Origin of the sequence: Pseudoalteromonas sp. NCIMB 1079 (assembly GCF_040567695.1) — a bacterium.
Lineage (GTDB): Bacteria > Pseudomonadota > Gammaproteobacteria > Enterobacterales > Alteromonadaceae > Pseudoalteromonas > Pseudoalteromonas distincta.
This window is the reverse complement of the sequence record NZ_JBEWZA010000001.1, coordinates 2,133,844-2,249,186: the sequence shown is the minus strand read 5'-3', so window position 1 is coordinate 2,249,186 and position 115,343 is coordinate 2,133,844. Positions and strand designations below refer to the sequence as shown.

Annotated in this window: 102 protein-coding genes and 2 tRNA genes (2 of these 104 only partly in view); 64 read left to right on the top strand and 40 right to left on the bottom strand. The window is 38.6% G+C overall.

What is annotated here, in order from left to right:
* The 8 genes from mnmA to ABX891_RS10360 all read right to left on the bottom strand — a co-directional run.
* Nucleotides 1-735, bottom strand: partial view of a tRNA 2-thiouridine(34) synthase MnmA gene (mnmA, locus tag ABX891_RS10395; RefSeq protein WP_354629423.1) — the 5' portion only. The gene continues 366 nt to the left of window position 1, outside the view; 735 of the gene's 1,101 nt are visible here — the first part of the coding sequence; its start codon is at nucleotides 733-735; its stop codon lies off the left edge, out of view.
* A 246-nt stretch (nucleotides 736-981) separates the two neighbouring features.
* Nucleotides 982-1,422: an NUDIX hydrolase gene (locus ABX891_RS10390; protein ID WP_354629422.1), complete on the bottom strand. Its 441-nt coding sequence runs from the start codon at nucleotides 1,420-1,422 to the stop codon at nucleotides 982-984.
* On the bottom strand, nucleotides 1,415-2,101 hold the full coding sequence (locus tag ABX891_RS10385) for a pseudouridine synthase (RefSeq protein WP_354629421.1): 687 nt from the start codon (nucleotides 2,099-2,101) through the stop codon (nucleotides 1,415-1,417). Before ABX891_RS10385 ends, ABX891_RS10390 begins: the two co-directional genes overlap by 8 nt.
* Nucleotides 2,101-2,430, bottom strand: a complete 330-nt coding sequence (locus ABX891_RS10380; RefSeq protein WP_002962700.1) for a TusE/DsrC/DsvC family sulfur relay protein — start codon at nucleotides 2,428-2,430, stop codon at nucleotides 2,101-2,103. Before ABX891_RS10380 ends, ABX891_RS10385 begins: the two co-directional genes overlap by 1 nt.
* 3 nt (nucleotides 2,431-2,433) lie before the next feature.
* Nucleotides 2,434-2,700 carry a DsrH/TusB family sulfur metabolism protein gene (locus ABX891_RS10375; protein WP_008133664.1) on the bottom strand — a complete coding sequence of 89 codons (267 nt, stop codon included), beginning with the start codon at nucleotides 2,698-2,700 and terminating at the stop codon, nucleotides 2,434-2,436.
* Nucleotides 2,697-3,053 carry a sulfurtransferase complex subunit TusC gene (tusC, locus tag ABX891_RS10370; RefSeq protein WP_002962696.1) on the bottom strand — a complete coding sequence of 119 codons (357 nt, stop codon included), beginning with the start codon at nucleotides 3,051-3,053 and terminating at the stop codon, nucleotides 2,697-2,699. The genes ABX891_RS10375 and tusC overlap by 4 nt, the downstream gene beginning before the upstream one ends.
* Nucleotides 3,050-3,403, bottom strand: coding sequence for a sulfurtransferase complex subunit TusD (tusD, locus tag ABX891_RS10365; protein ID WP_354629420.1), 354 nt, complete (start codon nucleotides 3,401-3,403; stop codon nucleotides 3,050-3,052). The genes tusC and tusD overlap by 4 nt, the downstream gene beginning before the upstream one ends.
* A gap of 55 nt (nucleotides 3,404-3,458) precedes the next feature.
* Entirely contained in the window at nucleotides 3,459-4,124 is a 666-nt protein-coding gene (locus ABX891_RS10360) for a Bax inhibitor-1/YccA family protein (RefSeq protein ID WP_008133668.1), read from the bottom strand.
* A 251-nt stretch (nucleotides 4,125-4,375) separates the two neighbouring features.
* On the opposite strand from ABX891_RS10360, the gene ABX891_RS10355 reads away from it, so the two are divergent.
* The 21 genes from ABX891_RS10355 (at nucleotide 4,376) to ABX891_RS10255 (ending at nucleotide 33,810) form a co-directional block, all read left to right on the top strand.
* Nucleotides 4,376-4,466 (top strand) — tRNA-Ser (locus tag ABX891_RS10355).
* 83 nt (nucleotides 4,467-4,549) lie between these two features.
* Nucleotides 4,550-4,640, top strand: a tRNA-Ser gene (locus ABX891_RS10350).
* A 563-nt stretch (nucleotides 4,641-5,203) separates the two neighbouring features.
* Complete coding sequence (locus ABX891_RS10345; protein WP_002961912.1) at nucleotides 5,204-5,584, top strand: hypothetical protein; 381 nt, start codon at nucleotides 5,204-5,206, stop codon at nucleotides 5,582-5,584.
* A gap of 128 nt (nucleotides 5,585-5,712) precedes the next feature.
* Nucleotides 5,713-6,171 carry a free L-methionine (R)-S-oxide reductase MsrC gene (gene msrC / locus ABX891_RS10340; protein ID WP_182674352.1) on the top strand — a complete coding sequence of 153 codons (459 nt, stop codon included), beginning with the start codon at nucleotides 5,713-5,715 and terminating at the stop codon, nucleotides 6,169-6,171.
* Complete coding sequence (locus ABX891_RS10335; RefSeq protein WP_002961910.1) at nucleotides 6,171-6,449, top strand: hypothetical protein; 279 nt, start codon at nucleotides 6,171-6,173, stop codon at nucleotides 6,447-6,449. Before msrC ends, ABX891_RS10335 begins: the two co-directional genes overlap by 1 nt.
* Before the next feature lie 15 nt (nucleotides 6,450-6,464).
* On the top strand, nucleotides 6,465-7,115 hold the full coding sequence (gene proQ / locus ABX891_RS10330; protein WP_002961909.1) for an RNA chaperone ProQ: 651 nt from the start codon (nucleotides 6,465-6,467) through the stop codon (nucleotides 7,113-7,115).
* Between the two features lie 26 nt (nucleotides 7,116-7,141).
* Nucleotides 7,142-9,166 carry a carboxy terminal-processing peptidase gene (gene prc / locus ABX891_RS10325; protein ID WP_309166203.1) on the top strand — a complete coding sequence of 675 codons (2,025 nt, stop codon included), beginning with the start codon at nucleotides 7,142-7,144 and terminating at the stop codon, nucleotides 9,164-9,166.
* A gap of 179 nt (nucleotides 9,167-9,345) precedes the next feature.
* On the top strand, nucleotides 9,346-10,809 hold the full coding sequence (nhaC, locus tag ABX891_RS10320; protein WP_354629419.1) for a Na+/H+ antiporter NhaC: 1,464 nt from the start codon (nucleotides 9,346-9,348) through the stop codon (nucleotides 10,807-10,809).
* A gap of 47 nt (nucleotides 10,810-10,856) precedes the next feature.
* On the top strand, nucleotides 10,857-13,451 hold the full coding sequence (pepN, locus tag ABX891_RS10315; protein ID WP_354629418.1) for an aminopeptidase N: 2,595 nt from the start codon (nucleotides 10,857-10,859) through the stop codon (nucleotides 13,449-13,451).
* Nucleotides 13,452-13,673 (top strand): DUF2835 family protein, encoded by a 222-nt coding sequence (locus ABX891_RS10310; RefSeq protein WP_033011738.1) that lies wholly within the window; start codon nucleotides 13,452-13,454, stop codon nucleotides 13,671-13,673.
* Between the two features lie 253 nt (nucleotides 13,674-13,926).
* Nucleotides 13,927-16,026: a DUF1302 domain-containing protein gene (locus ABX891_RS10305; protein ID WP_309166194.1), complete on the top strand. Its 2,100-nt coding sequence runs from the start codon at nucleotides 13,927-13,929 to the stop codon at nucleotides 16,024-16,026.
* A 13-nt stretch (nucleotides 16,027-16,039) separates the two neighbouring features.
* Nucleotides 16,040-17,404, top strand: coding sequence for a DUF1329 domain-containing protein (locus tag ABX891_RS10300; protein ID WP_165743183.1), 1,365 nt, complete (start codon nucleotides 16,040-16,042; stop codon nucleotides 17,402-17,404).
* A 132-nt stretch (nucleotides 17,405-17,536) separates the two neighbouring features.
* Entirely contained in the window at nucleotides 17,537-18,532 is a 996-nt protein-coding gene (locus tag ABX891_RS10295; RefSeq protein ID WP_024604808.1) for a WD40/YVTN/BNR-like repeat-containing protein, read from the top strand.
* Nucleotides 18,532-20,853: an efflux RND transporter permease subunit gene (locus ABX891_RS10290; RefSeq protein WP_354629417.1), complete on the top strand. Its 2,322-nt coding sequence runs from the start codon at nucleotides 18,532-18,534 to the stop codon at nucleotides 20,851-20,853. Before ABX891_RS10295 ends, ABX891_RS10290 begins: the two co-directional genes overlap by 1 nt.
* A 208-nt stretch (nucleotides 20,854-21,061) precedes the next feature.
* The gene (locus ABX891_RS10285; RefSeq protein ID WP_354629416.1) at nucleotides 21,062-25,903 is read left to right on the top strand and encodes an NAD-glutamate dehydrogenase; all 4,842 of its coding nucleotides are present in this window, start codon (nucleotides 21,062-21,064) and stop codon (nucleotides 25,901-25,903) included.
* A 120-nt stretch (nucleotides 25,904-26,023) separates the two neighbouring features.
* Nucleotides 26,024-27,034: a quinone-dependent dihydroorotate dehydrogenase gene (gene pyrD / locus ABX891_RS10280; protein ID WP_354629415.1), complete on the top strand. Its 1,011-nt coding sequence runs from the start codon at nucleotides 26,024-26,026 to the stop codon at nucleotides 27,032-27,034.
* A gap of 117 nt (nucleotides 27,035-27,151) precedes the next feature.
* Nucleotides 27,152-27,682, top strand: a complete 531-nt coding sequence (locus ABX891_RS10275) for a cell division protein ZapC (protein ID WP_002961896.1) — start codon at nucleotides 27,152-27,154, stop codon at nucleotides 27,680-27,682.
* Between the two features lie 92 nt (nucleotides 27,683-27,774).
* On the top strand, nucleotides 27,775-29,892 hold the full coding sequence (rlmKL, locus tag ABX891_RS10270; RefSeq protein ID WP_354629414.1) for a bifunctional 23S rRNA (guanine(2069)-N(7))-methyltransferase RlmK/23S rRNA (guanine(2445)-N(2))-methyltransferase RlmL: 2,118 nt from the start codon (nucleotides 27,775-27,777) through the stop codon (nucleotides 29,890-29,892).
* On the top strand, nucleotides 29,885-30,124 hold the full coding sequence (locus ABX891_RS10265; protein WP_165743192.1) for a glutaredoxin family protein: 240 nt from the start codon (nucleotides 29,885-29,887) through the stop codon (nucleotides 30,122-30,124). Before rlmKL ends, ABX891_RS10265 begins: the two co-directional genes overlap by 8 nt.
* Nucleotides 30,125-30,139: 15 nt before the next feature.
* On the top strand, nucleotides 30,140-32,053 hold the full coding sequence (gene uup, locus ABX891_RS10260) for an ATP-binding cassette ATPase Uup (protein WP_354629413.1): 1,914 nt from the start codon (nucleotides 30,140-30,142) through the stop codon (nucleotides 32,051-32,053).
* 11 nt (nucleotides 32,054-32,064) lie between these two features.
* Nucleotides 32,065-33,810, top strand: a complete 1,746-nt coding sequence (locus ABX891_RS10255) for a DUF3466 family protein (protein ID WP_354629412.1) — start codon at nucleotides 32,065-32,067, stop codon at nucleotides 33,808-33,810.
* Between the two features lie 114 nt (nucleotides 33,811-33,924).
* Here ABX891_RS10255 and ABX891_RS10250 read toward each other — a convergent pair whose 3' ends face one another.
* Entirely contained in the window at nucleotides 33,925-34,431 is a 507-nt protein-coding gene (locus ABX891_RS10250) for a DUF2062 domain-containing protein (RefSeq protein WP_024595571.1), read from the bottom strand.
* Here ABX891_RS10250 and ABX891_RS10245 point away from each other — a divergent pair.
* Genes ABX891_RS10245 through tcdA form a run of 7 tightly spaced genes read left to right on the top strand, consistent with a single transcriptional unit; the run spans nucleotide 34,411 to nucleotide 41,872 of the window.
* A complete protein-coding gene (locus tag ABX891_RS10245) occupies nucleotides 34,411-36,678 on the top strand; it encodes a DNA internalization-related competence protein ComEC/Rec2 (RefSeq protein ID WP_354629411.1) in 2,268 nt (755 codons plus the stop codon). The genes ABX891_RS10250 and ABX891_RS10245 overlap by 21 nt on opposite strands.
* Before the next feature lie 60 nt (nucleotides 36,679-36,738).
* On the top strand, nucleotides 36,739-38,484 hold the full coding sequence (gene msbA, locus ABX891_RS10240; RefSeq protein ID WP_149602576.1) for a lipid A export permease/ATP-binding protein MsbA: 1,746 nt from the start codon (nucleotides 36,739-36,741) through the stop codon (nucleotides 38,482-38,484).
* On the top strand, nucleotides 38,481-39,461 hold the full coding sequence (lpxK, locus tag ABX891_RS10235; RefSeq protein WP_165743199.1) for a tetraacyldisaccharide 4'-kinase: 981 nt from the start codon (nucleotides 38,481-38,483) through the stop codon (nucleotides 39,459-39,461). Before msbA ends, lpxK begins: the two co-directional genes overlap by 4 nt.
* Nucleotides 39,451-39,648, top strand: coding sequence for a Trm112 family protein (locus ABX891_RS10230; RefSeq protein ID WP_002961789.1), 198 nt, complete (start codon nucleotides 39,451-39,453; stop codon nucleotides 39,646-39,648). Before lpxK ends, ABX891_RS10230 begins: the two co-directional genes overlap by 11 nt.
* Nucleotides 39,636-40,397 carry a 3-deoxy-manno-octulosonate cytidylyltransferase gene (gene kdsB, locus ABX891_RS10225; RefSeq protein WP_154903049.1) on the top strand — a complete coding sequence of 254 codons (762 nt, stop codon included), beginning with the start codon at nucleotides 39,636-39,638 and terminating at the stop codon, nucleotides 40,395-40,397. Before ABX891_RS10230 ends, kdsB begins: the two co-directional genes overlap by 13 nt.
* Entirely contained in the window at nucleotides 40,394-41,074 is a 681-nt protein-coding gene (locus tag ABX891_RS10220) for a TIGR01621 family pseudouridine synthase (protein WP_154903050.1), read from the top strand. Before kdsB ends, ABX891_RS10220 begins: the two co-directional genes overlap by 4 nt.
* Nucleotides 41,075-41,872, top strand: a complete 798-nt coding sequence (gene tcdA / locus ABX891_RS10215) for a tRNA cyclic N6-threonylcarbamoyladenosine(37) synthase TcdA (RefSeq protein WP_154903051.1) — start codon at nucleotides 41,075-41,077, stop codon at nucleotides 41,870-41,872. It begins immediately after the preceding gene.
* Between the two features lie 66 nt (nucleotides 41,873-41,938).
* On the opposite strand, the gene ABX891_RS10210 is transcribed toward tcdA, so the two are convergent.
* From ABX891_RS10210 to ABX891_RS10200, 3 genes are all read right to left on the bottom strand, one after another.
* A complete protein-coding gene (locus ABX891_RS10210; protein WP_354629410.1) occupies nucleotides 41,939-42,355 on the bottom strand; it encodes a SufE family protein in 417 nt (138 codons plus the stop codon).
* Nucleotides 42,356-42,388: 33 nt separating this feature from the next.
* Nucleotides 42,389-43,615 carry a SufS family cysteine desulfurase gene (locus ABX891_RS10205; RefSeq protein ID WP_354629409.1) on the bottom strand — a complete coding sequence of 409 codons (1,227 nt, stop codon included), beginning with the start codon at nucleotides 43,613-43,615 and terminating at the stop codon, nucleotides 42,389-42,391.
* A gap of 115 nt (nucleotides 43,616-43,730) precedes the next feature.
* The gene (locus ABX891_RS10200) at nucleotides 43,731-45,017 is read right to left on the bottom strand and encodes a citrate synthase (RefSeq protein ID WP_165743208.1); all 1,287 of its coding nucleotides are present in this window, start codon (nucleotides 45,015-45,017) and stop codon (nucleotides 43,731-43,733) included.
* A gap of 420 nt (nucleotides 45,018-45,437) precedes the next feature.
* On the opposite strand from ABX891_RS10200, the gene sdhC reads away from it, so the two are divergent.
* The 8 genes from sdhC (at nucleotide 45,438) to sucD (ending at nucleotide 55,301) form a co-directional block, all read left to right on the top strand.
* On the top strand, nucleotides 45,438-45,815 hold the full coding sequence (sdhC, locus tag ABX891_RS10195; protein ID WP_122975019.1) for a succinate dehydrogenase, cytochrome b556 subunit: 378 nt from the start codon (nucleotides 45,438-45,440) through the stop codon (nucleotides 45,813-45,815).
* On the top strand, nucleotides 45,806-46,153 hold the full coding sequence (gene sdhD / locus ABX891_RS10190) for a succinate dehydrogenase, hydrophobic membrane anchor protein (RefSeq protein ID WP_002961798.1): 348 nt from the start codon (nucleotides 45,806-45,808) through the stop codon (nucleotides 46,151-46,153). The genes sdhC and sdhD overlap by 10 nt, the downstream gene beginning before the upstream one ends.
* Nucleotides 46,154-47,926 (top strand): succinate dehydrogenase flavoprotein subunit, encoded by a 1,773-nt coding sequence (gene sdhA / locus ABX891_RS10185; RefSeq protein WP_002961801.1) that lies wholly within the window; start codon nucleotides 46,154-46,156, stop codon nucleotides 47,924-47,926. It abuts the gene before it with no gap.
* 10 nt (nucleotides 47,927-47,936) lie between these two features.
* Nucleotides 47,937-48,653: a succinate dehydrogenase iron-sulfur subunit gene (locus ABX891_RS10180; protein ID WP_002961804.1), complete on the top strand. Its 717-nt coding sequence runs from the start codon at nucleotides 47,937-47,939 to the stop codon at nucleotides 48,651-48,653.
* Nucleotides 48,654-48,744: 91 nt separating this feature from the next.
* On the top strand, nucleotides 48,745-51,564 hold the full coding sequence (gene sucA / locus ABX891_RS10175; RefSeq protein ID WP_309166150.1) for a 2-oxoglutarate dehydrogenase E1 component: 2,820 nt from the start codon (nucleotides 48,745-48,747) through the stop codon (nucleotides 51,562-51,564).
* A 3-nt stretch (nucleotides 51,565-51,567) separates the two neighbouring features.
* Nucleotides 51,568-53,085: a 2-oxoglutarate dehydrogenase complex dihydrolipoyllysine-residue succinyltransferase gene (odhB, locus tag ABX891_RS10170; RefSeq protein ID WP_165723478.1), complete on the top strand. Its 1,518-nt coding sequence runs from the start codon at nucleotides 51,568-51,570 to the stop codon at nucleotides 53,083-53,085.
* A 177-nt stretch (nucleotides 53,086-53,262) separates the two neighbouring features.
* Nucleotides 53,263-54,429 carry an ADP-forming succinate--CoA ligase subunit beta gene (sucC, locus tag ABX891_RS10165; protein ID WP_002961809.1) on the top strand — a complete coding sequence of 389 codons (1,167 nt, stop codon included), beginning with the start codon at nucleotides 53,263-53,265 and terminating at the stop codon, nucleotides 54,427-54,429.
* A complete protein-coding gene (sucD, locus tag ABX891_RS10160) occupies nucleotides 54,429-55,301 on the top strand; it encodes a succinate--CoA ligase subunit alpha (RefSeq protein WP_002961811.1) in 873 nt (290 codons plus the stop codon). Before sucC ends, sucD begins: the two co-directional genes overlap by 1 nt.
* Before the next feature lie 58 nt (nucleotides 55,302-55,359).
* On the opposite strand, the gene ABX891_RS10155 is transcribed toward sucD, so the two are convergent.
* Nucleotides 55,360-56,430, bottom strand: a complete 1,071-nt coding sequence (locus ABX891_RS10155; RefSeq protein ID WP_039487976.1) for a DUF3083 family protein — start codon at nucleotides 56,428-56,430, stop codon at nucleotides 55,360-55,362.
* A 218-nt stretch (nucleotides 56,431-56,648) separates the two neighbouring features.
* Between ABX891_RS10155 and glnS the strand changes: the two genes are divergently transcribed.
* Entirely contained in the window at nucleotides 56,649-58,307 is a 1,659-nt protein-coding gene (glnS, locus tag ABX891_RS10150) for a glutamine--tRNA ligase (protein WP_354629408.1), read from the top strand.
* A gap of 111 nt (nucleotides 58,308-58,418) precedes the next feature.
* Here the strand turns inward: glnS and fur are convergent, their stop codons facing one another.
* The 5 genes from fur to ABX891_RS10125 all read right to left on the bottom strand — a co-directional run bounded on the left by fur (nucleotide 58,419) and on the right by ABX891_RS10125 (nucleotide 60,956).
* Nucleotides 58,419-58,862, bottom strand: coding sequence for a ferric iron uptake transcriptional regulator (gene fur / locus ABX891_RS10145; protein WP_002962922.1), 444 nt, complete (start codon nucleotides 58,860-58,862; stop codon nucleotides 58,419-58,421).
* Between the two features lie 186 nt (nucleotides 58,863-59,048).
* Nucleotides 59,049-59,576, bottom strand: coding sequence for a flavodoxin FldA (fldA, locus tag ABX891_RS10140; protein ID WP_007586856.1), 528 nt, complete (start codon nucleotides 59,574-59,576; stop codon nucleotides 59,049-59,051).
* Nucleotides 59,577-59,590: 14 nt separating this feature from the next.
* Complete coding sequence (gene ybfE / locus ABX891_RS10135) at nucleotides 59,591-59,869, bottom strand: LexA regulated protein (RefSeq protein WP_002962928.1); 279 nt, start codon at nucleotides 59,867-59,869, stop codon at nucleotides 59,591-59,593.
* A gap of 2 nt (nucleotides 59,870-59,871) precedes the next feature.
* On the bottom strand, nucleotides 59,872-60,093 hold the full coding sequence (locus tag ABX891_RS10130) for a DUF2788 domain-containing protein (protein ID WP_002962930.1): 222 nt from the start codon (nucleotides 60,091-60,093) through the stop codon (nucleotides 59,872-59,874).
* Nucleotides 60,094-60,188: 95 nt separating this feature from the next.
* The gene (locus tag ABX891_RS10125; protein ID WP_354629407.1) at nucleotides 60,189-60,956 is read right to left on the bottom strand and encodes an alpha/beta fold hydrolase; all 768 of its coding nucleotides are present in this window, start codon (nucleotides 60,954-60,956) and stop codon (nucleotides 60,189-60,191) included.
* Nucleotides 60,957-61,174: 218 nt separating this feature from the next.
* On the opposite strand from ABX891_RS10125, the gene seqA reads away from it, so the two are divergent.
* The 7 genes from seqA (at nucleotide 61,175) to ABX891_RS10090 (ending at nucleotide 69,160) form a co-directional block, all read left to right on the top strand.
* Nucleotides 61,175-61,771, top strand: coding sequence for a replication initiation negative regulator SeqA (gene seqA / locus ABX891_RS10120; protein ID WP_154903059.1), 597 nt, complete (start codon nucleotides 61,175-61,177; stop codon nucleotides 61,769-61,771).
* A 9-nt stretch (nucleotides 61,772-61,780) separates the two neighbouring features.
* Complete coding sequence (gene pgm, locus ABX891_RS10115) at nucleotides 61,781-63,418, top strand: phosphoglucomutase (alpha-D-glucose-1,6-bisphosphate-dependent) (RefSeq protein WP_354629406.1); 1,638 nt, start codon at nucleotides 61,781-61,783, stop codon at nucleotides 63,416-63,418.
* Between the two features lie 122 nt (nucleotides 63,419-63,540).
* Nucleotides 63,541-64,593 (top strand): succinylglutamate desuccinylase, encoded by a 1,053-nt coding sequence (gene astE / locus ABX891_RS10110; RefSeq protein WP_354629405.1) that lies wholly within the window; start codon nucleotides 63,541-63,543, stop codon nucleotides 64,591-64,593.
* A 265-nt stretch (nucleotides 64,594-64,858) separates the two neighbouring features.
* Nucleotides 64,859-66,073, top strand: coding sequence for a thiamine pyrophosphate-dependent dehydrogenase E1 component subunit alpha (locus ABX891_RS10105; RefSeq protein WP_354629404.1), 1,215 nt, complete (start codon nucleotides 64,859-64,861; stop codon nucleotides 66,071-66,073).
* A complete protein-coding gene (locus ABX891_RS10100) occupies nucleotides 66,073-67,050 on the top strand; it encodes an alpha-ketoacid dehydrogenase subunit beta (RefSeq protein ID WP_165723475.1) in 978 nt (325 codons plus the stop codon). Before ABX891_RS10105 ends, ABX891_RS10100 begins: the two co-directional genes overlap by 1 nt.
* An 8-nt stretch (nucleotides 67,051-67,058) precedes the next feature.
* On the top strand, nucleotides 67,059-68,645 hold the full coding sequence (locus tag ABX891_RS10095) for a dihydrolipoyllysine-residue acetyltransferase (protein WP_354629403.1): 1,587 nt from the start codon (nucleotides 67,059-67,061) through the stop codon (nucleotides 68,643-68,645).
* A 149-nt stretch (nucleotides 68,646-68,794) separates the two neighbouring features.
* Nucleotides 68,795-69,160, top strand: coding sequence for a DUF805 domain-containing protein (locus ABX891_RS10090; RefSeq protein ID WP_039487960.1), 366 nt, complete (start codon nucleotides 68,795-68,797; stop codon nucleotides 69,158-69,160).
* 61 nt (nucleotides 69,161-69,221) lie between these two features.
* On the opposite strand, the gene ABX891_RS10085 is transcribed toward ABX891_RS10090, so the two are convergent.
* Both ABX891_RS10085 and ABX891_RS10080 read right to left on the bottom strand, forming a co-directional pair.
* On the bottom strand, nucleotides 69,222-70,391 hold the full coding sequence (locus ABX891_RS10085) for a putative manganese transporter (protein WP_354629402.1): 1,170 nt from the start codon (nucleotides 70,389-70,391) through the stop codon (nucleotides 69,222-69,224).
* Nucleotides 70,392-70,512: 121 nt separating this feature from the next.
* On the bottom strand, nucleotides 70,513-72,138 hold the full coding sequence (locus ABX891_RS10080; RefSeq protein ID WP_354629401.1) for a M28 family metallopeptidase: 1,626 nt from the start codon (nucleotides 72,136-72,138) through the stop codon (nucleotides 70,513-70,515).
* Nucleotides 72,139-72,251: 113 nt separating this feature from the next.
* Here ABX891_RS10080 and ABX891_RS10075 point away from each other — a divergent pair, with 113 nt between their 5' ends.
* From ABX891_RS10075 to ABX891_RS10060, 4 genes are all read left to right on the top strand, one after another.
* Nucleotides 72,252-73,064: a DUF3025 domain-containing protein gene (locus ABX891_RS10075; protein ID WP_309166123.1), complete on the top strand. Its 813-nt coding sequence runs from the start codon at nucleotides 72,252-72,254 to the stop codon at nucleotides 73,062-73,064.
* On the top strand, nucleotides 73,061-73,849 hold the full coding sequence (locus ABX891_RS10070) for an ABC transporter ATP-binding protein (protein WP_309166122.1): 789 nt from the start codon (nucleotides 73,061-73,063) through the stop codon (nucleotides 73,847-73,849). The genes ABX891_RS10075 and ABX891_RS10070 overlap by 4 nt, the downstream gene beginning before the upstream one ends.
* Nucleotides 73,842-75,050 (top strand): ABC transporter permease, encoded by a 1,209-nt coding sequence (locus tag ABX891_RS10065; RefSeq protein ID WP_309168984.1) that lies wholly within the window; start codon nucleotides 73,842-73,844, stop codon nucleotides 75,048-75,050. Before ABX891_RS10070 ends, ABX891_RS10065 begins: the two co-directional genes overlap by 8 nt.
* A 323-nt stretch (nucleotides 75,051-75,373) precedes the next feature.
* Nucleotides 75,374-78,385, top strand: coding sequence for an ATP-binding protein (locus tag ABX891_RS10060; protein WP_375144344.1), 3,012 nt, complete (start codon nucleotides 75,374-75,376; stop codon nucleotides 78,383-78,385).
* Nucleotides 78,386-78,404: 19 nt separating this feature from the next.
* Here the strand turns inward: ABX891_RS10060 and ABX891_RS10055 are convergent, their stop codons facing one another.
* The 6 genes from ABX891_RS10055 to ABX891_RS10030 all read right to left on the bottom strand — a co-directional run bounded on the left by ABX891_RS10055 (nucleotide 78,405) and on the right by ABX891_RS10030 (nucleotide 85,289).
* Nucleotides 78,405-79,250, bottom strand: a complete 846-nt coding sequence (locus ABX891_RS10055) for a UDP-2,3-diacylglucosamine diphosphatase (RefSeq protein WP_309166119.1) — start codon at nucleotides 79,248-79,250, stop codon at nucleotides 78,405-78,407.
* 234 nt (nucleotides 79,251-79,484) lie between these two features.
* The gene (locus ABX891_RS10050) at nucleotides 79,485-81,209 is read right to left on the bottom strand and encodes a proline--tRNA ligase (RefSeq protein WP_354629400.1); all 1,725 of its coding nucleotides are present in this window, start codon (nucleotides 81,207-81,209) and stop codon (nucleotides 79,485-79,487) included.
* Between the two features lie 63 nt (nucleotides 81,210-81,272).
* The gene (gene tsaA / locus ABX891_RS10045; RefSeq protein ID WP_354629399.1) at nucleotides 81,273-82,004 is read right to left on the bottom strand and encodes a tRNA (N6-threonylcarbamoyladenosine(37)-N6)-methyltransferase TrmO; all 732 of its coding nucleotides are present in this window, start codon (nucleotides 82,002-82,004) and stop codon (nucleotides 81,273-81,275) included.
* Nucleotides 82,005-82,216: 212 nt separating this feature from the next.
* Nucleotides 82,217-82,786, bottom strand: a complete 570-nt coding sequence (locus tag ABX891_RS10040) for an outer membrane beta-barrel protein (RefSeq protein WP_002961225.1) — start codon at nucleotides 82,784-82,786, stop codon at nucleotides 82,217-82,219.
* 259 nt (nucleotides 82,787-83,045) lie between these two features.
* Nucleotides 83,046-83,510 (bottom strand): acyl-CoA thioesterase, encoded by a 465-nt coding sequence (locus ABX891_RS10035; RefSeq protein ID WP_002961226.1) that lies wholly within the window; start codon nucleotides 83,508-83,510, stop codon nucleotides 83,046-83,048.
* A gap of 132 nt (nucleotides 83,511-83,642) precedes the next feature.
* Nucleotides 83,643-85,289, bottom strand: coding sequence for an electron transfer flavoprotein-ubiquinone oxidoreductase (locus tag ABX891_RS10030; RefSeq protein WP_354629398.1), 1,647 nt, complete (start codon nucleotides 85,287-85,289; stop codon nucleotides 83,643-83,645).
* A gap of 221 nt (nucleotides 85,290-85,510) precedes the next feature.
* On the opposite strand from ABX891_RS10030, the gene ABX891_RS10025 reads away from it, so the two are divergent.
* Entirely contained in the window at nucleotides 85,511-86,260 is a 750-nt protein-coding gene (locus ABX891_RS10025) for an electron transfer flavoprotein subunit beta/FixA family protein (protein ID WP_354629397.1), read from the top strand.
* On the top strand, nucleotides 86,261-87,187 hold the full coding sequence (locus ABX891_RS10020) for an electron transfer flavoprotein subunit alpha/FixB family protein (RefSeq protein ID WP_354629396.1): 927 nt from the start codon (nucleotides 86,261-86,263) through the stop codon (nucleotides 87,185-87,187). It begins immediately after the preceding gene.
* Between the two features lie 139 nt (nucleotides 87,188-87,326).
* Here the strand turns inward: ABX891_RS10020 and asnS are convergent, their stop codons facing one another.
* Nucleotides 87,327-88,724: an asparagine--tRNA ligase gene (gene asnS / locus ABX891_RS10015; protein ID WP_024596826.1), complete on the bottom strand. Its 1,398-nt coding sequence runs from the start codon at nucleotides 88,722-88,724 to the stop codon at nucleotides 87,327-87,329.
* A 297-nt stretch (nucleotides 88,725-89,021) separates the two neighbouring features.
* Here asnS and ABX891_RS10010 point away from each other — a divergent pair, with 297 nt between their 5' ends.
* Nucleotides 89,022-89,456: an ATP-binding protein gene (locus ABX891_RS10010; RefSeq protein WP_002961231.1), complete on the top strand. Its 435-nt coding sequence runs from the start codon at nucleotides 89,022-89,024 to the stop codon at nucleotides 89,454-89,456.
* 89 nt (nucleotides 89,457-89,545) lie between these two features.
* Here the strand turns inward: ABX891_RS10010 and ABX891_RS10005 are convergent, their stop codons facing one another.
* From ABX891_RS10005 to bioA, 5 genes are all read right to left on the bottom strand, one after another.
* Nucleotides 89,546-90,562, bottom strand: coding sequence for an ABC transporter ATP-binding protein (locus ABX891_RS10005; protein ID WP_165744419.1), 1,017 nt, complete (start codon nucleotides 90,560-90,562; stop codon nucleotides 89,546-89,548).
* A gap of 14 nt (nucleotides 90,563-90,576) precedes the next feature.
* On the bottom strand, nucleotides 90,577-92,076 hold the full coding sequence (locus ABX891_RS10000) for an ABC transporter permease (RefSeq protein ID WP_002961234.1): 1,500 nt from the start codon (nucleotides 92,074-92,076) through the stop codon (nucleotides 90,577-90,579).
* Nucleotides 92,076-93,116 (bottom strand): extracellular solute-binding protein, encoded by a 1,041-nt coding sequence (locus ABX891_RS09995; protein ID WP_002961235.1) that lies wholly within the window; start codon nucleotides 93,114-93,116, stop codon nucleotides 92,076-92,078. Before ABX891_RS09995 ends, ABX891_RS10000 begins: the two co-directional genes overlap by 1 nt.
* A complete protein-coding gene (locus ABX891_RS09990; protein WP_002961238.1) occupies nucleotides 93,117-93,929 on the bottom strand; it encodes a hypothetical protein in 813 nt (270 codons plus the stop codon).
* A gap of 159 nt (nucleotides 93,930-94,088) precedes the next feature.
* Nucleotides 94,089-95,390, bottom strand: a complete 1,302-nt coding sequence (gene bioA, locus ABX891_RS09985) for an adenosylmethionine--8-amino-7-oxononanoate transaminase (RefSeq protein ID WP_002961240.1) — start codon at nucleotides 95,388-95,390, stop codon at nucleotides 94,089-94,091.
* 95 nt (nucleotides 95,391-95,485) lie between these two features.
* Between bioA and bioB the strand changes: the two genes are divergently transcribed.
* The 7 genes from bioB to ABX891_RS09950 all read left to right on the top strand — a co-directional run bounded on the left by bioB (nucleotide 95,486) and on the right by ABX891_RS09950 (nucleotide 102,818).
* Nucleotides 95,486-96,526, top strand: coding sequence for a biotin synthase BioB (bioB, locus tag ABX891_RS09980; protein WP_002961242.1), 1,041 nt, complete (start codon nucleotides 95,486-95,488; stop codon nucleotides 96,524-96,526).
* 10 nt (nucleotides 96,527-96,536) lie between these two features.
* Entirely contained in the window at nucleotides 96,537-97,688 is a 1,152-nt protein-coding gene (locus tag ABX891_RS09975; protein ID WP_002961243.1) for an aminotransferase class I/II-fold pyridoxal phosphate-dependent enzyme, read from the top strand.
* Nucleotides 97,685-98,560 carry a methyltransferase domain-containing protein gene (locus ABX891_RS09970; protein ID WP_002961245.1) on the top strand — a complete coding sequence of 292 codons (876 nt, stop codon included), beginning with the start codon at nucleotides 97,685-97,687 and terminating at the stop codon, nucleotides 98,558-98,560. The genes ABX891_RS09975 and ABX891_RS09970 overlap by 4 nt, the downstream gene beginning before the upstream one ends.
* A 28-nt stretch (nucleotides 98,561-98,588) precedes the next feature.
* Nucleotides 98,589-99,272, top strand: coding sequence for a dethiobiotin synthase (bioD, locus tag ABX891_RS09965; protein ID WP_002961246.1), 684 nt, complete (start codon nucleotides 98,589-98,591; stop codon nucleotides 99,270-99,272).
* Between the two features lie 120 nt (nucleotides 99,273-99,392).
* Nucleotides 99,393-100,976, top strand: coding sequence for an FAD-dependent oxidoreductase (locus ABX891_RS09960; RefSeq protein WP_354629395.1), 1,584 nt, complete (start codon nucleotides 99,393-99,395; stop codon nucleotides 100,974-100,976).
* Nucleotides 100,977-101,188: 212 nt separating this feature from the next.
* Entirely contained in the window at nucleotides 101,189-102,052 is an 864-nt protein-coding gene (gene htpX, locus ABX891_RS09955; protein ID WP_002961248.1) for a protease HtpX, read from the top strand.
* Nucleotides 102,053-102,299: 247 nt separating this feature from the next.
* Nucleotides 102,300-102,818 carry a hypothetical protein gene (locus ABX891_RS09950; protein WP_100218352.1) on the top strand — a complete coding sequence of 173 codons (519 nt, stop codon included), beginning with the start codon at nucleotides 102,300-102,302 and terminating at the stop codon, nucleotides 102,816-102,818.
* A gap of 99 nt (nucleotides 102,819-102,917) precedes the next feature.
* Here the strand turns inward: ABX891_RS09950 and gloA are convergent, their stop codons facing one another.
* Nucleotides 102,918-103,445: a lactoylglutathione lyase gene (gene gloA / locus ABX891_RS09945; protein WP_002961250.1), complete on the bottom strand. Its 528-nt coding sequence runs from the start codon at nucleotides 103,443-103,445 to the stop codon at nucleotides 102,918-102,920.
* Nucleotides 103,446-103,565: 120 nt separating this feature from the next.
* On the opposite strand from gloA, the gene ABX891_RS09940 reads away from it, so the two are divergent.
* The gene (locus ABX891_RS09940) at nucleotides 103,566-104,006 is read left to right on the top strand and encodes a GNAT family N-acetyltransferase (RefSeq protein WP_002961251.1); all 441 of its coding nucleotides are present in this window, start codon (nucleotides 103,566-103,568) and stop codon (nucleotides 104,004-104,006) included.
* A gap of 91 nt (nucleotides 104,007-104,097) precedes the next feature.
* Nucleotides 104,098-104,607, top strand: coding sequence for a DUF421 domain-containing protein (locus tag ABX891_RS09935; protein WP_002961252.1), 510 nt, complete (start codon nucleotides 104,098-104,100; stop codon nucleotides 104,605-104,607).
* 71 nt (nucleotides 104,608-104,678) lie between these two features.
* Here the strand turns inward: ABX891_RS09935 and ABX891_RS09930 are convergent, their stop codons facing one another.
* On the bottom strand, nucleotides 104,679-105,299 hold the full coding sequence (locus ABX891_RS09930; protein WP_002961255.1) for a trimeric intracellular cation channel family protein: 621 nt from the start codon (nucleotides 105,297-105,299) through the stop codon (nucleotides 104,679-104,681).
* A gap of 417 nt (nucleotides 105,300-105,716) precedes the next feature.
* On the opposite strand from ABX891_RS09930, the gene ABX891_RS09925 reads away from it, so the two are divergent.
* The 3 genes from ABX891_RS09925 (at nucleotide 105,717) to ABX891_RS09915 (ending at nucleotide 108,599) form a co-directional block, all read left to right on the top strand.
* Nucleotides 105,717-106,331 carry a cold shock domain-containing protein gene (locus tag ABX891_RS09925; RefSeq protein ID WP_354629394.1) on the top strand — a complete coding sequence of 205 codons (615 nt, stop codon included), beginning with the start codon at nucleotides 105,717-105,719 and terminating at the stop codon, nucleotides 106,329-106,331.
* 263 nt (nucleotides 106,332-106,594) lie between these two features.
* A complete protein-coding gene (locus ABX891_RS09920; protein WP_002962654.1) occupies nucleotides 106,595-107,218 on the top strand; it encodes a hypothetical protein in 624 nt (207 codons plus the stop codon).
* Nucleotides 107,219-107,294: 76 nt separating this feature from the next.
* Entirely contained in the window at nucleotides 107,295-108,599 is a 1,305-nt protein-coding gene (locus tag ABX891_RS09915; protein ID WP_002962653.1) for an SIR2 family protein, read from the top strand.
* A 290-nt stretch (nucleotides 108,600-108,889) separates the two neighbouring features.
* Here ABX891_RS09915 and ABX891_RS09910 read toward each other — a convergent pair whose 3' ends face one another.
* Both ABX891_RS09910 and ABX891_RS09905 read right to left on the bottom strand, forming a co-directional pair.
* Entirely contained in the window at nucleotides 108,890-109,492 is a 603-nt protein-coding gene (locus ABX891_RS09910; protein ID WP_002962652.1) for a hypothetical protein, read from the bottom strand.
* Between the two features lie 340 nt (nucleotides 109,493-109,832).
* On the bottom strand, nucleotides 109,833-110,534 hold the full coding sequence (locus ABX891_RS09905) for a metal-dependent hydrolase (RefSeq protein ID WP_002962650.1): 702 nt from the start codon (nucleotides 110,532-110,534) through the stop codon (nucleotides 109,833-109,835).
* A gap of 264 nt (nucleotides 110,535-110,798) precedes the next feature.
* Between ABX891_RS09905 and ABX891_RS09900 the strand changes: the two genes are divergently transcribed.
* Nucleotides 110,799-111,221 carry a hypothetical protein gene (locus ABX891_RS09900; protein WP_272450502.1) on the top strand — a complete coding sequence of 141 codons (423 nt, stop codon included), beginning with the start codon at nucleotides 110,799-110,801 and terminating at the stop codon, nucleotides 111,219-111,221.
* A 31-nt stretch (nucleotides 111,222-111,252) separates the two neighbouring features.
* On the opposite strand, the gene ABX891_RS09895 is transcribed toward ABX891_RS09900, so the two are convergent.
* The 4 genes from ABX891_RS09895 to ABX891_RS09880 form a co-directional block, all read right to left on the bottom strand.
* Nucleotides 111,253-112,884: a diguanylate cyclase domain-containing protein gene (locus tag ABX891_RS09895; RefSeq protein WP_354629393.1), complete on the bottom strand. Its 1,632-nt coding sequence runs from the start codon at nucleotides 112,882-112,884 to the stop codon at nucleotides 111,253-111,255.
* On the bottom strand, nucleotides 112,877-113,317 hold the full coding sequence (locus tag ABX891_RS09890) for a type 2 periplasmic-binding domain-containing protein (RefSeq protein ID WP_002962640.1): 441 nt from the start codon (nucleotides 113,315-113,317) through the stop codon (nucleotides 112,877-112,879). The genes ABX891_RS09895 and ABX891_RS09890 overlap by 8 nt, the downstream gene beginning before the upstream one ends.
* Nucleotides 113,317-114,579, bottom strand: coding sequence for a hypothetical protein (locus tag ABX891_RS09885; protein WP_354629392.1), 1,263 nt, complete (start codon nucleotides 114,577-114,579; stop codon nucleotides 113,317-113,319). The genes ABX891_RS09890 and ABX891_RS09885 overlap by 1 nt, the downstream gene beginning before the upstream one ends.
* Before the next feature lie 334 nt (nucleotides 114,580-114,913).
* Nucleotides 114,914-115,343 carry the end of a 2OG-Fe(II) oxygenase family protein gene (locus tag ABX891_RS09880; RefSeq protein ID WP_002962634.1) on the bottom strand. It continues 485 nt past the right edge of the window, so only the last 430 of its 915 coding nucleotides appear in the window; its start codon lies off the right edge, out of view; the stop codon is at nucleotides 114,914-114,916.

Here is a 115,343-nt window from a genome sequence, read left to right as displayed (position 1 = left end):
TTTGCGTTGTCCAAGCGTGTGGTACATTAAGCCTTCGTGCTCGCCTACGTTGTTACCGTCAGTGTCTTCGATAACGCCAGGTTGCGCTGGTAAAAACTTTTGTAAAAAATCTTTAAATTTACGCTCACCGATAAAGCAAATTCCGGTGCTGTCTTTTTTATCGTGCGTGATTAGGTCTTGTTCTTCTGCTATGCGGCGTACTTCTGGTTTTTCGATATCACCTACAGGGAATAACGTTTGGCCAATATGTTCATGGCTTAGGGTATATAAGAAGTAGCTTTGATCTTTATTATTATCAAGTCCGCGACACATTACGTATTTGTCATCGCGAAGTTCACGGCGAACGTAGTGTCCAGTTGCAATAAAGTCAGCACCGAGTGCTTGAGCCGCAAATTCTAAAAAGGCTTTAAATTTAATTTCTTTATTACACATTATATCTGGGTTTGGTGTACGGCCGGCTTTATACTCTGCTAAAAAGTATTCGAATACATTATCCCAGTATTCAGCAGCAAAGTTTACTGTGTGAAGCTCAATACCTAATTTGTCGCACACGGCTTGTGCATCTTTTAAGTCATCAGCGGCGGCACAGTATTCATCATTGTCGTCTTCTTCCCAGTTCTTCATAAACAGGCCTTCTACTTTGTAGCCCTGTTGTTGTAATAAATATGCAGATACAGAAGAATCAACACCGCCGGACATGCCAACAATGACTTTAATGTGACTATTTTCGCTCATGAATAATTTCGCTTATACAGATTGCTGTTAACTTGGAAAGGCCGCGATTATAGCATGTATTTTGTTTGTGCTTAAAGAGCGTAGGGCGGCAAAGGACATAATTTGTCACTATTTTATTTGTATAACAAATAGCAAAGTAACCTTACGAAGTATTGTATAAATTTATTTATCGATTTTTTGATGAAAAATGATACTTTCAAATTCCTCAAAATACATAAACTAGGGATTAGTGGAGGAAACTATAATTTAGTCATCGTAAATTGTATCTAATCTCAAAGCCTTTTTGCTTAAGCTATCTTCAACACACTTGAGCACTAAAGGGCTCCTAAGCGGTAATGATTTTATTTGCTCTAATGTATGCCAGTTAGCGCTGATAATGTCAGAATCTATTGGTATTGGTGTTTTTATATTATTAGGCGCTTCAAATAAAAAGCAGAATCGCAAATAGTGCACTGCGTTATCGGCATGCAAATTATACACACCTAAAAAGCCAATAGGTTCAAGCGCTAAGCCTGTTTCTTCAAGTAGCTCTCTGCTTGCAGCTTGTGCAAGCGTCTCATTTTTCTCTAAATGACCCGCAGGTTGATTGTAACAAATTTGCTTTGTAAATTTATCGCGCTCTTTTACAAGTAAAAACTCATTTTGCTTTTTTACTATTGCTGCAACCGTAACATGCGGTTTATGCATCAACTACGCCCTTAATTACTTTGTATTCACCACAATTAATATCATCCAACGTATAGTTACCAATGCTATAGCGAATGAGGCGAAGAGTAGGGTGGCCAATATGCGCGGTCATTCGACGAACTTGTCTGTTTCTACCTTCATTAATGGTAATACTTAGCCAAGTGGTAGGGATTGCTTTTCGCTCGCGTACAGGGGGATTACGCGCCCAAATTGTTGGCTCATCAATTACTTTAACGTTAGCGGGGAGTGTAAGCCCGTCTTTAAGTTCTACGCCATTACATAAATCATTAATTGATTCACTCGTTGGTTCACCCTCAACTTGTGCCCAGTAGGTTTTATTCGTTTTTTTATCAGGAGCAGTTAAGGTGTTTTGTAGTTTCCCACAGTTTGTTAAAAGCAATAAACCTTCACTGTCTCTGTCTAACCTTCCTGCTGCGTAAACTTCTTTAATAGGGATAAATTCTGCAAGCGTTTTTCTGTCTGCGTCATCTGTAAATTGGCATAGCACATCAAACGGCTTGTTGAATAACACAATTTTTCTGTCTTTAGATGCTATTTGCAGCTTTATTCCTCTTTTACCAGATGGCGTTTTGTTAAGTGCACTGCGTGAATAAGTACGCCCAGTACTTCTTTTTGGCTTGGCTTGTGTTGCTTGATTATTGCCTGATTTAGCTCTCATTATATGCACCTAGCTGGTTTTGGTAATCCGGCAATTTTTGTTGCTTGCTTGGCTGGGCCTTTAGGAAATAATTTATATAAATAAAGGCTATTTCCTTTATCTTCACCGAGTGCTTTAGCCATTGCTTTTACAAGCATTCTAATCGCTGGACTGGTGTTATATTCAATGTAAAAATCACGAACAAAGTTAATAACTTCCCAGTGCTGCTCACTAAGTGTGATGTTTTCTTGAGTAGCAATTATAGGCGCCAGCTCCTTTGACCATAAAGTATGGTCGAGCAAGTAGCCTTGTTTGTCGGTTTCAATCTGTTGGTTGTTAAATTCAAGCATGAGTTACCACGTAATTGATTGATTAGTTGATAAAGTGAGTGCCACAAAGTCTTCATAGCTAATTGCTTTATCGTTATCTGCTAATTTTATTGCACGTACTTGCGCGTCTTGTTCAAGTATTAACAGTGTATCTGCAAATTGTCTAAATTGTTTTTTTGCAAAGCAGGCATCACCAACAAGTAGTACCTTATCGCCTGATAAAATTAAGTTCTCTAGCTGATTTGCCGAGTAATAGTTAAGCGGCTTTGAAAATATATGTAACGTACTCATAGGTTCACCACATGTTGCTGCGCTTTAATTAGTGTTTGTTGTTGACTAAAGTTAAGAGCTTTTGCTTCTATGAGTAAATCATGTTTATTTAAACCATAATCAAGCAATGATTTTTCACACACGAAAATGTTTTCAACATCATATATTTCGAGTGTTTTAATATTTTTAAAAAAGTCTTTTAAGCCAATATTGTTTGGTTGTTGATGCTTTTTTAAAGCTAAAACGGCGGGGCCGCTAAACAACCAACTTACATTTTGATCAACAGCAGCAAATATCAATGTCATATCAAGTGCATCACGAATATTTAAATCGTCAAATGGGCTGCACTGACTCATTACTAATACGTTTATCATTTAAATTGCACCCATTTATCTGCGTCGCTTGCAAGCATTGCAAATTCAGCTAACCCTGCGACTTTAAATACACCTGTGTTTTTAATATCTAACCCGCGCTTTTGCGCGGCGGTAACACACAGCATTAAATTTAGTTTTTGATCAGCGAGTTGCTGCCAAAGTGCTGAAATTTGAAGCTCGTCTGAGGATAAATCAAAGTGGGTAGATGCATGATAAATACCTTGCTGGTATAAAAAAATAGCACCAATGGTGTGCCCTTGGGCTAAACATGCATTCGCAAATTTAACTATGCGTTGTGTGGTATCGTGATCGGATGGTGGTGTATGTAATGAAAGAACAAAGCGTGCCAAAACAATTCCAATAAAAAAGCCCCAATAAAGGGGCTATTTTAACAGAACTATTTAATTAGTCATCACTTGCGCCAAGTAGAGCAAGTAAAGAAGTAAATAAGTTATATACGCTTAGGTAAAGTGACACAGTTGCGCGAATATAATTTGTTTCGCCACCGTTAATAATACGGCTGGTATCAAATAAAATTAAACCAGACATAATTAATACTACAGCAGCATTAAGTACCATAAACATCAGTGAACTACCGATGAAAATATTAACAATGCTTGCCACAATAACTACGATTAAACCAACCGTTAAAAAGCCACCCATGAATGAGAAGTCTTTTTTAGTATTTAGTGCATAAGCCGATAAACCAAAAAATATCAGCGCGGTAGAGCCCAGCGCTTGCATAATTAGCATTGGGCCATTAGGTAATGCAGCATAATGGTTAAGCAATGGACCTAAGCCTGCCCCCATTAAACCTGTGAAAGCAAAAACCCAAAATACACCAGATGCTGTATCTGCTTTTTTATTTACAACAAATAATAAACCGAACGAAACGAGTGTAAACACAATTCCCATAAAGTAAGGTAATTGTAGTGCCATTGAAATACCGGCTGTAACTGCACTAAATGCAAGTGTCATAGCTAGTAAAAAGTAGGTGTTTTTAAGTACCTTGTTTGTTTCAATGGTAGACATTACCGGTTTCGCGGTATTGTACGATTGATTAAACGCCATTGTAGAGCTCCTTTAAGTGAAACGTGTGTGTTTCGATAATTTAACTAAAATTAGATTACCAACTCTTATATGTTTGGGCAAACCTTTGTAGATCAATAGAGTTAAATATTTAAATAAAAGTATATTGATGGCTAAATTAAAAACATTTTGTTTTAACTTTAAACAAATCAATTGTTTTTTAGGCACTTAAACAATTAATTTAAAAAAAAGCTTCACAAAAGGGATGGGTTTCCCTATTATGCAGGCCGTGCGGAGAGATGGCAGAGTGGTCGAATGCACCGGTCTTGAAAACCGGCATGGGTTTGTAGCCCATCTAGGGTTCAAATCCCTATCTCTCCACCACTTATTTAATAAGTGAGTGGTAATTAAAATATCATTCATTTAAATAGTTATAAGTACACTCTTACTTTTAGCTTAGCAGTATCGGAGAGATGGCAGAGTGGTCGAATGCACCGGTCTTGAAAACCGGCATGGGTTTATAGCCCATCTAGGGTTCAAATCCCTATCTCTCCACCATATAACAGAATAGCCCGCTAATTTAGCGGGCTTTTTTGTGTTTGTAACACAATTAGTACACTTATACAAACCCGCAATAATACTTAATCATTTTGCGGGGCTAGACGTGTCGCTCCATGCGTTAAAAAATTCTCATTTTGAACAACTAAATAGCGAATTTATTGCCTAGCTATCAACACGTTTTTCCGCCCTCAAAATAGATCACTTAATTAAGCGAATTGGTATAAAACTACAATAATGGCAGCGCACGCAAAATTTAAAGGACTAAATAATAACAAGATAACAAAATTAGAGGAACAAACAGCGATGTTGAGCAAAAGGGTGGCAGTGCTTGAGGAAATAGTAACATCTAGCCATTTTGAGTTATCAAATAAAATAGCTAAGTTATAAGCATTTTGATAAGTGTGACCCAAACTTATGAGCCTATTAATAAAGTAATAGGCTCATACTGCAATAAGGTTTATTTTTAATCATAAATTACGACCATAGTCTCTGTTTCTAACCTTTAGATCTTGGTGCATGCTTTATACATAGAATTTAGATTTGTGTATTAAGGATTTTAAATGAAACATCAGCTAGCAAAAAGCGTAGGGCTTTCGTTATTATCGCCTGTTATTGTAGGCAGTTTACTTGGTGTTTATTACTCACTTACGCTTGAAGGCGAGTTTGTATCAATATTTCTTACCTTATTAATGACTGCTATATCAAATGCACACATAGTAGGCTTAACAATGGCTGCTTTTGTTGTGCCTGGGTATTTACTCATGTTTAAGTATTCTAAAGTTAATTATTCAGGGGTATTAACTCTTGGACTACTAGGCGGAGCGATATTTAGTTACTTATTAAGTGCCACAACAGGGGAGATATTTTTGATCAATAGTGTAATGTCAGCATTCGCTGCTGGGCTGTTTTTGTTTGGTCTTCGTAAAACGGCAAAAAAATAATCGCAGCATTATTAACCAAGCGCACTGATAAACGGTGTGATTTCCTTTTTTTTACCTCCAAAAGGTTCCAATTTTTCACGACAAAGAGTACCTTTAGCTACTGTATGTTTAATAAGAAGTAGTTTGGTATGCAAAAGCACGATTTTTACCAGTCATTAGTTAAGCAAACTGAATCGCTGATAGCTGGTGAATCCAATGTAATTGCCAATATGGCAAACATAAGCGCGCTGTTATTTACCTCTTTAGAGGATGTGAATTGGGCGGGCTTTTACTTTATGGATTCTCCTACTGAATTAGTACTTGGTCCGTTTCAAGGTAACCCTGCATGCATTCGTATTCCAGTAGGAAAGGGTGTATGCGGAACTGCTGCGGCAACCGAAGAAACACAATTAATTGAAGATGTTCACGCTTTTGACGGCCACATAGCCTGTGATGCAGCGTCTAATTCTGAAGTAGTTGTACCTATCATGAAACATGGTAAAGTATTTGCTGTACTAGACATTGATAGTCCGAGTATTGGTCGATTTGATGCTGACGATAAAGTCGGTCTAGAAGCATTAGTAAAATGCTTAGAGGCGAGCTTGTAATGAAAGATTTGCTAAATGTTCAAGACTACCTATTTGCTGTACAAGATGTTGGCGATTGGGAAGGCGAAGAAGAACATGTAGCGGAAACGCTCAATGATTTGATTCATATTGCATGGGATCGTCTTCCAGATGATTCAGAATGTGAATTTATTGATGAAACGATAAATGGTATTTGGGAACACCTTCGAGGTGATATGGCTGTTATAGAAGCCGATTTCGAAGAGTTGGTCGACTGGGTAACACACTACGTCGATTCGTCCCTTGATGAAAAGATGTGAAAAATAGGTTCTAAAATGGAAACCACAAACAAGCTAAAAGATATTAATGAAGTGTTGGAATTTTTATATCAAGAATTCCCACAATGTTTTAAACAAAAAGATGGCATCAAGCCGCTTAAAGTAGGTATTTTTAAAGATATTGCTGAGCGTATTGAAGGGTCTGAAAAAGTAAGTAAGACTCAAGTTCGTCAAGCGCTTAGAAAATACACGTCTAACTGGCGTTATTTAGAAGCTGTGACCAAGTCAGAGTTTCGTATTGATCTTGATGGTAATCAAGGTGAAAAAGTTGAGCAAGAGCATATCGACCATGCACAAAAAGCATTGGAAGAAAGCCGCGCTAAAATGGCTAAACGCAAAAAACAACAGCGTCCTCGCCAAGATTCAGATTCTAAATCTTTCAAGAAAAAACCAGCTCATGCTAGCAAACCGGGCGATAAAAACGCTCCTGCAGCTAACAAACCTGCTAAAGCAGCGCCGGCTAAGCGTTCAGGAAAAATTGAACCTTTGCCAGCAACTGAGGTCAAGGTTAATAATAAGGTTAAGGTTAAACTTGGCCAAGCACTTGTAAATGCAGTAATAACTGAAGTGAACAAAGATGATGTTCATGTTGAGTTAGTAACAGGTATGCAAGTTAAAACCAAAGCTGACAGCTTATACATTGTTTAAGTTGTAAATAAATTAAGGAGTTGTGTATGAGTAAAAAGTTTACGCTCATTCCGTTAGTTGCTGCCCTGTTTTCAGGTTCATTATTTGCTGCTGTAGAAGCCGTCACTATTGACGATTTACCCCAGCTCAAGCAAGAGAGTCAACATGGTACTGCTAGCAAACGAGTGGCTAGCTTATTTGCTCGTTCACACTATACACCGGTTCGATTTAACGATGAGCTTTCTAGTAAAGTGTACGATCGTTATATCGAATCCCTTGATTTTAATAAAAGCGTTTTCTTAGCCAGCGATATCGCCTCATTTGAGCAATATCGTGATGACTTTGATAACGCTATTACTACCGGTAAATTAGACTTTACGTTTGATATTTTTAACTTAAGTCTTAAACGCCGTTTTGAACGTTACGAGTATTCACTTACTCTGCTTGAAAAAGAGATGACGTTTGATAAAGAAGATGAATACTTTTTTGACCGTGAAGATTCAGCATGGCCTGCGTCACAAGCTGAGCTTGATGAAATTTGGCGTGAGCGTGTAAAGTACGACGCACTGCGTTTAAAAATGACGGGTAAAGATTGGGAAGGCATTAAAGAAGTGCTGACTAAACGCTATAAAAATGCAGAAAAACGTTTAGTACAATCTAATTCAGAAGATGCTTTTCAAATTGTTATGAATTCGCTAGCACGTAGTATTGAGGCGCATACGTCTTATTTATCGCCACGTCGTGCAGAGCAATTCAAAATGGATATGGATTTAGAGCTTGAGGGCATTGGTGCCGTACTAAGCCCTGATGAAGACTACACTGTTATTCGTAGTTTAGTGCCTGGTGGTCCTGCGGATAAAACAGATCAGATCAAAGCTGATGATCGCATTATCGGTGTTGCCCAAGATGGCGAAGAATTTGTAGATGTAATTGGCTGGCGTTTAGATGACGTAGTTGATTTAATTAAAGGTCCTAAAGGGACTAAAGTACGTTTGCAGTATTTAAAGGGTGTTGACGCTCATGGTGCGCCTAAAGTTGTTGAAATCACGCGTGATAAAATCCGACTTGAAGATAGAGCGGCTAAATCAGAAGTATTTGAAGCAAAGTACTCTGATTTAACAAGCAAAGTAGGCGTGATTGAAATTCCTGGCTTTTACAATAACCTTTCGAAAGATGTAAAAGTTGAGTTAGCCAAACTTAAAGAAGAAAAGGTAGATGGTATCATCATCGACTTACGCCAAAATGGTGGTGGTTCTTTATACGAAGCAACACAACTGTCAGGCTTGTTTTTTGACCAAGGCCCGGTTGTTCAAATTCATACTTTAAATAATCGTATTGAAGAGCAAAAAGATCGTGATGGCATTACTTATTACGACGGTCCATTAACTGTATTAGTAGACCGCTACAGTGCATCTGCCTCTGAAATATTTGCAGCTGCAATGCAAGACTATGGCCGTGCAGTTATTATAGGTGAGCAAACGTTTGGTAAAGGTACTGTACAGCAGCACAAAGGCTTAGGCCGCGCTTACGACCTATACGATAATGCGCTGGGTAGCGTACAATATACAATTGCTAAGTTCTACCGTATTAACGGTGGTAGTACGCAACATAAAGGTGTTATTCCTGATATTTCGTTTCCATCTGCAATCGATCCTGCACAGTGGGGCGAAAGTAAGCAAGATAATGCACTTCCATGGGATAGCATCGTTAAAGCGAAATACAAAAAACTAGGTAATTTAACACCTATTATTACGTACCTAGAGAAACAGCACGAAGTACGAATTAAATCAGAGCCAGAATTTGGTTATGTATTTAGCGATATTACTTTATATAACGAAGAGAAAGACCGTAAAACTATCTCTTTAGTTGAAGCAGACCGCATTAAAGAAAAGGACGAAGGTGAAGCACGTGCACTTGTACGTACTAACGAACGTCTTAAGCGCTTAGGTAAAGAGCCGGTAGAAAACTTAGACGATTTACCACAAGTAATTGAAGAGCTTGACCCATTTTTGGAAGAAGCTGCATTAATTACTCAAGATTATATTAATTATGGTCGTATAGCTAAGAAGTAACAACTGGTTTTACCTCTATAAAAAAGGCGCTTTAGCGCCTTTTTTACTACCTAAAATTTACTAAATTGTTATAATCTCTGATTACATAAAGTTGAGCTAGATCAATCATGCTCAATTAATGCGCTTTACGTGCTAAAAATAATAATTAAACACACAGCAAGTGTGCAGGAGTCTCTACTTTGAAGTTATTGGATGATAAACCAATCAAGCCCGCCTCGTTTTTTGATGCATTAATTCCTATCACTGTATTAATTTGTTTGCTTGGTGCAGCCGTATACTTATTTGGTGATAACTCTTCTTCAGGTCCTAACCAAATTGCACTTTTATTTGCTACTTTTGCAGCAGCATTAATAGGTCTAAAAAATGGCTACAATTGGAAAAAACTAGAAGATGCGATGATTGAAGGGATCACCTTGTCGTTAGGTGCTATCTTAATTTTACTTATGGTAGGTGCGTTAATAGGCACTTGGTTGCTTTCGGGCACAGTACCTACGCTAATTTACTATGGCTTACAGGTTATTAATCCGAGTTGGTTTTATGCAGCGAGTTGTTTAATTTGTGGCATTGTAGCAATGAGCATTGGTAGTTCGTGGACCACAGCGGCTACAATAGGTGTGGCTTTATTAGGCGTTGCTACAGGCTTAGGGTTAGAGCAAACAGTAACGGCTGGTGCGGTTATATCGGGCGCGTATTTTGGCGATAAGCTTAGTCCACTATCAGAGACTACTAATTTAGCGCCTGCGGTTGTGGGGGCAGATTTATTTGAACATATTCAGCATATGCTATGGACTACAGTACCGAGCTTTGTAATTGCCTTAATAATCTTTATATTTATGGGGTTTAACGCGACTGCATCGAGTGAAGCAGGGCGTATTGATGAAATTACTGCTATTTTGCAGCAAAACTTTAATATTGGTTTAGAAATGCTAGTGCCTTTAATTGTACTTTTGGTACTTGCGATACGCAAAATGCCAGCGTTTCCTGCTATATCGATAGGCGCGGTACTTGGCGCTGTGTGGGCTGTGTTGTTTCAATCTGATTTAATTGCCAGCCAAATAGACATAAGCCAAGGCCAGCTAATAGGCTACTTTAAATTAATTTGGACCACTTTTTTTGATGGTTTTAGTATAAGCACAGGTGATGATAAAATGAACTCGCTGCTTAGTGGTGGCGGTATGTCAGGAATGCTTACAACTACGTGGTTGATTATGACTGCACTGATGTTTGGTGCCATCATGGAAAAAACGGGTCTTCTGGACATTTTTGTTAAAAGCATACTTAAAATAGCTAAAAGTACGGGGTCGTTAATTGCGGCGACAATAGCTACGTGTATAGGAACTAACGTAATAGCGGCCGATCAATATATAGCGATTGTTGTACCTGGACGTATGTTTAAAGATGAATACGAAAAACGTGGTTTGAAGCCTGTTAACTTATCTCGTACATTGGAAGATGGCGGTACAATTACTAGCCCACTAATTCCATGGAATACGTGTGGCGCATACATGCAAAGCGTTTTACTTATAAACCCTTTTGATTATGCACTCTACGCTTTCTTTAACTTAATTAACCCTGTTTTAGCGGTTGTTTATGCCTACTTAGGCATTAAAATTTTACGTATTAAGCCAAAACAATCTGCCTAATTTTAAGCAGCTCCTTTTAACTTAAAAGGAGCTGCTTTGGAGTATCTATGACTGAATCAAGTAAACCTCAAGCACAATACCTTAAAGACTATAAAGCTCCTGACTTTCTAATTGACCACACAGAGCTAACATTTGACTTACAGCCTTTATCAACCAAAGTAAGCTCTTTACTAACACTTACCCGAGTTGGTGATAAAAAAGCACCTTTAGTGCTTGATGGTATTGATTTGCGTTTACTGTCTTTATCTGTTGATACAGTTGATATAACCGATTATGAAATTGTTGGTGAGCAGCTAATAATTAATAACCTACCGGATAGTTGCCAATTAAGTATTGTGACCGAGATATCACCTGAGACGAATACTTCTTTAGAAGGTTTATATTTATCGGGCGGTGCGTATTGCACACAGTGCGAAGCGCAGGGGTTTAGAAAAATCACTTATTACATGGATCGCCCTGATGTACTTGCCACGTTTGATGTAACTATTATTGCAGATAAAAAATACCCGCAATTACTTTCTAACGGTAATCAAGTCGATAGCGGTGAAACACAAGATGGTCGTCATTTTGTAAAATGGCAAGACCCATTCAAAAAGCCAAGTTATTTGTTCGCACTTGTAGCAGGCGATTTTGATGTTTTAAAAGATACCTACATAACTAAAAGCGGCAGAGATGTAGAATTAGCATTGTTTGTTGATAAAGGTAATTTATCTAAAACACCCCATGCTATTGCTTCACTTAAAAAAGCAATGCAGTGGGATGAAGAACGTTTTAATTTAGAGTATGACCTTGATATTTATATGATTGTAGCTGTTGATTTTTTCAACATGGGTGCGATGGAGAATAAAGGGCTGAATGTATTTAACAGTAAATGCGTATTAGCCAATCAAGAAACAGCTACAGACAAAGACTATCATACGATTGAATCCATTGTAGGGCATGAGTACTTTCATAACTGGACTGGTAATCGAGTTACTTGCAGAGATTGGTTTCAGTTATCGCTAAAAGAAGGCTTAACGGTATTTAGAGATCAAGAGTTTAGTAGTGACTTAGGTTCACGGGCTTTGAATAGAATTGATGCAGTAAAAGTAATGCGCACTCACCAGTTTAGCGAAGATGCAGGCCCTATGGCTCACCCAATTCGCCCTGAAAAAGTTATCGAAATGAATAACTTTTATACAGTAACTGTATACGATAAAGGTGCTGAAGTTATCCGTATGATGCACACATTACTGGGTGAAACTAACTTTCAAAAAGGCATGACGCTTTACTTTGAGCGCCATGATGGGCAAGCAGTTACATGTGATGACTTTGTCAGTGCGATGAGCGATGCATCAGGCGTTAATTTAGAGCAATTTAAGCAATGGTACAGCCAGTCAGGTACACCGCGTTTAAATTCAATACAACATTTTGATAGTGTTTCAAATACGTATACATTAACAATAGAGCAAAAAGCACCGGCTAATCAGCCAGATAATAAACCGCTTCATATTCCATTTGCTATTGAATTACTTGATGCGAATGGGGAAAGTATAGCTCTGCAATATAAAGGTAAAAAGCTAGATCATGTACTTGATGTAACAAGTACGACTCAAACATTTAGCTTTGATAATATTTTAGAGAAGCCCGTTGCGGTTTTACTGGAAGATTTTTCTGCGCCTTGTATTTTAAATCAGCAAACAACAGAGCCCGAACTATTGCATATTATGCGTTTTGCACGTAGTGATTTTTCACGTTGGGATGCACAACAGCAGCTATTTATTAAAGCGATTAAATCTCAGATTACCGATACGACTAATAGCGAGTTAAGCAGCGAAATTATAAATGCGCTACGTGTACTTATAAACACAAAAGAGGGCGATTTAGCCTTAATTGCAGAGCTGTTTAAACTGCCAAGTTTTGATACATTAGCCGCTGAATTTGAAGTAATACTTGTTGATGAGATTATTGAAATAACAGAAAAGTTCGAGCAACAAATTGCTGACGAACTTGCTGATGAACTGCTTAGTTGTTACGAATCTCTTGAAGATGATGGCAGTATAAGTGCTAGCGCCGTTGCTAAGCGCGCTTTAAAACAAATATGCTTGCATTATTTGGCTAAAACTCAAAAGCCAGAGGCTGTAAGCTTTATTAAAGAAGCCGCAAGTTCTACTAATATGACCAATGTACTTGGTGCACTAAGCGCAGTGGTAAAAGCATCCCACCCTTTACAAGAAGAGCTTTTGAGTCATTTTGATAGTCAATGGCGCCATGATGTTTTAGTGATGGATAAGTGGTTTGCACTGCAAGCTATGCAATCAGGCAATAATGCTATAGACAATATTAAGGCACTTTACGAACATCCGTGTTTTGATTTTTCAAACCCGAATCGTGTACGTGCACTTGTAGGAAGCTTTAGTCACTTTAATACAGCACAATTCCATCGTTCAGACGCCCAAGGTTATACGTTGTTAGGTGACTTATTAATAAAACTTAATGCAATTAATCCACAAAATGCGTCTCGTATGTTAACACCGTTCATGTCATGGAAACGTTACGATGATGTTCGCTCTCAAGCAATGAAACTGCAATTACAACGCTTAGCTAATCTAGATGGGCTAAGTGCTGATTTGTATGAAAAGGTTGAAAAAGCGCTCGTATAAATGATTGAGTATTATTTTACCTTAAGATTGAGCTATAACGAGTGCATGGATTACTACCATGGCCGTTTTAGCTCTTTACAAGTTGTAGAAGATGGCGGGAAAACGGTACGTTTTTCTGCTAATCATTTAAGACCTTTTATTACCAGCCTAGGTATAAGAGGGCGTTTTAGAATATTATTAACCCCCGAAAATAAATTCATTCGTATTGAGCGCGTGGCTTAGCTCCCTGTTTTCATGTTATAAAAGCATAAAAATATTGTCTTTTTGTTAATTTCAATTTGTCCTATTGTTAAATAACGTGTATAAATTATCTGGTACGACGTCTTACCAATACGTAAGCGTCAACCAGAATAAGAAATATATGACAGATTGAATGCGACTATTTGTAATTTCAATGATTCGCTTCTATCGTTACGATGACACTAAAAACAATAACTTGATCACACAAAATGACCCGCGACAGGGGGGAACCAAAATGATAAGAAGATCGCTTTTTGTTAAAAATAAAATCGCTATAGGTTTAGCAGCCGCTAGTTTAGGTTTATCTGCAGCCAGTACTCAAGCTGTAACATTTGAAGCTGGGGGTTTTGATATTACCTTCGACTCAACCTTTTCATATGGGCAAAGCGTCCGTGTAGAAGACAGGGACTTTAACTTAATTGGTAAAAGTAATAATCCAGCTTTTGACTGGACAGGTTACAACCCTGCACTAAGTAACACTATTTACTCATCACAAGATGTATGGGCACAACCCGGCTCTTACTCAAACAATGGTGATGCGGGTAATTTAAATTTTGACAGTGGCGACTCATTCTCAAAACTATTGAAGGGAACACACGACCTTTCAATAAATAAAGATAATTATGGTTTGTTTACACGTTTTATGTACTTTTATGATTTTGCGTTGATGGATGGCGATCGCGCTTATTCAAACCCAACTTCTGGTGAAGGTGTTGACCCGTGTGACGATAAAGATACAAAAGAGCAAAGCTGTGCAGATATCCGTTTACTAGATGCATACGTTTGGGCTAATTTTGATTTAAACGACGGGAATAACCCATTATCAATTCGCTTAGGTCAGCAAGTAGTTAACTGGGGTGAAAGTACGCTTATATCTCATGGTATTAACGTAAACCCAGTTGATATTGACCGATTAAAAGCACCAGGCGCTGAGCTTAAAGAAGCATTTATACCTGTAGGTATGCTTTGGGCATCGCTTGGTATTACTGAAAATATTACGCTTGAAGGTTTCTACCAATATCAATGGCAAGAAACGCGTCTACCAGCAGCTGGCACGTATTTTTCTACTAATGACTTTGCTGCAGAAAATGGTTACCAACAAAATGTTCAGTTAGGCTTTACGTCTAATCCTGATATTGATGTTGCTTTTTTAACGGATAGTTTAAATAACTTAAAATCTGACTTTGCACTAGCAACAGCTGCTCAAGGAATTGATCCTTCAAGTGCCGAAGGGAGTGCTTTATTAACTCAAATGTACCTTGCATATCCAACTAAGGTCGCGCTTAAAGGTAAAGGAGATAATGGTAAAACAGAACCTGAAGATGGCGGTCAGTACGGTCTTCGTTTAGGGGTGTTTTTACCTGAGTTTAATGATACTGAAATTGCGTTATACCATGTGAACTACCACAGTCGTCGTCCGCTTATCTCTGGTCGCGTATCAAACTTTTCAAACGAAGCAATTGCGCAAGATTTAGCGATGATTATGACGACAGAAATTACCTCTGATAATGTTGCTGATTTAACTGCCTTTTCTAAAGCTGAAAACGACTACCCAGAAGATATTAAACTATACGGTTTGAGCTTTAACACCACTATTGGTGAAACAGCTTTTGCGGGTGAATTTGCTTTTCGTCAAGACGAGCCTCTGCAAATTGATGATGTTGAGCTTTTGTATGCAGCGATGCCTGAGCAATTAGCGGTTGCTGGTATCCGTCCTGATTTTGCGGGTATTTCACAAATGAGTTTAGGCGACGACATCAGTGTTGTAGGACCTGGTCAAGTTGCTCAAGGGTATATTGAACGTAATACATCACAATTACAGTTTACTGCAACACATTTATTTGGCCCTTCATTAGGGGCTGATAGTTGGGCTGTTGTTGGTGAAGTGGGTGCTGTAAAAATTCATAACATGCCTGAATACGACGAGATGCGTTTAAACGTATCGGGTACTGGGCGAAGTGGCGTTATTACTGGGCCTGGCACAACTGATTACACTACATTGCAACTTGGTCTTTCAAATGGTGCAGAGCAAAAATCATTTGCTACTGCATCTTCTTGGGGATATCGCTTAATTGCTAAAGGTGATTATTATGACCTTTACGATGGTATTAATTTCTCTCCTCGTTTTGTATTTTCTCATGACGTAAATGGTAATACACCAGATCCTATGTTCTTATTTATTGAAGACCGTAAATCTTTAGGTGCGACCATGAACTTTAACTACCAAAATGCGTGGTCACTTGACGTGAGCTACAACTCGTTTTGGGGCGGCGGCGATATTAATACTTTCTCAGATCGCGATTACGTTTCTTTTAACTTAAAATATTCTATTTAGGGGTAACATTACTATGATTAAAAAACCTACCCTCATTGCTACTGCTTTTTGTAGCTTATTTGCAAGCAGTGCTGCTTTGGCAAAAATGAGCGCAGTTGAGGTAGCTCAATTAGGTCAAAACTTAACGCCATTAGGCGCAGAAAAAGCGGCGAATGCTGATGGCTCTATTCCAGCATGGAATAATGGCATTATTTCTGCTCCAGCAGGCTATGAACCGGGTATGCATCACCTTGACCCATTTTCAACTGATAAAGTGCTATTCACTATTGATAAAAATAATATTGAAAAGTACAAAGCAAATTTAAGTCCGGGTCAAATTGCTTTATTTGAAGCATATCCAGATACATTTAAAATGCCAGTGTATGAAACACGTCGCTCTGCGTCTTATCCACAGTTTGTGTACGACGCAACTAAAAAGTTTGCACCAACAGCTGAACTAGTTGAAGACGGGAATGGGATCAAAAATACGGCAATTGGTATTCCTTTCCCTATTCCTAAAACGGGTTTAGAAGCTATTTGGAATCATTTGTTACGTTACCGTGGACAGTCTATTGAGCGTTTTGCCGGTCAAGCAGCGCCAACAGCATCGGGTTCTTATAACTATGTTGGCTTTGATGAGCAGTTATTGGTTAAATATTCAGATCCGAGTGCAACACCCGCAGAGCTGCAAGACTCAAACATTTTGTTTAAGTTTAAACAAAGTGTTACAGAGCCTGCACGCTTAGCAGGTACAGCACTGCTTGTTCATGAAACGATGGACCAAATATTAACGCCACGCCAAGCATGGACTTACAATTCGGGACAACGCCGCGTTCGTCGTGCACCTAATGTTGCATATGATGCACCAGGAACAGCAGCGGATAGCTTACGTACTACTGATGATTTTGACATGTTCAATGGCTCACCTAATCGTTACAACTGGACGTTGAAAGGTAAGCAAGAGTTATACATTCCTTATAACAGCTATAAGCTTCATAGTGATAAGTTAGAATACGATGACATTTTAATGCCTGGCCACATAAACCCAGAGCATACACGTTACGAAAAACACCGTGTTTGGGTTGTTGAAGCTAACTTAAAAGACGATACACGCCATATCTATAAAAAACGTGTGTTTTACATTGACGAAGATAGCTGGCAAGTACAGGTTACGGATATTTATGATAACCGCGACCAGCTTTATCGTGTAGCAATGGCTTATGGCCTTAACTACTACGAGGTACCTACACAATGGAGTACGCTTGAGGTTTACCATGATTTGAATTCTCGTCGTTATTTAGCAATTGGTTTAGATAACCAAGAAAAAATGTACGATTTTTCACAATCGTTTAACGATAACGAGTTTACGTCAAGCGCATTACGTCGCGCAGGTAGATAGTTAGAAGTTAGGCACTTAACGCATGTTAAGTGCCTTTTCCTTTCACATCGCGTTTGTCTTATACCAAATCGCGCAACGCTTTCCTCAGTATATAAAGACAAACAATTCTCTCGTTCAAGGCGATTAAAATTTATGAAGTATTTAGTATATGCCAGCCTGATCATAAGTGGTGCGAGTGTTGCTCAGGATGTCCCTGAAAATGCAATCAGTGCAATTAAAGCAGATAAAACCCTACTTACTGATATAACAAACACAGGTAACGGGCTAATTGCAGTAGGCAAGCATGGTACCGTTATTAAAAGTGACACTGGTAATAAATGGCAACAAGCTGAACTTGTACCAACTCAAGTGCTATTAACAGCTGTTGACTTTAGCGATGAAAATAATGGCTGGGCATGTGGACACGATGCCACCATTATCAATACTACCGATGGTGGTATTAATTGGCAGTTACAACAAGTTAAACCAGAACTAGATAAACCCTGCCTTGATATCCTATTTGAAGATGATTTAAAAGGTTTTGCAGTGGGGGCCTATGGCATGTTTTATCAAACCACCGACGGTGGTAAACATTGGCAAAAGCGCTTTTTAGATTCGTTACTGTTTAGTGATGACAGAGATTACTTAAACGATTTAAAAGAAAATGATCCCGAAGGGTACGAAGCAGAAACAGCTTCAATTTTACCGCACTTTAATCGAATCGAAAAAACAGACAATGGATTAATGCTCGTTGGTGAGATGGGTTTAATGGCCAGAAGCATTGATGATGGTCAAACTTGGCAAAGGATTGAGGAGATTTACCCAGGTTCATTCTTTGCAGTTGCATCAGATAGTACGCAAGAAATTGTAGCAGGGCTTCGCGGTAACGTGTTTGCAAAGAAAAATAATGAGCAAGAGTGGCTACATTTTGAAAATATTAAAACAGCGACAATTAACAACATCATTAATTACAATGATAAGCAATGGCTCATGCTCGCCAATAGTGGTGTTATTTTTCACCTTCAAGATGGATTACTTACCCATGAGCAGTTAGCCGATGGTAAAGCAATTTTGGATGGCGTGATTTTAAATAACAAACTAATCATGGCGACAGAAGATGGCATTAAAGTGAAGGAGTTAACCCCTTAATGCATAAGTTACTCGATTTTATAGAAAAGGCGATTTTTAGACATCGCTTAATTATGCTTATAAGTTTTGCGCTTATAACCTGTTTACTCGTATTCAAAGCAACTCAAATTCAATTAGATGCATCGTTTAATAAAAACATTCCGTTAAATCACGACTATATGAAAGTATACACCAAGCACGAAAAACAATTTGGTGGTGCAAATAGTATTTTAATTTCAGTGTGTGATGACAGCGGCAATATATTTAATCCAGAGTTTTTCACTCAATTAAAAGCGGTTCACGATCAGCTTTATTTTATTCCTGGCGTAAATCGTCCATTAGTTAACTCTATATTTTCACCAAGTGCTCGTTTTGTTGAAGTAGTCGAGGATGGCTTTGCAGGCGGTCCAATTATTCCTGCTAACTTTAAAGCGGATACGCGTGGTTTAGGTGTTGTAAAAGAAAACATCGAAAAAGCAAAAGTGGTAGGACGTATGATTGCCAGCGATTACTCGTGTGCAATGGTAACGGCCCAGCTTTTAGAAACAGATCCACAAACACAACAAAAGTTAGACACATTAGCTTTTGCACAAAAGCTAGAAAGTGATTTAAGAGAACCTTTGAGTACAGATAAAGTAAGTATTCATATTATTGGTTTTGCAAAAATGGCAGGCGATATAGCTGAAGGCGCAAAAGGTGTGGTCGTATTTTTTGCCATTGCTATCGCCTTTACTTTCGTTATGGTTTGGCTATTTTGTGGCAGTTTGAAGTTAACCATTTTACCTATTGCCTGTTCTATTATTGCTGTTATTTGGCAATTAGGCCTGCTTTCAAGTTTAGGATTTGGTCTTGATCCGATGTCTATTTTGGTGCCGTTTTTAGTATTTGCTATTGGTGTAAGTCATGGTGTGCAGATGATCAATGCGATTGGTAAAAAAGTAGGTGAAGGAAAAAGTACCCGTATCTGTTGTCAGTCAAGTTTTAGGGCTCTATTAATACCCGGTGGTATTGCACTACTTTCAGACACCGTTGGCTTTTTAACATTACTTACCATTGATATTGGTATTATCCGTGAACTTGCTATTACAGCGAGTTTAGGTGTAGCCGTCATTATATTTACTAATTTAATATTATTGCCGGTCTGGGCTTCGTACATGAATTTTGAAAACTGTGTACATATTCAATCTGGTGACGCTGCAAAGCCTAACATGCTTGATAAAATCCGCGACTTACTTGTAAAAGCAACAGACCCTAAAGTAGCTAAAATGATTATTGGTTTTACCCTTGTTTTATTTGCTCTAGGTTACTGGCAAGCAGATAAAATGCGTATAGGCGACTTACACGCAGGCGCACCGTCTCTGCATCAAGATGCGCGTTATAACCAAGATACATTTTTAATATCAGACAAGTACACTATTTCGTCAGATATCTTAAAAGTAATAGTAGAGGCATATCCTGCAGCATGTACTGAACATGATGTTATGGAGCGCATAAGCCGTTTTCAATATAAAGTAGAAAATGTGACCGGTGTGCAGTCTGCTGTTAGTTTGAGCTCTGTAGCTCAATCGGTTAACGCAGGGTACAACGAAGGCAATCTGAAATGGCAGAGTTTGCCACGAAATTCAGCAAGCTTAGTACAATCAACATCTCGAGTTGAAACAAGTACAGGTTTACTTAACGGTAACTGCTCCGTTATGCCTGTGATAATATTTTTAGATGATCACAAAGCACAAACTATCGATACTGTGATTAAAAGTGTTAAGCAATTTGCTAAAGAAGAGGGCACTGATGAATTAGCATTTAAATTAGCGTCTGGGCCTGTTGGTGTAATGGCAGCGACTAATGAGTCAGTTGCAGAGGCGCAAATACCAATGATGCTTTACGTTTATGGTGCCGTTATTATTTTATGCCTAATGAGCTTTAGAAGCGTAAAAGCAACAATAGCCGTAGTATTGCCGCTTTATATTGTATCAACACTTGCACAAGCGCTTATGGTGCAATTAGAAATAGGCTTAACGGTGTCTACACTACCTGTAATTGCGCTAGGTGTTGGTATTGGTGTTGATTATGGTATTTATATACTGTCGTCGATGATGGGGCAGCTTAAGCAAAACGTACCACTGAGTATTGCTTATCGTAATGCACTTGTTGAGCGTGGTAGTGCTGTATTGTTTACGGGGATTACATTAGCTATTGGTGTGAGTACGTGGATATTCTCAGATCTTAAATTCCAAGTTGATATGGGTATATTGCTAACCTTCATGTTTTTAGTAAATATGTTGGGTGCAGTGTTGTTATTACCGGCGATTGGTAGCCTTCTCTGGACTGACCAGAAAAAATAATGTGAATAATTTTGCTCCTAAATGGCCTGTAAAGGCCATTTATATCTACAATTTGTGAATAGATGACCAAATAGCTGAAATGCTTAAAATGTTTTCATCGAAAAGGCTGTTTATTAGCTGCAAAAGGGTTAGAATTTGATTGACTCCACGCTAATGAATAGCTGTACAAATTTCTGCTCCTGAGCAGTAATAGATTAAGGAACATACAATGACACGAAATGAAGGCCAAGCCTCGGTTATCCTAGATAATGTTTGTAAGCTGATCCAGAAAAAAGTTCGCGCTGATAATGTGTTACTCGTTGAGAAATTCGCCAAAGCCTTGTACAGCAATATGTCTAAAGAGGATTTGGCAAATCGCAACGATAGTGACCTATATGGCGCAGCATTAAGCCTTTGGAACTCGCTAGAAAAAAATACTACCGACGACGCTGTTATCCGCGTTTTCAATCCTGAAGTGGCAAAAGATGGCTGGCAGTCATCGCATACAATTGTAGAAATTATTACTAAAGACATGCCGTTTTTAGTTGATTCTGTTCGTATGGCCATGACTCGTGAAAATATCGCCTCTCACTTATTACTTCACTGCCCATTAAAAATTAAGCGTGATGAAAACGCTAAAATTTCTGGATTATCAAATTTAAAAGCAGAGCAAGAATCTTCATCTACTAAAACAGTATTTTTTATTGAAATTGACCGTCAAACAGATTCTTCTGTGATTGAGTCTTTCAAAAAAGAATTAGAGTCTGTGCTAGTTGATGTATCAGTTGCTGTTGATGATTGGCAACCAATCCGTAAAAAATTAATTGCAGTGACTAAAGAGTTACCTAAACGTCATCATAATAAAAGTAAAGATGAAGTTTCAGAAACAACTGAGTTTTTAGATTGGTTAGCTAAAGATAATTTTACCCTAATGGGTTACCGTGAATATGAGTTAAGCCCAGTTCAAGGTGATTACCAATTAAAAGGTAAAATGGAATCAAGCCTTGGCTTGATGAAAAACTCGACTGAAGAACACACACGATTATTATCAGAATTACCAGAAGTCGCTCGCCAAGAAGCACGTAGCAGCAACTTATTGATCTTAACTAAAACTAACTCTGTTTCTCGCGTTCACCGCCCCGCTTACATTGATTATGTAGGTATTAAGCGTTTCGACGATGAAGGTAATGTAATTGGTGAAGACCGCTTTATCGGTTTATTCTCATCAAGCTTTTACAATAACAGTGCTACTGATGTGCCTGTGTTAAAAAGTAAAATTAATCGCATTATGGAAATGTGTGATTTTGCTAAAGGTACTCACGCTTACAAAGCTGTTTTAAATATTTTAGAAACCTACCCACGTGATGAGCTAGTTCAAGCGCGCGAAGGTGAGCTACTTGAAGTTGCTATGGGTGTTTTACAAGTACAAGAGCGCGATATGTGTCGCTTGTTTGTACGTAAAGATGCGTATGGTCGCTTTTTATCTTGCATGGTTTATGTTCCTCGCGAACGCTATAACACGGCTCTTCGTCGTGAAACGCAAGATATATTAGCTAATGCATTTAATTCTGACGATAAAGTCGAATTTACTACTTATTTCTCTGAGTCAACACTGGCGCGTACTCATTACACCGTTCGTGTGACCGACAACAAGATCGAATATAACGTGAAAGACATCGAAAACAATTTAGTAGAAGCTGCACGTACGTGGGAAGATAAACTTCAATCTGCACTTTTAGAGTCTGCGGGTGAAGCACGTGGTAACGATTTAAATCGTAAATACTGTAATGCGTTTGCACGCTCATACAAAGACGAAGTGCTTCCAAGTGCTGCGGTTGTTGATATTGAAAAGTTAGAACTACTTAGCGATGAAAACAAGCTAGAAATGCTGTTTTACCGTCCTCAAGAAGAAGCAAACAGTAATATTGTACGATTAAGCTTATTCCATAAAGATGAGCCAATTCACTTATCTGATGTTATGCCAATGCTTGAAAACTTTGGTCTGCGCGTTGTTGGTGAAACACCATATTCAGTTAAAACTAGCGATGGTCGTATTAACTGGATCATGGACTTCTCGATGCTTATTGACAGCAAAGGGATGGCAGACTTTGATAAAATTTCAGCACGTTTTCGCGCTGCATTAACAAATGTGTGGGGCAACCGCCTTGAAAATGATGGTTTTAACCGTTTAGTGTTAATGGGTGGCCTAACTGGCCGCGAAGCCTCTATTTTACGTGCTTACGCTAAGTACATGCGTCAAATTGGTGTAACGTTCTCACAAAGTTACATTGAAAGCACATTTGCAAATTATCCAAACATTGCAGCGCAAATTGTTAATTTATTTGCTAAAAAGTTCTCAGTTAAGAGCCCAGCAAGTGCTAAAACACTTGAAAAGTTAAGTACGCAAATTTACTTAGAACTTGAAAATGTAGCAAACCTTGATGATGACCGCATTATACGTTTATACGTAGATATGATTGTTGCGACGCTACGTACCAACTATTTCCAAAAAGATGATGCAGGTCAGTTTAAATCTTATGTTTCGTTTAAAATACAGCCTAGCTTAATTCCTGATGTACCACTTCCACTTCCTGCGTTTGAAATTTTTGTTTATTCTCCGCGCGTTGAAGGTGTGCATTTACGTTACGGTAAAGTAGCGCGTGGTGGTCTGCGTTGGTCTGACCGTCGTGAAGACTTCCGTACTGAAGTACTTGGCTTAGTTAAAGCGCAACAAGTTAAAAATACAGTAATTGTACCTGTTGGCTCTAAAGGTGGTTTTGTATGTAAACAATTACCTAGTGAGCGCGAAGCGTTTATAAAAGAAGGCCAAGAGTGTTACAAAATTTTTATCCGTGGTCTTCTAGATATTACAGATAACATAGAGCGCGGTGAAGTAGTGCCAGCTCGAGATGTTGTTCGCCACGATGAAGATGATGCATACCTGGTGGTTGCAGCGGATAAAGGTACAGCTACGTTCTCTGATATCGCAAACGGCATAGCTAATGAATACAATTTCTGGCTAGGCGATGCATTCGCATCAGGTGGCTCGGTTGGTTACGATCATAAGAAAATGGGTATTACAGCTAAAGGCGCATGGGAGTCAGTTAAACGACATTTCCGTGAAATGGATATCGATTGTCAAACGACTGACTTTACAGTGGTAGCTATAGGCGATATGGCTGGTGATGTATTTGGTAATGGTATGTTGTTATCTAAGCATATTCGGTTACAAGTTGCCTTTAACCATATGCACATTTTTGTTGATCCAAACCCAGATGCTGCTACTTCTTACCCTGAGCGCGAACGTTTATTCAATATGCCGCGTTCATCGTGGGATGATTATAACAAAGAGTTAATTTCTGCCGGTGGTGGTGTTTTCTCTCGTGCAGCTAAATCAATTACGCTTAGCCCAGAAATGAAAAAAATGTTGGGCACTAAAAAAGCGAGTATGACGCCAAACGAATTAATAAAAGCATCGTTAATGATGGAGTTTGATTTACTGTGGAATGGCGGTATCGGAACGTATATCAAAAACTCTAAAGAAACTGATGCAGATGTAGGGGATCGTGCAAACGATGCGTTACGTATTAATGGTAGAGATTTAGGCGCTAAAATTTTAGGTGAGGGGGGTAACTTAGGTACTACTCAACTTGGCAGAATTGAATTTGCAGCTAAAGGCGGGCGCGTAAACACGGACTTTATTGATAATGTTGGTGGTGTTGCGTGTTCAGATAACGAAGTAAATATAAAGATTTTACTTAATGGCCTAGTAGCTGAAGGTGACCTAACACGTAAACAACGTGATGAGCTACTTTACTCAATGACAGATGAAGTTTCTGAATTAGTATTAAAAGACTGTTACCGTCAAACACATACTATTTCAATTACGCAGTCTAAAGGAACTTCAACGCTCAAAGAAAAGATTCGCTTTATTCATGCGCTTGAAAAAGAAGGCAAGTTAAACCGTGCTATCGAATTTATTCCAAGTGATGAAGAATTGGCAGAACGCGCCGCTGCAGGTAAAGACTTAACTCGTCCTGAGCTTTCAGTGCTAGTGTCTTACGCAAAAATGGTATTAAAAGAGTCTTTAGTAAGTGATGAAATTACTGAAAACCCTTACTATCGCCAATTGCTTGTTAAGTCATTCCCACGTCCTCTACGTGAGAAGTTTAACGATGCGATGAACAACCACCCACTTCGTAAAGAAATTATTGCAACTAAACTTGCTAACAGTATCGTTAACGATATGGGTTTAAACTTCATGGTACGTATGCATGAAGAAACTGGTGCTAATGAAGCTGAGATAGCAATGTGTTACTCAATTGCTAGCGAAATATTTGAAATGCGTGAAACATGGTCTTCTATTAGTGCACTTGATAATAAAATACCAGCAGCAGTTCAAACTGAAATGCTTTACCAACTTCGTCGTACTGTGCGCCGAGCAACGCGTTGGTTCTTACGTCATCGTAATAAGTCACAAACTATTGAACAAGGAATTGAATTCTTTGCGCCAACCTTTAAAGATTTAAGCGATAACTTAAATACGTATATGATTGAAAAAGAAAATGATCGTATTGTAATTGAGGCCAATAAGTTAATTGATGCGGGCGTTCCAACAGATATAGCTAATCGTATTGTTTCTTTATCAAGCTTATTCTCTGTGATGGATTTAGCAGAAGTTGCGAATAGTTCAGGTAAGAGTATTTCGATGGTGTCCAATACTTACTTTAAACTAGGTGCAAGAATGGGTCTGCATTGGTTCTTAGAGCAAATAACTAAGCAACCAGTAGCAAATCATTGGCAAGCACTTGCTCGCTCGTCTTATCGAGAAGAGCTTGATTGGCAGCAACGTACGTTATCTGAAGTTGTATTAAATAGCTTTGAAGGTGATGAGAGCGATGTTGATAGTCAAATAGACGAGTGGATGGATAGCCAAGATTTATTACTTCAACGCTGGAAACAAATGCTGGCTGAGTTTAAAACATCACAAAGCCACGACTTTGCTAAGTTCTCGGTTGCACTTCGTGAACTTATGTTGTTAAGCCACAATTGTGATACGTCAGGAAAATAATTTAGCTTTAATCAGTTAATTGTTTAGTAAATAAATAACTGATTGTTAAAATTGTTATACAATACCTCAGCCTTGTCTGAGGTATTTTTTTGTCTAAAATTTAAAAAGAGGATTATATTGATGTTTTATGATTTAGCTCGCCGTTTTATGTTTACCCGTGATGCGGAGTGGGCGCATGAGTTTGCACTTAATAATCTTCGTCGTTTTACCAATACACCTTTAAATTTAGCTTGGTCGCAAAATATTTCTGATAAGCCAGTCGATTTTTTGGGTCTGAAATTTAAAAACCCTGTAGGGCTAGCAGCTGGCCTTGATAAAAATGCGGAATGTATTGATGCATTCAGCCAAATGGGCTTTGGTTTTATTGAAGTTGGCACTATTACGCCGCGTGCTCAAGCTGGTAATGATAAACCTCGTATTTTTAGGTTGCCAGAATCAAACGCTATTATTAACCGTATGGGTTTTAATAATAAAGGCGTTGATAACTTAGTTGCAAATGTAAAAGCAGCAAAATACAGCGGCATACTCGGTATTAATATTGGTAAAAATAAAGATACGCCAAATGAACAAGGTAAAGATGACTATATTCATTGTATGCGTAAAGTATTTGAACATGCCTCATATATTACGGTAAATATTTCATCACCAAATACAGCTGGCTTGCGTGATTTGCAATATGGCGCTGCACTTGATGATTTACTGCAAAGTCTTAAAAACGAACAGTTAGATTTAGTTGCAAAGCACAATAAACAAGTGCCTATGCTTGTAAAAATTGCACCGGATCTAGATCAAATTCAAATAGAGCAAGTAAGTGAGTCACTTTTAAATAATAAAATCGATGGTGTAATTGCCACCAACACCACGCTTGAGCGAGCTGCAGTTATGGGCCAGCTATATGCAGAAGAAGCCGGCGGCTTATCAGGTCACCCAGTTAGAATGCGTTCTACAGAGGTGGTGAGTGAATTGAAACGCTTAACACAAGGTAAGTTACCAATCATCGGAGTAGGCGGAATAGATGATGCGCAATCTGCAAAAGAAAAGTTCGATGCAGGCGCAAATTTAGTCCAGGTTTATACTGGGTTCATCTACAAAGGTCCACAATTGGTAAAGTCGATCGTTAACGGCTTATAAGGATCAGTTATCTAAGCTTTTGATCGTTCGATAAATGTTCTAAGCAAGCATTTTAAAAGTGGTCAAAAGCGGTTATACTGTGAGCAATAATTATTCAACATACCCAAGGAGGAGTAAATGTTACAAGCATCAAAGCAATGGCAGTGGATTACTTGTCCTAATAAAAATCGTTTGTTACTTGATTTAAATGACGACATGCAATTATGTACGCCCTATAAGTTAAGACAACTCACCGATTCTGTTTTTAAAAATCCACGTTTTAGTCTCGAAGATGCTGCATTTTATGAACAAGTTTATAACTATTTAGATGGGTTTGAATTGTGGTCTGCTGCTCAAATTTGTCAAATATCGCTAAATGCAACCGCTGTTAAGTATCACTTAAAACCCGTTTTATCAAAAAGCTGGTTTTTTGAAGAGTACACTGGAACAGAGCCTAGTGTAGAAGCAATAGTTAAATTAATATCTAAAGCGCAGACTGGCGATTTTTTAATTGTAGAGCATTGCCCTGATGCATCTATTTGCTTAAATTTAAGCGAAACCTTTAAATTAGACGAAAATTTATCTTTAGCACAATTTGAAGTAATCCGTATTTTGAATAATCGAGTTCACCCCATCCTAAATCAGCAATATCAAAGTCAAACCGCCTAACCAAATTTAAGTTTTTAAGCGTGTCTTTATGGCGTGTTTGTCGCCCAACCTATGTTATAATCCTGCGCAATTAGCTATTAAGGGTTATTACTTTGCAATTTATCGCACTTACTTCTATCGGAATCGAAAATTTATTGGTTGATGAACTAACAGAACTTGGCGCAACTGTGTCTAAGCAAACTGTTGGTTCTGTTCGTTTTGAGGCTGACTCATTACTGGCGCAAAAGGTTTGTTTATCAAGTCGTTTTGCAACGCGTGTGCTTATGCTTATTGAAGAAAAAGAAGGCGTAGATGACAAGAATAGCCTGTATAATTTTGCTCGCTCGCAACCTTGGCAAGAGTGGTTTGGACCAACTCAAACATTCGCTGTCGACTTCAACGGTACCAATGACTCATTAAAAAACACACAATTTTCGGGTCTTGTAATAAAAGATGCGATTGTTGACTACTTTAATGATTTATACGAGCAGCGTCCTAACGTTGATAAGCAAGATGCAAATGTGCGTGTTGTTGCACGATTAAATCGTTACGGCGTTTCTATGTATATTGATTATTCGGGCCCTCGTTTGTCTGAACGTGGTTACCGTCAAGGTCAAGGTAAAGCACCAATTAAAGAACATTTAGCTGCTGCATTAATTAAACGAAGTGGTTGGCTTGATAATGTAAAACAACCTTTATTCGATCCATGTTGTGGTGCAGGTACTATTTTAATCGAAGCGGCTGGCATGGCGCGAAACGAGGCGCCGGGATTATTTCGTGAAGGCTTTGCTTTTGAGCGTTTACCCAGTTTTAGAGCCGCTAAGTTTAAAGAACTTAAAGAAGAGTTACTTGCTAACATTACCGATCCTAAATTGTGGTTAATTGGCCACGATTACGATGAGCAAGTTTTAAATAAAGCGATTGATAATGCCAAACGTGCTGAGCTTGACGATGTTATTAAGTTTAAGCAAAGTGATGCCACTAAACTTACTGCTGTTGCAAAATTACCGGGGGTTGTAATTTCAAACTTACCTTACGGTGAGCGTATTGGTTCTATGGCTGAGCTTGTTGATTTACACCGTAATTTAGGTGTTGGCTTTAAAAAGCACTTTAATCATTGGAAACTTGCCTTACTAGGTATGGACGATAGCTTATTTAAACTTTTAAAACTTGTGCGCCTTAAGCGTTATAAGTTTAAAAATGGCCCACTTGATGTTGAACTTAACTTATATCAATTAGATGATAAGCAAGTAAGTTTGACCACCGATGATAAAAAAGCGCTTAATTTTGAAGGTTCTACGTCATTCGCAAATAGATTGAAAAAGAATAAGCAAGGCTTAAAAAACTGGCTTAAACAAAATAAAGTAGATGCTTATCGTGTTTATGAAGCGGATATCCCTGAGTACAATGTTGCTGTAGATATTTACGGTGATTCTGCGGTTATTTTTGAATATGCAGCGCCTAAAGAAATTGATGAAAAAACATCAGAAAAACGCCTGCAAGACGTAATAACATTAACTTCGCAACAACTTGATATCTCACCTGAAAATATTGCTGTAAAAGTGCGTAAAAAGCAAAAGGGCGAAGACCAGTATACGGCCATGTCTAAACAAAACCGAACTATGGTAGTTGAAGAGTTTGGTGCTAAGTTTAAAGTTAATTTATTTGACTACTTAGACACAGGTTTGTTTTTAGATCACCGTTTAATGCGTCGTTATATTCAAGAAAATGCGAAAGATAAGCGCTTTTTAAACTTGTTTGCATACACAGGTACTGCCTCTGTGCATGCTGCACTTGGTGGCGCTAAAGCAATTACAACAGTTGATTTATCTAAAACCTATTTAAAATGGGGGCAAGATAACTTCGATTTAAACAATATCAGTAATACACGTTACCGTTTTGAACAAGCAGATTGTTTAAAGTGGTTAGAGCATGCGACAGCACAATATGATTTGATATTTTTAGACCCTCCAACGTTCTCAAACTCAAAACGTATGAAAGACGCGTTTGATGTGCAAAGTGATCACATTAAATTATTAACGTGGGTTAAAAAGATCTTAAGTCCATCAGGTACTTTGATTTTCTCTAATAACAAACGTGGTTTTGTAATGGATGAAGTTGGCCTGATTGGTTTAGGTTTAAAAGCCGTTAATATCTCAGATAAAACGCTATCACCAGACTTCAAACGTAATAAAAAAATCCATAATAGCTGGCTAATTACGCATGGCTAAATGGATTTTATATCATACTGATGGTTGCCACTTGTGCGAACAGGCTGAGCAACTTATCACTGATGTACTAAATGACAACAGTGAGTTATTACAAATCGATATTATGACTGATGAGCAGCTTATTGCTGAGTATCAAATTACTATTCCTGTATTAAAAAGTGAAAAAGGCGAGAAATTATATTGGCCTTTTACTTTACACTCTGTGCGCGAATTTTTAGCACAAGCAGAATAAGAGCAAATAAGAACTATGGATTTAATAAGAATTTTAAAAGCACAACTTGCTTTTGGTACACATGCTTTGCTTAACAAAGCAGACGCCGTTATAGAAAGTGGCGAAAGAGTGTGTGTAGTTGGTCGAAATGGCGCGGGTAAGTCAACGTTATTAAAAGTACTCGATGGACAAGTTGTTTTAGATGACGGTGAAATAAATCAGCTTGGTGGCATTCGGATTTCTCGTTTAGAGCAAGATCCACCAAAAGGCGCAAATGGCACTGTATTTGATTACGTTGCGCAGGGTATGCCGGAAATTGCTAACCTACTCATTGATTTTCATCATGTTAGCAACGAACTGCAAACACAATGTACTGATAAGTTATTAAATAAACTTGAACGTTTATCAAACCAACTTGAAGCCGCTGATGGTTGGCGCTTTGATAGCCGAATTCAATTAGTTTTGACACAGTTAGAATTAACACCAGAGGCTAAACTTGAGTCTCTTTCTGGTGGCTGGTTACGTAAAGTAGCACTTGCGCGTGCACTTGTAAGTGAGCCTGACTTATTATTACTAGATGAGCCAACAAACCATTTAGATATGGCAAGTGTAATGTGGCTCGAACAGTTTTTAAAAGAATTCAAAGGCGGCATTGTATTTATATCGCATGACCGTGCGTTTATTCGCGCTGTCGCTACGCGTATTTTAGATTTAGATCGCGGTAAACTTATTTCGTACCCAGGTGATTACGCGACTTATCTAGAGCAAAAAGCGCATGATTTAAAAGTAGAAGAAGCGCAAAATGCATTGTTTGATAAGCGTTTAGCTGAAGAAGAAACGTGGATTCGCCAAGGTGTTAAAGCGCGAAGAACGCGTAACGAAGGGCGTGTTCGAGAGCTAAAACAGCTACGTAATGAGCGCAAGCAACGTGTTGATCAAGTTGGAAAAACTGACTTTAATATTGAAACAGCTGATCGCTCAGGTAAGTTGGTATTTGAAGCTAAGAACCTTTGCCATGCATTTAAAGACAAAGTTATTGCTGATGATTTTTCGACACTTGTAATGCGTGGCGACAGAATCGGCTTAGTAGGCCCAAATGGTATTGGTAAAACAACACTATTAAAACTAATGTTTGGTGATTTAGAACCTGATAGTGGTATTACTAAGCAAGGTGTTAATTTAGAGTTTGCTTACTTTGACCAATACCGTGAAAAACTTGACGAAGAAGCAACTGTTCAAGATAACGTTGCCGAAGGTAAACAAGAAGTGATGATGGGCGGTCGTTCACGTCATGTTTTAGGTTACCTGCAAGACTTTCTATTCCCTCCAGCTCGCGCTCGAACCCCGGTTAAAGCACTCTCTGGTGGTGAAAAAAATAGACTGCTATTAGCTAAACTGTTTTTAAAACCATCTAATATACTTGTTCTCGATGAGCCAACGAATGACTTGGACATTGAAACGTTAGAGTTACTAGAGGACATTATTAATCAATACCAAGGTACAGTGCTGATTGTAAGCCATGACCGAGAATTTATTGATAATACATGTTCTAGTGTATGGGCATTTGAAGGCAATGGTAAAGTAACAGATATCGTCGGTGGTTATAGCGACTATGAAGCTTATGTAGGTTACTTAGCTGAACAAGAAAAAAAAATTCAGCAACAACCAGTAAAAAAAGTTGAAAAAGTAGCCGCTCCAGCTGCAAAACCAGCAGCTAAGACAAATAAACTCTCTTACAAATTAAAACTTGAATTAGAGCAACTACCGAATAAAATGGAAAAACTAGAAGCTGAAATTGAAGCTCAACAAGCTGTAGTGAGTGACGCAAACTTTTTTAAACAAGAGAGTGATGTAACAACTAAAGCATTGAACCATTTAGCACAACTTGAGTCTGACCTTGAAGCTGCCCTTGAGCGCTGGGAAGAACTTGAAGAATTACAGAATCAGTAGTAAGGACTAAAATGAAATATAAATTACTCGCTGCCAGTATTTTAGCGACATTAAGCACTTCAGCAACAAGTGCGACGTACCAGTTAAGTGAATTAGGGACTCTTGAAGACGCTAAAAATTCTTATGTAACAGATGTAAGCGAAAGCGGGCATATTATTGGTTTCGCAAATGGTTTATACAATTTACCTATTGATACAAGCTATATAGATTTTACTGAAAACCTTATTGAAAATAGCTATGACAATACAGAGGCAGCATTTGAATTAAGTGATAAAGAGATTACCTTCACACTTGATGACATTGAAAATAATGATGCAGTACTTACTAATGCTGATGCACACACTTTCATGGTTAGTTTTTTATCTTCAATTTCTACAAATTTTGAATATCAAAAATTAAGCTCATTAGTAGGCATAAAATATAATGATACACAAATAACTGAGCAACCATTATTTGATATTGTATCTGTTGATTATGACGGATTAACACGTTCAACTACTAACCTTTTTAATGCTGTAACTGAAGATGGTGTTACAGTCGGTTGGGGAAGCGCTCCATACGATAAAGTATCTTTTACACCTGATGGTGAAGATGATGCAGAAACATGGTTTACTCATGAATTTATAGAACGTGGAATTGTAATAAGCGCTGATGGCAGTGTAAGTGTTGAGTTAGAGCCTGAGTTTAATGAATACGGCGGTACAAGCCGCGCTAACGATATTGTTAAAACTAACAGTGGTTATACCGTTGTAGGTAATATGTCTACAAGCATTCCAGATGACAGACAAGATAATATTGATGATAACTGTGATAACGAAGATGAACCGGCGTCAGTTTGTATTAATTTGTTAAATTCAAATATTTTACGAGGCTTGTTTAATAAGCGAGCGGTTAAATGGGAACTTGATGAATCTCTGAATATTATTTCTGTTGAAGAGCTTGGCTTAGCACTGACACCTGATGAAGGTGAAGCGGAAGATGACGCATTTACAAGTACTGCTTTAGCAGTGAACAGCAACGGTATAATTGTAGGTTCATCAAATACGCGTTATTACGAAAATGACGATACAATTCTTACAATGCCAGTCTATTTTAAAGACGGTACAGTCACTGACTTTATTAATCAAGAAGACGATTGGCAGGCTGGTAAATCAATTGCAATTAATGATAATGATGTAATTACAGGTTATGCAACTAAGCTTATTGAAGGTACGCTTCGTAACAAGTTCTTCTATCATGATATAGCAACCGGTAATACCGTTTTTCCAACCGACTACTTTTCAAGTTCAAGCTCTTACGGTAACGATATAAATAATCAAGGTTATATTGTTGGTGAAGGTGAAGTGGGGGTTTCTGATAATACGCGTCGTAAAGAAGCGTTTATTTATAAAATTGGTGAAGATAAAAACACTAATTTAAACGATTTACTGCCTTGTTTTGATACCGATGGCGAAACTAATTACGCTTATACAATGGCCGAAGCTACATCTATTAACGAAAATAATGAAATATTTGGCACTGCGACTAAGACGGTTGAAAAACTAGATTCTTTAGGTGGTGTAGTAACTGATGTTAATGGTGAAATTGAATATGAGAGTATTGCAGTTGCCGTTAAACTAACACCAATCGCAAATGGTGAAGTAGAAAACTGTGCTCCACCAGAGGCTGAAGTCTATGAGCGTAACTCTGCTAGCTTCCCTTGGTATACATTATTGTTATTACCACTGGTTGGCTTAAGGCGTGTATTTCGCTTTTAAAGTTTATTGATTATAAAAAAACCAACTTAATAAAGTTGGTTTTTTTTCGTCTATAATATTTTATAAGATTAGGATTGCCGTGAATCTTATAATTATTATTTAGCTTTAACGCCACTAATTATTTCGTGATAACCATGCTTTTTTCACAGAGCGGCGCCAAATAATATCGATACCAAAGTATCCTATAATTGATGCAATAGAAGCACATACTAATGAACCTAATAAAAATGCAGGACCAATTGTTTCTATACTTTCTAAAAACCAAGACCAACTGGCTTCAAATACAAAGTGTTGTTCTGGCTGATTAAGTATTAACGTACCCACTAAGTATGAGCCATAAAAGATAGGTGGCATGGTTAATGGATTCGTAAGCCATACTAAAGCAACTGATATGGGTAAATTAACCCTAAATAATATAGCACCTGCTGCGGCTAAAACCATTTGAAAAGGAACAGGGATGAAAGCAAAAAATAACCCGACCGCGAAGGCTCCTCGAGCTGAACGTCTATTTAAATGCCAAAGATTTGCGTCTTGTAAAAGTCGTCCAAATATTTTTAGTGATTTATGATGTCTAATTTTATTTGGATCAGGTAAAAATCTTTGGATCGTTTTTTTAGCCATTTAAAGCAACCATTTACATCAGTGTGGATAAGTCTTGGGTTTGTAATTGGCTGTGTAGCAACCGTGTTTTATTATCAAACTCTCGAATTTACAGTCTTCACAATTTTCATTGTAATAGTGAGCGCTTATTTTAAGCCGTTTTTAAACGTATTGTTAGGCTTTATTTGTGCAATTTGCTTTGTTGGTATGCATTTTTACCTTTTTTATAGTTTTGAAATACCAAAAGCGAACGAAAAGTATGCACTTGATGCTACATTAGTTGTTGAAGAGGTTATTTCTGATAAAAAACCTCAGTATATCAAAGCCAAAATAGTGGCATTAGACGGGAGTCGTTTTTCGAATTTTAGAGCACCCAAGGCAATGCTCAGTGTTAATTCTGCACAGCCTTTTACAGTCGGCGATAAATTCTCTGCATTAATCCATTTAAAATATTTTCGCAGTAATAAAAATTTTAATGTGTTTGATAATGAACGTTATGCATTTATAAATAGAATATTATTTAAAGGCAAAGTGCTCAATAAAGAGCTTAATATAATACACAGCGATAAACAAAGCATCGTGCTAGATTATCAAAAATTCATTAAAAATACCTATACAAATACAAGATTGCAGTGGCTCTATTATGCATTACTCAGTGGTGATAAATCGTTAATGAGCTATACAGATAAACAATTAATGCAATCACTTGGGTTAAGTCACTTACTGGCTATATCGGGCTTACATATTGGTTTAATTTTTAGCTTTGGTTACTTATTCATTCGATTTATCTGTACGAAAATAAACTTTTCAATTGGTCAATCATTTAACCTTACACTTTACTACAGTTCGTTCGGTTTTATAGCTGCATTAGTTTACGTATATTTAAGTGACTTTTTAGTATCAGCAACGCGAGCACTAATTATGCTGGGTTGTTATTTGTTACTTTATTTTCTAGCTAAACAGCCGCTGCGTTGGCATAGTATTTTATTTGCCTTGGTTATAGTGCTTGCTGTTAACCCATTTAATTTACTTAATTCAGGTCTGTATTTTTCATTTTTAGCGGTCGCTATAATTTTTACTGTTATTAATAAATTACCAATATTAAATACACGAATAAAAAACAAAATTATTGCGTTATTTGTTATTCAAGTAGCATTGTTTATCGGTTTATTACCACTTTCACTTTATTTTTTTAATGGCGTAAGTATTGCGGGCCTAGTCATTAACTTAATTGCGATACCGTTTCTTTCTATCATTATTTTGCCATTTTTGATTGTTTTTACATTACTGAGTACTTTTTTAGATATAGGTAATTTAATACATTTGTTTGATACAGGGTTATATGCGTTATTTAAATTACTTTATGAAATACCTGAGTCATTAAGATGGCTGACAACAGGAAGAATCGAGTTAATATTCGTCATTTTTACCTATATTACTATGTTGATGATTTACTTCCTCCCCTATAAATTGCTCTCTTTTATTCCTTTAACAGTACTATTATTGAATAACTTCCTAAAAGAAAAGCCTAACTGGCAACTTCATGTGTTTGATGTTGGGCATGGTCTCATGGCATTAATTGAAAAAGATAACCAAGTGCTTATCTATGATTTTGGTCCAAGTTATTTTAATCGTTTTAGCCGTACGCGAAGTATTTTATTGCCTTACATAAAAGCAAATAATTTCACAGTAAAAACAGCGATTCTAAGTCATGAAGACAGCGATCATGCTGGAGGAATACAGCATTTTATTGAAGCTGGATTTGGGGAAACATTAAAGCAATTTCATCCTGAAAATACACTTAATGTGTGTGAAGTCCAAAGTGCTGATTTTGTTGGTTTAAGAGTAGAAAGCTTTAGCACTATAGGGTATGGAAATGAAAACGACGATTCATGCGTTGTTAGAGTATCGAGTAATACTCATAGTGTGTTATTTACAGGTGATATATCAAAATCCCGTGAAGCCTCATTATTAGCTAATAATACATCGTTGAAAAGTACAGTCATGTTAAGCCCGCATCATGGCAGTGATACATCCTCAAGTGTTAATTTTATTAGTTATGTTGGCCCTAAAGTTGTGATTCATTCAAGTGCTTATAAAGGACAGTGGGAATTTCCCAAGCCCGTTGTTGTCGAGCGTTACAAAGCAATAAGCGCCGAGCAATTTACAACAGGCGTTGATGGACAAATTAGTATTAAATTCTACTCAAACAATTTGGTCATAGAAACAGCAAGAGGGCAGGAAAGTTATTGGTTTATCAAAGATTGACGTTTAGTTTTATCTCATCGAAGGATACAATACAGGGAGTTACTGTATTTAGAGAGTGTTATGGATCAAAGTACTGCACAAATTTATAAACGTCTTGTCTCGTATGTTGGCGCTTACAAAAGCGTCGCTTTTATCGCAATTGTTGGGATGATAGGCTATTCAGCAATGGATGCTTTATTCATTCAATTAATGAAGCCGTTTATTGATCAAGGTTTAAACCAGCGAAATACAGAAGTTTTAAAGTACGCTCCTTTTGTAGTTATCGCGTTAGTACTAGGGCGTGGTGTTTTTAACTTTATGTCTTCGTACTGTTTAAGTTATGTGGGCTCTCAAGTTGTACGCTCTTTACGCCAAGAGTTATTTGAGCACATATTGCATTTACCCGTTTCTTTTCATGACAAAAACTCAACAGGCGATTTAATTTCAAAAATCACTTTTGACACAGAGCAAGTTCAACAAGCAATTACTAAAGCGTTACTTATTGTTGTACGTGAAGGGGCCTTTGTTGTCTTTTTACTTGGTGTAATGTTTTATACCAGTTGGAAGCTCTCACTTATATTTTTAGTCATCATCCCTCTCGTTGCCATTATTGTAGCGGTTGTATCGAAACGTTTTCGCCATATTTCTAAAAGTATCCAATCAGCTATGGGGCAGGTTACACGTAGCTCTGAACAAATGCTTAGCGGACATAAAGTTATTCATGGATTTGGCGGACAAGACCAAGAAATAAACCATTTCTCAAAGATTAATAATCATAACCGCCAGCAGCGCATTAAAATGGATGCGACAAAAGCTTTAAGTGTATCAATTATTCAAATATTAGCAGCAAGTGCTATGGCTGTTATTTTATGGGCTGTATCTCTTCCATCAATGATTGATACGATTACCTCTGGTGACTTCATGGCATTAATTGCCTCAATGATGATGCTATTGCGACCGCTAAAACAACTCGCTAATGTTAATAGTGATATGCAGCGTGGTATCTCTGCTGCACAAAGTATATTTTTAGTTTTAGATGAAGAAATGGAAAAAGATACTGGCACCGTTTCAGTCGATAAAGTTAAAGGGTTAATTGAAGTTAAAAATGTAACCTTTAAGTACCCAACAAAAGATGAAGCAGTATTAAACGATTTGTCGCTAACGATTAAAGCGGGTGAAAGTATTGCCTTAGTAGGGCGCTCAGGCTCGGGTAAATCAACAATTTCTAATTTATTACCACGCTACTATGACCTAGAGTTACCGAGTGAAATATTACTTGATGGTATAGCCCTGCAGGATTATAAATTAACAGATTTACGTCGCCAATTTGCTTTAGTGTCTCAGCAAGTCGTGTTATTTAACGATACGATTGCTAACAATATTTGTTATGGCATAAAGCATGATGTGTCTGAGGAAGAATTAGAGCAAGTTGCTAAACAAGCGCACGTTTGGGAGTTTGTTAAAGACTTGCCAGAGCAATTAAACACCATGGTAGGTGAAAATGGCGTAATGCTCTCCGGCGGTCAACGCCAGCGTATAGCGATAGCACGTGCAATATTAAAAGACGCACCTATTTTGATTTTAGACGAGGCTACATCAGCACTTGATACCGAATCTGAAAAGCTTATTCAGCAAGCATTAGAAACGCTAATGAAAGATAAAACCTCAATTGTTATTGCGCATCGCTTATCTACTATCGAAAACAGTGACCGAATCTATGTTATTGATAATGGTCGTGTAATAGAAAGTGGCGATCACAATAGCTTATTAGCAAATGACGGTACTTATTCAGCCCTTTGCAAAATGCAGTTTGGTGATCAGGCGTGAGTAAAATAGAACAAAGCTGGTATAAACCATTTGGTCTAATTACTTTACTGTTATTACCATTAAGTGCTTTGTTTTGGGTTGTCTCATCATTTCGAAAATACTTATACAGCGCTAAAATACTTAAACCTTTTGAGTGTAAAACGCCTGTAATTGTAGTTGGCAATATAAGTGTTGGCGGTAATGGTAAAACGCCTTTTGTTTTGTGGCTGTATGGTCATTTAACACAGCAAGGTTTATCAGTGGGAATTATTAGTAGAGGATATGGTGGGCAATCAGAAAATTACCCGCTGTTAGTTACTGAGCTTGTAGATGCTCAGCAGGCTGGAGATGAGCCCGTACTTTTATACCATCGTTTAAAGTGCCCAATAGCGGTTGGGCCTAATAGACAACACAATATCGATTTATTAGAAAATAATTATACACTCGATGTTATTATTTCTGATGATGGAATGCAGCATTATAAAATGCCTCGTAGCATTGAGTGTTGTATTGTTGATAGTGAGCGTCGTTTTGGTAATGGCTTTGTTATGCCAGCAGGACCACTTCGTGAAACAACTAAACGTTTGCAAAGTGTCGATATAGTAATTGAAAATGGTGGTGAGGCTAATAATAGCTACACATTACAAGTAAGTAACCTTCGCTTGGTTAATTCAAGCGATTATGCAAAAAGTAACGTAAGTGAAGCACATGCAATAAGTGCAATTGGGAACCCTAAACGGTTTGAAAACTCATTAGAAGCACAAGATATTACGTTATTATCGACTCATCATTTTAGAGATCATTATGCTTATACAGTAGATGATTTTGCCCAATTTGGTGATGATTGCATTATAATGACCGAAAAAGATGCCGTTAAATGTAAGTCCTTTGCAAAGCCTAATTGGTATTATTTACCAGTAGATGCACAACCTACCGATAGCGTAATAAACAAATTAAATTCAATATTAAAAGAAAAAGGAATACTCAATGGCCTTTGATACAAAATTACTCGAGATAATTGCGTGCCCTGTTTGTAAGGGAAAATTACGCTTTGACAGAGAAAACAACGAACTAATTAGCACAGCAGCTAAGCTTGCTTATCCTGTTCAAGACGATATTCCAGTTTTACTTGAAAATGAAGCACGAGAACTATCTCTAGAAGAGGTTGAAAAGTGGAATTCGTAGTTGTAATTCCTGCTCGTTTTGCATCGACCCGACTACCAGGTAAACCGCTTGCTGATATTTGTGGCAAGCCAATGGTTCAACACGTTTACGAAAAAGCATGTTTATCAGGTGCTAGTAAAGTAGTTATAGCAACCGATCATCAAAAAGTATTTGATGCAGTAAGTATGTTTACTAATGATGTAGTAATGACGCGTGAAGATCACCAGTCGGGTACTGAACGATTAGCTGAAGTGGTTGATTTGCTTAAACTTGATAGCAATACAATTGTGGTTAATGTACAAGGCGATGAGCCATTACTTGCACCAGAAAACGTATCTCAAGTTGCTGCACTATTAAGTGATTCAACAGCACCAATGGCAACGTTAAGTGTTGCTATTGAAGAGCGTGATGAAGTATTTAATCCTAATGCCGTTAAAGTGGTTAGCGATATAAATAAAAATGCCCTGTATTTCTCTCGTGCAAGTATACCGTTTGATAGAAATACGATGATGGATGATAGCACTGCCCTTAATTTAGCGCCATTTCAACGCCATGTGGGTATTTATGCGTACAGAGCGGGTTTTATTAAACAATATATAGAGCTGAGTGTATCACCACTAGAATTACTTGAATCACTTGAGCAGTTACGTGTTTTGTATCACGGTTATAAAATTAAAATAGAACAAGCTCAAATAGCCCCTCATGCAGGTGTAGATACGCCTGATGACTTAGCTAAAGTGATAGCGCATATTAAAAGTAAAAACGTGTGAGTGAGCAAGTAAGTAAGATATTAAAAGTTGTTTATACACATAACGACTTTTATATTTTAGAAAAGCCAGCGGGTCTTAATTTTCATTCTGAAGAGGGGCCCGGCTTTGTTGTTTTAGCCGAACAACAATTATCGCAAAAGCTTTATGCCGTTCATCGTTTAGATAAAGTGACATCAGGGCTGATTATTTTAGCGCGAAACAAAGCCTCTGCAGCCGCCTTTACTGTTATGTTTACTGAGCATGCGATTGCTAAATTTTATTTAGCGATTAGTGATGCTAAACCTAAAAAGAAGCAAGGGTGGATAAAAGGCGATATGGCTAAGTCTCGCCGTGGCTCATTTAAGTTACTAACGAGTACACTCAACCCTGCAATCACCCGATTCTATTCTCTGAGTTATAAGCCAGGATTTAGAGGGTATATTTTAAAACCTTATTCAGGAAAGACGCATCAATTAAGAGTGGCACTAAAAAGTGTGGGCGCAGCTATTTTAGGCGATGCAATGTATTCAGGTACACCATCAAATCGTACCTATTTACATGCATATGCATTGAGCTTTTTTTGGCAAAGTGAACAAATACAGCTAACTTTATTACCCGATAATGGTGATGAGTATTTGGCGTTAATTAAACATCAAGATTTTCAAGCATGGCAATCGCCATGGCAACTGGATTGGTAAATGAGCGAAAAAGTTACAGATATACGTTTTGGTGGTATTAAACGTTTATATGGTCATCAACAGTTTGATTGGCTTCAAGAAGCACATTTTTGTGTAGTAGGGATCGGTGGTGTAGGAAGCTGGACAGCAGAAGCACTTGCACGTACTGGTGTTGGTAAAATAACACTTATAGATTTGGATGATATTTGCGCGACTAACGTCAATAGGCAAATTCATGCGTTAACGGGCACTATTGGTCAAGCTAAAGTCGATGCAATGAAAGCGCGCTGCGAGCTCATTAATCCACAGTGCCAAGTTCATGTAATAGATGACTTTATTACGCTTGATAATATTCAAGAGCATATTCAAGGTTTTGATTATGTAATTGATTGTATTGATGCAGTTAAAGAAAAAGCAGCGTTAATTGCTCACTGTAAACGTAATAAACTACCTATAATTACAACTGGTGGTGCTGGCGGGCAAACAGATCCTAGCCAAATAACCTTTGGTGATGTAGCTAAAACTACGCAAGACCCATTACTTGCAAAGGTGCGCTATATTTTGCGCAAGCAATATAATTTTAGTAATAATCCTAAACGTAAGTTTAATATTGATTGTGTTTACTCAACAGAGCAATTGGTTTACCCAGGAAGCGATGGCAGCGTATGTCATGCTAAGCAAAGTGCTGATGGCACGATGAATATGGACTGTAATAATGGTTTTGGCTCTGTGACTATGATCACAGGAAGCTTTGGTTTTTTTGTTGCTGCTAAAGCTGTACGTAAATACCTAGATAAAAAACAACGCTCACAAGCCTAGGGTCTGCCTAGCCTAAATACCAAACAGACTGCTGCAATTTAACCTTGAAAGATCAACAGACCTCGGTTAACTTAGCTTGTGTTGTGCCATGGTTTGTATTTTATCAACCATGGCTTTAATACCATTACCACGTGATGCGCTTAAGTGGCTTATAAGGCCGAGCTTTTCAAATTCTTCATACGCATTTTTATTCACTACTTGCTCTGGTGTGAGGCCATTGTAAAGCGCTAAAATAATGGCTAATAATCCTTTTACTATACGAGTATCAGAGTCACCTATTACAACAAGTGTATTTTCTGTTAAATCAAATTCAACAAACATCCATACTTTGCTTTCACAACCAGAGACAAGTGCGTCATCAGTTTTTAAAACATCAGCTAAAGCCGGTAACGTTTTTCCTAAAAGCATTATCTCACGATATTTTTGCTGCCAAGCGGGCGCATTTTTTATAGATTCTGTGACTTTGTTAAACGTATTTGTCATGAGTTATCCTAATTAATTCTATTAAAGTGACGTTTAGTCCAGTAAAGCGATACATTTTTTAAGTGAATCAATGAATATATCTACATCTTCATAGGTATTATAAAAACAAAAGCTCGCTCTTAGCGTTCCATTAAGCCCTAAATGTGTCATTAATGGCTGTGTACAATGGTGTCCGCTTCTGACTGCAACCCCGTACCCGTCAAGTAAAGTTGCCAAATCATAAGGATGTTCATCATTTAAGTTGAAGCAGAGTGTACCAATATTGTCTGATAGGTTGCTATATATTGTAATACCATCAACCTTTACCAATTTTTGAGCGGCATAACTAAACAATTTTTGCTCATATTGCTGGATTTTTGCGTGATCTAATTCATTTAAATAGTCTAATGCGGCACCAAAGCCTAAAACTCCAGAGATATTTGGTGTTCCAGTTTCAAATTTTGCAGGCGCAGGACGATAAGTACTGTGAGTTAAGTACACTTTATCGATCATTTCCCCACCTGATTGGTAAATATCAAGGGTATTTAATTGCTCATATCGACCATAAAGCACACCTAATCCTGTTGGGCCGAGCATTTTATGGCTTGAGCAGACATAAAAGTCACAGTTTAATTCACGTAAATCGGGTTTTAAATGCAGTGCACCTTGTGCACCATCCACTAAAACAAGCGAATTCACCTTTTTTGCAGCTACAATTAGTGGCTTTAAGTCAGTGATATTACCCAGTGTGTTCGATGCTTGTGTAATCGCTAATAAGGCAGGTTTTGTTTCTTTTATAAATTCACAGCATTGTTGTGTGTTTAGCGTGCCGTTATTATTAAGCGGCAGAGAGACTAATTTAGCTCCCGTCTGTTGGCTTACTAGTTGCCAAGGCACTATGTTTGCGTGATGCTCAAGCGGAGATATTATTATGGTATGACTTTCATCTAAACGCTTTTTTAAGCCGTTAGCGACCAAATTTATGGCTTCTGTAGCACCTTTAGTCCATACAATCTCTTTACTAAATACATTGAAATACTCTGCAGTTTTATCCCGGACTTGTTCATAAGAATAAGTGGCCTGTTCGCTAAGTGTATGGCGTCCACGGTGTACATTAGCATTTTGAGACGTATAAAACTCAGTAATTGTATCTATAACTGATTGAGGCTTTTGTGAGGTTGCTGCTGAGTCTAAATAAACAAGCGGGCAGCCGTTTATTGTTTGATTTAATGTTGGGAAGTCGTTTCTAATTTTATTTATATCAAACTTTAAAGCAAGCATGGCTCATCTACATAGTGTTTTTAAGGCAGGAATTGTAATCGGTTTATGATAATTCTCAAGTGTTGTTAATAAAAAAGGCCGCAAAATGCGGCCTTTTTAAACTAACCAACGTTAATTAACGCTTGTCAGTTGATACGTAGTCACGTTGAGTGTAACCAGTATAAAGTTGACGAGGACGGCTGATCTTATGACCAGGTTGAGATAGCATCTCATCCCAGTGAGTGATCCAACCAACAGTACGTGCCATTGCAAAGATTACAGTGAACATGCTTGTTGGAATACCAATCGCTTTTAAGATAATACCAGAGTAGAAATCTACGTTAGGGTATAGTTTCTTCTCTACAAAGTACGGGTCTTCAAGGGCAATTTGCTCAAGCTTCATAGCAATATCAAGAAGTGGATCTTGGATATTAAGCTCAGCTAAAACTTCATGACACGTTTGACGCATTACTGTAGCACGTGGGTCGAAGTTTTTGTAAACGCGGTGACCAAAGCCCATAAGGCGGAATGGGTCAGCTTTGTCTTTAGCTTTAGCAACGTATTCATCAATACGATCCACAGAGCCAATCTCTTCTAACATGTTTAAACATGCTTCGTTAGCGCCGCCGTGAGCAGGTCCCCATAAAGAAGCAATACCAGCTGCAATACATGCATACGGGTTAGCACCTGATGAACCAGCAAGACGAACTGTTGAAGTCGATGCATTTTGCTCATGATCTGCATGAAGCATAAAGATTTTATCCATAGCTTTAGCAGTTACAGGGTTAACTTTATATTCTTCAGCAGGTACAGAGAACATCATGTGTAAGAAGTTTTCTGCGTAGCTTAAATCGTTACGTGGGTATACAAACGGTTGGCCGATGTTTGTTTTATAAGCCATTGCAGCAATAGTTGGTAACTTAGCAACTAGCTTAACTGCACTTGTTTTACGTTGTTCTGCATCAGTAATATCAAGGTCTTCATGATAAAAAGATGATAATGCACCCACTACGCCACAAAGCATTGCCATTGGGTGAGCGTCAAAGCGGAAACCTTGGAAAAAGTTAGCAATTTTCTCGTCAAGCATAGTGCTTGTAGTGATTTCATTCTTAAAAACTTCGTATTGTTCTTTAGAAGGTAACTCACCATTTAAAAGTAAGTAGCAAAGCTCAATATAGTTAGAATCTTCAGCTAATTGCTCAATTGGGTAACCACGGTGAAGTAGTACACCTTTACCACCATCAATATAGGTGATTGCAGATTCACAAGAACCAGTCGACATGAAACCTGGGTCATAAGTAAAGTGGCCATGTGAACCTAACGTACGTACGTCGATTACATCTTGGCCAGCAGTGCCTTGATAAATTGGAAGTTCGATTGGATCTAGTCCATCAATATGGACTGTGGCTTTTTTATCTGCCATCGCTATGTATCTCCTATTAAGATATCTATTCTGATTTTTAGATTTTAAAGTTCTGAAATCTGTTTTAAGCACATCTTCGCATTTTAACGTGAAAGAGGGGGTTAAAGTCAATTTTTATAAACATTATGCATATATGTATAATAAATATTCGGTATTAATTAAATATAATACTATTGGCTAATTCGCAAACATCTCTAAATAAACAAGAATTGTAAAAAGTCCTGTGGGTATATATACTAACGGTGGTTTTAAACCGTATTGTATTTGGGTAAACATATTCTTAACAGCTTAAAATTTACTGTTTTGTGAACTTTAACTATTTTGATACGTTTATTCTGATAGTTCCATCAGTAATATTTGGTGGGTTTTTAGAAAAACAAGTAGATGAGCTCCACTGTGAGCAAAGATGGGCAAGTAACTGTGAAAAAGCAAAGACCTGTAAATCTAGATCTAACAACTATATCTATGCCGGCAACGGCTAAAGCTTCAATTTTTCACCGCGTCACCGGTGTTGCATTGTTTTTTGCTTTAACGTTTGTCATTTGGGCTTGGTCTGAGTCTCTCTCTTCAGCTGAAGGTTTTGAATTCGTCAAGGGTCTGTTTAACGGATTCATTGCCAAATTTATAGCTTGGGGCACTGTTTCTGTATTAGGTTATCACCTTATTGGTGGCATCCGTCATATGATTATGGATATGGGACATTGGGAAGAACTTGAATCAGGTAATCTCAGCGCTAAAGTATCAATGGCTCTTGGTGTTGTGTTTGCCGTATTGGCAGGGGTGTGGATATGGTTTTAAATCAAGCAACTCTAAAACGTGATGGTGTACAAGATTTCGTATCTTTACGTACCACGGCATTAATAATCAGCGCGTACGCGATTTTTATTATCGGCTATTTTTTAGCGACGCCAGAAGTCACTTTCGAAGCCTGGACAGGCCTCTTCTCTAACCTAGCAATGAAAGGTTTTACTTTAATTACCCTTATTTGCATTATGGTTCATACCCGCATTGGCCTTTGGCAAGTTCTTACAGACTATGTTAAGTGTTCGAAGTTGCGTGCTGTTTTAGGTTTTGTTTTAAACCTAATGGCCGTTGCTTACGTAGCTATTGGTCTAATCGTATTATGGGGTGTTTAAGTGAAATATTCTGTTCGTGAATTTGACGCCGTAGTAATTGGTGCAGGTGGTGCTGGTATGCGCGCTGCTTTAGCAATTACAGAATCTGGCAAAACGTGTGCATTAATATCTAAAGTATTTCCAACGCGCTCACACACTGTATCTGCTCAAGGTGGTATTACAGTAGCGCTTGGTAATTCACACGAAGACAACTGGGAATGGCATATGTACGATACCGTTAAGGGATCCGATTTTATCGGCGACCAAGACGCTATTGAATACATGTGTCAAACTGGCCCAGAAGCTATTACTGAATTAGAAAACATGGGACTACCATTTTCTCGTTTTGAAAATGGCCGTGTTTACCAACGTCCTTTCGGTGGTCAATCGAAAAACTTTGGTGGTGAACAAGCCGCACGTACTGCTGCTGCAGCTGACCGTACTGGTCATGCTTTACTTCATCTTCTATATCAACAAAACGTTAAAAACAAAACAAATGTATTCTCTGAGTGGTATGCACTTGACTTAGTTAAAAACGACAATGGCGATGTAGTAGGGTGTACAGCAATTGAGATTGAAACAGGTGAAATCACTTTCTTCAAATCTAAAGCAGTTGTATTAGCCACTGGTGGTGCAGGTCGCATATTCGCATCAACAACAAATGCTCACATTAACACCGGTGACGGTGTTGGTATGGCAACACGCGCTGGTATTTCTATGCAAGACATGGAAATGTGGCAGTTCCACCCAACGGGTATTGCAGGTGCTGGTACGCTAGTAACTGAAGGTTGTCGTGGTGAAGGCGGTTATCTTTTAAATAAAGATGGCGAGCGCTTCATGGAACGTTACGCACCAAATGCAAAAGACTTAGCGTCTCGCGATGTTGTTGCGCGTTCAATGATGACTGAAATCCGTGAAGGTCGTGGTTGTGATGGTCCTTGGGGTCCTCATATCAAGCTGAAACTTGACCATTTAGGTGAGGAAACGCTTAACCTACGTCTTCCTGGCGTATGTGACCTAGCTAAAACTTTCGCTCACGTTGATCCAGCTAAAGAGCCAATTCCAGTAATTCCTACTTGTCATTATATGATGGGTGGTGTTCCTACTAACGTAAATGGACAAGCACTACAAATCGATGCTCAAGGCAACGAAAAAGTAGTTGAAGGTTTATTTGCTGTTGGTGAGATTGCATGTGTATCTGTACACGGTGCAAACCGCCTAGGTGGTAACTCATTACTAGATTTAGTTGTATTTGGCCGTGCAGCTGGTAACTTCTTAGGTAAATACCTTAAAGATGTTGAAGTATCAAAAGCGGCTTCAGAGTCAGATTTAGAAGCGTCTCTTGCACGTTACAACCGTTGGGAAAATTCAACGGCTGGCCAAGGTGAAGATCCAGTTCAAATCAAAAAAGACCTACAGCAATGTATGCAGCTTAACTTCTCGGTATTCCGTGAAGGCGATTCAATGGCTTCAGGTCTTCAAGAACTTAAAGAAATTCGTGAACGTCTGCAACATGCTCGTCTTGATGATAAATCATCAGACTTCAATACGCAGCGTATCGAATGTCTTGAACTAGATAACTTAATGGAAACAGCTTACTCAACTGCAGTAGCTGCAAACTTCCGTACAGAAAGCCGTGGTGCACATTCTCGCTTTGATTACCCAGATCGTGATGACGAAAACTGGTTATGTCACTCAGTATTCAATCCTGTAACGGATGAAATGAGTAAGCGTGATGTAAACTATGCGCCTAAAACGCGTGAAGCTTTCCCACCTAAAGCACGTGTTTACTAGGAGATAGACGATGGCACAAGTACAATTTTCAGTTTATCGTTATAATCCAGATGTTGACAACGCTCCTCGTATGCAAGAATACACCTTGCAAACAGAGGAAGGTCACGACATGATGGTGTTAGATGCACTTATTCTTTTAAAAGAACAAGATCCTACACTATCTTTTCGTCGTTCATGCCGTGAAGGTGTGTGTGGATCTGATGGTGTTAACATGAATGGTAAAAATGGTTTAGCATGTATTACTCCTTTATCTACGCTACAAAAAAATGGCAAAGGTAAAATTGTAGTACGTCCGTTACCAGGCTTACCTGTGGTTCGTGACCTTGTTATTGACATGAGTCAGTTCTACACTCAGTACGAAAAAGTTAAACCTTATTTAATTAATGATCAGCCTGCAGCAGGCGAGCGTCTTCAATCTATTGAAGAACGTGATAAATTAGATGGGCTATATGAGTGTATTTTGTGTGCATGTTGTTCGACATCGTGTCCTTCGTTCTGGTGGAATCCAGACAAGTTCATTGGTCCAGCAGGCCTTCTTCACGCTTACCGTTTCTTAGCTGATAGCCGAGATACAGCAACTGAAGAACGTTTAGCGGATTTAGACGATGCGTTCAGTGTGTTCCGTTGCCACAGTATCATGAACTGTGTTAGCGTTTGTCCTAAGGGTCTTAACCCGACTAAAGCAATTGGGCAAATCAAATCTATGTTATTAAACCGAGCGGTTTGATTACTTAGTAAACGTAAGATGGCTAATATAGATTATTAGCCATCTTGTTATGATAACTATTAATTTCTGCGCTAAAGAAAAGGGCTTATAAATGCACGAAGGTGTGATGAAGGCATGGCTAGAATCTTCACATTTAAACGGCGGCAACGTTGCTTATGTAGAAGAGCTTTATGAAGCGTATTTAGACGATGCGACTTCTGTGCCAGATGAATGGCGAGAAGTGTTCGAACAATTACCTAAAGTTGATGGTGTGGATGTTGAAGTAAAACATTCAGAAGTTCGAACGCAGTTTGCACAGCTTGCAAAAAACAAGCATAGAGAAGTAGTGGTAGCAGAGGGTAGTGGCGGTGACCTTAAACAGGTTAAAGTTCTACAACTTATTAATGCTTTCCGTTTTCGTGGACACCAAAATGCAAACCTAGATCCATTAGGTATTTGGCAACGAGAGCGTGTACGAGATTTAGAGCTAGAGTACCACGACTTATCTTCAAGTGATTTTGACCGCGAGTTTAACGTAGGATCGTTTGCCGTAGGCCGCGATACTATGCCTTTAGGTGAACTATACCAAGCACTAAAAACTACATATTGTGGTTCAATTGGCGCTGAGTATATGCACATCACATCAACAGAGGAAAAGCGTTGGTTACAACAGCGTTTAGAATCTGTCCAGTCTAGGCCAAAATTCGAAAAAGACGAAAAGCTGCGTATCCTAAAAGGATTAACTGCTGCTGACGGACTTGAAAAATATTTAGGGGCTAAGTTCCCAGGTGCTAAGCGTTTCTCACTTGAAGGTGGCGATGCGTTAGTTCCAATGTTAAAAGAGCTTATTCACCGCGCTGGTGAAAGCGGCCAACAAGAAGCTGTTATTGGTATGGCTCACCGTGGTCGTTTAAATGTTCTTGTAAATGTACTTGGTAAAAATCCATCAGAATTATTTGATGAGTTTGCTGGTAAACATAAAGAAACATTAAGTTCTGGCGATGTTAAATACCACATGGGTTATTCATCTGACTTTGCTACTAAAGGTGGCAATGTTCATATGGCGCTTGCGTTTAACCCGTCTCATCTTGAAATTGTAAATCCAGTTGTTATGGGCTCAGTACGTGCTCGTCTTGACCGCTTAGGTGACAGTTCTGGTATTAAAGCTTTACCAATTACAATTCATGGTGATTCTGCGGTTACAGGCCAAGGTGTTGTACAAGAAACGTTTAACTTATCACAAACTAACGCGTTTAGTTGTGGTGGTAGTATTCGTATTGTTGTAAATAACCAAGTTGGTTTTACTACATCAAAACAAGACGATGTACGCTCTACTGATTACTGTACTGACATTGCTAAAATGGTTCAGTCACCTATCTTCCATGTTAACTCTGATGACCCTGAAGCAGTTGCATTTGTTACTCAAATTGCACTTGATTTCAGAAACCAGTTTAAACGTGACGTAGTAATCGATTTAGTATGTTACCGTCGCCATGGTCACAATGAAGCTGATGAGCCTAATGCAACTCAGCCTGTTATGTACCAAAAAATTAAAAAACACCCAGTTCCACGTTTAATATACGCAGACCAACTTATAGCTGAAGGCTCTTTTTCTGAACAAGAAATAAAAGCACTTGCTGATGAGTACCGTAATGCATTAGACGAAGGCAACTGTGTTGTTTCAGAAATTCAACCAGAGACATCGCATTCTTCAGATTGGGCAAAGTATGTTGGCCATGAATGGGATGTTGCTTACGATGCCAGCGTACCTGTTGAAGAGCTCAAAGCACTCGGTGAGAAAATCGCTTCTTACCCAGAGCAATATAAAGCACAGTCACGCGTTAAAAAGATTTACGATGATCGTAAATTAATGGCTTCTGGTGAGAAACCTCTAGATTGGGGGATGGCAGAAACACTTGCTTATGCAACAATCGCAACTGAAGGCACTGACATTCGTTTAACTGGTCAGGATTCAGGGCGTGGCACATTCTTCCATCGTCATGCTGTTGTTCACAGTCAATCAGACGGCGCTACTTATACACCTCTACAGCACTTAAGCGAAGATCAAGGTACTTTTGAAGTATTTGATTCTGTTTTATCTGAAGAAGCTGTTGTTGCTTTTGAATACGGTTATGCAACTGCAGAGCCTACTTCATTAGTGCTTTGGGAAGCACAGTTTGGTGATTTCGCCAACGGTGCACAGGTTGTATTTGACCAATTCCTAAGTTCTGGTGAGCAAAAATGGGGCCGTTTATGTGGTCTTACAATTTTGTTACCACATGGCTACGAAGGACAAGGTCCAGAACATAGTTCAGCTCGTTTAGAGCGTTTCCTACAACTATGTGCTGATCACAACATGCAAGTATGTGTTCCATCTACTCCTGCACAAGTTTACGCTATGCTTCGTCGTCAATCAGTTCGACCACTACGTCGTCCGTTGATTGTTATGACGCCTAAGTCGTTGCTTCGTCATCCTCTTGCAACTTCATCGCTTGAAGAGCTATCGCATGGTGTTTTCCATAATATGATCGACGAAGTTGATGATATTAACCCTGAGAAAGTCGAACGCGTTGTATTTTGTAGTGGTAAAGTTTATTACGAACTATTACAAGAGCGTCGTAAGCTTGAGCAAGATAATATTGCTATTGTTCGTGTTGAGCAGTTATATCCGTTCCCACATGACGAAATGCAAACAATTATGGAACGTTACCAACACGTAACTGATTTTGTATGGTGTCAAGAAGAACCACAAAACCAAGGTGCATGGTACTGTTCACAACATCACTTTATTGATGCAATCCCACAAGGTGCTAAATTAAAATATGCAGGACGTAAAGCGTCTGCATCACCAGCGTGTGGTTACATGTCAGTACATACTAAAGAACAACAAGCGCTCGTTGCCGACGCGCTTACTATAGAAAATAAAGGATAAGCAATGAGCACAGAAATTAAAGTTCCTGTTCTTCCTGAGTCGGTTGCAGATGCTACCGTTGCTACATGGCATGTAAGTGTTGGCGACAAAGTAACTCGCGATCAAAACTTAGTAGACATTGAAACAGATAAAGTGGTTTTAGAAGTTGTTGCACAGCATGACGGTGTAATTACAGAAATATCACAAGAAGAAGGTGCAACCGTACTTGGCGATCAAGTTATGGGTTTACTTGGTGATGCTGATGCAGCGCCAGCAAGTGAAGGTTCATCTAAAGAAGAATCAGCACCAGCTAAATCAGATGACGCGCCAGCGGCGCAATCAGCACCAGCATCAGAAGGTAAAGAAGTGGACATTAAAGTACCTGTACTTCCAGAATCAGTTGCAGACGCAACAATTGCTACATGGCATGTACAACCAGGTGACGCAGTAACACGCGACCAAAACTTGGTAGATATTGAAACAGATAAAGTTGTTCTTGAAGTAGTAGCTCAAGAAGATGGCATCATGGGTGATATCATTCACAACGAAGGCGATACTGTACTAGGCGAGCAAGTAATTGGTTCGGTTAAAGCAGGCGGTGCACCAGCGGCTCCAGCTGCAAAAGCAGACGAAACGCCAGCGGCAGATTCTAGCGAAAGTTCAGATGTGTTAACACCATCAGTTCGTCGTTTAATTGCTGAGAAAGGCTTAGACGCTTCTAAAATTAACGGCACGGGTAAAAATGGCCGTGTAACTAAAGAAGACGTTGATACGTTCTTAAAAGCACCAGCGCCAGCGGCTAAAAAAGCAGAAGCTTCTGCTCCTGCAGCACCGATGGGCGATCGTACTCAAAAACGTGTTCCTATGACTCGCCTACGTAAAACGATTGCTACACGTCTTCTTGAAGCTAAAAATTCAACTGCAATGTTAACAACATTCAACGAAGTGAACATGGAACCAATCATGAGCCTTCGTAAGCAGTACCAAGAAGTATTTGAAAAGCGTCATGGTATTCGTTTAGGTTTCATGTCTTTCTACGTGAAAGCGGTAACTGAAGCACTTAAACGCTTCCCAGATGTTAATGCATCAATTGATGGTGACGATATTGTTTACCATAACTATTTTGATATCAGCATTGCAGTATCTACTCCACGTGGTCTAGTTACTCCAGTACTTAAAGATTGTGACAAACTATCTGTTGCTGAAATCGAAAAGGGTATTCGTGAATTAGCACTTAAAGGTCGTGATGGTAAGCTAACGCTTGCAGATATGACCGGTGGTAATTTCACTATTACTAATGGCGGCGTATTTGGTTCATTACTATCTACACCTATCATTAACTTGCCACAGTCTTCAATTTTGGGTATGCATAAAATCCAAGACCGTCCGATGGCTGTAAATGGTAAAGTAGAAATACTTCCTATGATGTATTTAGCTCTTTCTTATGACCACCGTATCATTGATGGTAAAGAATCAGTTGGTTTCTTAGTGACTATTAAAGAGTTACTTGAAGATCCAACTCGCTTATTGCTAGATGTTTAATCTAGTTGTATGAAATGTAAGCTGTGAATGAACATTCACAGCTTTTTTTTTGCGCCTTTGGTCTTACTGGGGTTTTCATGTTAAGCCTTGGGATCTATACTAGGTGCGCAATTTGGGATAGTTGTTTATTTGAAAAAATATTCAGCTCTTTTAGTATAAAAAATTGGATAAAGCATCATGAATTTGCATGAGTATCAGGCAAAACAACTTTTTGCCGAATATGGTTTACCAGTTTCTCAGGGTTTCGCTTGCGATACACCTGAAGAAGCTGCAGCAGCTGCTGAAAAAATCGGCGGTGATATGTGGGTTGTTAAAACTCAGGTTCACGCAGGTGGACGTGGTAAAGCTGGCGGTGTAAAGCTAGTAAAAACTATCGACGAAGTAAAAGCGTTTGCAGCTAACTGGTTGGGTAAAAACCTAGTTACTTACCAAACAGACGAGAAAGGCCAGCCAGTAGCTAAAATTTTAGTTGAAAGCTGTACTGACATTGCTAACGAATTGTACCTAGGTGCAGTAGTTGACCGTGCATCTCGCAAAGTAGTTTTCATGGCGTCTACTGAAGGCGGCGTTGAAATTGAAACTGTTGCAGAAGAAACACCAGAGCTTATCCACAAAGCTGAAATTGATCCATTAGTGGGTCCTCAAGCTTACCAAGCACGTGAACTAGGCTTCAAATTGGGTCTTAACCCAGTACAAATGAAGCAGTTTGTTAAGATCTTTATGGGTCTTGGTAACATGTTTACTGATTTTGATTTCGCACTACTTGAGATCAACCCGTTAGTAATTACAGACGAAGGTAACCTTCACTGTCTTGACGGAAAAATCGGTATTGATGGTAATGCACTTTACCGTCAACCTAAAATCCGTGAGTTCCACGATCCATCTCAAGAAGATGCACGTGAAGCACACGCAGCAAGCTTCGAGCTTAACTACGTTGCTCTAGATGGCAATGTTGGTTGTATGGTTAACGGTGCAGGCCTAGCAATGGGTACTATGGACATCGTAAACCTACACGGCGGCAAACCGGCTAACTTCCTAGATGTTGGCGGCGGCGCGACTAAAGAACGTGTTTCTGAAGCATTCAAAATCATCCTTTCTGACGATAATGTTAAAGCTGTTTTAGTAAACATCTTTGGCGGTATTGTACGTTGTGACATGATTGCTGAAGGTATCATTGGCGCAGTTAAAGAAGTTGGCGTAAATGTACCTGTAGTTGTACGTTTAGAAGGTACTAATGCTGAATTAGGTCGTGAAGTTCTTAAGAACTCAGGTCTAGATATCATTGCTGCTGAATCACTAACAGACGCTGCTGAGAAAGTTGTTGCTGCTGCGGAGGGCAAATAATGTCTGTATTAATCAATAAAGATACAAAAGTTATCTGTCAAGGTTTCACTGGTGGCCAAGGTACTTTCCACTCAGAGCAAGCGCTTGAGTACGGTACACAAATGGTTGGTGGTGTAAGCCCAGGTAAAGGCGGTCAAACGCACCTTGGTCTTCCTGTATTCAACACAGTTCGTGATGCTGTTCAAGAAACTGGCGCAACTGCTTCAGTTATCTACGTACCAGCTCCTTTCTGTAAAGATGCAATCTTAGAAGCTATCGATGCTGGCATCGAGCTGATTGTTTGTATCACTGAAGGTATCCCTACGCTTGATATGGTTGACGTTAAAGTTAAACTAGATCAAACAGGTACTCGTATGATCGGTCCTAACTGTCCAGGTGTTATTACTCCTGGTGAGACTAAGATTGGTATCATGCCTGGTCACATCCACAAACCTGGTAAAGTAGGTATTGTTTCTCGCTCTGGTACTTTAACGTACGAAGCGGTTAAGCAAACTACTGATGCTGGTTTTGGTCAGTCTACGTGTGTTGGTATTGGTGGTGATCCAATCCCAGGTACTAACTTTATCGACGTTCTAGAAATGTTCGAAAAAGATCCACAAACTGAAGCAATCGTAATGATTGGTGAAATTGGTGGTACTGCAGAAGAAGAAGCTGCAGAGTACATCAAAGCTAACGTAACTAAACCTGTAGTATCTTACATTGCTGGTGTTACTGCACCAGAAGGTAAGCGTATGGGTCACGCTGGCGCAATCATCGCAGGCGGTAAAGGTACTGCTGATGAGAAATTTGCTGCATTAGAAGCTGCGGGCGTAAAAACTGTACGTTCACTTGCTGAAATCGGTAAAGCACTTAAAGAGAAAACAGGCTGGTAATTGCTTGTTTCCTTTGAAAAGGCCCGCTTATGCGGGCCTTTTTGTTATTGAGGTAAATTTAGAACGGATAACTAATATGCTGAAAAAAGCGTACAGACAAATCTTGTCGTTGTTTATTTATGGCCAGCTCGTTACATAATGCATGAATTGTTTTCTCTACTTGGTTCATAAAGCGGCCATAACCAATTTCATGTTTATCCTGCTGCGTTGCTACAATAACAAAATGTAGTGTTTCTACTAATTTTGTTGCTTCATAAAAATATTTAATTTGATTTTCATTTGATTCAACATCAAAGCTCAACTTTTGTAACTCTGCATTACCTTCATTTTTATCTATTTTACTGTTTCGGACAATGGGTATTGCGCCATTAGCTACCATTGCACCGTGTGTTAGTTTGTTTTGTTCACATGCGCGTTTAAAACTATCTGCAAAGTAATCATAAAACTTTTCCACATCGTTATTGTTCACTATTGTTTGAAACTGTGTTTTGATGGCCCGAGAAACCGCAATGGTAAATGTTGCGTAAGTCATTTCAGCATAGTCACTAGGAATATTACATTGCCTTGATTGATAACGAGGGTAGAGGCTTCTGAGTTTATATCCATAACTCTCTTTATTTCCCTTATCTTTAGCAAATAAATCGTAAGTTAGATGTTGGTGATCGCGAAGTTTAAATTGGGGCTGATTTATAAATAACTGTTCTTGGAGTAAGTTTAATACTTTTTGCACTCTATTGTGAAACAAAGCGGAGTTTGCACGTAAGTCTTCACCCGTGGCTAAAAACAAGAAACGTATTTTCTTACTTTTTATATCTGGTGAGTAATAAATTTTATGTGCCTCGTGATAACGAGGATTATAAAAAAACAACATCTGCTTGTCGGTTTCTAGTTGATATGACTCATCATGAAAGCGTACAACCGGTAGTTTATCGTTTGCTAATAAATGTACATTATGCAGTTCATACTCATCACAACATGCAAATAATTGACGCGCAATACGCTCGTAGCAACAGTTTATAGTGCTAAAGCTATTATAAAATGCTTCATTAGGTATTATTTCAGCCAATAAATAGTGGTTAGCGCGTGCATTAGTTGGAATATATACACGGTGTTGATTAAGTGTCGCCATCTTAGAATCCTTATAAAGTAGGTTATTTAGCTACTATAATTGGCTTTGATGACCTAAATGTTGCGTTTAAACAAATTTTATTCATAAACAATTGAACAAGTGGATTAAAGTTAATCAATATCTAAAATAAACCTTAATCTATTGCTGTATGTTAGTGTATGTTTTTGTAATAATGCATTAGTTTTGTTATTACGTAATATTTAGAGGATCACACTCCTATGGCGGAAATTGAGAATCGCCCAAGTAACTTTATTAGAACCCGAATTGATGAAGACTTAGCAAGTGGCAAACATGCGACAACGCATACACGTTTTCCACCTGAACCAAATGGTTTTTTACATATTGGCCATGCCAAATCAATTTGTTTGAATTTTGGTATCGCAAAAGACTACAACGGTTTATGTAACCTACGTTTTGACGATACAAACCCTGAAAAAGAAGACATTAACTATGTTAACTCTATTAAAGAGGATGTACAGTGGTTAGGCTTTAATTGGGATGGCGACATAAAGTATTCTTCTAACTATTTTGATACTTTATATGGTTACGCAGTAGAGCTTATTGAAAAAGGCTTAGCGTACGTTTGTTTTTTAACTGCAGACGAAGCAAGACAGTACCGCGGTACATTAAAAGAGCCAGGTAAAAACAGTCCTTATAGAGATACTTCAGTTGAAGAAAATCTAGCGTTATTTGAAAAAATGCGCGCTGGCGAATTCAAAGAAGGTGAATGTGTACTGCGTGCTAAAATTGATATGGCAAGCTCATTTATGGTGCTTCGCGATCCAATTATTTACCGTGTACGTTTTGCTCATCATCATCAAACAGCTGACAAGTGGTGCATTTACCCAATGTATGACTTCACTCACTGTATTTCTGATGCGCTTGAAGGTATTACACATTCATTATGTACATTAGAGTTTCAAGATAACCGTCGTTTATACGACTGGGTACTTGATAACATTAGTTTAGAGTGTCACCCACAGCAAATTGAGTTTTCGCGCTTAAATCTTGAATACACTATTATGTCAAAGCGTAAGCTAAATGATTTAGTAGTAAATAACTATGTAGAAGGGTGGGATGACCCTCGTATGCCTACTATTGCAGGTTTACGTCGTCGTGGTTATACACCAGGTTCAATTCGTGAATTTTGTTTGCGTATTGGTGTAACAAAACAAGAGAATATGGTTGAAATGGGCATGCTTGAAGCCTGTATCCGTGAAGACTTAAACGAAAATGCACCACGTGCAATGGCTGTACTCGATCCTGTTAAAATCGTTATTGAAAATTACGATGCAGATAAAGTTGAAACTTTATCAGTGGCTAATCACCCAAATAAAGAAGAAATGGGGCGTCGTGATGTTCCATTTACTCGTGAAATCTATATTGAACGAGAAGACTTTAAAGAAGAAGCGAATAATAAATTCAAACGTTTAGTACTTGATAAAGAAGTACGCTTACGTGGTGCTTATGTTATTAAAGCGCAGCGTGTTGAAAAAGACGGAAATGGCGAAATCACAACTATTTTCTGTACTTACGACAGCGAAACACTTGGTAAAAACCCAAGTGACGGTCGTAAAGTAAAAGGTGTTATTCATTGGGTTTCAGCACCAGAGTCTATTAGTGCAGAAGTTCGTTTATACGACCGTTTGTTTAGTGTACCAAATCCAGCAGCTGCAGAGGAATTTGAAACTACGCTAAACCCAGAGTCACTGGTTGTTTTACCTAATGCTAAATTAGAACCATCGCTTGCTAATTCACGAGCAGAGCAGAGCTTTCAGTTTGAGCGTACGGGTTATTTCTCTCGTGATTCTAAATCAGAGAACGTTGTATTTAATCAAACAGTGGGTCTTCGCGATTCATGGTCTAAAACTCAATAAGTAATACTTAAAATATACCCAGGATTTACTGGGTATATTCAATATTATCGTCTTTTAGGCACAAAAAAAACCTGCACTTAGCAGGTTTTTTTATTGCTTTTAAAAGCGATATTAGCTGTTAGCGTCGCTAAATTCTTTACACGCTGCTTTATCATTACACTCACCGTATAAATACAAAGAATGGTTTGTAAGAGTAATACCATTTTCTTCAGCAATTTCTAGTTGACGACGCTCAATCATGTCATCTTCAAACTCTACCACTTTGCCACATTTCAAGCATACTAAATGATCGTGGTGAGTGCTTCCAGAAAGTTCAAATACTGATTTTCCGCCTTCAAAGTGATGACGGCTTACAATACCCGCATCATCAAATTGGTTAAGTACGCGGTATACAGTTGCAAGACCAATTTCTTCACCTAGATCCAAAAGAATTTTGTAAACATCTTCAGCACTGATGTGTTGGTTATCTGGAGATTGTAAAATCTCTAATATTTTAATACGCGGTAAAGTTACTTTTAAACCGGCTTTTTTAAGTTCCAAGTTATGATCAGTCATTAAATCTGTCTCAATTTTATTTGGTTATACTAGACATCTTGCAAGGATGTACACGACACATTAGCAACAAACAGGATAACGTGCCTAAGCGTTAAGTGCAAAGAACAATTGATATATATTGCCACTAAAGCTTAAAACGCTAACTGTTTGATAATTATTTAAACAGCTAGCGATATATGCAGTAAATTAGTCAGCTAATTCACTTAAACACATTTCTTCATATACTTGAGCAGACCATGCTTTAACACGTTGTTCTGTAAGCTCTGGTTGACGGTCTTCGTCGATGCCCAAACCTACAAAGTGCTTATCATCAGCCATACCTTTAGACGCTTCAAAGTCATAGCTTTCACTTGGCCAATGGCCCACAACAATAGCGCCACGTTCAGTAACAATATCGTTGATCATGCCCATTGCATCTAAAAAGTACTCAGCGTAATCTTCTTGGTCACCACAACCAAAAATAGCAACAAGTTTACCTTCAAAGTCTACTTCCTCAAGTTCTGGAAAAAAGTCATCCCAGTCACATTGAGCTTCACCGTAGTACCAAGTAGGGATACCGAATAAGATTAAATCAAATTCAGCAATCTCTTCTTTAGAGCTTTTTGCAATATCATGAACAGCCACTAGCTTTTTACCCAATTCTTTTTGGATCATTTTTGCTACGTGTTCTGTGTTACCTGTGTCACTTCCGAAAAAAATGCCTACACTTGCCATGGATTTAAAACCTTTTATGTATCAATAGCCAATCTTTCTTGTAAAATCGTTTCAATCAGCGCACTACGGCTAATATTTTGTGCATCTGCCATATCACTCAATGCTTGATATAACTGCGATGAAACTTTAAATTCAACACGCTTTAAACCACGTGCTTTATCTCTTTTTATTTGATTACGTTTATTTACCTTTAACTGCATATCCCGAGAAAGGGGATTGGTTTTAGGTCTGCCTGGGCGTTTTTCGTATTCAAATAAATCGAGTGTAGTTCTATCTGTTTCTGACTTCGCCATGCTTAACCTACACCTGCGCCTTGCCAAAATACTTGAATAAGCCCTTTAGCAATAAAGCCTGAACAACCTAAAAAGAGCACGCCCCAAACAATGTATTGTCCGAACTTTGGTACATTGCCACTTTTTAGTACGTCTTTAATTGCCATGCCGATGAATATGAAAATACCGGCTAAGCCAAAATACAACCCTAGGGTATCAAATTCGTTAATTAACTGACTGACCATCAACGTATAACCTTTAAATTAAACGGCGCGTACTATAGCATATAAATATTTATATATTTAGTGCGCTGAATCAAAAACACGCGATTAAAATTACTTTAAACCGCAGTTAAAAAGTCATTTATCGCTTTATTAACAGCAAGAGGCTTTTGAGCATGAAGCCAATGACCTGCGCCATGAATAATTTTAGCCTTGGTGTTTTTAAAGCGTGCTGTAATTGCAGTACGATGCTCAGGCAATATATAGTCAGAATCATTACCTTTAATGAAAAGAGTATCGCATAAACAAGAATTGTTTTCATTAACATTGGATGTGATTGTCGAATATTTTTCATCAAGCACATTTAAGTTAAATCGCCATGCAAAATGACCTTCTTCATTTTTAGCGAGGCTCTTAAGTAAAAACTGTCGAACTCCCAGCTCTTCTATAAAAGGCTGTATTATTAAATCTGCTTGTTTTCTATCATCTATGGACTGCGCTGAAACTGCTTTTAGAGCCTGTAATATTTTTGTGTGGCGAGCAGGGTAACTAACAGGTGCAATATCAAGTACAACCAATTTATTTACCAGTTCAGGGTGTGTTAGTGCTAATTCCATTGCGACTTTCCCACCCATAGAGTGACCAACTAAATGAGCTTTATCTATGTTTAAATGTGCTAATAACTCGACAATATCTTGAGCCATTGCAGGGTAGTTCATTTCATCACTATGAGGAGAAAGCCCGTGGTTGCGTAAATCAACGTTAATAACATTAAAGTGTTCACTTAATGGTTTTGCGATTACATTTAGGTTTTCTAATGATCCAAAAAGCCCATGGATCAAAACAACATTAGGACCTTGCCCTTGTTGCTTGTAATTTAACTGCATACCAGCCTCCTAAAATTTCGCATAGTTTGCCGAGCATTGCGCTAAAAAGCAAAAAATACAGCGACTATTTACCAAATTGGGCTTTTGTTTGTTAAATCAACACCAATTTAGTAAATATTAATATGTTTATGGGAGTGCTTGTTGTAACTCGCATTTTTGATTGGTTTGGGTATAATCACACGGGAGAAAAAAATGTGACCCGTAATGACAGGAAGAACATGAAACAAATCGACATAGACGACGAGTTATATCAATATATTGCAAGCAATACTCAAAGTATTGGTGAAAGTGCATCCACTATTTTACGTCGTTTATTAAATCTGAGCGGCGAAAAAATTCAAACCACAAACGTAGAACTAACTCAAAACAATCAAACTGCGACTACGTCTACCGCCACATTAAAAAGCTCAGAGCCATCTGCTGCTGAGACTTCAAAAAAACAAACGCCTGTAGCTCACGCACCCGTGAAGCAAAAAAGCGATAATGTTTTTAATGTATTAAATAAAGAAGAGCTGGCAATGCAAAAGGGCGTTGTTGGACGCTTTTTGTTTATTTTAAGTGCATTTTACCGCACACATAAAACTGATTTTTCGGCTGTATTAGATATAAAAGGCCGTGACCGTGTTTATTTTGCTACCAGTAAAGAAGACTTGGTCAATAGCGGCAGTAGCATGAATCCAAAAAACATAACCGATAGCGAATACTGGGTTATGACGAATTCTAATACTACACGTAAAAAAATGATGCTTCATGAAGTGGCTCTTTGCCTTGGTTATAGTGCAGAGCAAGCTGAAAAAATTCGCGATTACCTGTAAGGAAATATAATGGCTATTCATTCAGGCGCAGGCAAAACTGCTCCACAATCGGCACTGGTTAACGTACCTAAATTAGTATCTGCGTATTACTTAAACGAACCTGATCTTGAACAAAATCCAGAGCATTGTGTTGCCTTTGGTACATCAGGCCACCGTGGTTGTTCTTACGATGTTAAATTTAACGAGTCTCATATTTTAGCCATTACTCAAGCTATTTGTGATTACAGAAAACAAAATGATATTTTTGGTCCGTTATTTTTAGGTAAAGACACACACGCTTTGAGTGAAGCTGCATTTAATTCTGCTATTGAAGTTTTAGTTGCTAACGAAGTGCAAGTGATAACGCAAGAAAACGGTGACTTTACACCAACGCCAGTTATCAGCCACGCCATAGTTAGCCATAACAAGCTACACCCAAATGAGCTTGCAGACGGGATTGTTGTTACGCCTTCGCATAACCCTCCTGAAGATGGTGGCTTTAAATACAACCCACCTAATGGCGGACCTGCTGATACCGACGTTACTAAATGGATTGAAGACAGAGCAAATCAACTTTTATTAGAAGACTTGGTTGAAGTTGAGCTATTCCCATTCGCTAAAGCTTCACGTTCAGGCTTTATTCGCTACGAAGATTTAATGACTCCTTATATTGATGATTTAGCAAATATCGTTAATTTAAAAGCAATTAGCGATGCAGGTATTAAAATTGGTATTGATCCATTAGGTGGTTCAGGCATCAATTTTTGGCCAGTTATTGCAAAAAAATATAATTTAGATTTAACCGTTGTTAATGACGCGGTCGATCCTCGTTTTGCTTTTATGCCACTTGATAAAGATGGCAAAATTCGTATGGATTGTTCATCGCTTTATTCAATGGCGAACCTTATTGCGCTAAAAGATGATTTTGATGTGTCTATTGGTAACGACCCTGACTACGATCGTCACGGTATTGTAACGCCAGATGGTTTAATGAATCCAAACCACTTTTTAGCAGTGGCAATTGATTACTTACTTAAACACCGTGATTGGAATGAAACAGTAGAAATTGGTAAAACACTCGTTTCTAGTTCAATGATCGATAAAGTAGCTGCTCGTAACAACCGTAAAGTTAAAGAAGTACCAGTAGGCTTTAAATGGTTTGTTGAAGGTTTAAGCAAAGGTAAGCTTGCCTTTGGTGGCGAAGAAAGCGCAGGTGCTGCATTTTTACGTTTTGATGGCTCTGTATGGTGTACAGACAAAGATGGCTTTATTATGGGTTTACTCGCTGCAGAAATATTAGCTGTAACAGGTAAAACACCATCAACGCTTTATAAAGAACTAGAACAAGAGTTTGGCTCTCCAATTTATAAACGCCTAGATGCACCAGCCACAAGCGGTCAAAAATCACGTTTAAAAGCATTGAGTGCTTCTGATGTTAAAGCCGATACACTTGCTGGCGAGCCTATTTTGCAAAAATTGACTCATGCACCAGGTAACGATGCCGCTATTGGTGGTTTAAAAGTGGTCACCGAAAATGGCTGGTTTGCAGCGCGTCCATCAGGTACCGAAGATATTTATAAAATATACCTTGAATCATTTAAAGGTGAAGAGCACTTAGCGCTACTTGAAAAAGAAGCCAAAAAGCTTGTAGATTCAGTTATTAGCTAACTCAATCTAATGATTTTTAAAACGGCTGATTTATTCAGCCGTTTTTGTTTTTATACCTTATGTATTTATAAAATATATGCATAAGAGTCTACTCTCACATTATTTTTTAAAGGGCTTATTGTATGTCAGCCAATCCATCTTACTTAAATGAACTAAAACAAACTGGCGATTTTTTAACGCTTAGCCTTAATAACGAATGGCATTTAGATGCTGGTGAATTTACTTTAAATAATGGCACCCACGTTACTATTCACGATACCGGAGTCATTGAATTTCAACCGGCCGTTACAACAACAAAAGACGTAGTGTATTCAAGTGCTGTACACGGTAACGAAACCGCGCCAATTGAAATTTGTGATGCGCTCATTAAACAAATTATAAAAGGTGAGCTGATACTTAAACAGCGCGCTTTATTTATTTACGGCAATCCACAATCAATTAATATTGGCCTGCGTTTTGTAGAAGAAAACCTAAATAGGTTATTTAACGGTCATCATACTGTAGAAGGTATAGCTATGAATGATGAACGTGTTCGTGCTGCAAAGCTTGAACGCTATGTAAGTGACTTTTATGCACGTGGTGAGCAGGGCAGCAGCCGATGCCATTACGATTTACATACGGCTATTCGCGGTTCTAAAAACGAAAAATTTGCAGTGTATCCATACTTACATGGTAAACCATGGAAAAAATCACAATTACAGTTTTTATTAAGCTGTGGTGTAAATACCGTACTTATGATGAAATCCCCCGCAACAACGTTTAGCTATTATTCGTCGTTTGTTCATGGTGCAGACTCGTTTACGGTAGAGCTGGGTCAGGTTAAGCCATTTGGCCAAAACGATATGACTCGCTTTGAAAAAACAAAGCAAACATTAACTGCATTAATTAGCCAAAATGAAGTTAAATACCCTGATTTTAATGCAAGTGAGTTTGAGTTATTTGCAGTGCACCGCACAATTAATAGAACGAAGGATGATTTTAGTTTCCCTTTTTCTGATGATGCTGAGAACTTTACTGGCTTTGCGAAAGGTGAACTACTTGCAACCGACGGTGATACAGCGATTTACGCTGACGTTGAAGGTGAGGCTATTATATTTCCAAATGCGAGCGTAGCATTAGGCCAAAGAGCACTGCTTACTGTTATTCCAATGGATATTGATAGCAATTTCGTCTAATTAAACTCATCAGACCACTGGTGACTTCAAGTTAACTATATGATTACTATTAATTAAAGTAACCGTATCGTTAACTTGCCACTTATTTAACCTGTATTTGCTTTTGTTTCGTCCCAGATGTGTTGAATAACACTTTACGTTAACGTAAAGTGTTGGCAGCTTTAATTAAAGATAGTGCAGATGTTGCAAAGTTTAACCAGCAACAATCACCCACAATAATAATTTAAAGGGGCACTGTTTTACCGACAACAAAAGAAGGTAGGTTATGAGTAATCCAAATAACGTATCGCTGAATATTAACCACGAGCTTGAATTTATTGATGGCCAAGCACTTAATATTCCAACCCTTAGTATTTTAACTGAGGACGGCGACATTCATCCTAGTGCAACCGCACCTGATATTTCAAAACATACCGCTATTAAGTTATATGAAACAATGCGTTTTATACGTTTGTTAGATGAACGTATGCAAGGCGCGCAGCGTCAAGGTCGTGTTAGTTTTTATATGCAATGCCTAGGCGAAGAAGCCGCAGTTACAGCCTCTGCTGCTGCACTTGATCAAGACGATATGATCATGGCGCAATATCGTGAACAAGCAGCACTGCATTATCGTGGCTTTACGCTCGATCAATTTATGAACCAAATGTTCTCAAATGAATTGGATTTAGGTAAAGGTCGCCAAATGCCAATCCATTATGGGTCTAAAGCGCTAAACTACATGACGATTTCATCGCCACTGGGTACGCAAATACCACAGGCAACAGGTTATGCATATGGTCAAAAAATAAAGCATATCGACGCTAAAACAGGTGAGCTTGCAAGCACAATTGATAACGTGACTATTTGTTACTTTGGTGAAGGTGCTGCATCAGAAGGTGACTTTCATGCGGGCTTAAATATGGCCGCTGTTCACAAAGCGCCGGTTATATTTTTTGCACGTAATAACGGCTATGCCATATCTACCCCTGCTGATGAACAGTTTAAAGGCGATGGTATTGCGTCGCGTGGTGTAGGTTATGGTATTAAAACAATTCGTGTTGATGGCACAGATGCACTTGCAGTGTATGCAGCGACTAAAAAAGCACGCGAAATAGCCTCAACACAAGGTGAGCCTTTGCTTATTGAATCGATTGCTTATCGATTAGGCGCGCATTCTACATCAGACGATCCCAGTGGTTATCGCTCTAAAGATGAAGAAGCAAATAATCAAATATGTCCTATTGATAAATTTAGAAAATGGTTGGTCAAGCAAGATTGGTTAAACGAAGAAGACGACATAAAAGCAAAAGAGTCGATTCGTGAAGAAATTTTAGCAGCGCTTAAGCGTGCTGAAGTTGTTGCCAAGCCGGCTTTAGAAGAATTGGTATCTGACGTTTACGATACTCCAATTCCCTTATTGCAACGTCAGTACGAGCAATTAAAAGAACATATAAAACAGCATCCAGGTGCTTACCCAGTAACCGCAGGGAGAATTAAGTAATGGCTAAAATGAACATGCTCCACGCAATTAACTCTGCCCTCGATATTACGATGAACGAACACCCTCAAGCCTGTATTTTTGGCGAAGATGTTGGTTACTTCGGTGGTGTATTTAGAGCAACATCAGGTTTGCAAGAAAAGTACGGTAAGCATCGCGTTTTTAATACGCCTTTAACCGAACAAGGTATTTTAGGTTTCGCTAATGGCTTAGCGGCTTTCGGTGCGCCTGCATTGGCAGAAATTCAATTTGCTGATTATATATTCCCAGCGTTTGATCAAATAGTAAATGAAGCCGCTAAATTTCGTTATCGCAGTGGTAATGAATTTAATGTTGGTAACTTAACTATTCGTACGCCTTATGGCGGTGGTATTGCTGGTGGCTTATATCACTCGCAATCACCCGAAGCTTATTTTGCACATACACCGGGCTTAAAAGTGGTTGTACCGCGTAACCCTTATCAAGCTAAGGGGTTATTACGTGCCTCTATTAAAGATGATAACCCTGTCATATTTTTTGAACCTAAGCGTTTATATCGTGCATCAACAGGCGAAGTGCCAGAAGAAGATTATAGTATTGAATTAGGCACGGCTGAAGTAGTACAAGAGGGTACCGATATTACGCTTTTAGCGTGGGGTGCTCAAATGGAGATTATTGAAGAGGCAGCACAGCAAGCAAGCGAGCAAGGTATAAGCTGTGAAGTAATAGATCTTCGTAGTATTTTACCATGGGATGTTGAAACGATTGCTAAATCGGTTATTAAAACCGGCCGTTTAATCGTGAGCCATGAAGCGCCTATAACTAATGGCTTTGGTGCCGAGATAGCAGCAACAATACAACAAGAGTGTTTCTTGCATTTAGAGTCGCCAATTTTACGTGTATGTGGTCTAGATACACCATACCCGTTGGCACTTGAAAAAGAATACGTACCGGATGCACTAAAAGTGTTGGCTGCAATTAAACAATCAATGGATTTTTAGGGGTTACCATGGCGAAAGATTTTATATTACCCGATATTGGTGAAGGCATTGTTGAATGCGAAGTTGTTGAGTGGCTAGTTCAAGAGGGTGATACCGTATCTGAGGATCAGCCAATTTGTGATGTGATGACAGACAAAGCATTAGTACAAATTCCGGCAGTGCATGATGGCATTATTTCAAAGCTATATTATCAAAAAGGTGAAATTGCTAAAGTACATGCGCCTTTATTTGCTATGGATGTAACTGGTGATAGTACGAGTAATGAAGTAGTCGAAGAGCCAGTTCAAGCTGAAAATCAAACTAATAACAATGCATCTGATGTAGTTGAGGACTTTATACTCCCTGATATTGGTGAAGGTATTGTTGAGTGTGAGATTGTTGATTGGTTAGTCGCTGAAGGCGACGAAATAGAAGAAGACCAAGCGGTTTGTGACGTAATGACCGACAAAGCATTAGTACAAATTCCGGCAAAATATACAGGCACAGTAAAAAAACTATATTACCAAAAAGGTGAAATAGCAAAAGTACATAGCCCGTTGTTTCAAATGACAATTGCAGGCAGTGCAGTAAAGCCAAATGTTGATATAAACCAAGCGGTCGTAAAGGCTCAAACTAATGCTGTAGTTGAAAAAACAGCACCAGTTGAAACGCAACAAGCTGCAAAGGTTATCAATCAAAAAGCGGTTGCATCCCCTGCAGTTCGTCGTAAAGCACGTGAACTAGATGTTGATTTAACGTGCGTACCAGGCAGTGGTAAAAATGGACGTATTTATAAGCAAGATATTGAAGAGTTTGTAAAAGGCGAAGTGCCAAATACTATTGATACTTCACCGCTTAATAGCGATGCTTCTCAAAGTGCAGTACAAAACCAAACACAGAATCAAAGCGGTGGCGTACGAGTAGAGCAAATTAAAGGCATTAAAGCGGCCATGGCCAAGCAAATGGTGGCTTCGGTTTCAACTATTCCGCACTTTACGTTTAGTGATGAAATCGACTTAACACAGCTTATAGCTTTGCGCAGCTCCTTAAAAGAGCAGTACAAAGCACAAGGCGTTAAGCTCACCATGATGCCATTTTTTGTAAAAGCACTCTCGCTAGCAATGAAAGAGTACCCTGTACTGAATTCAAAAGTGAATGATGATTGCTCAGAGCTTACCTATTATAACGATCATAATATTGGTATAGCGGTTGATTCAAAAATTGGCTTGTTAGTGCCTAATATTAAGTCGTGCCAGAGTAAGAGTATTGTTGATGTGGCTAATGATTTAACCCGCTTAACTCACTCAGCGCGAGAAGGGCGTGTTGCACCTGATGATTTAAAAGGTGGGACAATTAGCATCTCTAATATTGGTGCAATTGGCGGCACTATCGCAACCCCCATCATTAATAAACCAGAAGTGGCTATTGTTGCATTGGGTAAACTGCAGCATCTACCACGTTTTGACGAAAGTGGGCAGGTTGTGAGTAAAGCGATAATGCAAGTAAGTTGGTCTGGCGATCATCGTGTTATTGATGGCGGCACTATTGCTCGCTTTAATAACCTATGGAAATCGTACTTAGAAAATCCATCGGCAATGATGATGGCAATGAGTTAATAATATAATTGTTGAAACCTGATAAAAAACCAGCAATTTGCTGTTTTTTGTTTTAAAAGAGCCTGTTTTTATTTAAGATACAAGTGTTACTAAAAAGTAATAAAGTTAACCCCGTTAGGGAATATAAAAAATAACACTAAGGAAATTTCATGGAACATTATATGAACGCGCTTCGCAGCTACGCCGATTTTTCAGGCCGTAATCGTCGTAAAGCATATTGGATGTTTGTATTGATTAATACTTTAATCTCTATAGCACTTTCATTCGTTGATGAATTAATTGGCTTTTATATTATCAGCAATATTTATAGTTTAGCACTATTGATACCTAGTTTGAGTGCTGGCGCACGTCGCCTTCATGATACTGGTCGTTCAGGCTGGTGGCAGTTACTTTGGTTAGTGCCAGTAATTGGTTGGATTGTTTTAATTGTTTTTCTTGCACAAGACTCACATGAAGGTGAGAACGATTATGGACCAAATCCAAAAGAACTAGCTGCAGAGCCAGCAGCCGTATAAATAAAATAAGTTAACATCCTAAAAGCTCAGCAATAGCTGAGCTTTTTTGTTTATGGTAATTTTAACTTAAAAAGTAAAGGCCATAGCCAACGGCCAAAGCAGGAATAGATGTATACACAGTCGCAATTACAGCCGCTTTAGGTGCCATTGCAATTGCAGGAAATAACGCATCACCATCGTTAGATATTGCATTAGCAGTTAATGCGCTAAATGGAATAATACCTTGAATATAAAGCGTAGTAACAATTATTTGCGGGCCACAACCTGGTAAAAAACCAATCACTACAGCAATAAGTGGCGCTAAATAAGCGTAATGTGCAAACCAAGTTTTTAAATCAAGCCCTGCTATATTTACTAAAATCTCAAACAACATAAACGATGCCACTACCCATGCGGTTACAAAGTGTGTGTCTTGAAGTACTTTAATAATTTTAGAAGGTGGATTACATTCATCGTCTTCTGAGGTTACTTCTTTATAGCTTTCACCTTTAGAAGAATACGCCCATATAGTGACAGTAAATAACGCCATTGCAGCACCAAAAATACTAATACTTGTGCCTGTGTATTTTCCAAATTGATCAAAGTCGACATTAAATGCAATTAAAAAAGCAATAATGAGGCTCGGAATAATAGCGAACATCCAAACGGGTTTGCTTATTTTAATTATACGAGTTGGCAATACTTTAACTTGGTGTTTTTGTTCTTGCTTGGTTGGGCGTAAAAAGTCTTTTGCATGAAGGGCATTTACTATAACACCACAAAGCGTGCCTACGACTAAGCCAATGGCCATTATGGTTAAACCTTCTGTAGGGCGAGTGGCAAGGAGCAAAAATGCGGCATCTCCCATTGTAGCTGTTAAAACAGCAACGATAGCCCCAAAACTAGCTTGCCCTTTTGTAAATTGGGTAACCACTATTATTGCACCACCACATCCAGGAAGGGCCCCTAAAACTGCTGCAAAAAATATTTCTAATACCGGCGATTTAGCACTTAAATAACTAAGCTCTAATTGAGGTAAATGCTCTATGGCGTAGTAATAAATTAATAATGTAGCAGCAACAAATACGCTAACTTGAAAAAAAGCATCGCTCAGTGCTGTTATTGTAATTTCACGAAGTGATGGCAGTGCTAAACATACCAATAAAAAAAGTGGTAATAATAAACGTTTATTTTGGCTAACAAAGCGTTTAGAAGTGGGCGTAATAAATCCTATTTGAGAGAGTAAAATCATACAGTGTTACCAATTAAATAAACTTAGTAACACTGTATATTTTAATTAAATGATAATCAATATCATTTGTATCTATTTAAATAGATTGCTCTCTTTGAGTTTTTCAATGTTAAGCTTAATGCTACTTACGTTGAAATTCTGAGTTTGCATTCCACGTTGGCCATTGCTCTTGCTCAGAAATATCAAAGCCTACTTTATAAAATAATTGTAAGTCTTGAACAGCACCCGATAAATCCCATTCATCACGGTAACGATCACAAGGCTGATGGTAACAACCGCGAAGTACTAAGCTCATACGTTTACGGTAATTAGCCGTTTCTTCATCAGCAGCTACGGTACCACCGCCTGCATACATTGCAGGAACACCCATATTTGCAAATGCAAAGTGGTCAGAGCGGTAATAGCCACCAGATGAGGGTTTAGGATCGCCTGATATTGTTCTGCCTTGCTCTTTAGCTGCAGTTGCTAAAAACTCATCCATTTGTGATTTACCAATACCAACCACATTCATGTCTTTTACTTTGCCTAATAAATTTAAGCTATCCATGTTTATGTTAGCCACTGTTTTATCCGCTGCAATCACTGGATTAGCTGCATAGTATTTAGAACCTAGTAAGCCTTGTTCTTCAGCAGTTACAGCTAAAAATGTCATAGAGCGGCTAGGGTGCTTAGGTAATTTAGTAAAGGCTTCAGCTACTTCAATAAGCCCAGCTGTACCCGTTGCGTTGTCATGAGCACCGTTGTAAATTTGATCGCCTTTACGTGTTTTATCTGTACCTAAGTGATCCCAATGCGCTGAGTAAATAACATGCTCATCTGGTTGCTCGCTTCCTGGTAACGTAGCGATAAAGTTATACGATACTGATTTTTTAATCGTGTTTTTAACATTAACAGAAGCAGTTAAATCGCCCATATCAACATGGTAAGCACCTTTAGCTGCGTTTTCTTTCGCAGTATCAAAATCTAAACCTGCTTTAGTAAAAAGCTCTTTTGCTACGTCAGTTGTAACCCAGCCTTCAACGGCTACGCGGTCCATATTGTTGTTCTCTTTTTGAAAACCAAACTGCTCGCCACTCCACGAGTTTTCAACTACTGACCATGGGTAAGATGCTGGTGCTGTTTCATGAATAATAATCGCGCCAGCTGCACCTTGTCGACTTGCTTCTTCATATTTGTATGTCCAACGTCCGTAATAGGTCATTGCATCGCCTGTAAATAAAGCAGGGTCTTTTGTTGCAAAGCCCGGATCGTTAACAAGCATTACAACCGTTTTGCCCTTAACTTCTAACCCTTCGTAGTCATTCCAATTATATTCAGGGGCATTAACGCCGTAGCCCACAAATACAAGTTCAGAATTTTCTATGCCTTCTTGTGCGCTAATGCGGCTGCTACCCATAACCATGTCTTTTTTGTATTGATAGTCTTTACCACCAATACTAAGCACCATATTCGAATCAGCTTCTAAAGAAACCAATGGGACTTCTTGTAAGTAACTGTCGCCATTACCTGGTTTTAAACCTAAAGCTTTAAACTGCGCAGTTAAATAATCAAGCGTTAGCTTTTCGCCAGGTGATGAAGGAGCACGGCCACCAAATTCGTCCGATGCGAGTACTTTTACATGTTTAGCCAGTTCATCAGCTTGAATACTGTTATAACCATTTGTTACATCAGTCGGGGTAATACTTGTTGTTGCGCAACCTGCTAAAACAGCAGTAGCGAGGAGTGTGAGAGAGAAATAATGTTTCATGTCAGCTCTTTTTTTGTTTTAAGTTGTGATTAGTATATTAACTTCTATTAAGCAGAACCAGTTTTTGCGGTAAACTTCTCGTAAATTATAGGCATAAATTGTTAAAGGTTTAAATGAAGCGTTTTACTCCCCCCGAGCAGTGGCAAATCAGTAGTTTAGAAACAGGTGCATTTGCGCATTTACGTGAGCTATTTAAAGTTAACGAACTAACAGATTGGCCATCGCCGCAGTGGTTTTCTCCATTTTTAACTGCTATTAATGAGAATAATATTCCTATTACTTTTGAAGATGATGCAAAGGTAGACTTTGGCGAGCGGTATTATGAGCAAGTAATTTTTGAAACAGGTGTTGTACCTACACGCAGTGAAAACTGGCATGACTTATTTGGTGGGTTTATATGGTGTTTATTTCCAAAAACCAAAGCGTTAATAAACCATAGACATGTGCAAGATATAGCTGAGCATGGACTGCAACAGCGTACTAAGCATCGTAATGCACTAACGCTTTTTGATGAGTGTGGTGTTGTATTAGCTATAAGTGAGAGTAAATGGCAGCAGTGGCTTTGCGATCACCAATGGAAAACTGCATTCGTTGAACACAAACATGAGTGGGATAAAACAATAAAACCTTTTATGTTTGGTCATGCTAATTATGAAATGCTAACAAAGCCTTATATAGGTTTAACGGGTAAAGCGTTATTTGTTTGTGTACCTAATGAAATATTTTGTAAAGATTTAGTAACTCAATACCAGTACCTTGACCAAGCCCTTTATGAGATGATTAGTACAGATAACTGCTTAGCCGATAACAAAAAGCTTTCACCACTGCCTTTATTAGGTGTGCCAGGCTGGCATGACGAAAACAAAGACGACTCTTTTTACAACAATACAGATTATTTTAGAGCGAAACGAAGGATGCGAACATGATAGAAGTTGCTGGGCTTAAAAAGAAATTTAAGCTAACTAAAGATCACAAAAAAAATAAAATAGACGACATCGATCCTCGTGAAGATAAAGACTACTTTCACTCAGTACTAGACGTTAGTTTTAGTTGCGCTAAAGGTGAGGTACTTGGATTGCTCGGCCCAAATGGTGCGGGTAAAACAACGACATTGAGAATGATTTCAACCGCGTTAAAGCCAAACGAAGGCTCAATAACGGTTGCCGGAAACAATATCGTAAAAAAACCGCTACTAGGGCGTAAATCAATCGGTTTTTTATCAGGCTCTACGGGGTTGTATGGCCGCTTAACTGTAAAAGAAAACATAGAGTACTTTGCAAAACTTCATGGCATGAACAAAAGCGATATAGCAACGCGTTGTGATGAGCTATTTACATTACTAGATATGCACAAATTTGTAGATAAACGCGCAGAAAACCTATCAACAGGTATGAAGCAAAAAGCAAATATAGCGCGTGCAGTTGTGCATCGCCCAGCAGTTGTTGTGCTTGATGAGCCAACAACGGGTCTCGATATAATGACCACGCAAACCGTTATTAAATTTATTAAGGGTCTAAAGGCGCAAGGGACGCCTGTTATTTTCTCAACCCATCATCTAGATGAAGTTGCTCTTTTGTGCGACCGAGTCGCTGTAATTAACGAAGGTATTAGCTGTTTTGACGGAACAGTAGAAGAGTTTAAACAAGCAGGTAATAGTGATGAGCTTAATCAAGCGTTTATGAATATATTAACGGAGAAGCATGATGTTTGAGGTATTTAAAAAGGAATTAAGAGAGTTATTACGCGATAAAAAAACGCTATTATTTGTAGTCGCGCTCCCTGTTGCTATATTTCCGTTATTGTTTGCCGTAATGGCATTTATAAGCTCGCAAGCTGCAATGGACGCAGAACAAAAAGTAAATACATACGCTATTATTAACGGTGAATACGCACAAGAATTTACTGACAAAGTGTTTTATCACAAAAGTTTTGAGCTTTATAAAGGTGCTAAAACCTTTAATAACATTGAAGAGCTTAAAGCAGGCGTTATAGCTGGCGATATTGATATGGGTATTTATTTACCAAGCCATGCTGAGCAAACTTTAGATAGCGGTGAACAAAGCCAGTGGCAGGTTGTGTTTAACGATTCAAAATCTATCAACTTTTTATTCGAACGCGTTAAAGAGCTCGCAAAAGAATACAGTGACGTGATCCAAACTCAAAAGCTAATCAGTTTTGGTATTGAAGAGTCTGTACAAAAATCTATTCTTAACCCAATTGAAGTAATAAAAGTAGATACAGCCGATAAACGTGAAAACCTAGGCGAAAAAATTGGCGGGCTTTTACCTTACTTACTTATACCACTAGTATTGATGGGGGCAACTTACCCCGCTATTGATTTAGGCGCTGGCGAAAAAGAACGCGGCACGTTAGAAACACTCCTACTTACACCTATTACGCGTACAGAGCTAGTGCTTGGTAAATTTATAACCTTGTTAACTACATCCATTGCCTCCACAACAATAACCGTCTTAAGTATGGGCTGCTGGATAGCACTGGCGCTCGCATTTGCCGATCTTGATTTTATTAAAGCCGCATTTAGTACATTAGCAGTTACCGATTTACTAATGATATTTGTACTATTACTACCTGTTGCAGCTATATTTTCGGCCTTAGCTCTGGCTATATCTATCTATGCTCGCACGTTTAAAGAAGCGCAAAATTATATGGCACCACTTAGTATGGGCGTATTTTTCCCGATTATTATTTCAATAATGCCAAATATGGAACTTACTGCTAAAACAGCATTCATTCCTGTTACAAACGTAGCATTAGCAATTAAAGAAATAGTAAAAGGGACTGTTGATTACACATTTGTAGGCTTAATATTTTTAGCCACTGCAATCATTGCTGCTGGACTATTGGCATTTTGTGTTAAGTGGTTTAACAGAGAAGATGTGCTATTTAGATAATGTACATAAAGGGTTTTAAGAATGTATAAAAGGTAGCAATTGCTACCTTTTATACTTTGAAGCGATTAATAGTAAATACAGCTTATCCGTTAATTTTGTAAGCCAATATTTTCCCACTCATTCATTTAAAATTCACATAAGGTTTGCGCTCTAAATAAAACTAATGATTTAGTCTTTTTATTATAAAAATTATAACGATAACTAATTAGTTAGAGGGTCCAATTCTCCTTTTAATACTCTATACTAATAACAATAAAAATTTATGGTGATGATAAATGTTAAAAAGGAATATTTTTTTGAACGTGACAAAAAATAATAAATTAATGCTCGTTGCAACAATAATATTTGTTCTTATAGCTTTACCATCTCTGTATTTGTTCGATCAAAAAGTAAGAAGTGATGTGTATAATTCAGCTCAAATAGAATTAAAGCGTGAACTTGAAACAAAGAGCTATTCATTAAAAAAACATCTTAAAGACAGTGTTACCGCCATTCGTTTTTTAGATGCTACACCACCAATACAAGGCATTACCCGCGCTAAAGAAAATAAACTAATTGATCCTGTTCTTGGTACGCCAATAGATGTTTGGCAAGAGCGCTTAGCAAGTATTTTTACTGGTTTTATGCAGACCGATGACAGTATTTTGCAAGCTCGCTATATTATGCTCGAAGATGGTGGGCAAGAGATTGTTAGAGTTGACCGAAATCAACTTGGAGAGATTAATCGACTGCAAGGTCTGCAATTACAAAAAAAAGGTCAACGCGATTACATAATCAAAGCAAGCATGCTTGATAAGAAAAGTGTTTATATTTCTCCAATTAACTACAACCGTGAAAATGGACAGATACAAGAACCTTATATAAGCACTTTTCGTGTTGCTAAGCCTGTTTTTGATGAAAATAATAAAATATTTGCAATATTAGTTACTAATTACTTTGCGGATAAATTACTTGAAGATTTAACAGTTGAATCTCCACAAGGGACGCAGGTTTACCTTATGAATAATGAAGGTGAATTTTTATATCATCCAAACCCTCAACTTCGATTCAGTTTTGAATTTAATAAAACTAAAACATGGTCTGAAGAATTCTCTACTGCAACCACCATGACAGAGCAAGGCACTTTACCAATAAGTAATTATCCAGTGGCTTACACTTTAAAAAAACGAATTTCGTTTGAGGGTGATATAGCCATGCTACCTTTAGAGCTTGGTGTAAGTGTTGATACAAAAACATTGTTTGCAAAGGTGAATGAGAGACGTCAAAACTTTATTGCAATGTTAGTGGTATTTTTTAGCATATTTTTAGTTATTGCTTTTTTATACCAACGCTTTATAAACCGTAAGCTGTTAATTAATTCTCTAAAAGAGCAAAACAATAAAGTAATAGAAAATTCTTTGGATGCTATTTTTACAATTGAGCAAAACGGCGAAATTGTTCACTTTAATAATACCGCTAAAGAGGTTTTTGGTAGTTCAATATCAGGCACTAATCCTGATTTTGTCTCGCTGTTTAATTTAAACGACGCAGACACTAATTGTATACAAGAGACTATTACAAACGGTTCAAAAATGCCGTTTGAAGCTATCTACACAGATGGTTATGGCAACAAACAATACTTTTCTATCACGCTTAGTAGTATTTTTGACGTATATAATAACCGTTATCAGGTAGCGGCTATTTTAAGAAATATTAGCTCATTAAAAAATACGCAATCAGAGCTCGAAGCGTTAAACAGTACTCTGGAGCTAAAGGTTTCACAAAGGACCATTGAACTAGAACGTGCAATTGACCAAGCATTAGCAGCAAGCCAAGCAAAAAGTGACTTTGTAGCAAATATCTCTCACGAAATACGCACACCAATGAATGGCGTACTAGGGATGCTTGAAATGCTCAAAGAAGATGGCTTAACCGATCAACAATACCATTATTTAAAACTAGCAAATAGCAGTGCTAATTCATTGATGAATCTGATTAACGATATTCTTGATTTTTCTAAAATAGAAGCAGGTAAGCTTGATATTGATAACCATACATTTGATGTTGTTACTGTATGTAGCGATATGATTAGCTCTTTAGCGTTACAGGGCCAACGCAAAGGTCTTGAAGTATTTTTAGATACTAAAGATGTAGTAGACAGAATGGTTATTGGCGACAGCCATCGACTTAAACAAATTTTAATTAACTTAGTTAATAATGCATTTAAATTTACCCACCGAGGTGAAGTAAGTTTAACTGTCGGTTCTAAGTACATAACTGACTCAAAGTTATTAATGAGCTTTACAATAAAAGATACCGGAATTGGTATAGCGCCTGAAAACATAGACAAACTATTTGAAGTATTTACACAAGAAGACTCAAGCACGACCCGCCATTTTGGTGGTACAGGCTTAGGTTTATCTATATGTAAAAAGCTTGCTCAGTTAATGGGTGGTAATATTACGGTTATTAGTAAAAAGGGTGCTGGTAGTACCTTTACCGCAACGGTTGAGCTACACGTTGCACAAGAGAAAAAATTAAACACAGGTATAGAGCTTGCTACAAGCATTAACGTAGCGGCATTAATAGCGCGCGATAACGTTTATAAAAACGTATGCGACTTATTGTTATTAACCTGCAAAGTAAAAGCAGAAAACATTGTACGACTTGACTACTTTAGTGAGCACAAAGAGTTTGAAGCTGATTTATTATTAATTGATGATGAGCATCCTCAAATTGATGCGTTAATTGATTACTGTAAACAGTTTAATAAAAAGTATGTTTTAATTTTACGAGATATGGTTACAGATAAGCCAATCAAAACGGTATTACCTGAAGGCAGCCATATTTTAAATAAACCACTCACTCAAGATCAATTCAGCTATAAATTGGCCAGCTTATTTGGTGCTAGTAGTGACTGTATTATAGCGCCACCAAAAGGCTTGGAAGAGGAACAAGTAGAGCCTGACCTATCTGCGTATCATGTATTACTAGTTGACGATAATATGATAAACATTGAAGTAGCTAAGGCAATATTAAAACGTACTAAAGTAAAAATCACTTGTGCGTCAGACGGTATAGAAGCCTTAGAAGCACTTAGGCTAAACGAAGAGCAAGCTTTTGATGTTATATTAATGGATTGCCAAATGCCCAATTTAAATGGCTACGATACCACAAGTGAAATTAGAAATAGTAAGGCAGGGGTAGATTATACTCACATACCGATTATCGCTATGACAGCGAGTGCGATGGAAGGTGATAGAGAGCGTTGTTTAGCTGCTGGAATGAACGACTACATTACTAAACCAATTAAACCACAAACTTTAAAAGACAAGCTAATTACTTGGTTAAGTTAATCGTTTTGAAAATCAGCTGCTAGGCAGCTGATTTTTTTGGTTTGGTATTTGTTGACGTATTTAAAGGCGTGTTAAGAATAGCTATGTCTGCGCTATCGAGTATAAATTGTGTATCTGACCAATGTAGTAATTCTATCTTTCCATTTTGCTGCTCTACAAGCGCAGTACAGCTCTCAATCCAATCACCATCGTTACAGTACATAATACCGTCATCCACTTTTATTTTGGGATGGTGAATGTGTCCACAAATAATACCATCTACGTTTTGTTTTTTAGCTTCATGAACTGCAGCATCTTCAAAGGCACTAATCGTTTCTCGTGCTTTGTGTACCCGAGCTTTTATCCATGATGCAAGCGAGTAGTAGTTACCACCAAATATTTTACGTATACGATTGGTCCAGCGATTTAAAAATAATAAAAAGTCGTATCCTGCATCACCCGCAATACTAACAAGTTTGTTATAACGAGTTGCTGAATCAAAGTCGTCGCCGTGTATAAGTAAAAACCGTTTATTAGCTTTAGTGGTGTGAATAAACTGCTGGTGGATTTCAACACCAAATAATGTTTGATTTATATAGTTTCTAAACGCCTCATCATGATTACCGGGAATATAAATGACACGTGTACCGCTAGCTGCTTTTGTCTGTATGCAGTTTAATACTTCATAATGAGAAGGGTGCCAATAAAACTGTCGCTTCATTGACCATAAGTCAATAATATCACCCACTAAATAAAGTGTGTCGGATTCCACCGAGTTTAAAAAATCAAGTAAGTAATCAGCTTTACAATCTTTGTAACCTAAATGAACATCAGATATCCAAATGGCTGGATAATGTTGTTTTTTACGCAGTTGATTGTTTGTCATGCCCGTCATCCATAGTGTAATAATTAAACACTGTAGATAAATCTAATGACACTTATGAGACACTTTAGCGAAGCCTCCATGACAATTTATACCAAGGCACGTAATTAAATGATTTCTACAAAGCTAGGAAAGGTGAGTCATTGAGCAGCTATTATTACGCATTGCTATTAATCGAGCATAAAAAAGGCCGCATTTTAAATGCGGCCTTTTAGTCTATTTTGAGCGTGCGAGTTATTAACCTTTAACAGCCGCTTTAATTGCATCAATTGCAGTGTCAATATCAATCATTAGCTTTTCACCGGTGCGGCGGTTTTTAAGCTCAACTTTATTCTCGTCAAGGTTACGCTCACCAATCACCAGCGTAAATGGTACACCAATTAGCTCCATGTCATTAAACATAACACCAGGGCGCTCTTTACGGTCATCAAATAACACATCAAGACCTGCATCTTTTAAACCCTGGTAAAGGTTATTTGCAATATCAGGAATACGATGCGATTTGTGCATGTTCATTGGAACAATCGCTAAATCGAATGGCGCGATTGATTGTGGCCAAATGATCCCGTATTGATCGTTGTTTTGCTCAATAGCAGCAGCAACAATACGTGAAACACCAATACCGTAACAACCCATGGTCATGGTTTGGTTTTTACCACCTTCGTTTAATACTCCCGCTTTCATTGCTTCTGAGTATTTAGTGCCAAGTTGGAATATATGACCTACTTCAATACCGCGTTTTATTTGTAAAACGCCTTGGCCACATGGGCTCATATCGCCTTCAACAATATTACGAATATCAGCAACTTCGTAATCAGTTACGTCACGATCCCAGTTAATACCGCTGTAGTGCTCGTCGTCTTTATTAGCACCGGCAACAAAATCAGCAAGGATATTAGCGGCTCTATCCACAATAATAGGCATAGATAAGCCCACAGGGCCTAATGAGCCAGGTTTTGCACCAATAGCAGCAATAATATCTACCTCTGTTGCCATTTCAAGCGGAGAGTCTACTAATGGGTGCTTTTCAGCTTTCAATTCATTTAAATCATGATCGCCACGAAGTACAAGCGCCACTAAACCACGTGCATCGTTTTCATCAGGTGCACCGTAAACAATTAAGGTTTTAACACCACGATGAGGTTTTACACCGTAATGCTTTTTAAGCTCATTAATTGTTTTAGCGTCAGGAGTAGGGAATGCTTTTAACTCTTTACTTGCTTCTGGGCGTGGATCGTTTGGCGCTAGTGCTTCTGCTTTTTCAATATTAGCTGCGTAATCACTGCCATCACTAAATGCAATTGCATCTTCGCCCGACTCAGCAAGTACATGAAACTCGTGAGATAAGCTACCACCAATAGACCCAGTATCAGCAAGTACAGGGCGGTAATCAAGGCCTAAACGCTCAAAAATGTTACAGTATGCTTTGTGCATCGCTTGATAAGTTGCATCTAAACACTCTTCACTTAGGTGAAAAGAGTAGGCATCTTTCATTGTAAATTCACGAGCTCGCATAACACCAAAGCGAGGGCGACGTTCGTCGCGTACTTTAGTTTGTACTTGATATAAAGTAACAGGTAACTGCTTGTAGCTGCTTATTTCTTTACGTACGAAATCAGTTATTACTTCTTCGTGTGTTGGACCAAGTGCAAACGTACGGTTATGACGGTCTGTGAAGCGCATAAGCTCAGGACCAAATTCATTCCAACGGCCAGACTCTTCCCACAAATCAGCGGGTTGAATAACAGGCATTAGCATTTCAATAGCACCTGCTTTGTCCATCTCTTCACGTACAATGTTTTCTACTTTACGTAGCACACGTAAACCAGAGGGTAACCAAGTGTATAAACCCGAAGCGACGCGACGGATCATACCGGCTCTAAGCATTAACTGATGCGATACGATTTCAGCATCTGATGGCGTTTCTTTAAGTGTTGCGAGTATATATTGGCTTGTACGCATGTTTTTTCCGAAATAGAGTAATTATGTTCTTTTAATAGAACTTAAGTTTAACAGCGGATGCTTTTACACTAAAGCGCTAAGTGAGTTATTTAGTTTTTTTTCTATGTTTGTTACTACGTTATGCTCGCCATTGACTTGCCAGCGAATATTATAATTGTACAAAGTCATACCATAGCTTTGCTCGCCGTCTTTTTGTTTTTTATAGGCAGGGCGGGGATCTTGTTTTAAAACATTAGCTATAAAATCATGTAAATCTGGGTATTGTGTTTGCGCATTAACAAACTCAATTGCCTGAGGGCTAAATTCAACCGTCATTTGTGTTTCTGGGCGTGTATCTGCAAAGCCAGCACTGGCGTCAAGCATTGCATCTGAATAGGGTAAGTACGGTTTAATATCGATAATGGGTGTGCCATCAAGTAAATCAATGCCAGCGAGTAATAAACTAAGTTGTCCGTTTTTATACTCGATACCTTCAAGTTTTACTGCGCTCATACCAATCGCGTTTGGTCTAAATGTAGCGCGGGTAGCAAATACACCTTTTCGCTCATTCCCACCTAAACGAGGTGGGCGCACCATAGCAGAATAACCTTTATCGGCCGTTTCATGAAAACGAAATAACAACCAAATATGAGTAAATTCATCTAAACCACGTACAAACTCTTCGCGATTAAAATCAGGTGCAAAAATAAGTTTTGCCTTGGCTTGTGGCACTAAACGAGGCTGCCTAGGTATAGCAAACTTTTGTTTATAAGGAGATTCAATGTGGCCAATAGCCGAAATGGTATAATCGCTCATAGTACTCGGGTACAAATAAAATAGAGCGCTATTCTACCTGCATTTAGTATTTATGGCATTAGTGTAAGTAAGTTTATTGTTTATAGACCAAGCGGTTTAAAATCACTTATTAGACTGAGTGGTTTATATTTTGTATTAATATATTTAAAAAGGACCTAAAACAAAAAAGGGCAAGCTCTTAAGCTTACCCTTTCAAACATGTTAAAGATTAATTAAAACATGTATTGAACTGATACAGATGCTACATCCATGTCTGGATCAATATCGTCATCAAGTTTGTAGCGTTCGTACTCTAAACGAAACTGTACATTTGTTGTAAGTGCGTATTCAATACCCGCACCGTAAAATGCATCACCACCATCTGTAGACGCTGTTACACCACCTACTGGTAAATCTTGTGTGTAATCTGCATCCCACTCAAGCCAACCGCCTTTTGCATATACAGAAAAGCTCTCTGTTATTGGGTAGCCCAAACGTGCGGCAAGCGATACGCCATCAATTTCAGCTTTGCTGTCAATATCACTTACTTCATCAAAGTTTTGATAAGCAAGTTCTAAGCTTAGGTATTCGTTAAACTGAGTACCAATATAGCCTTTAAGCATTTGTGCATCGTCGTCAAAGTCAGTGTCGTTGTCACTGTCTTCAAATTCAAAAGAATATTGACCGTAACCGATACCAGTATAAATACGTGGAGAATCGAAATCAGAAATGTCAGCGTGTGCTGCAGAGTTAAAACCCAGTGTTGCTAGTGCAATAGCTGAAAGAGAAAGTGTTTTAATCATTGAATAGCTCCTTTACAAAAAATAATCAAATGCTTGATTTCATTAATCAAACTTCAATTATCTACTTGCAGCGAGCGTGCCAATATTAAAATGGATTAAAAACACGCCATAATTAGTTCTTTTGTATTGGTTTTTGTGTTATTTAGCGTGTTTTATAATCAAAGTGAACTTTTGTGTAATCGTGTACTCTAAAATAAGTTGTATGTTTTACATAGTATAATGAGTTTTTTACATAGCCTTACTCTATTTAAATTACTAATTAGACTTCATGAAGCAAGTTTTCTGTTTCAATTGCTATTTCTTTCATTTTTATAGCGTAATTTTCTAATTTAATGTCTTCATCGGTCACTGCTTTAAACGAAGGCACTTCTATTGGGTAGCCCGTTTCATCCATTGCAATAAAACTGATAACACAATGGTTTGTTTCAACCATATTTTGCGTTTTTGGATCGCCACACCTAACTTGAATAAATATTTGCATGCTACTTCTACCCGTATGGGCAATTTTAGCTTCTACTTCGACTATTTGACCCACTAAAATAGGGCGTCTAAATTTAACACCCGCAACCGAAACAGTTACGCAGTAATGACCACTCCAACCTGCAGCGCACGCATAACCTGCTTGGTCAATCCACTTCATGACGGCCCCACCATGAACTTTACCACCAAAATTAACATCAGTAGGCTCTGCTAAAAAACGAAAAATAACTTTTGACGACGGCATAAATAACACTCTTATTATTAAAACTACTATTAGCATAACGTAAAAAAGGGGCCGAAGCCCCTGCAATTTAGGATATGTTTATAATTTATATGTAAAAAACGTAGTTATATAGCTATACAGCGCATAATTTAGTTACATATTAGGATAGTTTGGCCCACCTGCACCTTCAGGTGTTACCCATGTAATGTTTTGACTTGGGTCTTTAATATCGCAGGTTTTACAGTGCACACAGTTTTGGGCATTAATAACAAACTCTTTATTGCTTGCAATTTCTTGTACTTCGTAAACACCTGCTGGGCAATAACGTTGTGCGGGTTCATCAAATTTGACTAAATTTACGTTAATAGGAATTGACGCATCTTTAAGCTTTAAATGACACGGCTGTGATTCTTCGTGGTTAGTATTTGATAAAAACACACTTGAGAGTTTATCAAAGCTAAGGTGTCCATCTGGTTTTGGATATGCAATTTTGTCAGCGGCGTTAGCATCAACAAGGGTAGAGTGATCGGGCGTATTATCTTTAAACGTAAAGGGTAAAGCGCCATTAAAGATGTTTTGATCAAGCGTATTGTACGCACCACCTAAAAATTTACCGAGTTTGTGCATAGCAGGGCCAAAGTTACGAGATTGATATAACTCTTTATATGCCCACGATTGCTCAAACGCAGTTTGATAATGAGTTAAATCGGTATTTGCTAACTCATTTTTCAGTGCTTCAAAAATAACTTCAGCAGCAATCATTCCCGATTTCATTGCGGTGTGATTACCTTTAATTTTTGCAAAATTAAGTGTGCCTGCATCACACCCTACAAGTAAACCACCAGCAAAATGCATTTTTGGTAATGAATGCAAGCCACCTTTAACAATAGCACGCGCACCGTAAGCAATACGTTCAGCGCCTTCAAGTACGTTTTTAAATACAGGATGGTGCTTCATTCGCTGAAACTCATCAAACGGGCTCAAATGTGGGTTTGAGTAATTTAAATCAACAATTAAACCAACAACAACTTGATTGTTTTCACTGTGATACATAAATGCACCACCATTAGTATCGCCGCTAAGTGGCCAACCTGTACCATGAACTACCTTGCCAAGCTCATGTTTACTTTCATCTATTTGCCAGATTTCTTTAAAGCCTAAACCGTAATGCTGCGGTGATGAATCTGCATCAAGTGCAAACTCATTGATTAGTTGTTTACCTAAATGACCTCGGCAACCTTCGGCAAAAATAGTGTATTTTGCACGAAGCTCCATGCCTGGCATGTAACCGTCTTTTTCATTGCCATCTTTGTCTACACCCATATCGCCAGTAATAATGCCTTTTACTGCTTCATCTTCAATTATTAAAGAGTGTGCGCTAAATCCTGGAAATATCTCTACGCCTAAGCTCTCAGCTTGCTCTGCAAGCCATCGACATACATTGCCCATAGATACAATGAAGTTACCATCATTATGAAATGTTTTTGGTGTAGCAAAGTGGGGGATTGATGTCGCTTTTTGCTCGTTATTAAACCAATAAATTTCATCATTAGTTACTTTGGTTGTAACCGGTGCGCCAAGCTCTTGCCAATTAGGTAGTAGTTCATCCAAAGCTTTGGTTTCAAAAACAGCACCAGAGAGTACATGTGCTCCTACTTCAGAACCTTTTTCGACTACGCAAATCATGCACTCTTGTTGTTTTTCTTGTGCTAATTGCGCGAGTTTAATTGCACTTGAAAGCCCAGCAGGGCCTGCACCAACAATTACTACATCAAATTCCATGGTTTCACGTTCGACCATAATAACCTCTTTATCTATGACGGACTTATTTGAATGTTTACTACGCATTTAAATAAGGTGTACAGCCTATTTATAACCTTGCAAATTAAACGTTACAGACTGTGAATAGTTAAAGGTTATTTTAGGTTGACGTTTACGTCAACAGGAAGTAGTCTAATTTCATAAAATAAATAGGTTGACGTGCACGTTACCTTGTAGGTTTAAATAATTATGGAGTTCCTATGAAAGTTCTCGTACCAATAAAAAGAGTAATTGATTACAACGTAAAAGCACGCGTTAAAAGTGATAACAGCGACGTTGATTTAACCAACGTTAAAATGGCAATGAACCCGTTTTGTGAGATTGCTATAGAAGAAGCAATTCGCCTTAAAGAAGCCGGTACCGCCACTGAGGTGGTTGCCGTAACTATTGGTCCAAAAGCATCACAAGAACAATTACGCACAGCATTAGCATTGGGCGCTGACAAAGCCATTCACATCGAAACCGATGAAAAGCTCGAGTCACTTCATATTGCAAAACTACTCGCTAAAATTGTAGAGCAAGAAACGCCTGAACTTGTCATTTTAGGTAAGCAGTCAATTGACTCAGATAATAATCAAACAGGTCAAATGCTAGCGGCTTTAACTAAACGTGGCCAAGGCACATTTGCATCCAAGGTTGTTATTGAAAATGGCAAAGTAAACGTAACACGCGAAGTTGATGGCGGGCTGCAAACGGTAGCACTTAATTTACCGGCAGTTGTTACAACTGATTTACGCTTAAATGAGCCTCGCTACGCATCACTGCCAAATATTATGAAAGCCAAACGTAAGCCGCTTGAAGTAATAGCAACAGATTCGCTTGGTGTTGATTTAACACCGCGTATGCAATTAATAAGTGTAGAAGAGCCAGCTAAACGCACCGCAGGAATTATTGTAGAAGACGTAGCGCAGCTTGTAGAAAAATTAAAAACAGAGGCAAAGGTGATTTAAATGAAAACACTCGTAATTGCAGAGCACGACAACGGTGCCTTAAAACCAGAAACCTCAAAAACTATTAACGCCGCAGTAAAAATGGGTTTTCCTATTGATGTACTAATTACAGGTAACAACTTAAGCGTAATGAGCTCACAAGTGGCCAGCATTGATGGCGTAGCTAATGTTTTGGTTGCCGATAATAGCGTTTATGAACATCAGTTAGCTGAGAGCATGAGCGATTTAGTTTTATCAATTAGCGACAACTACAGCCACATTGTTGCAAGTGCTACTACAACGGGCAAAAACTTTATGCCACGTGTTGCCGCACTATTAGATGTTGCGCAAATTTCTGAAATTATCGCAGTAGTGGACGCCGATACATTTAAACGTCCAATTTACGCAGGTAATGCAATCGCCACGGTTAAATCACTCGACAGTAAAAAAGTAATTACCGTACGTGCCAGTAGCTTTGATTTACAAGGTGAGCAATCAGCTGTTGCTATAACAAGCATTGATACAGTATCAGATTCACAATTAAGCAGCTTTGTAAGTGTTGAGCAAACCGAATCAGAACGCCCTGAGCTTACAGCAGCTAGTGTGGTCATATCGGGTGGTCGCGGTATGCAAAACGGCGAAAACTTTGCATTACTTAATGGTATTGCCGATAAACTAGGTGCAGCTATTGGTGCATCGCGTGCAGCAGTTGATGCAGGCTTTGTACCTAACGACATGCAAGTAGGGCAAACAGGTAAAATTGTAGCACCTAACTTATATATTGCTGTAGGTATCAGCGGTGCTATTCAGCATTTAGCCGGTATGAAAGACTCAAAAGTAATCGTCGCGATAAATAAAGACCCAGACGCACCTATTTTTCAGGTAGCTGACTACGGTTTAGTGGCTGATTTGTTTGAAGTACTGCCACAGTTAGAGAGTGCTTTATAGCCTTTAAATAAACAAACTTATTCTGGTTGAAAGCCGTGGTGCTCTTTGAGTGCTGCGGCTTTTTTATTCGGTAGATTAAAGACACAAAAAAACCAGCCAATTGGCCGGTTTTTAGTATTTATAAACATCTTACTAAATATTAGTAAGTTGCGCTGCCTTTAGTACGAGGGAAGGCAATAACGTCACGTACGTTGCCCATACCTGTTACATAAGCAACTAAGCGTTCAAAGCCTAAACCAAAGCCTGAATGTGGCACGCTACCGTATTTACGTAAATCGCGGTACCAGCTGTAATCCTCTTTGTTTAAGCCCATTTCTTCTAGGCGTGCATCAAGCACATCAAGGCGTTCTTCACGTTGTGAACCACCAATGATCTCACCAATACCTGGTGCTACAACGTCCATAGCGGCAACGGTTTTACCGTCTTCGTTTTGGCGCATGTAAAATGCTTTAATGTCACGAGGGTAGTTTTTAATAACTACCGGTGCTTTAAAGTGCTCTTCAGCTAAGTAACGCTCGTGCTCAGATTGTAAATCTACACCCCATTCAACAGCGTACTCAAACTTTTTGCCACAGTTTTTAAGGATTTCTACAGCGTCTGTGTAGTCAACTTGTGCAAAGTCTTTATCTACAAATTCTTCTAAACGCGTAATTGCGGTTTTTTCTACACGTTGTGCAAAAAATTCCATATCATCACGACGCTCTTCAAGTACGGCTTTAAACACATACTTAAGCATATTTTCAGCAAGTTTTGCGATGTCTTCTAAATCAGCAAATGCAACTTCTGGCTCTACCATCCAAAATTCTGCAAGGTGGCGAGATGTATTTGAATTCTCTGCACGGAATGTTGGGCCAAACGTGTAAATTTTTGACATTGCAGACGCGTAAGTTTCGCCATTTAACTGGCCAGATACAGTAAGGAATGCTTCTTTACCAAAGAAATCTTCGCTGTAATCAACTTCGCCTTTATCTGTAAGCGGTAAGTTTTGCATATCAAGCGTAGATACACGGAACATTTCGCCAGCGCCTTCACAGTCACTTGCTGTAATAATTGGCGTGCTGATCCAGTAAAAGCCTTGCTCGTGGTAAAAACGGTGAATAGCTTGTGCTAAACAGTTACGTACACGAGTTACCGCGCCAATCATATTTGTACGAGGGCGAAGGTGAGCGTGCTCACGTAAGTACTCAATGCTGTGGCGCTTTGCCGACATTGGGTATGAATCTGGGTTTTCTACCCAACCTAACACAGTCACTGAGTTAGCTTGAATTTCGTAAGATTGACCTTGGCCAGCAGATTGAACTAAAACACCAGTAACCGACACAGAACAACCGGCTGTTAAGCTAGTAACTTCATCATAATTATTCAGTGAATTAGGAACTACCGCTTGAATAGGATCAAAACACGAACCGTCATGAACGGCTAAAAATGAAATTCCTGCTTTTGAATCGCGGCGAGTACGGATCCAGCCCTTAATTGTTACTTGGCTGTCTACCGCAACATTGCCTTTTAATAGCTCTGAAATCGCTAAATGGCTCATCTTCACTCCAATGATATAAGTTGCCTAACTATTTTATTTTAACTGTGCGCAACACTCGGGCATAAATTGCACATAAACGGCGCTGCACTTGAACCCTGTATCTTACCTAGTAAAGTTAAATAAAAAAACTATTGTGGGCAACTCTTTAAAAGTTTTTATGCATGCGGTTTATTTTTAAACAGTTTTTAGAGTTTAATTGCCACTATTATGATTTGTTGCTCTGAAATTTAATGATTTTGTGGCATTATTAACATCCAAACTAAATTAATATTTATTCACCCTTAAAAAATCGATGCTATGAAACAAGTTTTTATTTTACGAGGACTACCAGGAAGTGGTAAGTCTTACTACGCGCAAAGCCTTGCTGACGAATTAGGTGGAGCCGACGAAAGTCAGTATCTAATTTGCTCAACTGATGATTACTTTAATAATGAGCAGGGCGAATATCATTTTGATAAATTTAAGTTACCACAATTTCATAATTTAAATTTGGCGCGCTTTATAAATGCACTTGCTCAAGGCATTCCATTGGTGATTGTAGATAACACCAATATTAAAAAGTGGGAATTTATAGCTTACTCTCAAGCTGCCGTTGCTTTAGGTTATCAAGTAAAAGAAGTGATAGTGGGTGAAGTAAAAGACAAAGCTATGCAGCACCTATACGCTAAACGAAACTCACATAATGTGCCGCTAAAAACTATAAGCAAAATGGCCTACATGTTTGAGTGGTAGTGCTTCGAGTTTAGTTAGTAACATACATAGCAATACCTATTAAAAAGCCCATATATGGGCTTTTTTGGTTTATGTAAGTTACAAGGTAATTAAGCTTTTTGTTTATAAACCGCTAATGGGTGCGAGGTACTTAGTGATACATGCACTTCGTCGCCAGGGTTTACCACAACTTCATGGCTTACTCGGCTAGTTACAACCGTAGAGCACGCAAGTTTTACAGCGCACAAGCGGCTGCCACCTTCAAAACGTACCCAAATTACTTCGCCGTTATTGCCAACACTGCTTTGTACAAGTAACACATCGTCTGGTCGAAGTAGTACATCAACGTCGCCACTTTCACAGTCAACGCCATGAGCGGGCGCATTACCAATTGAGGTAGTGGCTTGTCCTTGGCTAAATTGGCCGCTAATAAAGCTGGCTTCACCTAAAAAGCGTGCCACAAAGCGATTGTTTGGGGTACTAAAACAGCGCTCGGGTGAATCGATTTGCTGAATTTTGCCGTCTTTAAGCACACCAACGCGGTCGCCAACTGAAAGTGCTTCTTCTTGGTCGTGTGTTACCCAAATCGCCGGTACGCCAGCGGCTTTAAGTGCGTTTCTAATATCCCAACGAAGCATGTCTTTAAGGGCGGCATCTAAGTTTGAAAGCGGCTCATCAAGTAATACAAAGTCAGGTTGGTGGGCAAGGGTACGCGCAAGTGCAACGCGTTGCTTTTGTCCGCCAGAAAGCGTTGCTGGTTTTTTATCTCTAAAATCGCTCAACCCAAGTAGGTTTATCCAATACTCAGCAGGGGCTGTATCTTTTAATCTAAAGCAAATGTTTTGCTGTACGGTTAAGTGCGGAAATAACGCAAAATCTTGAAACACCATACCTACACTGCGTTTTTCAGGAGGTAGTGTTAATTTGGGAGTAGCGCGCCATTTCCCCGTGTTTATTTCGCCTTCGCTAATAGGTATAAGGCCAGCAAGGGCTTGTAAAATTGTACTTTTACCACAACCTGTTGGCCCTACGAGCATAAGGATTTCGTTTTCACCCAGCGAAAAGTTTAAATCGCTTACTACGCGGTTACTGCCATAATCTATAGACAACTGACTTACAGATAGCATTGTTTCTTAAATCCTTAATGTTCAAACTGGTTGCGTTTTTCGCCAGACATCATAATAGCTAACCCGCAGGCAGATATCACTACTAACAATAATCCAGGAATAGCGGCGCGACCAAAATAGCCCGCTTCGTATACACGCCATAAATAAGTAGAGAGGGTTTCAAACCCTGTAGGACCAAGTAATAGCGTGGCTTCTAGTTCGCGCATTGACTCTAAAAACACCAGTGCTGCACCGGCAATAATACCGCGCATAGTTAAAGGTAGTGTTATGCGAGTAAATACTTCACGTGGGCTTGCACCTAATACGCGCGCAGACTTCACTAAGCTTGGATCTAAGTGTTCAGTGCTTGTTCTAACAGAGCCTACAGCAAGTGGTAAAAATCGCAGCATGTAAGCAATAATAAGCAATCCCAGTGTTTGATATAAAAACGGCAACTGCAAACCACCGTAAACAAGCGCTGTGCCCATTACTATACCCGGAATACCAAAACCAAAGTAAGTAACACGCTCCATTATACGACCCGCTTTTCCACTCAGTGCAGCATGTGCAACGGGGATCGCAACGATAACGGCTACAATTGCCGCAATACCCGATGCATACGTAGAGTTCCATGCAATATTAAAATCAAATGAGCTAAAACCATCGCGAGCTAACCAAAGCGAAAATATAGCCAAAGGCAAGCCAATAGCGAGTAGTAAAACAGGTGCAAACGTAACAAACATCGCACTTAATTGTAATTTACTTGGAAATAAAATTAACGGGCGACCATGGCGCTCAGGTGCTGTTTTTATTTGTGATTCAACTAAAAGTAAAAAACCGACAATAACCATCAGTTGAAGCGAAAGCATTGCAGCGCGTCCTAACGCAAAGGCGTTGTATTCAACATAAATTACGCGAGTAAAGGTATCTAAGCGCATCATTGCGGGCGTACCAAAGTCAGATAACGTATAAAGCGCGACTAACAATGAGCCTGCTGCAATACCGTTAACTACGCGCGGTAATATCACTTTGAATATACTTTGCGTCATCGACATGCCCAGCGTACGCGCAGCGTTAACCATGCTTGCGTCAAGGCTTAGTAAGGATGAGCGAGTTGTCATCATTACAAACGGGAAGGTATAAAGCGTCATTACAATGGCGGCACCTGTTAGGCCATACATAGATGGTGTTTCTATTCCTGTTAAGGTGTTTATTTCGCCACCGGGGCCAAAAGCAGCATAGAGGGTAAATGCGCCAATATAACTGGGAATTGCCAGTGGGGCTGCAAATACAACCAGCCAGAGCTTTTTAAATGGTAAATGCACATACGCGCTAATAAACGCCAGTGGCACACCAATTAAAATAGATCCGAGTACCGTTAAACCCATTAACGATAACGTGTTACCTAAAATTTGAAGATTGTGGGTGTCAAACACTGAGCTTGCATCACTTGCAAGCACAATTAATACATAAACAGGGGTAAGCGCAACAAGCGCTGCAAGCAGCGCCATTGGATAAGAGGCAGGTATTTTCATTACAATACGCCGCTGCTTCGCATCAAATCTATAGTAGGGCGTAAATCAGCTAGCTGTGTTAAATCTACTTTAGGTGGAGAAATATTAGCAAGTGACGGTAAACCCTCAGGTTGGGTAATACCATTTACTAACGGAATTTCGTACGCTTCACTGGCTAAGTAACCTTGTACTTCTTTACTTAGTAAGTAACGCATAAAGTTAGTTGCAAGCGGATCGTCGTTAAGCGCTAATACACCCGATGCATTAACTAAACAGCCCGCATCATTTTGTGTAAATGCTAAATCTAGCTTGGCATCAGGCTTACCTGATTTTAAACGCAAAGTGTAATAGTGATTTGCAAAACCAATATCAACTTCACCGCGCTCAACGCCCATAACAACACCTAGCTCGCCGGCGTATGTTTTAGCACGTTTTTGAATCTTTTTAAGCCACTTAGCGGTTTTGTCATCGCCTTCTAAAATTCGCATTGCGGTTACAAACGATTGAAAAGAAGCGTAGGCGGGCGCCCAGCCAATACTTAAATCGCTGTCGGCAATTTCCATAATACTTGTTGGAATTTGATCTTTGGTCAAACGCGACGTGTTATATGGCAATGTACGAATACGGCCAGTTACTGGTGCCCACTCTTTATATCTAAATTGTGGTTGTAACTGAGCAGATAAATCACTTGGGATGGGTTGTGCAAGGCCAGCATCGGTTACTAAACCAATTGCGCCTGAATCAACTGCCCAAAATAAATCAGCGCGGCGAACGCCAGCTTTAGCTTCTGCAACAATGGTATTTGCTAAAGCAGCAGTAGGACCTCGGCGTATACCGAGTTTAAAGTCTGGATTTTTTTTCTGGATTGCTTGTAATACGTTTTCATACAAACCACCTTCGCCTCGGCCTAAATAAAGCGTTAACTCGCCTTTAAGCTTTGGTAAATCGTCAACAGAAACTGGGTTTGCTATATCAGCGGCTAGCGCACAAGAAAGAGGCAGTGGCAATGAGCCAACCACCCCTAACGCAGCTAGGCCTTGAATAAAGGTCCTACGCTTCACTTAAAATACATCCTTACGGGCTTTTTCGGCTTTTTCTATTAAAACCTTAGCGCGGTCTAATTTGGTTTGCATGTCACTGATCACATCGCGTACTTCGTCTACGCTTTTGCTGTTTTTAATGGCTTGTGGCAGTGTTACGTTAAAGTCTTTTTCCAGCACTTCAACTAGTTTTGCATCTTGTTCAATAAGTGTACCTTCAACGCCTTCAAACAGGTGCAGATAAGTATCGTGAACAATTTCAGTTGCTTCGTCTCGTAAACGCTCAGCAAATTTAGCTACTACACGGTCTAATTTGTGCTTAATTTCATCAATTGTGGCACTTTGTGTCATTTGAGTTGTAGCGGTTGCTTTTACAGTGTCTAACAAGCCTTTTTGCTGGAATTTTGCAGCAAGCTTAACAGCCCCAAGGCCTTGCCACAAGGCTATGTTCATCGCTTTTTGCTGTTTACGAACTTCCTCAGCAGGCTCTTTATTATCAATGGCCATTTTTACGCCATAAAGACCCTGCCAAATAGAAGCGTATACTGGTACAAAGTTAGTTTCTATTGCACTGTGAAACTTAACTGATTCCCAATATTCAATTAAATCATCAGTTTTTACAGATTTTGCGCCTTTAGTATCGTAGTCGCTTACCATGGTATCAACTTTGCCTACCATCCATTCTACTTCTTCTGCGTAACTTTTAAGGTTAGCTTGAAGATGATTAACATGCTCGCCAATAGGGCCGTTAGCTAATACTGGTTGAGCCATAAACGCCGAGGCTAGTAACAGGCTTGCACCTAAAGTTTTGGCTGGTTTAAATAGTAATTTCATAGCAAAGAAGTCCAAAAAGGTAATTGTAAATGATAGACATTATCATATAGCTAATGGTTAACGAGATCAATAACTACAAACTCGCTTAATAGATAAAAACACTAAATGTAGCGGTAGGTTACAGCAAATAGCGCTATAACCTGTATTCACTACCAGCTATTAAGCGTAATGCTTGCTTTTAATGGCATTGTAAATGGCATCACACAATGTTTTTATACTGGTGTCGTCACTTATATACGGTGGCATAAGGTAAATTAGTTTACCGAATGGACGTATCCATACACCTTGCTCTACAAAATAAGCTTGAATTTTAGCAACATCAACATTACCAGCAGTATCCTTTAGCTCAACAACACCTATTGCGCCTAAAATACGCACATTGGCAACCGCATCTAGTTCACTGCATTTATTAAGTTGTTGTAGTTGGGTGTTTATTTGCTTTATTCGATGTTGCCAGTTTTGCTCTAGTAATAAATCAATACTTGCACAGGCCGCAGCACAGGCAAGCGGGTTACCCATAAACGTAGGGCCGTGCATTAAAACGCCTGCTTCACCTTCGCTTATGCCAATGGCTATTTTATCGCTAGTGATAGTGGCCGATAGCGTCATTGAGCCGCCAGTTAATGCTTTACCAATACACATTATATCGGGCTCTATATTGGCGTGCTCTACAGCAAATAATTTACCTGTACGGCCAAAGCCTGTGGCAATTTCGTCGCAAATTAGCAGTACATTATATTGGGTGCACAATTTACGTACGCAGGCTAAATAATCAGGGTGATAAAAGTTCATACCCCCCGCGTTTTGTACAATAGGCTCAATGATAAAGGCGGCTACTTGGTTGTGGTTTGCTTTAAAATATTCTTCAAGCTCTTGGGCTTCAGTTTGGTTAAACTCGCCCCCAAATTGACTAACCGGTGCAGGTACAAAAACGTGTTCAGGTAAAAAGCCGCTATACAAACTATGCATTGAGTTAACGGGGTCGCATACGCTCATGGCTGCAAAGGTGTCGCCATGGTAGCCCTTGTAAGGCGTCATTAGTTTTTGTTTTGTTGTAATGCCTTGGCTTAACCAATATTGCAGCGCCATTTTAATTGCTACTTCAACACTTACTGAGCCGCTGTCGGCTAAAAACACTTTAGTTAAACTAGGCGGCGTTATATTTACTATTTTTTTGCAAAGCTCTACCGCGCTGTTATGCGTAATACCGCCAAACATAATGTGGCTCATATTATTAATTTGCTCAATCATGGCGTTATTTATAACAGGGTGATTATAGCCATGTATTGCGCTCCACCACGAGGCCATGCCATCGATTAATTGCTCACCAGTTTCGAGGTGAATAATATTGTGATTAGCATGTGTAACAGGGTATACCGGAATTGGCTTAGTCATAGACGTATATGGGTGCCAAATGTGCTCACGATCAAAATCAAGGTCAATCGTATTCTTTTTAATCATATGTAAACTTTAACTTGGTGGGTTTCGTTGACAATGGTACTTCAACTCGTAGACTAAGCCAATATCACCGTTATGAAAAAAAATAAGAGAGTATTATGGAACTTGCACCTGTTCGTCACGATTGGACCCACGCTGAGGTTAAAGCATTATTTGAAATGCCATTTAACGATTTACTGTTTAAAGCCGCATCGGTTCACCGTGCTAACTTCAACCCAAATGAAGTGCAAATTTCTACGTTGTTATCAATTAAAACAGGCGCTTGCCCAGAAGATTGCAAGTACTGCCCGCAGTCGGGCCATTACAGAACTGATTTAGAGCGCGAGCGCTTAATAGAAGTAGAAAAAGTAGTAGAGCAAGCACGCCTTGCAAAACAAAAAGGCGCTACCCGTTTTTGTATGGGCGCTGCATGGTCAGATCCAAAAGACAGAGACATGCCATACATTTCGCAAATGGTTAAAGAAGTAAAAGAGCTAGGGCTAGAAACCTGTATGACGCTGGGTAAACTCACAAACGAAAAAGCCCATGAGCTTAGAGATGCAGGGCTTGATTACTATAATCATAACCTTGACACGTCACCTGAGTATTACGAGCAAATTATATCAACTCGTACTTTTCAAGATAGATTAAATACCATTGACCACGTACGCGATGCCGGTATGAAAGTATGCTCAGGCGGAATAGTGGGTATGGGCGAGCAAGCAAGCGACCGCTTTGGACTACTTATGCAACTAGCTAATTTGCCACAACAGCCAGAAAGCGTGCCTATTAATATGTTAGTTAAAGTTAAAGGTACACCGCTTGAAAACGTAGACGATTTAGATCACTTTGAATTTATACGTACCATAGCAACAGCACGTATTATGATGCCACACAGTTATGTACGTTTATCGGCAGGGCGCAACGCCATGAACGAGCAAATGCAATCGATGTGCTTTTTTGCAGGCGCTAACTCAATATTTTATGGTGATAAACTACTTACCACCGAAAACCCAGACGCTGATGCCGATATGAACCTAATTAAAAAACTAGGCATGAACCCAGAAAAACGTCACGACTATTCAGACGAAGCAGTAGAAGCCTCGCTTTCATCGCAAGTAGCCGACAAAGCAACCTCTGAATTGTTTTACGAAGCGTAGGCTTATATCAATGCCTTTTGATTTTATAAATACGCATCTGCAGGCTCGCCTGCAAGATGCGTTACTTCGTAAACGCCACGTAGTACAACATGCAACAGCGCGCACCATAACGGTTAATAATAAAACCTATCTTAATTTTGCCAGTAACGATTACTTAGGTTTTGGTGATGTGGCTGTTAACCTTAATGACTCCCACGCATTAGGCAGTCACAGCTCAGCATTGGTTACGGGTTATCAGGCTCAGCAAAAAGCGCTTGAACAATACTTATGTGAGCAATTTGGTTATGGCGCAGCAATGCTATTTAACTCAGGGTTTAGCGCTAATAGCAGCGTAATTAAAGCATTGTTTCAAGATAAAGCGGCTGCACAAAACAGCGCTATTTTTCAAGATAAGTTAAATCATGCAAGTTTGATTGACGGGGCTATGCACTCAAACGCGGCATTAGTGCGTTTTAATCACAACGACATGAATCACTTACGTTCACGGCTCGAAAAATCAAAAGCGCAAAACAAGCTAATTATAAGCGAAGGTGTGTTTTCGATGGATGGCGATACCGCGCCTCTTAAAGAATTACTCGCACTTGCAAAACAGCACAACGCATGGCTAATGATTGACGACGCACACGGCTTTGGTGCATTAGGTAAAACCGGTTTGGGTAGTTGCGAAGCGTTTATTACTCAAACGCTGCCAGATATATTAGTCATTACCTTTGGTAAAGCAGTGGCTAGTAGTGGCGCGTGTGTATTGGGCAGTAAACAGTTTATTGATTACATGCTGCAATTTAATCGCGATTACACGTATTCAACCGCTATGTCGCCGCTTATGGCAAGCCACACACTTGCGCGTATTAAAAGCATAAAAACAGCTGATGATAAACGCGATAAGCTAAATGCCAATATTGCATTATTTAAGCAACTCGCTAAAAGCCATAATATTGCTGTAATGGAGTCAAACACAGCCATACAACCCATTGTATTAGGCTGCGCTGAGCAAACGTTGCAAGCGGCAGATAAACTTAAACAACAGGGTATTTGGCTCACTGCAATTAGACCGCCCACAGTTGCACATAACACCTCACGTTTGCGCATTACTTTAACCGCTGCACATACCGAGCAAGACATAACGTACTTAGTTAAGCATTTAGTAGGTGCAATAGCATGACTGCTCAGCCAGTATTAAAAACAGACCTAGTGCAAACACAACTTGTAAAACCGTGCCTAGTAAGTAGCGATTCAAATAAAGAATTAAATAAGGAGCCAAATCGAGAGCTAAACAAGGAGCTTAAAAAGTCTACACAAAGTAAGTTCTCAAAGGCGGCGGCGAGTTATAACACCCATGCAAATGTACAAAAACATGCTGCGAGCGATCTATTTTCACTCATAAAACCAGGCTCTAATAAAAATAAGCTTTGTGTTGATTTAGGCGCAGGGCCGCTTGTTAATACACTTACCTTACAAAGCGTATTTGAAAGCGTTGTGGCAATGGATTTGAGCTTAAACATGTTGCAAAGTAGTGATTTAACCACACATAAAATATGCGCCGATATGGATAACTTACCGCTACAAGCAAACAGTGTTGATGTAATTTACAGTAATTTTGCAGTGCAGTGGTCTGCTAATTTTTCGGCTTTAATGCAGTCACTTTACAACATATTAAAACCAGGCGGGCAGGCGTACATAAGCACTGTGGTAGAGGGCTCACTTAACGAAATAAAAACAGCCTTTGCAGCGCTTGATTCTAACAGCCACATAAATACCTTTAATAGTGAACTGTATATAAACCAATCAGTCCAAAATGCAGGCTTTACTATTAATAGTGCTAAAAAACGTATTTACACCGATGAATACACAACACCTTTAAAAGCTATTGCTTCAATTAAGGCTATTGGCGCTACCACGCAAAATCATACCAATACGCGCCAAGGGTTACTTACTAAATCGGCGCTACAAAAAGTATGCAGTGCGTATCCGCTTATAAATAACAAAGCATGTGTGTCTTATCATGTGGTGCTGTTATCATTACAAAAACACTAAATAAGCCCAAAGACATTAAAGGCAACGCATGAAAGAATTTTTTATAACAGGCACCGACACCGATGCCGGAAAAACCCACGTTACCAGTTTGCTACTAAAGTTACTTGCCCAACACAAAAAACAAGCCATTGGTTTTAAGCCTCTTGCTGCTGGCTGCGAAATGGCGTTCGATCAACTAGTAAACGCCGATGCCCTTATACTAATGGAGAGCGGAACAGTGAGCGCTAAATACGACGTAGTAAATCCGTTTGCGTTTGCACCGCCTATTGCGCCGCACATAGCCGCTGAGAAAGTTGGAGTGAGTATTACTGTAGATAAACTAAGTGATGCTTATAAAAACGTAAAACAACAGGGCGCTGACATTATACTTACCGAAGGTGCTGGTGGTTGGGCATTACCTATTAATAAAAACGATTATTTATACGACTGGGTTAAAGCAGAGCAACTGCCGGTAATACTTGTTGTTGGTATGAAGCTAGGTTGCTTAAATCATGCGTTACTAACCGCTGCGCATATGCAAAGTATGGGTATAAACTGCGTTGGCTGGATTGCAAACCAAGTCGATAAAAATATGGACGAATACCAAGCAAACCTTGATTCACTCAAAGCACGCTTACCGTTCCCAATACTTGCCATAAGCCCATACAGCGAGCAAACTCCTAAGTTACAAATATACAAAAGCTTGCTTAGTGCGTTATCTATAAACACTTAAGTGGTTTTAAAAAAGTTACTTTTTAGGTAAATCTTGAAATAGTCAGCCTTAGTACACATATAAACATTTATAAATACATAGCTTGCTTAAAGACAATGTTACTAAGGACATAACGACTATATGACGCACCCATTTATTGAAAACTACGCCCCAGATGCGCACGTAAGCGCTGAGCCAAAAGCACTAAACTATGGCTTACCTAAAAAACGCGTAGGTATAATAGGTGGAGGCACAGCTGGCGCCACAATAGCCATTAGACTTGCTGCGTTAGGACTAGAGACTTATGTACTTGAAAAGAAAAAGTCGTTAATAGATGGCCCACCAATGTGCCATTTGCATGCAGGTGGCAACTTATATCGTGAAATACCCGACGAAGACTGCATAGATTTACTCAAGCAATGTATAGATATTGCGCGCCTTTATCCTCACACCATAGATGTTCGCCCCACAGTATTTGCAGTGCCTAAGCGCGATGACGACTCACCCGAGGATTTATTTCCGCGTTTAAATAAATTAGTAAAAGCCTACAGCGAGCTTGTTGAGCAAGACAGCGCTAACAAAGTGTTAGGCGAGCCAGAGCATTATTATCAGTTATATAGTTATGAGCAAATGCTAAAGCTTGCTAAGCAAAAACAAGTAGCCAAGCCCACGTCGTTAGATGAGTGGATGATACCCGTTGCTAAGCATTTAGATTTAGATAAGCTAAAGTTTCCGCTTATTGTTGCACAAGAATATGGCTGGAATATATTTCGTTTATCGGCCAGTGCACAACTCGCCCTTGCACAGTACAAACACGCTCATGTTTTAACAAGCACCAGTGTTAAAAACGTATCGCCAGTTATAAATACCAATAATGATAAGCAAACACTTAAATGGCACATTGAATACCAATCAGAGCCAAGCCTTGATGAACAACCTGATACTCAAACCGATACACAAGTCGATACACAAACGATTGAGGTAGATTACCTTATTAATGCGTGTGGTTTTCAAACCGGTATTGTTGACGACCTGGTTGGGGTAGATGTAAAACGCATGGTCGAATTTAAAGCCTCTTACATTACTCATTGGCAAGGTGCTGGTGGGCAAATACCCGAAATTATTATTTATGGTAACCGTGGCACGCCAGAGGGCATGGCGCAGCTAACCCCTTACCCTAACGGGTATTTTCAAATACATGGCATGACTAACAACATTACATTGTTTAACGATGGCTTAGCTGATGCAACGTCAATGAGCGCACAGCCTAAACTTCCCAATAAATACCTGCATTATATTAAAGGTGGCTGGGATGAAGCAGCATTGCAAACACGTACCCAAACAGCAATTGATTATGTAGCCGAGTTTGTCCCTGCATTTAAAACTGCTAGCACACAAAATAATGCCTTGTATGGCGGGCAACAAATCCCAGGTGATGACGACACTTTGCGCGTAGCCGATGTAAGTTTATATTCGCATATTAGCTACGCACGGGCCGAAAATGTAAAAGCATCGTCAACGTTAATAGCGGCAGATCAAATAGTGGGTGAGTTTATAAAATTAGGCATAATAAGTAGCGATCCTGCTGTAAATCATCACCGCAGTACCCACCAATGGTCGTACCTTAAACATAATAGTGGCGAAAAAATTGACGAAGTTGCACGCATATTGGCACACGAGCGTGGTTTTCCGATTGATATGGCAGAACTTAATAACAGCTTGTAATAAGCTGATCAATAAAGAAACTTTAGTCTTAAATTTGCTGTAAAACCCTTCTTAAAAAAATTATCAATAAACACATAAATAACACTTGTGTTATGACATAGTTTGTCACAAAATAGCGCTAACGCTATGACATAGTGTGTCATGGCGCAGTGATTGCTTTAACCTAATTTAATTTTATGTTCGGTGATCAAACCTATTTTTGTGAGGACAATATGAAACGTATATTTTTGTTTTTATTAACTAACCTAGCGGTTATGTTGGTATTAGGTGTAGTGCTTTCAATAATAATGAGTGCGCTGGGCTTAAGCCATCGTAGCCTTGGCGGAATTTTACTTATAGCCACAGTATTTGGTTTTGGTGGATCGTTTATTTCGTTATTTATGTCGAAATGGATCGCTAAAAAATCAACAGGCGCGCACGTAATTACGCAGCCTCGAAACGAAACCGAACATTGGCTTGTACAAACGGTATCTGCGCAAGCACAAAAAGCAGGTATCAAAATGCCAGAAGTGGCTATTTACGACAGCCCAGAAATGAACGCGTTTGCAACGGGCCCAAGTAAAAACAACTCGTTAGTGGCAGTAAGCACAGGCTTAATGCACAACATGACCAAAGATCAGGCCGAAGCCGTACTTGCCCACGAAGTTTCGCACGTGGCTAACGGCGACATGGTAACGCTTACGCTAATACAAGGCGTGGTAAATACCTTTGTAATATTTGCCGCAAAAGTACTGGCAGGCATTGTAGATAACTTTATTAATAGCGATGAAGAAGAGGGCGGTAGTAGCTGGACATACTTCTTATTCGATATGTTATTCCAAGTATTATTTGGCGTGCTAGCAAGCATAGTGGTTGCAAGTTACAGCCGTAAACGTGAATTTGCAGCCGACAGCGGCGCAGCAAAACTAGTTGGTGCTGATAAAATGCGTTCCGCCCTTGAGCGATTAAAGCAAAACCATCCTTCGCAATTAGAAGGCTCAATGATGGCTTTTGGTATTGCAAGTGGCAAAGGCGTTGCTGAGTTGTTTTCATCGCACCCACCGCTTGATGCGCGAATAGACGCACTACGTAAGTAACTATGTAAGTTAGTAAATATTCTAAGCCAGCTTAACTGCTGGCTTTTTTATGTTTACGTTAAAATGCTAAAATCGCACACACTGTATTTATATACAGTGTGTTATGTTGCATTATAAAATCGTTACTTTTTTAAGCTATATGTGTTTACGGGGTTACTAGGTACGAGTAAACTAAAATACCTTAAAGTCAGCAATGCAGCTGGTTTTAATACTTAACATTTAATACTTAACAAGGACGGTTATTGTAGTGGAAAAGGTGCAACACACTAAAGAATGCATTATGTGCTTTAGCGCTATAGATTCACGGGCTAAAAAATGCCCGCAATGCACCTCACTTCAAGCTAAATATTCTAACTTAGAAAACAATCCCATTATTATTGGTGCATTAGCACTTAGTATTGTTGGTATTTTTGGGTTTATTTTTTATCAAAATATTTATGTAGCAGGGCTTGAAGACCAAGCACAAAAAAACTTAATCGCTAATGTAAGCCAAATTCATACTAAAAATGAAAACGATGCATTGTATGTTGCATGCATAGGGCAGGTAAAAAACGTATCAAACTTCACCTTTAAAAATATAAAGTTTAAGGTCGATTTTTTAACAGATCAAAACGCACTAGTCGATACGCTATCAATAACCGACGAAGACCTAATTATACTTCCTAATGACTCAACAAACTTTAGAGTAAGAGGTATTGCGCAAAAACAAGCGGCCAGTTATAACAATTGCCAAGTAACAATAACCGATGCCTGGGCTTATAAATAAGTTATTTGTAGTTATTTAAAGCTATTTAAAGTATCAAATTAGTGAGTAAAAATAATTAAGAAAACCAACTCTAAGCTGGTTTTCTAATATAAACAGTGATTACTGAGAAAGAATAATTTCAGTAATACCTTCGGCAGATAGTATTTCAATCCAGTAGCCGTCTGGGTCTTTAATAAATGCTAAGCCTTTCATTGAGCCATCATCTGGTTTTTTAACAAACTCAACATCGTATTTTGCAAAGCGCTCACAGGCTTCGTAAACATCCGGTACGCTAATACCAATATGCCCAAAGCCTTTAGGTTCTTGGTTACCACTGTGGTATCCCTCAAAGCTGTCGTCGTTTTCAGTGCCCCAGTTATGGGTAAGCTCAATTAGCGCAGGGCGACGAAACACCCATTCAGCTTTAGTTTTATCATCACCTTGTGGCAATTCTTGCTCGTAGCCTAAAAAGTAAAGCGTAAACTTCATACCAGGAAAATCATACTTACCTAACAGCTTCATACCTAATACATTTTGGTAAAATTCGAGCGACGGCTTTGGATCTTTAATACGTAACATAGTTTGTTGCATAACAAAGCCCTGAGTGGCCTGTTCAACTTGTTCTGGAGATTCGTTATAGTTAGACATGGTGATCCTTTCAAAAATGATAAAGCGAAAATAAAGATATAATGCTTAAACCATCATAATCAACCGTAGTTTAAATTTAAACTGTCTAGGTCAAATCATATAATAAAAACAAGGAATTTTATGGCTATAACTATAACCACAGGCACCATTGATGATGTAACCGCAGTGAGTGAATATATCCCTGAACTACTAACAGCCATTGATAGTGACACTTTACGTAACCGTTTAGAAAACAAAAAAACATTGATATTAGTAGCACATAAAGAAGATACATTAGTTGGTTTTAAAATTGGCTATGAGCTATCTAATACACAATTTTATAGTTGGCTTGGTGGAGTGCATTTTAACTATCGTAGATTAGGTCTTGCTAAAAAATTACTTGTCCAACAAGAAAAGTGGGCTTATGAACAAGGTTTTACCAATATACACGTAAAATCGATGAACCGGTTTCCTCAAATGCTAACTATGCTAATCACAAATGGTTATCACGTTTGTGGCTATGTTGATAAACAAAGCACAGAGCTAAGTAAAATTAAGTTTGTAAAACAACTAACAAAGTAAATGCAGGCACTTTATTCATCGTTATTTAACTTAGCGCCATGTAGGGTTATAAGCAAAAGCTAATTGCCACCTTTAATAGCAAGGAACCACTATGTTTTATGATGATATTCAGGGATTATTACGTGTACTTACAATAGGTGTACTGGGTTATATTGCACTGGTGTTTTGGCTGCGTATATCGGGTAAACGTACGCTTTCAAAGTGGAACGTGTTCGACTTTATAGTCACCATTGCGCTGGGCTCTATATTGGCGTCTGTTATTATTTCAAAAAGTGTTCCGCTGTTTGAGGGCATACTTGCCTTTGTAGTATTAATAGGGCTGCAATATATTATTACGTGGCTTAGTGTGCGCTCGTCAAAATTTGCAGCGCTTATAAAAGCAGAACCCACGCTTTTAATGAGTGATGGTGAATACTGCACGGCTGCACTTAAATCGCAGCGGGTAACTAAATCAGAAATTCGCGCCGCTATTCGTGGCGCTGGTATACTAGCCATAGAAGATGTAGCCGCCGTAGTGTTAGAAACCGATGGCAGTTTTAGCGTACTTAAGCAAAATAACAGCGGGTTAAAAACCGCGTTAAGTGATGTAAGCGGGCATTAAATTAATACGCTAATAGTTATATTAACTAAGGCAGGTATATTACCTGCCTTATTTTGTATTAAAGCTTATTTTTATTTAGCGTGCTGCTCTAATAAACTAAAGGTAGGTAAGCGCCACTTAAAGCGTATTGACGCCATACGTATTAAGTAGCCTGCAACAAGGCTTACAATAATGCTTATGTTGTCGTCAATATTGTAATGATGTAGCGCTAAGTATAAACAGGCAACAAGTAACGATACACTCGCGTATAGCTCGTTATGTAATACAAGCGGCGCTTGGCGACATATTAAATCACGCAGTAAGCCACCAAATACGCCAGTAACAACGGCGGCCACTACACAAATACCGTAATGCAGCCCCATATTTAGCCCCACTTGGCAGCCAATAATGCTAAAAGCAGCTAAACCCAGGGCGTCTAGGCGCATAAATATGCCTTTAAATTTAACTACCCATTTAGCCAGCCACGTAGTGACAATACCGGCAATACAGGTAATTAATAAATACTCTGGGTGTTGTACCCACGTAAGCGGGTAATTGCCTAGTAATATATCTCGAACGCTACCACCGCCAATTGCCGTGGCGCTTGCTACTAGCACTACGCCAAACCAATCCATTTTCATTCGTCCTGCGCTAAGTGCGCCGGTCATGGCTTCTGCGGTAATACCAATAATATAAACAATCGTTAATAGCATGAGATAATCACTTAAAATACGTGCGTAAAAATAAGGTGTGGATTGTATAGATAAATTAAGTAAATAACGAATGAAAAATCGTACTAAAAAAGGTTAATTTAGATAGAAATAACTAATGACAAAACCGAGTGTAAACAAGCTGTTAAGTTGGTAGGTGAGTGCGTAATGGTTGATGTGAATTAAAGGACATTTGGCCGCAAATTATAAATAAAACAGGTCAGGTTTAGTTGTTTTTAGCACGTTTATTTTTAGCTTAATTTAATAACTTAGTTTAATAATTTTGTTTAGTAGTTAAAGCGTAAAAATTAACGCAATATGAATATTTGGTTGCATCGCCTTAATTTAGGAACGTATACTAACATTAGTTAACTAAATGGAATTTGCGTAAAACGCAGCTTAAGCATAATAGGCGGGTACATGCACAAAGGATTGTTAAAGTCGTGGAAAACCGACAAAGGTTTTGGTTTTATTAAATCAGACACCCTAGAACACGACACCTTTATACACATTTCAGCGCTCAAACACATGAGCCGCAAGCCTAAAGTGGGCGACACCATTTATTTTGAAGTCGCAACCCAGCCCGACGGTAAAACCAAAGCAATAAACTGCCGCATAGAAGGCGTTGCAGAGCTTAAAGCCCCTTACCAAAAACACAATAACCAGCCACACCGTATCGCAAAATCTAATTTTGCCAGTAGCTTTTTAGGCAAAGTTGCTTCAATTAGCATTATCGCTGTGCTTGGCTTTGTCGCAGTAAATAAATACAACCATTATCAAAGTAACGAGCAATTTAATAACCACACACCTGTTATTACTAACGCCGATTTAGCCACCTTTGATGAACAATACCCAAAAACCGTGATTCCAAAAAACACACAAAACTTTACCTGTGACGGCAGGCAGCATTGTAGCCAAATGAATTCGCGAGCCGAAGCTGTATTTTTTATTAATAACTGCCCGAATACAAAAATGGATGGCGATAGAGATGGTGACCCTTGTGAGAGGGATACAAGGTTTCAAAATGAGTGGTAATTTTAGAAATCGATTAGTCAAAGGTTAAGTTTAAAATAGGTTTTACTGTGTGCTGTATATAAATACAGTGTTGTGCAATTTGTCCCATAACATTATTAAAATGGGTTATAGGGTTAAATGATAAAGGCTACTGAATGGCAATTGTTATTGTCTAATTATAAACGAGTTGTTTGGTGTAATTATCGAACAACGTAATATGCCGTTTTGGGGGTTATAAACCCCCAAAGTGCTTTTTAAATAGTTGTTAGTTTTAGGATGTTTAAATGCAATATGCAGCCGCATTAATAGAGTATTTGGTTACTGGAATAATATCCTTAATATGGATAGGTTTGTATTCTAGTCAATATATAGACATTTCAGCACAAAATATTAAAGATTATAAAGAAGTTATAGTTATTTGTATTTTTCCAATAGCTTATGTCTTTGGGATATATGTAGATGTAACTTCATCTTATTTATTAAAGCGGTTCAACAATTTTGCAAAGTTTATTGCAAAGCATATTTCTTGTCCGGCGTACCTTATACAGGTTCTTAATCTTATAGTAGGCACCTCCAAATCTGAACCTTATAAACGTAGTGCTGAAATTTTATCGTATTCTCCATCTGATACTATTAAAACAATGGAAGCTTATGTAAGTAGAGATCGTATTGCTAGAGGCATGGCTTTAAATTCATTTGCTATAGGCTGTATTTCTATTGTTACACTTGCTGGCAATACACGATGTATAGTTATTAGCCTCAGTGTAGCTATTTCAATAATTTCTATTTTAGCTTGGTTTAGATTACGCAGACTATCAAAAGCATTCAAGACACAAGCTTTAATACAATTATCTAATCGCGAAAATAAAAATAAAAATAAAAATAACAAACCAATCAAGTTGGACTAAAAACAGTTTGATCGGTTTCGCTTCGCTACACATTTAAGCCCCTCATCTGAGCGGTACAACATTGGAGTAAAAGTCGTTGAGTGAAATATTTGAAATTGCCTATGCAGCTGCAACAAATAGATTATGTTTCTTTACAGGTACTGGTTTTTCTAAAGCTGTAACAAACAATGGAGCTCCAAGCTGGCAAGGGCTGTTAGAGAATCTTTGCGACCTTTTGCCAGATACGGAAATGCTGAGAGGTTCTTTATTTCCCGATGGTAAATCAAGCCCGCTAAGTTTGGAGGAGATTGCACAGGTTATATCTATTAAGCTTACAGCTGAAAATAAAAGCATACACGAAGAAACAGCTAAATTAATCGAAGCTATTAAATTAGGCAAAGACAACGAACAAGTTGCTAAGTTTTTTTCTGAGAGGCAGTTCCGTGTTGTAACAACAAATTATGACAAGTTGGCTGAAGAGCTAACTGGGAAAAGTGAATGTCAGTCACTTGCTCCTGGGTTACCAATACCTAGATCATCTGCTAACGTAAAAGTTTACCATGTACATGGCTCAATCGATTCGCCCGATAACATGGTAATCACTTCAGAAGACTACTTTAAGTTCATTAATGGTGACTCATATTTTTCAAGAAAGCTGAGCACAGTTCTCCATGAAAATACAGTGATTATTCTTGGGTATTCACTGGGTGATACAAACCTGAAAGCAATAATAAGTGATTACAAAGGCTTTTCTAGAACGCACGTAATTGGTTCAAATATATTTTTAATATCAAGATCTGACGTTGATCAGCATGTAAAAGATTATTACTCGCATTGCTACGGGATAAGAGTGTTAGACAATCTCGATATCCCAGATTTCTTTAGTGAATTGAATGAAAAAACTCCTAAAGTTGAGAGTATTGCTCAAAGATCTATAGATAGCATAAGAAACGTTGTATATAAGGGCTACCATTTCAAAGAAGCTTATCTGAAGCTTGAAGACTCTTTCTATAGAATAGTTTCTGCTTTGTCAGCCGAAGGCTTGAGTTTAGATGATGAGCGTGTAGTGGCTGTAATAGGTGATGTAATTGACGCAAAGAGAGAGCTAACGACTGAAAAAAATGCTTGGGAGCAATATGAGCAGTTAGCGCGATGGCTAATTTATCTTGGCACAATATTAGATATTAAAGGCACTTCAATTGAGGATATTTATTTGAAAGCGGTGTTACGCTCTATGAATACTATGAGCAATAGGCTAATTACAGGTTACTCATGGCATGCTTACAAAGTATGGAAGCATAGGTGGTCTTCAATTATGGCTTCAAATCGCGGTCTTATTAGAAAGCACGTACAGGAAAAAACAACAGATGGAGATGCTTTATCAGTGGTAAATTCTATTTAGTTATAACAAGCGCTGCTGTCGGGCAAATTTTACGCTGCGATCTCAAATAGGGCGAATAAGGTCAAATCTGACATCATACGTCAAAACATAAATCGGTTAAAAGCTTTTGATACAAGCTATTTATGGCCTCTAAAAGCGAAGCGCCTCATAGCCTCTTTGTGAAAACTTATTAAGGTGGTTGGCACTTTAAATTCCATCACTTTAAACGTAAAACATCGGCGCATATATGTAATACACGCCGATGTTTATAACTTATTTAAATAAGTACATTACTTGTAAGGTATTTGGCCTTAGTCTGCTTTACGGTAAAGGCTTATTAAGCATATCGCTAAAAGTAACGTTGCAATCATGCCTGATGCACCAGCAACAGCTGATGGTAGAAATCCATCACGACCAAAGGTAATTAAAATACCATTGGCAAGCACTGCAACACCGCCTGCTAGGGCTGTAAGGCCGCCGATTGCTTTGCCACCTTTAGCTAAGTAAGACAGGCCAAAAACAAGTGCTGCTAACCCTAATAATACTTTGGCTGCGTAGTAAATCATGAATGACAAAGAAACCACGCCACCAATTAAAGGTTGTGCGCCTTCTACTGTGCCTGCAACTTTGCCAAATGTTGAAAACAACGTAAGTCCAATGCTCACTTGTACTATGTTAAGTACTGCACTAAACGCGATAGCCGACCAGCCTAGTTGTGCGTTTTTTGCTTGCACCATAGCTGTGCCTGCAAAGGCAACAAGTAAAGTAAATACCAGTGCTTCTAGTCCCCAAGCAACCTGTCTTGAAAAACTAATTTCAGCACTGTAAAGGGCTGAATAAATACCCTGTGATATCGCCAATACCAACAATAACGATGCTGTAATTAGGGTGGTGCGTTTATGTGTAAATTCCATTATGGACCTCTTTTGATTTTATATTTGACGCTTTCAACAGCTGTTGCGGATTTGAATGTATCAAACTGCTTAGTATTTGTATTAAATAGCGTTTATCGTTGTAGGTATAAGACAGGTAAAGCGAGTAAATTATTTCACTTAAACGTTTAAAAATAATAATTAATAACAAACAGGCTCAGGCTATGGCTTTTAATTAAACCTAACTTTGCAAAGCCGCTTTGGTTTAGCCATGCATGACTCTAAAAGCGCAGTGCCTCATGCCCTCTTAGTAAATCAACATTTAATTACCAAGAGGGCACACATTTTGAGTATGTGGTTAAACGGCTTATTACTTATGGCGTTAAGATAAAAACGTAAAATGAGACCAGTCACTTAACGCTGTAATAGTTTGTTCTGTGGGAGGGGCAACATAGATCAAACCTGCAATGGCAATAATTGAAGCTAGCGTAATTAGTTTATTATCGAAGTCAGCTATTTTTAAAGCGGTTCCGAAAGAGCGTTTAATGGTGACATTACTTAAATCCACACTGTAAATTTCATCCAGTAATAAATGAATTAATCCGCCGAGTAAAATAAACCCACCCGTTAACCAGGCAAAGACGGCTGCTTGTGTGGTTGATTGGTCATTCAGTTTCCATGTTACTTGAGTCGTTAATAGCGCGCATAACAGTATAAATAGTAAAGAGTGGCAACTACCTCTGTGTACTGTGATCCATTCAAAAATTGGTCTAATAATGTATTTCATAAATCCGTAAACCAATAACGGCACTACGATTAACTCGATAAAGCTAATTTCAATAATGAGCTCGGTAGTTATGTAATGCAGTACCAGTAATACAGCGCTCAGTGCAAATAAGTTAAAAATAGTATCGAGTGATGTTGAGTTATCTGAATCTATATCTGGTAATAAGCCGCCAATTGAGCCTAAAAACCATAACCAAAGTGCGCCTTTTAAATCGATATGGCCTGCAGATAATAAAGTGGCCGAGCCTAAACCTGTGATGATTACGGCAGTATTAAGATGAGTATTGAAGTTTGCCATTGTATCTCTTTATGGGAAAAAGTAGGGCATTCTATCAATTGAAAAGTTTATTGTTCAATATTCTTTTTAATTAGATTTTTTATTACTTTGATTAATTGCTAATAGTACAATTGTTATTCTGTATTTTGGTTAGTAGTGCAATCAAGTTGTAATTTTTTTGATAAAAATCAATAATACAGATAGTTTTTATTGTCTATTGGCCTTTTGTGTTTTTAATAAAAGCCTAGCTATCTACTTATATAAAACGGCTTAACTGGAATTCACATGAACCAAAATAGATATAAAGCATCGTTTCCTGCGCCTAATATTGGTAGTGACTATTTTGTTTCATCAACATGGAGCAGTTATGGTTTCTGGGCTTTATTAGCACTGACTCCGCTTGCTCATTACATGATGTACTATACCGAAGATGGTTTAGCGCATGGGGAAGATTTAAACACTTTAGTGTATGTAATACTTGGTGCTATTACCTTGTTTGTTTTAAATATTGCAGCCCAATCTATATGTTGGTTAGGCAGGCTTTTGGCAGTGGTTTGCTTTAGCATTAGTCTGTTTTTTATATTATTGCTTATTTGCCTCAGTGTATATTCACACTTTCCAATTGCTTATTTAGGTGCTATTTCTTATTTTGGGTTAGCGGCTTATTTTTATAATAAAGACTATTTGAAAGCCATAAAAACATTATAGCATTTACTATGTAGTTACTAATTCATGCCATCTAATTTTTTATATCGTCATAAAAGGCAACTTTCCCTCGGCCTGTTTCTTTTACGTGATAAAGAGTTTTATCACCGTTGTGCATTAATTGATGTAGTTCATTACCATCATATGGGGCTATTGCAATTCCTATGCTTGCACCTACTGCGCATGTTTTTGTGTTTGAAATACTAACCTGCTGTTGTAGCTCATTTAGTAAGGCGATTGCTTTTTGTTGTGTTTCCGTTTTATCGTAGGTTTTAATTTGCTGCGCAACAATAAATTCGTCACCGCCTAGGCGGATACACATGTCGTTTTTTTCGTGAAAAAGTGTTTTAAATCTGTGCGCTATTTCAATTAGCACTTTGTCGCCGGCTTCGTGGCCGTAGGTGTCGTTAATGGGTTTAAACTTATCTAAATCAATCATCATAAGCACTAAATGTTCATTGTGTTTAATACATTCACGTAGTGCTTTTTTAAGGCGTTTTTCACCGGCGCGTCGGTTTAATAAGCCAGTGAGTGGGTCGTGATCGGCTTCAAAGCGGGTTTGCTGTTCGCGTTCTGCGCGCTCGGTTACATCGTGTAAAATTACTTCTACTAGCTGCTCTTGTTTGGGGTTTCGTTTGGTATCTCTTTGGTCTGTTAACCTTACAAATAAACAATGAAACCATACCGTTTTATAGCCAACTTTACACTCTACATCTAAGGTGGTTTGTGGTGGGTTTTTAGCAGAGCGAATATCTGCCAGTAGGCTTTGTAATTCGTCTACATTGCTAAGTAACTCAGGAAAATGCAAGGTTGGTAATTCTTCTTCGCCGGGTACGGTAAAGTAATGCTTAAATGCAGGGTTAAAGGTGGTGATAATGTTTTTGTCATCGAGTAAACAAATACCTGCGCTGGCTTGTTCAAAAATAAGTCTAAATTTAGCTTCTAGCTCTTGAGTTTTTTTACGCAGTGTTTGCTCATTACTAATAGTTAAATGTAGCTCGTGCATTAAGGCATTTATACCTTGGGTTAAACGGCTTATTTCGTCCCGTTTGCCTTGCTTGAAGGTTAGCATTTTTAGGGTTTCTGGCTCGCTTGGATTTATTTTAGCAAAGCTGTCGGTTAGGTTTTGAATAGGCTGTGTAAGCCAGCGCTGAACTACCAGCGATACAAAAAATGCGATAACAATGGATTGAATCAGCATTAAGATAAATTCTTTTATAAGCGCTGACTGTGCTTGTTGTTCAATAAAGTTATCGTCTGGGTATATGGCGAGTACACCTATAAAAGTGTCTTCTATAAAAGGGTGAACTAATTTAATTAAAACAGCTTCATTTTTTTTGTTAGTAGATCCTTTTGCTATAAATAGATCCATCTCTCCTTTAGGGTTTACTTCTCCTTCTAGGCTTGCGCCTTGCACTAAGTCGTTACTGAGTAGGCCGTTAATAATTTCTTGGCTTAATTCACGGTCGTTTAGGTAGGCTGCTATGGCGGCTGTTTTTTCCATTGTTTGCGCTAACTGTTGAACGAGTAAGTAATTTGTATTTTTTTTCTCTTTAAAGCCTGAGTAATAAGAGAGCATAGACGAGACTAAAGACACAACAATAGCAACTAACGCAATTGATATAGCGACGCGTATGTAGAGTTTTTGGCTAATAATTTTAATCAAATGTGTATACCACTTTTACTTCATCTGTAACTTGCGATAGCGGAATGTAGCCAATTGCAAATTGTGATGCTGCTATTTTGTTTATTGCGTCTTCTACCGATGTTGAAGGCGTGGGTGGCTTTGCACGCCCTGAAAATAAAAGCCTTGCCCAATAAGCATTAATTTTTTGCTCGTCTTTATTAACCAGTTTTAAGTAAAAGTCGTTTTTTAATGTTGATTGCGCGGGCAAATCAAGCGGTTTTGAGGTCTCACCATCAGGGAAAGTTAAATACCTGCCCATGTAAATATCAATAATTTCTCGTTTTGATAATGCGTTAATCGCATTGCTTTTATTAACCACGACTACAAACTCTGTAGATTTAGCATAAAAGCTCATAAAAAGCAGGCACAAGGGCAGCAATGCAGTTATAAAAAAGTTACGAGGGCTCATCATTAAAACACCATACTAGCATTTAGACTAAGTATATGTACTTTGTGGCCCTCATCAACATCTGAAGGGTTGCTAAGACTCCATAAGCCAGCGCCTTGAGGTTTTATATCAAAGCGGTCTAACTGGGCTTTTAATGCTATGCGCTCAGACAGTTGCCATTTTACGCCTACGTTAATTGAGTGTTGGTGAACATTGGTAACTTTAACAGCAGACTGACTGGCAACTGCGAGTTGTTGTATAGGCACTGAAAATTGCTCGGGAGTGCTTGGCGGAAAAGCAGGATCGTTTACTTTTATTACGTCATGTCGGTGTTTAGCCGCTGTAAAACCTGTATAAAATATTGCGTTATCTACACGGTAACCTGCACTAATGTAGCCACTAAGAACTGACGGAGCAACTATCCAATCGGATTCTGAAATACCCACCTCAGATTGGATTAGCCAATTGTTGTGATCGTAAGTTAGCCCAAACGCGGCGTATTCTATACTGTTACCTTTGGTGTTAAATTTGTTTGATATTTTTTGCGCTTGCGGCCATATACTTTGTGATATTGAGTTGAGTGCGGCTAAATACTCATCTAAAGAGGTTAACTTATAATCCCCAAAGTCTGACTTTGATAATGAAAAACGCATAGTCCATGCATCTAAAGAGTAGGTTGCGCTAAAAGTTGTTAAGTTATCAAAATCAATAAAAAAGTCGTCATTATAGGCTTGTAGCTTGGCTGTTGTACTACCATAAGCAAGTTTTAAACGTAAAAAACCGTCGTTAATTGCTTTGCTGTATTCCACATCTACACCATCGAAATTTCCTGCAATGTTTGCAAACGAGTAGTGCGAATGAGGCGGGCGCACCCATAAGTAGGCATATCCTACGTAAGGGTATTCCGATAGTAAGTAAAGGTCGCTATTTAACCTGCCTGCACGAATAGCCCAATGACGGGTAGGGCGATAACGCACAAAGGCGAGCTCTAAAAAATTATCAAAGCTTTTAAAGGCATGATCTTGAATAACTACTTGAAACACAGAGTCCCAATTTTTGGCCAATGATATATTAGCCTGCCCACCTAAAATTGAATCTCGCGTTGCTGAAAAACCAGATTCGTTGACATTTGAATAACTCGATGCAAAGCCAATATCTGAATCGTCCGTGTAGCTGAGTGTTAAGGATGCAAAACCGCTAAATTGCACGTCTACTTCATCTGCATAGCTTTTATTAGCAGCGGAAATTACCAATATAGCTATGGCAATTGTACCTCGGAACAACATGTTAGCGCTTATTTTTATGATATAGATAGTAAAAAGATAGCACAGTTTATTAAATTACCAACTTAAGCATTACAGTGGCTTATCAATTAAATACAAAAAAAACATGACATCCCCCTAAATTTGTACTTTGTTAAGCGAAGTACTGGGACATAAGAAAAGCAAGGCGGAAAATTTGTGTTATCTATTGTTATAAGTGACGACAATATAGATTATGAATAGGGCGGTTTTTTGATATTACTAAATTTAAAACGTGTTGGTTACTGGATGAGCTTTATTTTTATAAGGCTGCTTAAATTAGGCAGCCATTTGTATTTAAAACGTTAAAAGCGATTACTTAAAATGGTGCATAGCCATCATTTGGTTTGTTTGGGTTGCTCCAGCGCTGTTTAGCACCAACAGGAATGCGTGGTGCACCTTGTGCTGGTAATCGACCGCGCTCCCCATACAACCACAATACAAAGTTAGTTCGCTCGCCACTGGTAATAGGCTTGGCTGCGTGTGCAATATTGCCTCGATGTAACATGGCAGTACCAGGCTTAAAGGTAAGTGATTTAATGTCACCTGTGTACGGGTGATAAAAGCCCACTTGTGACCCTGTAAACTCTTCGCCTGGTAAGTTTAAGTTAATGTTAAGCGTTACAGCTGATGCGTCGGTATGTGGGCGAATTGACGAATCTGTATTTGGCTCATAATAAATTGAAAAGCCAAATGTTTGTGTATCAAACCCCATAACTTCCGGGAACAGCATACGTGAAATAGGGCGC

Bases quoted from the DNA above. Each gene is read 5' to 3' on its own strand.
- ybfE (WP_002962928.1), bottom strand. From the start codon at position 59,869: ATGGCGAAGTCAGAAACAGATAGAACTACACTCGATTTATTTGAATAC.
- ABX891_RS09960 (WP_354629395.1), top strand. From the start codon at position 99,393: ATGACGCACCCATTTATTGAAAACTACGCCCCAGATGCGCACGTAAGC.
- ABX891_RS10020 (WP_354629396.1), top strand. From the start codon at position 86,261: ATGAAAACACTCGTAATTGCAGAGCACGACAACGGTGCCTTAAAACCA.
- ABX891_RS10230 (WP_002961789.1), top strand. From the start codon at position 39,451: ATGGCCTTTGATACAAAATTACTCGAGATAATTGCGTGCCCTGTTTGT.
- ABX891_RS09990 (WP_002961238.1), bottom strand. From the start codon at position 93,929: ATGAAATTACTATTTAAACCAGCCAAAACTTTAGGTGCAAGCCTGTTA.
- ABX891_RS10285 (WP_354629416.1), top strand. From the start codon at position 21,062: ATGACACGAAATGAAGGCCAAGCCTCGGTTATCCTAGATAATGTTTGT.
- ABX891_RS10250 (WP_024595571.1), bottom strand. From the start codon at position 34,431: ATGGCTAAAAAAACGATCCAAAGATTTTTACCTGATCCAAATAAAATT.
- ABX891_RS10055 (WP_309166119.1), bottom strand. From the start codon at position 79,250: ATGACAAACAATCAACTGCGTAAAAAACAACATTATCCAGCCATTTGG.
- ABX891_RS10035 (WP_002961226.1), bottom strand. From the start codon at position 83,510: ATGCCGTCGTCAAAAGTTATTTTTCGTTTTTTAGCAGAGCCTACTGAT.
- ABX891_RS09885 (WP_354629392.1), bottom strand. From the start codon at position 114,579: ATGTTGTTCCGAGGTACAATTGCCATAGCTATATTGGTAATTTCCGCT.
- ABX891_RS09970 (WP_002961245.1), top strand. From the start codon at position 97,685: ATGACTGCTCAGCCAGTATTAAAAACAGACCTAGTGCAAACACAACTT.
- ABX891_RS10305 (WP_309166194.1), top strand. From the start codon at position 13,927: ATGATAAGAAGATCGCTTTTTGTTAAAAATAAAATCGCTATAGGTTTA.
- ABX891_RS10255 (WP_354629412.1), top strand. From the start codon at position 32,065: ATGAAATATAAATTACTCGCTGCCAGTATTTTAGCGACATTAAGCACT.
- prc (WP_309166203.1), top strand. From the start codon at position 7,142: ATGAGTAAAAAGTTTACGCTCATTCCGTTAGTTGCTGCCCTGTTTTCA.
- ABX891_RS10125 (WP_354629407.1), bottom strand. From the start codon at position 60,956: ATGCAGTTAAATTACAAGCAACAAGGGCAAGGTCCTAATGTTGTTTTG.
- seqA (WP_154903059.1), top strand. From the start codon at position 61,175: ATGAAACAAATCGACATAGACGACGAGTTATATCAATATATTGCAAGC.
- asnS (WP_024596826.1), bottom strand. From the start codon at position 88,724: ATGAGCCATTTAGCGATTTCAGAGCTATTAAAAGGCAATGTTGCGGTA.
- ABX891_RS09910 (WP_002962652.1), bottom strand. From the start codon at position 109,492: ATGGAATTTACACATAAACGCACCACCCTAATTACAGCATCGTTATTG.
- fldA (WP_007586856.1), bottom strand. From the start codon at position 59,576: ATGGCAAGTGTAGGCATTTTTTTCGGAAGTGACACAGGTAACACAGAA.
- ABX891_RS09930 (WP_002961255.1), bottom strand. From the start codon at position 105,299: ATGCTATTAACGATTGTTTATATTATTGGTATTACCGCAGAAGCCATG.
- pyrD (WP_354629415.1), top strand. From the start codon at position 26,024: ATGTTTTATGATTTAGCTCGCCGTTTTATGTTTACCCGTGATGCGGAG.
- ABX891_RS10070 (WP_309166122.1), top strand. From the start codon at position 73,061: ATGATAGAAGTTGCTGGGCTTAAAAAGAAATTTAAGCTAACTAAAGAT.
- ABX891_RS10265 (WP_165743192.1), top strand. From the start codon at position 29,885: ATGGCTAAATGGATTTTATATCATACTGATGGTTGCCACTTGTGCGAA.
- ABX891_RS09920 (WP_002962654.1), top strand. From the start codon at position 106,595: ATGCAATATGCAGCCGCATTAATAGAGTATTTGGTTACTGGAATAATA.
- ABX891_RS09940 (WP_002961251.1), top strand. From the start codon at position 103,566: ATGGCTATAACTATAACCACAGGCACCATTGATGATGTAACCGCAGTG.
- ABX891_RS10000 (WP_002961234.1), bottom strand. From the start codon at position 92,076: ATGAAAATACCTGCCTCTTATCCAATGGCGCTGCTTGCAGCGCTTGTT.
- ABX891_RS10335 (WP_002961910.1), top strand. From the start codon at position 6,171: ATGAAAGATTTGCTAAATGTTCAAGACTACCTATTTGCTGTACAAGAT.
- bioB (WP_002961242.1), top strand. From the start codon at position 95,486: ATGGAACTTGCACCTGTTCGTCACGATTGGACCCACGCTGAGGTTAAA.
- ABX891_RS09925 (WP_354629394.1), top strand. From the start codon at position 105,717: ATGCACAAAGGATTGTTAAAGTCGTGGAAAACCGACAAAGGTTTTGGT.
- pgm (WP_354629406.1), top strand. From the start codon at position 61,781: ATGGCTATTCATTCAGGCGCAGGCAAAACTGCTCCACAATCGGCACTG.
- ABX891_RS10205 (WP_354629409.1), bottom strand. From the start codon at position 43,615: ATGCTTGCTTTAAAGTTTGATATAAATAAAATTAGAAACGACTTCCCA.
- ABX891_RS10040 (WP_002961225.1), bottom strand. From the start codon at position 82,786: ATGATTAAAACACTTTCTCTTTCAGCTATTGCACTAGCAACACTGGGT.
- ABX891_RS10105 (WP_354629404.1), top strand. From the start codon at position 64,859: ATGAGTAATCCAAATAACGTATCGCTGAATATTAACCACGAGCTTGAA.
- ABX891_RS09905 (WP_002962650.1), bottom strand. From the start codon at position 110,534: ATGGCAAACTTCAATACTCATCTTAATACTGCCGTAATCATCACAGGT.
- ABX891_RS10210 (WP_354629410.1), bottom strand. From the start codon at position 42,355: ATGACAAATACGTTTAACAAAGTCACAGAATCTATAAAAAATGCGCCC.
- ABX891_RS10025 (WP_354629397.1), top strand. From the start codon at position 85,511: ATGAAAGTTCTCGTACCAATAAAAAGAGTAATTGATTACAACGTAAAA.
- ABX891_RS10310 (WP_033011738.1), top strand. From the start codon at position 13,452: ATGATTGAGTATTATTTTACCTTAAGATTGAGCTATAACGAGTGCATG.
- ABX891_RS10300 (WP_165743183.1), top strand. From the start codon at position 16,040: ATGATTAAAAAACCTACCCTCATTGCTACTGCTTTTTGTAGCTTATTT.
- ABX891_RS10065 (WP_309168984.1), top strand. From the start codon at position 73,842: ATGTTTGAGGTATTTAAAAAGGAATTAAGAGAGTTATTACGCGATAAA.
- ABX891_RS10390 (WP_354629422.1), bottom strand. From the start codon at position 1,422: ATGCATAAACCGCATGTTACGGTTGCAGCAATAGTAAAAAAGCAAAAT.
- ABX891_RS10095 (WP_354629403.1), top strand. From the start codon at position 67,059: ATGGCGAAAGATTTTATATTACCCGATATTGGTGAAGGCATTGTTGAA.
- ABX891_RS10200 (WP_165743208.1), bottom strand. From the start codon at position 45,017: ATGGCAGATAAAAAAGCCACAGTCCATATTGATGGACTAGATCCAATC.
- msrC (WP_182674352.1), top strand. From the start codon at position 5,713: ATGCAAAAGCACGATTTTTACCAGTCATTAGTTAAGCAAACTGAATCG.
- ABX891_RS09935 (WP_002961252.1), top strand. From the start codon at position 104,098: ATGTTTTATGATGATATTCAGGGATTATTACGTGTACTTACAATAGGT.
- tcdA (WP_154903051.1), top strand. From the start codon at position 41,075: ATGAGCGAAAAAGTTACAGATATACGTTTTGGTGGTATTAAACGTTTA.
- tsaA (WP_354629399.1), bottom strand. From the start codon at position 82,004: ATGAGCGATTATACCATTTCGGCTATTGGCCACATTGAATCTCCTTAT.
- ABX891_RS10290 (WP_354629417.1), top strand. From the start codon at position 18,532: ATGCATAAGTTACTCGATTTTATAGAAAAGGCGATTTTTAGACATCGC.
- proQ (WP_002961909.1), top strand. From the start codon at position 6,465: ATGGAAACCACAAACAAGCTAAAAGATATTAATGAAGTGTTGGAATTT.
- ABX891_RS10080 (WP_354629401.1), bottom strand. From the start codon at position 72,138: ATGAAACATTATTTCTCTCTCACACTCCTCGCTACTGCTGTTTTAGCA.
- sucA (WP_309166150.1), top strand. From the start codon at position 48,745: ATGCACGAAGGTGTGATGAAGGCATGGCTAGAATCTTCACATTTAAAC.
- astE (WP_354629405.1), top strand. From the start codon at position 63,541: ATGTCAGCCAATCCATCTTACTTAAATGAACTAAAACAAACTGGCGAT.
- ABX891_RS10360 (WP_008133668.1), bottom strand. From the start codon at position 4,124: ATGGCGTTTAATCAATCGTACAATACCGCGAAACCGGTAATGTCTACC.
- msbA (WP_149602576.1), top strand. From the start codon at position 36,739: ATGGATCAAAGTACTGCACAAATTTATAAACGTCTTGTCTCGTATGTT.
- ABX891_RS10385 (WP_354629421.1), bottom strand. From the start codon at position 2,101: ATGAGAGCTAAATCAGGCAATAATCAAGCAACACAAGCCAAGCCAAAA.
- ABX891_RS10155 (WP_039487976.1), bottom strand. From the start codon at position 56,430: ATGGCGACACTTAATCAACACCGTGTATATATTCCAACTAATGCACGC.
- glnS (WP_354629408.1), top strand. From the start codon at position 56,649: ATGGCGGAAATTGAGAATCGCCCAAGTAACTTTATTAGAACCCGAATT.
- odhB (WP_165723478.1), top strand. From the start codon at position 51,568: ATGAGCACAGAAATTAAAGTTCCTGTTCTTCCTGAGTCGGTTGCAGAT.
- ABX891_RS10090 (WP_039487960.1), top strand. From the start codon at position 68,795: ATGGAACATTATATGAACGCGCTTCGCAGCTACGCCGATTTTTCAGGC.
- ABX891_RS10345 (WP_002961912.1), top strand. From the start codon at position 5,204: ATGAAACATCAGCTAGCAAAAAGCGTAGGGCTTTCGTTATTATCGCCT.
- ABX891_RS09975 (WP_002961243.1), top strand. From the start codon at position 96,537: ATGCCTTTTGATTTTATAAATACGCATCTGCAGGCTCGCCTGCAAGAT.
- bioD (WP_002961246.1), top strand. From the start codon at position 98,589: ATGAAAGAATTTTTTATAACAGGCACCGACACCGATGCCGGAAAAACC.
- ABX891_RS10180 (WP_002961804.1), top strand. From the start codon at position 47,937: ATGGCACAAGTACAATTTTCAGTTTATCGTTATAATCCAGATGTTGAC.
- fur (WP_002962922.1), bottom strand. From the start codon at position 58,862: ATGACTGATCATAACTTGGAACTTAAAAAAGCCGGTTTAAAAGTAACT.
- uup (WP_354629413.1), top strand. From the start codon at position 30,140: ATGGATTTAATAAGAATTTTAAAAGCACAACTTGCTTTTGGTACACAT.
- htpX (WP_002961248.1), top strand. From the start codon at position 101,189: ATGAAACGTATATTTTTGTTTTTATTAACTAACCTAGCGGTTATGTTG.
- pepN (WP_354629418.1), top strand. From the start codon at position 10,857: ATGACTGAATCAAGTAAACCTCAAGCACAATACCTTAAAGACTATAAA.
- sdhD (WP_002961798.1), top strand. From the start codon at position 45,806: ATGGTTTTAAATCAAGCAACTCTAAAACGTGATGGTGTACAAGATTTC.
- ABX891_RS09890 (WP_002962640.1), bottom strand. From the start codon at position 113,317: ATGATGAGCCCTCGTAACTTTTTTATAACTGCATTGCTGCCCTTGTGC.
- ABX891_RS10010 (WP_002961231.1), top strand. From the start codon at position 89,022: ATGAAACAAGTTTTTATTTTACGAGGACTACCAGGAAGTGGTAAGTCT.
- tusC (WP_002962696.1), bottom strand. From the start codon at position 3,053: ATGATAAACGTATTAGTAATGAGTCAGTGCAGCCCATTTGACGATTTA.
- ABX891_RS10050 (WP_354629400.1), bottom strand. From the start codon at position 81,209: ATGCGTACAAGCCAATATATACTCGCAACACTTAAAGAAACGCCATCA.
- ABX891_RS10005 (WP_165744419.1), bottom strand. From the start codon at position 90,562: ATGCTATCTGTAAGTCAGTTGTCTATAGATTATGGCAGTAACCGCGTA.
- ABX891_RS10275 (WP_002961896.1), top strand. From the start codon at position 27,152: ATGTTACAAGCATCAAAGCAATGGCAGTGGATTACTTGTCCTAATAAA.
- ABX891_RS10380 (WP_002962700.1), bottom strand. From the start codon at position 2,430: ATGCTTGAATTTAACAACCAACAGATTGAAACCGACAAACAAGGCTAC.
- ABX891_RS10375 (WP_008133664.1), bottom strand. From the start codon at position 2,700: ATGAGTACGTTACATATATTTTCAAAGCCGCTTAACTATTACTCGGCA.
- sucC (WP_002961809.1), top strand. From the start codon at position 53,263: ATGAATTTGCATGAGTATCAGGCAAAACAACTTTTTGCCGAATATGGT.
- ABX891_RS10060 (WP_375144344.1), top strand. From the start codon at position 75,374: ATGCTCGTTGCAACAATAATATTTGTTCTTATAGCTTTACCATCTCTG.
- ABX891_RS09900 (WP_272450502.1), top strand. From the start codon at position 110,799: ATGAACCAAAATAGATATAAAGCATCGTTTCCTGCGCCTAATATTGGT.
- ABX891_RS10085 (WP_354629402.1), bottom strand. From the start codon at position 70,391: ATGATTTTACTCTCTCAAATAGGATTTATTACGCCCACTTCTAAACGC.
- ABX891_RS10295 (WP_024604808.1), top strand. From the start codon at position 17,537: ATGAAGTATTTAGTATATGCCAGCCTGATCATAAGTGGTGCGAGTGTT.
- gloA (WP_002961250.1), bottom strand. From the start codon at position 103,445: ATGTCTAACTATAACGAATCTCCAGAACAAGTTGAACAGGCCACTCAG.
- ABX891_RS10130 (WP_002962930.1), bottom strand. From the start codon at position 60,093: ATGGTCAGTCAGTTAATTAACGAATTTGATACCCTAGGGTTGTATTTT.
- ABX891_RS10100 (WP_165723475.1), top strand. From the start codon at position 66,073: ATGGCTAAAATGAACATGCTCCACGCAATTAACTCTGCCCTCGATATT.
- ABX891_RS10030 (WP_354629398.1), bottom strand. From the start codon at position 85,289: ATGGTCGAACGTGAAACCATGGAATTTGATGTAGTAATTGTTGGTGCA.
- sucD (WP_002961811.1), top strand. From the start codon at position 54,429: ATGTCTGTATTAATCAATAAAGATACAAAAGTTATCTGTCAAGGTTTC.
- ABX891_RS10075 (WP_309166123.1), top strand. From the start codon at position 72,252: ATGAAGCGTTTTACTCCCCCCGAGCAGTGGCAAATCAGTAGTTTAGAA.
- bioA (WP_002961240.1), bottom strand. From the start codon at position 95,390: ATGATTAAAAAGAATACGATTGACCTTGATTTTGATCGTGAGCACATT.